Below are 111,546 nucleotides of genomic sequence, written 5' to 3' on the forward strand. Positions count from 1 at the left end.
GTGTGGAGGTGACTGGTACTAATAGGCCGAGGGCTTGTCCTCAGTTGCTCGCGTCCACTGTGTTGGTTCTGAAACCACGAACAACCCCGTTGCCACGGTCACGGTAGCGGTGCGGTATTCACAGTTTCATAGTGTTTCGGTGGTCATAGCGTGAGGGAAACGCCCGGTTACATTCCGAACCCGGAAGCTAAGCCTTACAGCGCCGATGGTACTGCAGGGGGGACCCTGTGGGAGAGTAGGACACCGCCGAACAATTATTACGGGAAACCCCCGCACCGAAAAGGTGCGGGGGTTTTCTGCGTTCCCGGGTACCTTGCCCGATGAGCATCCCGAGCAGCGGGGGAGCGGGCTCACCGAGGCGTAGAGGGGCTCGCCGACACCGTGCCTCTGGTGGAGGATTCGGGGGAGTCCGAGTCGGAGTTCGTCCTCGAACGGAAGTGAACGGGCTACACCGGGAGTTCGTCGTGCGGCCAGCGGGCGCGGCCCTGTTCGCGGGAGCGGAGCAGGGCCAGAGTGGGCAGACCCCGGTCCGCTCCGTTTGCCAGCAGCTCCGGGAGCTGGGGAAGCGGAGCCACCGCTGCGATGTCGTCCAGGACGAGTGTCAGTGGTGGGTCGAGCCGACCGGAGGATGACCGTTCGGCCATGCGCCGGCCGCGCTCGACCACGCTTGCGGTGAGGGCCGTCAGCAGGGGCATCGCGCCGGGGTTCGCCCTGGGGTCCTCGATGGATTCACCGATCACATAAAGCGTGCCCCCTTCGTCGACGAAGGAATCCAAGGCGAGCGCATCAGTTCGGTTTGGAGTGCACGCCTCGCGGATGTTGACCGTGAAGAGGGCGGACAGGGCACGGCTCGTCAGCTCCTGCGCCATGTCACGGCGTTCGGGGTGCGCGGTGAGCGCGGCTTCGAGTTCCCCGGCGGCGCCGGGGGCGGCCTTGGGGTTCGTACGGAGGATGCGTACGGCGTCCTGGACCTGGGTGCCCTGGGACCAGCGGTGGACGTGGCGGATGGTGCGGCCGTCGACGGCAGCGGCGTGCAGGTAGCTGCGCAAGAGCGTTTCGGCGGTGTCGGCCGTGGCTTGGTCGAGCTTGGCGGTGGGGCGGACGGGGCTGAGGAGGGCCGCGGCTCTGGTTGCTGCAGTCTGCTTGTTCTCGCAGCCCGCTGAGGGGGACCAGTGGAGGCGGGCCGGGGTGTCGCAGAGGTGGACGGGGTCGTAGAGGTGGACCGGGCCCAGTTTGGCTCTGGCGTCTTTCGTGTCCTGCCAGAGAGACGCGTTCGAGGTGACGACCAGGGCTGGGCCTTCCGCGTCGCGCACGGCCTGGGTTGCGGCTGCCCGGCGGCCTTCCCTCGTGGCCACGAAGACTCTTTCCCACCCACTCGCCTGTTCACCGTCAAACGCGGAAGCGGCGGGCTGCGGCGGCGGCGTCGCGCGGAGTGGTTCCGCCGGGAGCGTCGGCGTCGGCTCCGGGGTCTCGGTCTGCTCCGGCGTCGGTCTCGGCGCCGGTACGTCATGGCGGTCCGGTGTCGGTTCCGGTACCGGTACCGGAACCGACACCGGAACCGGTACCTCCTGGGCGCCCAGTGCCGGTCTCGGTGCCACGGCCGTAGCCCGGCCCAGCGCTTCCGCCCGGCGTCTCGCCCTGACCGCTCTCCAGCGCGCCAGCGTGCCCATCACGAACACGGTCAGGACGAACAGCAGCATCAGCTGGCCGATGAACAGGCCCCAGAAGAGTCCGTATCCCGAGAGCTGGTCCGCCGGGGCGTCCGGCCAGGCGCCGGGGATGTCGTGGGGCCGGCCGATCAGCCGGCGCATGGCCAGGGGGGTGCGGGTGAAGGTGACGCCGTCCGGCCAGGCGCCGTGGGCGAAGAGGGCGGCCAGGCCGGCCGCCGTCCACACCAGCAGGGTCATGCCGAGGAGGAAGGCGAGGATGCCGATCAGCAGCCCGTCGGGGATGCCTCCCTGCCCGTCCTGCCGGCGGTCACGGTGATCGTCCGGTCTCACGCGGCCCCCTTGTGCCTAGGCCACCGTCGACTCGGACGAGCCGTCCAAGTCGCTGAGGTGCTGTTCCATGAAGGCCGCCGCCCTTTCCTCCGCTTCGAGCTCGGCGGCCCGCAGGGCGTCGTCCGTGAGGTCGTGGTCGCTGGAGGACTCGGTCATCGCGCGGTCGGTGAACACCAGCGGCCGTTCGGTCTCCGTGACCAGGTGTTTGACCACCTGGACGTTGCCGTTGACGTCCCAGACAGCGATGCCGGGGGTGAGGGTGGGGATGATCTCCACGGCCCAGCGCGGCAGACCCAGCACCCGGCCCGTCGCCCTCGCCTCGTCCGCCTTCTGGGCGTAGATCGTCCGTGTGGACGCCATCTTCAGGATGGCCGCGGCCTCCTTCGCCGCAGCTCCGTCGACCACGTCGGACAGGTGGTGCACGACCGCCACGAAGGACAGACCCAGCCGGCGCCCGAACTTCAGGAGCCGCTGGAACAGCTGGGCCACGAACGGGCTGTTGATGATGTGCCAGGCCTCCTCGACCAGGAAGATGCGCTTCTTCCGGTCGGGGCGGATCCAGGTGTGCTCCAGCCACACGCCGACGATCGCCATCAGGATCGGCATGGCGATGGAGTTGCGGTCGATGTGGGACAGGTCGAAGACGATCAGCGGGGCGTCCAGGTCGATGCCGACCGTCGTCGGGCCGTCGAACATGCCCCGCAGGTCACCGTCGACCAGGCGGTCGAGGACCAGCGCCACGTCCAGGCCCCACGCCCGGACGTCGTCTATGTCGACGTTCATCGCCTCGGCGGACTCCGGCTCGGGGTGCCGTAGCTGCTCGACGATGTCCGTGAGGACCGGCTGGCGCTCGACGATCGTCTCGTTGACGTAGGCGTGGGCGACCTTCAGGGCGAAGCCCGAGCGTTCGTCGAGGCCGTGCCCCATGGCGACCTCGATGATGGTCCGGAGCAGCGCGAGCTGGCCGGTCGTCGTGATCGACGGGTCCAGGGGATTGAGGCGGATCCCGTGGTCCAGGGCCGCCATCGGGTCCAGCCGGATGGGAGTTATCCCCAGCTCCTGCGCGATCAGGTTCCATTCGCCGACCCCGTCCTCGCCCTGAGCGTCCAGGACGACGACCTGGCGGTCGCGGAAGCGCAGTTGTCGTAGGACGTACGTCTTCTCCAGGGCCGACTTGCCGTTGCCGGACTCGCCGAGGACCAGCCAGTGGGGCGCGGGGAGCTGCTGGCCGTAAAGCTGGAAGGGGTCGTAGATGTAGCCCTTTCCGGAGTAGACCTCGCGGCCGATGATGACGCCCGAGTCGCCGAGGCCGGGGGCGGCTGTCGGGAGGTAGACCGCCTGGGCCTGGCCCGTGGACGTGCGGACCGGGAGGCGGGTCGTCTCGACCTTGCCGAAGAGGAAGGACGTGAAGGCGTCGGTGAGGACGGACAGCGGGTCCCGCATCAGCGCATCAGCCCCTACCTTCGGATTCCGGTGGCGAACGGGAGCGTGTTCACGAAGGCGCGGTGGTGCTCGCGGTCGCACCACTCCAGCTTCAGGTACGACTTTCCGGCCGAGGCCCGGATGGTCCGCTTGTCGCGGGCCAGGGCCTCGGGGGAACGGGCGGAGACGGTGATGTAGCCGACCAGGTTCACGCCCGCCGCGCCGCTCGCGAGGTCTTCTCCGCGCTGGTCGAGCCGGTTGTGGGCGGCGATGTCACGGGGGTCGACGGTGCGGTTCATCTTGGCGGCGCGGGACGCCTCCGCCTCGTCGTTGGTCTTCTCGGTCAGCATGCGCTCGATGGCGACCTCGGTGGGTTCGAGGTCCATCGTGACGGCGACCGTCCGGATGACGTCCGGGGTGTGGACGAGGAGCGGGGCCAGGAAGTTGACGCCCACCGGGGTCATCGGCCACTCCTTCACCCAGGCCGTGGCGTGGCACCAGGGGGCGCGGGTCGACGACTCGCGGGTCTTCGCCTGGAGGTACGTCGGCTCCATGGCGTCCAGCTCGGCCGGCCAGGCGTTGCGCCTCGTCATCGCCTGGATGTGGTCGATGGGGTGGTCCGGGTCGTACATGGAGTGGATGAGCGAGGCGAGGCGGCCCTGCCCGAGGGGCTGCCGTACGCGGATGTCGGCTTCCTGGAGGCGGGAGCAGATGTCGGTGAGCTCGCGCGCCATGACGACGGCGAGACCGGCGTCCCGGTCGAGCTTGCGGCCCGCCTGCGGCCGTGCCGCCCGCGCCATGGCCTGCGCCTCCGCGGCCAGTTCGCGCGTGTAGTGCATGCACGCGACGAGGTAGGCGCGGTGCTGCTCGCTGCTGGTGGACACCATCGACTGCAGCTGGTCGTACGACTGCGTCAGCCACGCGGGCGCCTTGGCGTCCCCGCGTACGGCGACGTCCTTGGCGTGGGCGTCCGGGTCGGCGGGGAGGGTGCGGGCGAGCATCTGGAGGCGGGTGACGAAGCCGTCGCCGTTCGCCACGTGCTTGAGGAGCGTGCCGAAGCGGTCGACGAGGGCTTCCTGGTCCTCGGAGTCGCGCAGACCGACGCCCGGGCCCTCGATCTCGATGGCCGCGGTGACGGTCCTGCGGTCCGCGTGCAGGAGTACGGCGATCTCGTCCGGGCCGAACGGAGCGGCCAGCCAGCTGATACGGCCGATACCGGGCGGCGGGCCGACCTCGATCTCCCGGCCGTCGATGCGGGTGCCGGCCTCCATCGCGGAGGAACGGTACGTCGTGCCCTGGCGCAGGGCCCGCTTGTAGCTGCGGTTGATCTCGAACCACTTGTAGAACGTGCGGCGCTTGTACGGCACGTACACCGCGGCCAGCGCGACCAGCGGGAAGCCCATGAGGAGCACGATGCGCAGGGACAGGACGGGGACGAGAAGACCGCACATCATGCCGAGGAACGCGCCCGCGATGATCAGCGTGATCTCGCCGGTCTCACGGTTGCGGCCGACGATCGCGTTCGGCCGGGCGCGCCCGATCAGATATGTACGGCGGGGCGTGACCGGATGGGACACGTGGGACTCGGTCGTCAACGCCCTTCACCTCCCGTGCGATTGGTACTGCTGTTGCGGGTGTTGCCGGCATGCGGTGAGTTCACCGGGCTGCGGGGCGCCGGTGCGGCGGAGGGGACAGATCCGCCGCCTCCGTTCGAGGCTCGCGAGCTGTGCGCGGCGACGCCGCCGGTCGCCGGGTTGGCGGGGCGGGGACCGGAGGACGGGGTGCCTCCTGAGCCGCCGTTGTTGTCGGCGCGGGTGCTGTGCGTCTTGATGCCCTGGGCGACCAGGGTCGCCGGGGAGCTGATGACCGCGGCGGCCTTGCCCTCGGCGCCCTGCATGATGCGGTTGTTGCGGGAGCCGGCGATCTCGTCGCCGAAGCCCGGGACGAAGCGGTAGATCATCGCGCTGGCGAAGATGGCGAGCAGGATGATGGCGAGGCCGGAGACGACGGCGGAGAAGGCGTCGGGGCCGTCGTCGGCGGACAGGGCACCGGCCAGGCCCAGCACGATGACGATGACCGGCTTGACCAGGATGACCGCGATCATGATGCCCGCCCAGCGGCGGACGTGGCCCCACAGGTTCTTGTCGACCAGGCCGGCGTAGACGACGGTGCCGAGGAGGGCGCCGACGTAGAGCAGGGCGGCGCGGATCACCAGCTCCAGCCACAGCACTCCGGCGGCGAGGATGGACACGAGGGACACCACGATCAGCATGATCGGGCCGCCGCCGATGTCCTCGCCCTTGTTCAGGGCGCCGGAGAAGGTGCCGAAGAAGGTGTCCGTCTGGTCCCCGGTCGTCTTCGCGAGGACCTCCGAGACGCCGTCCGTCGCGGAGACGACCGTGTAGAGGATCAGGGGGGTGAAGGCGGAGGCGAGCACCGTGAGCCAGAGGAAGCCGATCGCTTCGCTGATGGCGGTGGTGAGGGGAACGCCCCGCACGGCTCGCTTGGCAACCGCCAGGAGCCAGAGGAGGAGCGTGAGGATCGTCGACGCGGCGAAGACGACCGCGTACTGCTGCAGGAACTTGGAGTTCGTGAAGTCGACGTTCGCGGTCTCCTTCACGGCGTCACTGAGCTTGTCGACGGTCCAGGAGGCGGCGTCGGCACAGCCCCTTGCCAGGGAGGAGAGGGGGTCGAGGGTGTCGGTGAGGTTGGAGGAACCGGATCCGCCGCCGCCACCTGTGCTGTCGCCTTCGCAGTAGTCCTTGGCGGGGCCGTGGATCAAGTCGCAGGGATCGTTGCTCGGTGAGGGTGTAGGTGTGGGAGCTGCGAGGGCACGGGTGGCCAGCAGCACGGCGGTTGCTTGTACGGCGGCAAGCAGGCCAGTGAGCTTGAGCGCATGGTGACGGCTACCGGGCATACGTGAACCCTCCGTACTCCTCGACGGCCTTCGCCATATCGTCGGCGCTGGAGGCCCTGTCGTCGCCGGGCACGGGCGCCGGGCCTTCCTTCTGAGAGTGCGTCACGATCTTCCAGTCGCTGTTGGTCCACTCGAGCTTCATCGTGATCGTGAACCAGCTGTTCGTGACGGGGTTCGTCGAGTTCTCGCCAGCGAGGCCGAGGAGGCCGCTGCACCAGACCTCAACGGTCGCGCTGCTGTCCGATGCCTCGGTGACCTTGGTGCCGATCGGACTCGTACGGGATACGAAGGTGTAGCCCGCCGGTGTTGAGCCGTCCTCGTTCAAGCCGACGTTCTTGTTGAAGCCGGGGCTGTACGCCTGGTCCAGCTTGGCCTCGAAGTCGGAGACCCGTGAGGGCGTGATGAGAGCCTGCAGGATGGCGTCGCGCTTGGCCTTGTTGAACATTTCGGCTGAACCGAGCGCTACCGCATAATTCGCCGCCGCACTCTGCGCCCCCTGCTCATCACGGGCGAAGCCCGACCGCACCGGCTTCTCCCCCGTCGCCGCCGTGGGTGCCGCCTCCGGCTTGTTCCCCGCCCCGTCCTCCGATGAGGAATCGTCTCCTCCGCGGTTCGCGAAGGCGATCGCGGCGATCAGGAGGACGACCACGCCGACCACCGTGACCAGGCTCCGTGAGGAGGATCTGCCGCCTGTGCGGCGGGTGTCGCCGCCCCGGTCGGGCAGGTGGGTCCGGGTCTGGCCGGTGCCGCCGTAACCGCCGGAGGCCGAGGCCTCGTTTTCGTCCCCGAGACTCATGCCGCGTACGCCCCCTCGACGTCGTGCGGAAACATGTAGGAGTACGACGGTAGCCGTGCTGGTTCCCGCGCGGGCGCGGTGTGGTGACTCGACATCAGGGAAACGCAACCTCAGCCGGTGGGCACGACGGGTGGGTGGGGTAGAGGGGAAACCGGGCGCGCCCGGCCGGACTGACGGTGCGTCGACCGGACGCCCCGGCTACACGGCCATGCCGTACACGATGGTGAAGAGCGTGCCGAGTGAGCCGATGATGAACACGCCCGTCAGGCCCGCGACGATGAGGCCCTTGCCCTGCTCCGCGCTGAATGTGTCGCGCAGCGCGGTCGCGCCGATGCGCTGTTTGGCGGCGCCCCAGATGGCGATGCCGAGGCAGATCAGGATGGCCACCGCCATCACGACCTCGATCATCACCTTCGCCTCGTTGCCCAGGCTGCCGAAGGGGCCCCAGTCCGGAGCGATCCCGCCGATGATGGTGTTGATGTCTCCCTTGTCGGCCGCAAAGAGCATGTAAGTCACCGCCCCTGGTGGGTAGTTCCGCATCCCCTGCAGGTGCGCAGAGGTCAGGCATCATTGTCGCCGACGATGACGCTGTCGTATGTCGACTTGGCGTCATTGATTGGCGGGTTTCGTACGAACACCCTGCCACCGTCGCGCGCCTGGCTCGTGCCGGGAGGCGCGGGGCGGTGCCTGGTGAGTCGCATGGTTACTCTGTGTATCACGGCAGGTCACACCGGGCAATGAGGCCTGAGCGAAACCTGTCGTGTGGTTCCGTCGTTGTCCCCTTTTACGATCCTGACCCCCCGCGGCCCGGCCGTTTCTGACGGTCGGTCGGGGGCGGATCGTCCCGATGTTCTCCGGGTGAAGGTTATCCCCGGCATGTCGAACGGGCTGCGGCCGGGTGCCCCGGCCGGTCGGTCCGTGGTAGCCGGACTGCGCGGTGCAGAACCAACCGGTGGTGCAGGTGCCGTCGTTGCGGTCACGGGCCGCCGGTGCAGACGGTCAGCGCGGCTTGAGGCCGTGCATCAGGTGGTGGATCAGGACGTCGACGCCGTCCAGGGCCGCCTCGGGGGTGAGTATGGCGTTGGCCGTGAAGGTTGCGGTCCCGTGCAGGGCCGCGGCTGCCACGAGGGTGATCTGCGCGGGGTCGCCCGCCACGATCTCGCCGCGCTGCTGGGCGTCCGAGACCAGGCGTTCCAGGGAGCCCACGGTCCGGTCGATGGCGGTGGCCATCTGGTCGGAGGCGTCGGGCTCGTGCTTGCGGGCGTACATGAGCTCCAGCAGCGCGGCGTTGTCGATGGCGAAGCGGAGGTAGGCCCGGCCGAGTGCGGTGAGGCGCGGTTCCAGGGGGAGGGCCGGGTCGTCGGCCGCGTCGAGGGTCTGGGCCAGCCGCTCGTAACCGGTGAGAGCCAGGGCGTTGAGCAGGGCCTGCTTGTCCTTGAAGTGCCGGCCGGGGGCGGCGTGGCTGACGCCGGTCTCGCGGGCCAGTTCGCGCAGGGAGAGTGCGGCGGTCCCCCTCTCACGCAGGGTGCGCTCGGCACTGGCCAGCAGGGCGGCGCGCAGGTCTCCGTGGTGGTAGGGGCGGCTCTCGGGCATGCGCACCATAGTATCCCGATGTTTACGCCGCCATCATTGTTGCCACTGCCATCATTGTTGTCATTGACAGCATTGTAGGCGCCGCCTACATTGAGCGCATGGCTGACAAGGATGACCTGAACAAGTGGAACGCGAGCCGGCTCCCGGACCTCTCGGGCCGTACGGCCGTCGTCACCGGCGCCAACAGCGGCATCGGCCTCGTCGCCGCGGGCGCGCTGGCCGGCGCGGGCGCGCACGTCGTGTTCGCCGTACGGGACCCGGAGCGCGGCCGGGCGGCAGCGGCGACCGTGACCGGCAGCACGGAGGTCCGGCGCCTCGATCTCGCCGATCTCTCCTCCGTACGGGAGTTCGCCGGCTCCTGGGACGGCCCGCTGGACCTGTTGATCAACAACGCGGGCGTGATGATGATCCCGGAGCAGCGGACCAAGGACGGCTTCGAGATGCAGTTCGGCACCAACCACCTGGGCCACTTCGCCCTGACCAACCTGCTCCTGCCCTACGTCACCGACCGGGTCGTCACCGTCTCCTCCGGCGCGCACCGCTGGAGCGACGGAGTGATCCACTTCGACGACCTGAACCTCACGTCGAACTACGGCCCGCAGCGCGCCTACGCCCAGTCCAAGCTGGCGAACCTGCTGTTCACCCTCGAACTCCAGCGCCGCCTCACGGAATCCGGCTCCCCCGTCCGCGCCCTGGCCGCCCACCCCGGCTACGCGGCCACCAACCTCCAGAGCCACGCGGCGAACCCCGTCACCCGCATCGGCATGTGGCTCGGCAACCGGCTCGTGGCCCAGGACGACAAGGCCGGCGCCCTGCCGACCCTCTACGCCGCGACCCAGGACCTCCCCGGCGCGAGCTACGTCGGCCCCGACGGCCTGGGTGAGATGCGCGGCGCCCCGACCCTGGTGGGCCGCACGACCGCAGCCAGCGACCCGGCAGCGGCCCGCCGCCTGTGGACGGCGTCGGAGGAACTGACAGGCACGAGCTTCCCGCTGGCCGCGGCGCATTCGACACCGGTGTGAGGCCGACCGCGTTGCCGGCGGGAGGCCCCACTGCCACCAGGCGACCCGGGGCCGTCCCGACATCCCTGCCGAGCAAAGGCCTCGTGCAGGCGGAGGCGGCGGAGTTGTCCCGGGACGCGGCGGGTGTGCCGTGACCCGCGGGGGGTGCCTCCGCTGAACCGACCCGTATGGCAAGGTCACTTCAGTGGACGCACTGAAGGCTCAGGACCCCGCGCGAATAGGCGCGCACACGCTGCTCGCCCGGCTCGGTGCGGGCGGGATGGGACAGGTCTACCTCGGGCGGTCGCCCGGCGGGCGGCTCGTCGCGATCAAAGTGATCCGGGACGAGATCACCGACCATCCCGAGGCGCTGGCGCGGTTCCGTCGTGAGGTGGAGACGGTTCGGGCGGTGCGGAGTGCGTACACGGCGAACCTGATCGACGCGTCGTTGGACGCGGCGCCGTACTGGCTGGCCACCGAGTATGTGGCAGGGCCGACGTTGAGCAAGGCGGTGGGGGAGCGGGGGCCGTTCCCCGCCGAGACGTGCCGGGGGCTTTTCGCCGCGCTCGCCGAAGGGCTCGCGGCGGTGCACGCCCACGGCGTCACCCACCGGGACCTCAAGCCGCAGAACGTGATCCTCGCGGCCCAGGGGCCGCAGCTCATCGACTTCGGGATCGCGCGCGGCGCCGGGCAGACGGCGCTCACCGAGGCGGGATTCGCGCCGGGCACGCCCGGCTACACCGCGCCTGAGGTGCTGCTGCGCAACGAGGCGGGGCCTGCCGCGGACGTGTTCGCGCTCGGGGCGACACTCGCCTACGCGGCAACTGGGCGGCCTCCCTTCGGGGTTGGCGAGCCTGCCGGCGTCAGCTACCGGGCCGTGCACGAACCCATCGATCTCGCGGGTGTGGAAACAGAGTTGGCCGCTCTGGTCGAAGCATGCGCGGCCAAGGACCCGGCGGCGCGGCCCGGACTCGCCGAGGTGATCGCGCGGTGCGGGGTGCGCGCGGCGCTCGTCGAAGACATGTTCTATCGGGGCCTCGCGGTCTCGGCCGAGCCGGTGCCCCGGACGCCACCTGCCCGGCCGGAGCCCGCGCCCTCGTCGGGTCCGCCGTCACAGCCCGCGGGCCTGCACGATCTGCCGACGACCGCCTCCCCGTACGCCTACGGCCACGGGCACGGCTACACACCCACGCAGGTTGTCCGGCCCGCCTCGGCGGTCCGGCGCCGTACCGCGCCCTGGACGGCCGCGGTGGCGTTGGGGCTCGTGGTGGGGATCGGGGCGGCCACGGCCTTCGTACTGATGCAGCAGGGGAAGGACAAGGGAGGCGACGATTCCGCCGACGGGAGCAGCAAGGCGCCGACCACCTCTTCGAGCCCGAGCGCCTCGGAGGCGGCCACGGGAGCGCCCCCCTACGCGGCGGACAAGATAGACCGCGCGCTGTGGAACTCGGGCACGGACCAGTGCCAACTGCCCGCTGAGGAGCGGGCGAGCGGCGGGTTCCAGATGTCCCTCGCCGACCCCGACGATCCGGAGAACTACACGGCGACGTTCGCCGGCAAGGTGGAGATCGGATTCCGTGACAAGTACGCCTTCAGTTCGAAGGAGCCGTACTACGTGACCGTGAGTGTGAAGCCACCGCACGACATCGACCCCGACACCGGGAAGCCTGTCGACGGGATGCTCATCGACAACGCGAACGTGGGCTACACGAGCAAGCCACTCGATCTGTACGGCGAAGACCCGGCCGCCTGGAAGTCGGTCACTTACCCCGACGACTTCCACACCTGGGTCAAGGGCAAGCCGCTGCCGTCCATCCCGGTGTCCAACGACCCCGGCGACTGGACCGTGGAGTTTCACCACATCCGCACGCCGGACGACTACACGAGCGTCATGTGCACTGGTTTCACGGCGAAATGACGCCACCCTCGCCGGAAATGGCTTTGAACAGCGTCGACATGGGGGAGGGTTGAGCCGTGCGGAAAGTATGGGTGGCTGGCGGCGTCGCGATCGGGCTCGGGCTCAGCTTCGTGATGCTGCTCGTCGTGGGGGTGTACGTCGTCGCGGGGAACCTCGTCAACGGCGTGGGCGGAGGCACCAAGGCGCTGGCGAAGGGATCGGTGCCCGCCGCTTACCAGACCCTCGTGCAGAGGTGGGGCAACCTCTGCCCCGCCATCAACCCGGCACTGCTCGCCGCCCAGCTGTACCAGGAGAGCGGCTGGGATCCGGACATCGTCAGCCCCGCCGACGCACGCGGCATCGCTCAGTTCATCCCCGGCACCTGGGCCACGCACGGCATCGACGGGGACGGCGACGGCGACCGCGACATCTGGGATCCGAATGACGCGATTCCATCGGCCGCGTCGTACGACTGCGAACTCGCCGAGTACGTCAAGGATGTTCCCGGTGACACCACGAACAACATGCTCGCCGCCTACAACGCGGGCGCGTACCGCGTCATAAAGGCGGGCGGGATTCCGGCGATCAGCGAGACCCAGAACTACGTCAGGACCATCAGGACCCTGGAGGAGAGCTTCGCGGCTCCCGTCACCCGGGTCGATCCGTCCAAGCAGGCAGCCGGGGCCATCTACTACGCGCAGAAGAAGCTCGGCACGCCCTACCTCTGGGGCGGCACCGGTACCTCTGAGCAGGGCGGACGCTTCGACTGTTCGGGGCTGACCCAGGCCGCCTACGAGAGTGTCGGCGTCACGCTTCCCCGGGTCGCGAACGACCAGTACAACGCGGGAGCGCATCCCGCGCGGGACGAGCTGCTGCCCGGCGATCTGGTGTTCTTCTCGGACGACCTGACCAATTCACGCGCCATCCGGCATGTGGGGATCTACGTGGGGGGCGGATACATGATCGACGCGCCGCGAACGGGTGCTGTGATCCGGTTCGACCCGATCGACACTCCGGACTACTTCGGGGCCACCCGGGTGACCGAAGATGGCGCGAAAGCGCTGCCCACGACGGTCTGAACCGACCCGAACCGATCACAGCCCACCCCTGATCTGCGGCGATGTATCTCTCTTCGATAACGTCTGCGTGATCATTCGGTGGAGTGTGGAACGTATCAGCAGGGGTCGTGCGTTCCTGATGACGTAGTGAGCGGAAGCGGATCTACACACCACGGGGGTGGACAGCGCGGCGCGCGCAGGAGCGCGCCGGGGACAGACGACGAAGGGGCCGCAGCACCATGGCTGGACTCGCCGCATCCGGGTCGAACCCCGACGTCGACCTGCTGTACGACATCAACGGCCTGGCCAAGGACGCACCGAACTGGTTCGACCGGGTCATGGAGTACGTCGGGGAGTACGGGCTGCTGCTGGCCACGGTGCTGCTCGTGGTGTGGTGCTGGTGGTCCGTGCGGCGGCGGGGCGGCCAGGACGCCGCGTCCTCCGTCGCCGCGCTGGTGTGGGCGCCGCTGGCGGCCGCGATCGCGGTGCTGGTGAACGTACCGATACGCGGGTTCGTGGAGCGGCCCCGGCCCTTCCTCGACCATCAGGGGCTCGACGTCCTGGTGTCCGGGAAGACCGACTACTCCTTCGTGAGCGACCACGCGACGATCACCATGGCGATGGCGGTCGGACTGTTCGTCGCCAACCGGAAGTTCGGGCTCGTCGGGATCGGTCTGGCGTTGCTGGAGGGGTTCTGCCGGGTCTACATGGGGGTGCACTACCCGACCGACGTGGTGGGCGGGTTCGCGCTCGGCACGGCTGTCGCGCTGCTGCTGTCTCCGCTGGCGATGGCCTTGCTGACGCCGGTGATGAAGGCGGTCGAGCGGTCGTCGCGGGGCGGCTGGTTCATCCGTGCCCGGGGGCGGTCGTACGACGGGCAGGACGCGGCGATTCCGGGGGCACGCACGGAGACCCAGGGGGCCGAGGAGCGGGACCTGGCGGCCTAGTGCCCCCTGGCACCCCAGCCCCCTCGTTCAACGACCTCAGAGCGCCTGCCGATACGTGAAGAACCGATTCGGGTCGTACTGCTTCTTCAGGGCGGTCAGCCGCGCCGCCGCATCCCCGTAGTACGCCTTCCGCCAGTCCTTCAGGGTCGGGTCAGAGTAGTTCTGGTAGGCCGCGCCGGAGGCGTACGGCTTCATCGCGTCGTGGGCCGACGTCAGCCAGGACTGGGCCGCCGAGCCCGGGGTGCCCGCGCGCCAGGACGCGATGTACTGGGCCAGCATGCGGGAGCGGCGGTGGACGAAGGCCGTGGCCGTGGGGGAGACGCGGTTGACCGCGCCGCCCAGGGCCGTGAGGGCGATGCTGCCCGAGCCGCCCCGCACCGACCTGATCTGCGCCAGCAGCGTCCGGATGCCCGCCGCGGACAGCGAGCGGTCGAAGAAGTCCGACCTCGCCGCGTACGTCTCGCGGCCCAGCGCGCCCTGCGGGGAGCGGCCGGGGGTCGTGCCGGGCAGGTGGCACTGGGCGTCGTTCGTGTACGACGAGCAGCCGGCGTAGATCTCCATCGCCTCCTCGTAGCCGCGGCGCCTGAGAGACACGTTGCTCGCGGGGGCGCCGACCTTGGCGGCGAGGCGGTCCACGGCGTTCTGGAGTTCGCCGTACGTGCCGAGGGAGAAGGCGGCGACGGACACCGTGGGCGTGACCCCGGCCGCGCTCGCCAGGTGCAGGGACGACCAGATCTCGTCCGGCTGGGTCGGCCCCCACTCCTGCCACGCCTTCACCACCGCGGCCGCCTTCGCCCAAGGCCAGGTCAGGTACGCCGTCACCGCCTGCGGGGCGGGGTGGGTCCTGAACTGCAGCTCGGTCACGACGCCGAAGTTGCCGTTGCCCGCGCCGCGCAGGGCCCAGAAGAGGTCCTTGTTCTGCGTGGCGTTCGCGGTGAGCTGCTTGCCGTCCGCCGTGATCAGGGTCGCCTGGGTGAGGCTGTCGCAGGTCAGGCCGTACGCGCGCGAGACCACGCCGTGGCCGCCGCCCAGCACCAGGCCGGAGACGCCGACCGACGGGCACGAGCCCGCCGGTATCGTCACGCCCTTCGCGGCCAGCACGCGGTAGACGTCGATCAGTTTGGCGCCCGCGCCGACGACGGCCGACCCGCCGCCGGAACGGACCCGGTCGAGCTTCGAGACGTCGACGATCAGGCGGCCGTTGCCCGAGGACCAGCCGCCGTAGGAGTGGCCGCCGTTGCGGATCGCCACGCGGATGCTGTGGGCACGGGCGTACGCGAGGGCCGTACGGATGTCGTCCGGGTGCGCGACGTACGCGACCGCAGCCGGCTTCAGCGCGTCGAAGCGGGTGTTGTAGAGCTGCCGGGCCGCCGCCCACTTCGCGTCGCCGGGGCGGACCAGGGTGCCGTCCAGGCCGCGCGCGAGGGCGGTCCAGTCGGCGGCGGCGCTGACGCCGGTGGAACGCGACGAACGGGACGACAGGCCGGCGGTCTTCTCAGTGGCGGCCGTGCCGGCGGAGCCACCGCCCTTGCACGCGGCCGTCGCCACCGCCGTGATCGCGGCCGCGCCGCCCCCGATGAACGTACGCCGTTGCATGTTCCGTGCCTTCCGTCGGCCACTTGCCGGCTTCCGTGGAACGAGACGGGTCCCCGTGCCGGGGGGTTCCAAGAGCCGCTGCCGGTGGGCCGAAGTCTGAGTGCTGCCCGGCGCTGACGCCAGGGGTGGATCGCGCCGGCCCGGCGCCTGCGGGGTGCGGCAACGGCGGTGTCAGCTCACCCGTGTCCCTCCGCGTCCGCCCGGGCCAGGCTCCTCGCCCTGCGTGCCGGGCCGCGCCAGCCGCAGGTGCAGTGGGCCACGCAGAAGCGGCCCCTTTCGACCGTCGTCGTGAGGTGTTCCGGAGGATCCCCGCCCGGCCCGGTCCCGTGCTGCTGCGCCACGGCGACAACGTTACAGAGGCCAGGTAAAGGCCCGGTATGCGCGTGACGGGCCTCCCTACTCGTCGTTAACCGGAACGACGGGGGGCCCGTGACGGACGTACCGGCTGGGGGTAGGCAGGCGATGGCGGAGCGGCAGCAGCAGCGGCAGCGGCGGCGGCTGGGTGGCACGGTCGTCGTGGCGCTCGTGGTCTGTGTCGGCGCCGGGGCGAGCGGATGCACCGGCAGCGGGGCCGCCGCCGAGGACTCCCGCGCCGCCGATCCGGTCCAGGTGCTGCACCGGGCCGCCGACGCCCTGGTGGACGCCGGGACCTCGAAGGCGCGTACGTCGATGGAGATGGCCACCGGCGGGACGCGGGTGACCATCCGGGGCGAGGGAGTCTATGACTACCGGCGGCAGCTCGGGCGGCTGAAGGTACTGCTGCCGCAGGACCCGGCGGGCACGAGCGAGCATCGGCACATCACCGAACTCCTCGCCCCGGGCGCCCTGTTCATGAAGAACCGGGGCGCCGGGGTGCCCGCCGACAAATGGGTGCGAGTGGACACGGGCACGCTGTCCGACGGGAACCTGGTGACCGGCGGGGCCACGGACCCCTTCGCCGCCGCCGAAGTGCTGCGCGGGGCGCGGACGGCGGCATACGTGGGCAGGACCGAGGTCGGCGGGACCGAGGTGCGGCACTACCGCGGAACCGCCGATCTCGCGGTGGCGGCGAGGGCCGCGTCGAAGGGCGTGGAGAAGTCCTTGGCGGCAGCGGCGAAAGGGTTCGCCACCGTCCGGGTCCCGTTCGACGTCTTCCTCGACGAACAGGGGCGCATCCGCAAGATCCGGCACCGGTTCAGCTTCGTCAACGGGCAGCAGAAGGGCCCGGTCGCGGTCGCCTCGACGACGCTGCTGTACGACTTCGGGGCCCCCGTGGACGTACGGCTGCCGGAGGGCGGGGACATCTACGCCGGCAAGATCGCGGAGTAGCCGGCGGCGAGAACTAGCCCTTCCGTGCCATGCGCGGTATGTAGGCCGCTCCCTACTCTAGGAATTCGGTGACGGCAGAGAAGAGGTGATGCGCGTGGCTCCGGTCGGCGGTACGGCGGTGCAGGACCACGTGGCCCTCGCCGAGATCGAGCTGTGCGGAGAGCTGATCATCGCGGCTTCGGCCGCCGACGAGGACCGGCTCAGCCTGGAGAGCATCGACGAGGTGCTGAGAGTGGCCGAGGAGCGAGACGCCTGCGGCGGTTGAGCCCGGGCCCCCTCCCGCGCCCCCGGCGGGCAGCCGGTTTCACGTGCGCAGCAGCCGGCCGATCGCCTTCGTCGCCTCCTCCACCTTCGCGTCGACCTCGGTGCCGCCCTGGAGGGCCGCGTCGGCGACACAGTGGCGCAGATGTTCCTCCAGGAGCCGCAGGGCGAAGGACTGCAGGGCCTTGGTGGAGGCGGAGACCTGGGTGAGTATGTCGATGCAGTACACGTCCTCGTCGACCATCCGCTGCAGGCCGCGGATCTGGCCCTCGATACGGCGCAGCCGCTTGAGGTGCTCGTCCTTCTGCTTGTGGTAGCCGTGCACACCGCGGTCGTGGTCCGTCACCACGTCCGGACCCGTGCCCTCGACGGCTGCGGAGGGCGCTTCCGCGCCGGCACCGGTGGTCGTCATCGCGTCCTCCAGACATATACCCCTACCGGGTATATCGTACCGAACTTTGGCGGGTATACGGCTGGTGGCCGTTGCCGTATGCAGGGGCTGGACTGGACCACCGGGCTGCCCCCGTGCTCATCACTTCTGTCTGATGGGTGACACTGGTGGACGGCCCGTTAGCCGTGGCTGGATGATGCGCCTAGCATCAGCCTGACCGAAACCAATGCACCCCGAGGACCCCTTGTGCGATTTCGTCTGACCCCCAGGGAGACGAGCTTCTATGACATGTTCGCCGCATCCGCGGACAACATCGTCACGGGCTCCAAGCTCCTGATGGAACTGCTCGGGGCGGACACCGCCGGCCGGGCCGAGATCGCAGAGCGGATGCGGGCGGCGGAACACGCAGGTGACGACGCCACGCACGCGATCTTCCACCAGCTCAACTCCTCGTTCATCACGCCGTTCGACCGTGAGGACATCTACTCCCTCGCGTCCTCCCTCGACGACATCATGGACTTCATGGAGGAGGCCGTCGACCTGGTCGTCCTCTACAACGTCGAGGAGTTGCCCAAGGGCGTCGAGCAGCAGATCGAGGTGCTGGCACGGGCTGCGGAGCTGACGGCCGAGGCCATGCCGAACCTGCGGACCATGGACAACCTCACCGAGTACTGGATCGAGGTCAACCGCCTCGAGAACCAGGCCGACCAGATCCACCGCAAGCTGCTCGCTCAGCTCTTCAACGGCAAGTACGACGCCATCGAGGTGCTCAAGCTCAAGCAGATCGTGGATGTGCTGGAGGAAGCGGCCGACGCGTTCGAGCACGTGGCGAACACGGTGGAGACCATCGCCGTCAAGGAGTCCTGAACTCTCCATGGACAACCTGGCTCTGGTCGTGACCATCGGGGTCGCGCTCTTCTTCACGTACACGAACGGTTTCCACGACTCGGCCAACGCGATCGCCACCTCCGTGTCGACGCGCGCGCTGACGCCGAAGGCGGCGCTGGCGATGGCCGCCGTGATGAACCTCGCGGGTGCGTTCCTGGGCTCCGGGGTCGCCAAGACCGTCAGCGAGGGCCTGATCCAGACACCCGAGGGCTCGAAGGGGATGGGGATCCTCTTCGCCGCGCTGGTCGGTGCGATCACCTGGAATCTGATCACCTGGTACTTCGGCCTGCCCTCGTCCTCCTCGCACGCGTTGTTCGGCGGCATGGTCGGGGCGGCGCTCGCCGGTGGTACGACCGTCTACTGGTCCGGGGTGCTGGAGAAGGTCGTCATCCCGATGTTCGTGTCACCGGTGGTCGGCCTGGTCGTCGGCTACCTGGTCATGACGGCGATCCTGTGGATCTTCCGGCGGTCCAATCCGCACAAGGCCAAGCGCGGCTTCCGGATAGCGCAGACGGTGTCGGCGGCCGGAATGGCGCTCGGGCACGGTCTGCAGGACGCGCAGAAGACGATGGGCATCGTGGTGATGGCGCTGGTCATCGCCGATGTCGAGGACTACGGGGACCCGATCCCGGTCTGGGTGAAGATCGTCTGTGCGGTGATGCTGTCGCTCGGCACGTACGCGGGTGGCTGGCGGATCATGCGGACGCTGGGGCGGAAGATCATCGAGCTGGACCCGCCGCAGGGGTTCGCCGCGGAGACGACGGGGGCGTCGATCATGTTCGCCACGGCGTTTCTCTTCAAGGCTCCGATCTCCACGACCCACGTCATCACCTCCGCGATCATGGGTGTCGGGGCGACGAAGCGCGTGAATGCCGTGCGGTGGGGGGTTGCCAAGAACATCGTGATGGGGTGGTTCATCACGATGCCGGCGGCTGCGATCGTGGCGGCCTGCGCGTTCGGGGTCATTGATCTGGCGTTCCTCTAGGCCCTGTCGTCCCAGGGGGCTCGGCCGCCTGAAGAGGCACCGTAAGAAGCGGGCCCGCCCCCGGTTTCCCGGGGGCGGGCCCGCTTGTTCCTCGCGGTGGCACCGCCATGCAGCACCGCGAGGGGCTCTGTGCGGGCGTCGGCTCAGCCGAACCGGCCGGAGATGTAGTCCTCCGTCGCCTGGACCGCCGGGTTGGAGAAGATGCGCTCCGTGTCGTCGATCTCGATCAGCCTGCCGGGCTGCCCGACCGCCGCCAGGTTGAAGAAGGCCGTGCGGTCGGAGACACGGGCGGCCTGCTGCATGTTGTGCGTCACGATGACGATCGTGAAGCGCTCCTTCAGCTCGCCGATCAGGTCCTCGATGGCTAGGGTGGAGATCGGGTCCAGGGCGGAGCACGGCTCGTCCATGAGCAGGACCTTCGGTTCCACCGCGATGGCACGGGCGATGCACAGCCGCTGCTGCTGACCGCCGGACAGGCCCGAGCCGGGCTTGTTCAGACGGTCCTTGACCTCGTTCCAGAGGTTCGCGCCCTTCAGGGACTTCTCGACGACGTCCGCCAGCTGGTTCTTCTTGTAGCTGCCGTTGAGCCGCAGGCCCGCGGCCACGTTGTCGAAGATCGACATCGTGGGGAACGGGTTGGGGCGCTGGAACACCATGCCGACCTCGCGGCGGACGGACACCGGGTCTATGCCGGCGCCGTAGAGGTCCTCGTCGTCCAGGAGCACCTTGCCCTCGACACGGCCGCCGGGGGTGACCTCGTGCATACGGTTGAGCGTGCGCAGGAACGTCGACTTGCCGCAGCCGGAGGGGCCGATGAACGCCGTCACCGAGCGGGGCTCGACGGTCATCGAGATGTCTTCGATCGCCTTGTGGGAGCCGTAGTAGGCGGTGAGGCCGCTTACGTCGATTCGCTTGGCCATGATTCCGTCACTTCCAGAAATTCAGATCGGTCGCTGATTGGCCGCGCGCTAGCGACCGGTCTTCGGGGCCTTCCAGCGGGCGATGCCTCGGGCCACCAGGTTCAGGATCATCACGAAGGCGATCAGCGTCAGCGACGCCGCCCAGGCCCGGTCGTAGGCCGCGCCCGAGCCCGCGCTGTTCGCGTACTGCTGGTAGATGTACAACGGCAGCGACGCCTGCGCACCCTCGAAGGGGTTGGCGTTGATGAACGGGTTTCCCCACACCAGCAGCAGCACCGGCGCGGTCTCGCCCGCGATACGGGCGATCGCCAGCATGATGCCGGTGGTGATGCCGCCGATGGAGGTCGGCAGGACCACCTTCAGGATGGTGCGCCACTTCGGCACGCCGAGCGCCAGGGAGGCCTCGCGCAGCTCGTTCGGTACGAGCTTGAGCATCTCCTCCGTGGAGCGGACCACGACCGGCATCATCAGGATGGCCAGGGCCAGCGAGCCGGCGAAGCCGAAGGGCTGCATCTCGAAGATCAGCATCAGGCTGAGGATGAACAGACCGGCGACGATCGACGGGATACCGGTCATCACGTCGACGAAGAAGGTGATGGCCCGGGCGAGGCCGCCCCGGCCGTACTCCACCAGGTAGATCGCGGTCAGCACACCGATCGGTGCCGCGATCAGCGTGGCGAGGCCGACCTGCTCGAGGCTGCCGAGGATGGCGGCGTAGATGCCGCCGCCGGGCTCGGAGTCGGCGACCACACCCATCGAGTGGGTCAGGAAGTAGACGTCGAGGACCTTCACACCGCGGGAGACGGTCACCCAGACCAGGGAGACCAGCGGCACCACGGCGAGTACGAAGGCGACCCAGACGAACGAGGTCGCGATGCGGTCCTTGGCCTGGCGGCGGCCTTCGACGCGGGCGGCGATGCCGTACGTGCCGAGGACGAACAGGAGCGCGGCGATCAGGCCCCACTGGATCTTGCTGTGGAGCCCGGCGGCCAGGCCGATGCCGATCGCTGCGGCGACGGAGCCGGCGCCGATGGCGTACGGGGACCACTTGGGGAGGCCGGCGCCGCGCAGCGTGCTGGGGCGCTTGTCGATGACGGCGTGGCTCATGCGTTGGCCCCCGAGTACTCCTTGCGGCGGGCGATGATCGCGCGGGCCGCGCCGTTGACCAGCAGGGTGATGACGAACAGGACCAGACCGGAGGCGATGAGCGCGTCACGGCCCTGCTCCGTCGCCTCACCGAACTTGCTGGCGATGTTCTGGGCGAAGGTGCCGCCGCCCGGGTTGAGCAGGCTGGCCTGGATGTCGAAGGTCGGGGAGAGCACGGTGGCCACGGCCATCGTCTCGCCGAGCGCGCGGCCGAGGCCGAGCATCGAGGCGGAGATCACGCCGGAGCGGCCGAAGGGAAGGACCGCCATGCGGACCACTTCCCAGCGGGTGGCGCCCAGCGCCAGGGCCGCCTCCTCGTGCATCTGCGGGACCTGGCGGAACACCTCGCGGCTCACGTTGGTGATGATCGGCAGGATCATGATCGCGAGCAGGATGCCGACGGTGAGCATCGACCGGGGGGCGCCGCCCTCCCAGGAGAAGACGCCGGTCCAGCCGAGGTACTCGTCCAGCCAGCCGAAGAGGCCGGTCATGTGCGGTACGAGGATCAGCGCGCCCCACAGGCCGTAGACGATGGACGGCACGGCGGCGAGCAGGTCGATCACGTAGGCGATGGGGCCGCTCAGCCTGCGCGGGGCGTAGTGCGTGAGGAACAGGGCGATGGCGACCGCGATCGGGACGGCGATGACCATGGCGATGACCGAGGAGACCACCGTGCCGAAGGCCAGGACGGCGATGCCGAACCTGGGCGGGACGGCGGTGGCGTTCCACTCGAAGGCGGTGAGGAAGTTGGCCTCGTCGTTGCTGATCGCGAGCGACGCGCGATAGGTGAGGAAGACCGCGATCGCGGCCATGATCACCAACAGGAGGATGCCCGACCCGCGGGAGAGACCGAGGAAGATCCGGTCACCGGGTCGGGTGGCGCCGCCGGCCGCACGCTGCTGCGCGGTCACGGCCGGCTGGGGAGCGGGGGGAGAGGCTTGGGTGTTCTTCGTGGTTATGTCCATCGGGTTCTCCGGTCTGCGGAGCCGTACGCGCTGTACGGCCCTGTGGAGCCGTCCGCGGTCTGCGGCGGCTCCTGGCGGCGGTGCACCGGACGGTGCGGCCCGGTCCGCGGGGGACCGGACCGCACTCGGATCAGCTCAGGCCCTCGATGGTGGTGCGGACCTTGGCGATGATGTCGTCGGGGATGGGGGCGTACTTGTTGTCGGCGAGGATCTGCTGGCCGTCCTCGGAGGCGATGTAGCGCAGGAACGCCTTCGTGGCGGCCAGGCTGTCGGACTTGTTGCCCTTGTCGCAGACGATCTCGTAGGTGACCAGGACCATCGGGTAGGCACCCTCGGCCTTGGTCGAGTAGTTCAGCTCCAGCGAGAGGTCCTTGCCGGTGCCGACGACCTTGGCGTCCGCGATGGCCTTGGTGGCGTTGTCGATGGTGGCCTCGACCGGGGCGCTGGCGCCGGTGTCGATGCTGGCGGCCTTGACGTTGTCACCGACGTAGGACAGCTCGAAGTAGCCGATGGCGCCGTTGGTCTCCTTGACCTGCTGGGCCACACCGGAGGAACCCGACGCGGACTGGCCGCCCTTGGCCTGCCAGGCCTTGCCGCCCTCGTACGGGAAGTCGCTCTTGGCGGTGGCGATCAGGTACTTGGTGAAGTTGTCCGTGGTGCCGGACTCGTCCGAGCGGTGGAACGCCTGGATCTTGAGGTCGGGAAGCTTCGCGTCGGGGTTCAGCTTCTTGATCGCCGCGTCGTTCCAGTTGGTGATCTCGTTGTTGAAGATCTTGGCGATGGTCGGCGCGTCCAGGACCAGGTTGTCGACGCCCGAGACGTTGAAGCCGACGGCGATGGGGCCGCCGACCATCGGAAGGTCGATGCCCTGACCGCCGGAGCAGACCTTCTTGGACGCGGTGACCTCTTCGGGCTTCAGCGCGGAGTCGGAGCCGGCGAAGGCGACCTGGCCCTGCGTGAACGCGGTGACGCCGGCGCCGGAGCCGCCGCCCTTGTAGTTGATCTGCACGCCCTGGCAGGCGGCGGTGAACTGCTTGACCCAGGCGTCGATCGCGTTCTTCTGCGCGGAGGAGCCGTCGGCGAGCAGCTGGCCCTTGGCGTCGTCGCACTTGATCGCGCTCGCACCCGTGGTCGCCGAGGCACTGCTGCCGCTGCCGCCGCCGGTGTCGTCGGAGCCGCACGCCGTGAGGGCCAGGGCGCCGGAGACGGCGAGAGCACCGAGGGTGAGGGCCCGCCGGTTCATGCGCTGAAGCTTCACTTGAGGGAGTTCCTTCCAGGAGCCGCCGTCCTGAACCGGCGGCGTGCGAAGACTGGGTGATGCGGGCTCGTTCCCGAGGTGTGTCCCGCACCGCGTAAGGCCGAAATTAGGCAGATCAGGTGAAGGCGCCTATGGACGGAAGTGAACGGCGGGTGAACCCCTGCGGTCGGTGCGGTTAGGTCACGGAACGCTCACGTCGAGGACACGAGGCGATCCCGGAACTATGCCAGGCGCAGTGCCTGCAGCAGGGCGTTCACCAGGGGGCGGTCCCTCGGCTGGGTCAGGCGGTTGCGGGCGGCCCAGGGGGAGAGCCAGAGGATGCGGTCCACCTCGTCGTTCGGGGTGAAACCGCCCGAGACGGCCTCGGCCGCCCAGTAGTGGACATGCTTGGGGCGGCCGTTGGCCAGATAGTGCATGGTCGGCAGCCGGGCGCCCGGCACGGCGGTGTAGCCCGTCTCTTCCGCCACCTCGCGGACCGCGCCCCCGAGCGGGTCCTCACCGCGCTTCAGCTTGCCCTTGGGATGCGACCAGTCGTCGTATTTCGGCCGGTGAACGAGGCAGATCTCCACCTCGCCGTCGGCCGGGGAACGACGCCACAGGACGCAGCCCGCGGCCTGGACGATGGTGCCGTTCGTGGGGGTCACGGGGGTCACCGCCTCCTGGGTCAGAGGTCTCAGAGGGTCATGGAGTACCGACGGTCCGCTTCTGCCACGACTGCTGGAACGCGAACCTGGCCGCTTCCACCTCGTGCCGCTGGTCGGCGTGGAGCACGCCCAGCGCGTACGCCGTCGCCGGCGCGATACGTGGGGTGCGGGCCGCGGACGCCGCCGCGGCCGCGGCCTCCGAGGCGTCCCGGTGCCGGTCGAGAGCCTGGCCCGAGGCCGGCAGCCGTACGTCCACGGGTCCCCTGTCGCCCTCCTGGGCCTCGCATGCGTAGCGATGCAGTCGCAGCAGCAGGCGGACCTGGTGCCAGGGGGCGTCCTGGGGGTGCGGGGCCGGGTCCGGCGACAGGCCGTGGACCAGGGCCTCCGCGTTGTACGGGCTGCCGGCGGTGACCAGGGGGAGGGCGGCGACGGCGTCGGTGAGCCGCTCCGCTGCGGCGGCCGCGAAGGGGTGCAGGTCGGTGGTGGGCGCGTTGGGGGTGAGGGGGACCTCGCTGGCCAGTAAAGCGATCGTGTCGGCGACCGCGTGGAAGCGGGAGGAGCCGAGGGCCTGGAGGGCGGTGGAATGGGCCCGGGTCCGGGCGAGCGTGAGCTGGCGTTCGAGCAGGGCTCCCGCTTTCGCGGCGCCGATGGTGAGGTTGCCGCGTTCGAGCGGGGGCGGTCCGGCCGCCGGACCGGCGTTGTCAGGTGCGGCCTGCACACGCACCGCACCGGCGCCTGCGGTCTGGGCCGGGAACGCCGTGGCCCCTGACAGCCGGTGCAGTGCCAGCAGCAGCCGCTCCAGGCGGGCCCCGTAGGCGTGCTCCATCGACAAGGTCCCCGACAGCCAGGCGAGTTCGGGGCGCAGGGACTCCGACCAGCCGGTGTCCAGCAAGGGGCGGAACGTGTGCAGGCTGCCGCTGATGCGGCGGACCGAGCGGCGCAGGGCGCGGGCCGCGTCGACGGACTCCTCCGAGCCGTTCTCCCCCGCCCTCGACTCCGATCGAGCGAGGGGGCCCCCTTGGCCACCGCCGGTCTCCCGGTGCAGCCGCAGGGCTCGGAGGAACTCCGTCGCCTGGGCCCGCAGGTAGCCCGCGAGGGCGTCCCCGGTCGCGGGCCCGGCCGTGGAGTCCGTCGGGTCAAGGTGTCGCTGTGCCACGCCGGCGCCTCCGGGCGTCTATGAGCATCTCCTGGACGTTGCGCAGGGGCTGGCCGTCCGCGTCGGTCGCGTGCCGGGTCCACTCCCCGTCCGGGCCGAGGCGCCAGGAGGCGGTGGCGTCGGACATACCGGTCTCGAGGAGCCGGTTGAGTGCGGCTCGGTGGGCCGGGTCGGTGACCCTGACCATGGCCTCGATACGGCGGTCGAGGTTGCGGTGCATCATGTCGGCGCTGCCGATCCACACCTCGGGCTCACCGCCGTTGCCGAAGGCGAACACACGGGAGTGTTCGAGGAAGCGGCCGAGGACCGAGCGGACCTGGATGTTCTCCGACAGGCCCGTCACGCCCGGGCGCACCGCACAGATGCCGCGCACCCAGACGTCGACCGGCACGCCCGCCTGGGACGCGCCGTACAGGGCGTCGATGACCGCCTCGTCCACCATCGAGTTGACCTTGATGCGGATGAAGGCGGGCCGGCCGGCACGGTGGTGCTGGGCCTCCTTGTTGATCCGCGAGACCAGACCGTCCCGCAGGGACTTGGGGGCGACGAGGAGACGGCGGTAGGTCTCGCGGCGCGAGTAGCCGGAGAGCCGGTTGAACAGGTCGGAGAGGTCGGCGCCGACCTGCGGGTCCGCCGTCAGCAGGCCGAGGTCCTCGTAGAGGCGGGCCGTCTTCGGGTGGTAGTTGCCCGTGCCGACGTGGCAGTAGCGCCGCAGCGTGTCACCTTCCTGACGCACCACCAGGGACAGCTTGCAGTGGGTCTTCAGGCCCACGAGGCCGTAGACGACATGGCAGCCGGCCTCCTCCAGCTTGCGCGCCCACTTGATGTTGGCGTGTTCGTCGAAGCGGGCCTTGATCTCGACCAGGACCAGGACCTGCTTGCCGGACTCGGCGGCGTCGATGAGCGCGTCGACGATCGGGGAGTCGCCGGAGGTCCGGTAAAGGGTCTGCTTGATCGCCAGCACGTCGGGGTCGGCGGCCGCCTGCTCCAGGAACGCCTGCACGGAGGTGGAGAACGAGTCGTACGGGTGGTGCAGCAGCACGTCACGGCTGCGCAGGGCCGCGAAGATGTCGGGCGCGGAGGCCGACTCGACCTCGGCGAGGTCGCGGTGGGTGCCGGCGATGAACTTCCGGTACTTCAGCTCGGGCCGGTCGAGGCTGTGGATGCGGAAGAGGCCCGTGAGGTCCAGGGGACCCGGCAGCGGGTACACCTCGGCCTCACTGATCTTCAGCTCCCGCACCAGCAGGTCGAGGACCTCGCGGTCGATCGACTCCTCCACCTCCAGGCGCACCGGCGGCCCGAAGCGCCGCCGCATGAGCTCCTTCTCCAGGGCCTGGAGCAGGTTCTCGGCGTCGTCCTCCTCGACCTCGAGGTCCTCGTTGCGGGTGAGCCGGAAGGCGTGGCTCTCCAGCACCTCCATGCCCGGGAACAGCTCCTCGAGGTGGGCGGCGATGACGTCCTCGATGGGGACGTAGCGGCCCGGGGAGCTCTCCAGGAAGCGGGACAGCAGCGGCGGCACCTTGACGCGGGCGAAGTGGCGGTGGCTGGTGACCGGGTTGCGTACGACGACCGCGAGGTTGAGCGAGAGACCCGAGATGTACGGGAAGGGGTGCGCGGGGTCGACCGCCAGCGGGGTCAGCACCGGGAAGATCTGGTGCCGGAAGAGGGTGAACAGGCGGGCCTGCTCCTTCTCCGTCAGCTCGCTCCAGCGGACCAGGTGGATGCCCTCCTCCGCGAGGGCGGGGGCGACGTCCTCGTGGTAGCAGGCGGCGTGCCGGGCCATGAGTTCCCGCGAGCGGGCCCAGATCATCTCCAGCACTTCACGGGGCTGGAGGCCGGACGCGGACCGGGTGGCGACCCCGGTGGCGATCCGGCGCTTCAGACCGGCCACCCGGACCATGAAGAACTCGTCCAGGTTGCTGGCGAAGATCGCGAGGAAGTTGGCCCGTTCGAGCAGGGGGGTGTTCGGGTCCTCGGCGAGTTCCAGGACGCGCTCGTTGAAGGCGAGCCAGCTGCGCTCCCGGTCGAGGAAACGACCCTGCGGCAACTGGGCCCCGTCGACCGGCGACTCCTCGTATGCGTCGAGGTCGGCATCGAGGTCGGGTTCCAGGTCGGAGACCGCGGCGGCCACCGTGTGCGGGCGGTGCGCGGCTATGGAGCCCACGGAGGGCTGTGCGTGCTGGACCTGTGCCTGGACGTTTGACTGGCTCATGTACCCATTCTTCCGCGCCACGAGAGAGATGGGCGCGTCGGAAAGCACGGGAGTGAGCGCTGCGGCGGCGCGGACGTCCGCGTTCCCGGCGGTCTCGTCGATCCCATCGGGCGGCGGCGAAGGCTCTGGCACGGCGGGCTTCATTCGCCGAGCGTCGCAAGCCCGTCTGAACCAACGGTTACGGAGACATGGCGTGCGGGATATCGGGGGGCGGCTCCGGAACGTCTCCGTGCGCCGACCGGAGGTCCTTCTCCCCAGGCGCGCCAGGGGAGTGCGCGGTGGCCGGCAGGGCGAAGTGCTTGTCGAGTACGGCGGCGAAGAGTGCGGCGACGTCGTCCCGGTCCAGCCCGGCCGCGCTCGCCCGGCCCGCCCACGCCTCCAGCTCCCCGTGCAGCGGGGAGTCGGCGGGGGCGGCGCCCAGCGAGCGCCGTACGAAGGTGCCGAGCCCCCGGCGGGCCTCGACCAGGCCCTCCCGCTCCAGCTCGCGGTAGGCCTTGAGGACGGTGTTGGGGTTGACGGCGGTGGCCTCGACCACCTCGCGGGCCGTGGGCAGCCTGTCGCCCGGCGCAAGGCGGCCGAGGCGCAGCGCCTGCTTGGTCTGCTGGACGATCTGCAGGTAGGTGGCCACGCCGCTGTGCCGGTCGATGCGGTAGGCGAGCACGGACAACCACCCTTTCACTAATTGAGTAGTGAAAGGGTGGTCGAGGGGTGCGGGAAAGTCAAGCGGGGTTGCGTGAACCGATCGGCGGGGCCGGTCCGATGAGGAGACGTGAGCGGAACGAGAAGCGACGGGGAACTGCTGCGGGCCATCGCGGCGGACGGGGACCGCCGCGCCTTCGAGGAGCTGTACCGGCGGTTCGCGCCGTGGCTGACCGCACGGCTGCGCGGCCGCTGCGCCGACGCCGGGATCGTCGACGACGTCGTACAGGAGACGTTCCTGGCGGTGTGGCGGGGGACCGCGCGCTACCACCAGGACGGCGATGCCGCCGGATGGCTGTGGCGGATCGGGTCGCGACGGCTGGTCGACGCGCTGCGCGGCGACGGCGCGCGCGGCCGGCTGCGGCAGGCGCTGGCGCGGCTGCGGCACCGGGACGAGGCGTCGGCGGAGGAACGCGTGCTCGCGGGGGTCGAACACGGGGACCTCGCCGGCGCCCTGGTCCGGCTCTCGCCAGAACTGCGGGCGGTCCTGCAGGCCACGGTCATCGACGGGCTGACCACCCGGGAGGCGGCCGTCCTGCTCGGCATACCGGCGGGGACGGTCGAGACGCGGGCGATGCGGGCCCGTAAGCAACTGCGGGAGGCGCTGGCATGACCTGGCACGTATCCGAACAGGACCTGCGGGCCTACGCACAGGGCGAGTTGGCGCCCCCCGTGCTCTGGTCCGCCGACACCCACCTCACCGGCTGCGCGCGGTGCCGGGCCGTCATCGCCGAGGTGGGCGACCCCGTAGCCCTCGACGCCGGCTGGGAGCGCCTGGACGCCGAACTCGACGCGCCCCGTCCGGGGTTCTTCGAGGCACTGCTGGTACGGCTCGGCGTCGCCGACCACACGGCTCGGCTGCTCGCGGCCACGCCGGTGCTGCGCCGCTCCTGGCTGGGCGCGGTCGTCGTGGTGCTCGTGATGAGCGTCGCCGCGGCGTACGCCGGCCGGACCACCGCCTCGCCCACGCTGTTCCTCGCCCTCGCCCCGCTGCTGCCGCTCGCCGGGGTCGCGGCGTCGTACGGGCCCGCGCTCGACCCGACGTACGAGATGGCCGTCGTCTCGCCGATCCACGGCTTCCGGCTGCTGATGATCCGTACGGTCGCCGTGCTCGTCGCCGGGCTCGGACTCGACGGGCTCGCCACCCTCGCCCTGCCCGGGTACGGGCTGCGCGCGCTCGCCTGGCTGCTGCCCGCGCTCGCCCTGACCACGACCGCGCTCGCGCTGACCCCGCGGCTCGGTCCGGTCCTCGCGCCCTCCCTCGTCGGCGGGGGCTGGGCGGTCCTGCTGCTGGCGGCTCAGCAGGCCGCCGGCGGGGGGACGCTCGCACCGTTCACCGCGGCCGGACAGGGCGTGGCCGCGGCCGTCGCCGCGCTCGCCGCCGGACTGCTCTTCTTCGTACGCGACCGCTTCGACCTCTTCAACGGGAGTGCCGCATGAGCCCGACCGTCTCCGCCTCCGGGCTCCGCCTCCGCTACGGAGGCACCCTCGCCCTCGACGACGTGTCGCTGCGGCTGACCCAGGGCGTCACCGGGCTGCTCGGGCCCAACGGGGCCGGAAAGACCACCCTGTTGCGGGTGCTCGCCACGGCCGTGCCCGCCGACCGGGGGGCCTTCACCGTGCTCGGCCACGACCCCGGCACGGCGCGCGGGCGGCAGGAGGTGCGGCGCCGGCTCGGCTATCTGCCGCAGACGCCCGGCTTCCACCCGGACTTCACGGCCTTCGAGTTCGTCGACTACGTGGCGATCCTGAAGGAGCTCACGGACCGGGGCGCCCGGCACCGGGAGGTACGGCGCGTCCTCGACGAGGTCGACCTCTCCGACGTGCGCGGCAAGCGCGTCAAGAAGCTCTCCGGCGGAATGCGGCAGCGGGTCGCGCTGGCCGCCGCCCTCGTCGGCGACCCCGCCTTCCTCGTCCTCGACGAGCCGACCGTCGGACTGGACCCCGAACAGCGCATGCGCTTCCGGGAGCTGATCGCCCGGGCGGGAGAGGGCCGCACGGTCCTGCTGTCCACGCACCAGACCGAGGACGTGGCGATGCTCTGCCACCGGGTCGTGGTCATGGCCGGCGGCACCGTCCGCTTCGACGGCACCCCCGCCGAGCTGACCGCGCGGGCCGCCGGCCGGGTGTGGAGCAGCACCGAACGCGACCCGGGCGCGAAGGCGGGCTGGCGCACCGGCACCGGCTCCTTCCGCAACGTGGGCGACCCGCCCCCCGGCGCCGAACTGCTCGAACCCACCCTGGAGGACGGGTACCTGCTCACCCTCGACGGCGCGGGCACGGAGGTGGCGGCATGAGCGCGGTCATTCAGGCGGCCCCGCCCACCGTGCCGGCGCAGCCCAGGCAGTCGTGGGCAGCCGTGTTCGCGCTCGCCCGCTTCGAGGGGCGCAAACTGCTGCTGCGTGTCCCCGTCCTCCTCTCCCTCGCGGTGTACGCCGCCTGGATCGGGTGGCGCACCCAGGATTCCTGGGACGGCTACCCGGCCCTCCAGGACGCCGACCGCGCCACCCAGGGCAGCCCGCTGCTGGTCGCCCTCGCGGTGATGCTGTGTGTGAACCAGTCGGTGCTGCGCTCCAAGCGGCGCGACACGGAACGGCACTTCGGGGTGCTGGTGCTCCAGCCGGGACGGCGTACGGCGGCACACGCCCTGTCGGTCGTGCCGGCCGCGGTGCTCGTCGCGGCGCTCGTCGCGGTCCAGTTCACCTGGGAGGCGCTCAAGCCCGGCGCGATCGGCCACGGCTCGCCCGGTGAACTGCTCGTGGGACCACTGTCGGTGCTGCTGTTCGGGGCCGTCGGAGTGCTCTTCGCCCGGCTGGTGCCGTCGGGGTTCGCGGTACCCCTCCTGGTCGTCTTCTTCCTCTTCCTGTTCGTCTTCGGCGCGAGCCCGGTCGGCTCCGACGACTGGACGAGGTGGCTGTACCCGGTGGTCGGCGAATCCACGAGCAACACCCTCCCGTCCGACCTGCTGGGCCGGCCCGCCGCCTGGCACGCCGTCTACCTCGCCGGGCTCGCCCTGTCGGCGGCGCTGCTCGCGGTGCTGGTCGGCGGCGGCCGCAAGGGGGCTGGCAGCGCGGTTCTCGCCGGGGCGCTGGCACTGACGGTGCTGGGCGCGGTCGCGCAGGCGGCGGACGTCCCGGCCGCGACCACCGCGGCGCGCGTACGGGCCTCGGCCACCCCGGAGAAGGCGCAGACCTGCGTCCAGCGGGGCCGGTCGACGTACTGCGCCTTCCCCGAGTGGACGCCCCGGGCCGCCACCTGGGCCGGGGTCGTGGACCACGTCCGGTCCCTCGCCGGCGGCGACGCGCACGGGCAGCGACTCCTCGTACGGCAGCGCGTCGAGGCCCGCTACGGCCTCTCCGGCGACGCGGCGATCGACCCGCTGACCAAGCCCCACCAGGTGAGCGTCGGCACCGCGTGGGGCGGCAACCGCGTCCCCGAGTTCTCGGTCGCCGTCGCCGCTGTGCTGGTGGCGGGGAACGAGAAGGCGGGCGGCGCGATGTGCGACGGCCGGATGGTGACCGTCATGTGGCTGGCCCTCGGATGGCAGTCCGACCCGGTGTCCGCCCTGCGTAACGTGCGCCTCGACGACAGCACGACCGGATCGGCGATCGTCCTCGCACCGACGGATCCCCTGTCCATGACGGCCGGTCAGACGGATGTCGTACGGCAGCTGTTGGAGCAGCCTCGGGACGCGGTCGCGGCGAAGGTGAAGGCACACTGGGCCGAACTGACGGCCCCGGACGTGACGACCGGCCGGGCGGCGCGGCTGCTCGGGGTCACCGTGCCGAAGGGTGCGGACAAGTGCGACGGGTGACAAGCGCGTCGGAGATGTGGCGGGCGCTGACGCTCCCGGTCGTGCGCACGGTGCCGTGGCGGGCGCTGGGGGCGGGCGGTGCCCTGGGACTGCTGCTCGCCGGGATGCCCCGCATGGCCGACGGCCTCGACGACTGGTTCGCGCTCAACCTGCTGCGGGCCGCCGCCCTCTCCTTCGCGCTGGGCCTGGCGTTCCTGCTGGACGACCCGGCCCGGCACACCACGGCAGCCGTACCGGCCCGGCGGCCGGCCCGTCAGGCGCTGCGGGTGGCCCTGGTCGCCCCGGTCGCCGTGCTGTGGTGGACGGCCGCGCTGCTGCTGGTCCCGGCGGAGGTGCGGCCCCCGACGGCCGGCATCACCCTGGAAGCGGCCGCGACGCTCGTCCTGGCGCTGGCCGCGTCCGCCGCGGCGATCCGGTTCGCACAGGAGGCGGAGCCGGGGACGGCGGTGGCGGCCGGTCTGCTCCTTATGGCGGTGCTCTCGACCATGCTGGTGCCGGGACGGTGGACGCTGATCGTGTACATGAAGGACCCGAGGTGGGCGGCGGCGCACGACCGGTGGGCGATGGTGCTGGCCGGGGCGCTGGTGGTGTGGGGTATGTGCGGTCCGGAGCCGTTGAAGCGCCGGTCGGGCACTCTCAGCCCGTCCGGCGTTTGAGGACGAGGCCGCTCAGGCCGAAGGGGGGTCCGGGGCGCAGCCCCCAGCGACGTCGGCCCGCGGGAGTCTGCACCGTCGGCGGCAGCGGCCGCGTCGGCGTCACGTCTCGGTCCGGTACATCAGATCCGTCTCGTACGTCACGAACCCCAGCCGCTCGTACACGGCCACCGCCGCCTTGTTGTCGGCATCGACGTACAGCATCGCGGTGGGCAGCCCCTGCCCCGCGAGGTGCCGCAGGCCCACCGTGGTGAGGGCCTTGCCCAGCCCGCCGCCCTGCGCGCCCGGCCGCACCCCGAGGACGTACACCTCGCCCAGCCGTTCCTCGGCGTGGACCTTGGTCCAGTGGAAGCCGACCAGTTCGTCACCCCGGAAGGCGAGGAAGAAGCCCGCCGGATCGAACCAGGGCTCCCCCTTGCGGTCGTCGAGGTCCCGCTGGGTGAGGGACCCCTGCTCGGGATGGTGGGCGAAGGCGGCGGCGTTGACGGCGAGCCAGGCCGCGTCGTCGGCGCCGGGGACGAAGGTGCGCACGGTCACACCCTCGGGGAAGACCGGCTCGGGCAGGTCGAGGTCGGCCAACGACCGCCGCATCTGCCGCAGTTCCCGGAAGAGGGTGAGCCCGAGGACCTGGGACAGGTGCCGCGCGGCGGAGTGGCCGCCGTGCGCCCACACCCGCAGCCGCTTCCCGGACGCGGCGAGCAGGGCCGAACCGAGCGCCCGCCCGTGCCCGTGCCCGCGGTGCGAGGGGTGAACGACCAGTTCGGCGGCCGGCGCCTCGACCGGATCGGTGTCCTCCAGCTGCGCGTAACCGACGAGTTCCCCGCCGGCCGTCAGCAGGAGATGGGACACGCCTTCGCGCTCACCGCCGCGCAACTGCAGCCGTCCCTGTTCGGACACCGCCTGCTGGCCGTCGACCCGCGCGGCCTCCGATAGCAGCCCGAGCACCGCTTCGGTCTGCTCGGCAGAGAGCGCTGACAAGGTCTCGATGGAGCGGGAGATGCCCGGCCGTGCGGTGTCGTCGCTGGTCATGCGTACGAGGGTAAGGGGCGGGCGCCGCAAAGTGGGGGCAAAGGACGAGGCAAAGGGCGGGGCAAAGGGCGGGGCGAAGGGAAACCAGGATGTAACCGCGAACCCCCTGTCGCGCTACGCGCGTTGACTCTAGGCTGCGCCGGACGGGACCACAGACTTTCGGCCGAATCAAAGGGGGGCGTATGCCAGCCATGTCCCAGCCGCACGAGCGCCGCAGACGCCGTACGTACCGACTCCTCGCCGCCGCCGCCGGTCTCGCGACCGTCGGCGCGCTTGCCGCCGCGGTACCGGGGACGGCGTCCGCGAGCGACCGGCACTCCGGCGGCGGTCACCTGCCGGGCCGCTACCAGGACGTCCAACTCCTCTCCTTCAACGACCTGCACGGCAACCTCGAGCCGCCGTCCGGTTCCTCCGGCCGGGTCACCGAGCTCCAGGCGGACGGCACGACGAAGACGATCGACGCGGGTGGTGTCGAGTACCTCGCGACGCATCTGCGCGAGGCCCGCAAGGGCAACCCGTACTCCGTCACCGCGGCCGCCGGAGACATGGTCGGCGCCTCCCCGCTGGTCTCGGGCCTCTTCCACGACGAGCCCACCATCGAGGCGCTCAACGAGCTCGACCTGGACGTCACCTCCGTCGGCAACCACGAGTTCGACGAGGGCGCCAAGGAACTGCGCCGCCTGCAGAACGGCGGCTGCCACCCGACCGCAGGCTGCTACACGGACGAGGAGTTCGAAGGGGCGGACTTCCCCTACCTCGCGGCGAACGTCCTGAACGAGAAGACCGGGAAGCCGATCCTCAAGCCGTACTGGGTGTGGAAGAAGCGGGACGTCAAGATCGGTTTCATCGGCGTCACCCTGGAGGACACGCCGGGCGTCGTCTCCGCGGACGGCGTCAAGGGCCTCAGGTTCAAGGACGAGGTCGAGACGATCAACAAGTACGCCAAGGTGCTGCAGGCGCAGGGCGTGAGGTCCATCGTCGCGCTGATCCACGAGGGCGGACTGCCGGCGTCGTCGGCGTACAACTACGACTGCGACTCCCCGGGCGCAGGCGACGGCATCTCGGGGCCGATCACAGACATCGCCAAGAACATCACGCCGTCGGTGGACGCGCTGGTCACCGGCCACACCCACGCGGCGTACGCGTGCACCATCGCCGACCCGTCCGGCAGGCCGCGCACGGTCACCTCGGCCGCCGCCTTCGGCCGTCTCTACACGGACACCACGCTCACGTACGACCGTTGGACGGGTGACATCGCCCGTACGGCGGTGAAGTCGGCGAACCACGTGGTCACCCGGACCGTCCCCAGGGCGACGGACATGACCGGGCTGATCACGAAGTGGAACACCCTCGCGGCACCCGTCGGCAACCGCCCGATCGGCTACATCTCCGCCGACATCCCGAACACCGGCACCGAGTCCCCGATGGGCGACCTGATCGCCGACGCGCAGCTCGCCCACGGCAAGTCGCTCGACCCGGAGACCGACCTCGCGCTGATGAACCCGGGCGGCGTCCGGGCCGGTCTGGCCTACGCGGCGAAGGGCACCGAGGGCGACGGCGTCGTGACATACGCGGAGGGCTTCACGGTGCAGCCGTTCTCCAACACCGTGAACCTCCAGGACTTCACGGGTGCCCAGCTGATCCAGGTGCTCAAGGAGCAGGTGAGCGGCACGAACGCGAGCGCGCCGAAGATCCTTCAGCCGTCGTCGGGCCTGACGTACACGCTGGACCTGACGAAGACGGGCGCGGACCGGGTGGTCACCGACTCCGTCAAGCTCAACGGCACCGCGATCGACCCGTCCGCCACCTACCGCGTCGCGACCAACAGCTTCCTCGCGGGCGGCGGCGACGGCTTCACCACCCTGGGCCAGGGCACGAACGACCTCGTCGGCACGGACGACCTGGCGGCCCTGGAGCAGTACCTCACGGCCAACTCGTCGGCCACGAGCCCGCTCGCACCGCCGGCGACGGGCCGGATCACGGTCGTTCAGTAGGACTGGAAAGAGACCGTGAGGTGGATCGCACACCTCCGGAAGATGGTTGCGGGTGGGGGCGTACGCATGATCGGATGGATCGATGCGTTCCGTTGCCGAGACCGTAGTCAGGTCTCAGCATCCCGGGACTACGCTCGTCCCCGTCCTTGCGGACGCCCTGCCCCGCTCACCCGGCCCGTCCTCGCCGACCGGCTGTCCCTCGGCTTCCGCCTGCCCGGGCGGGCCACCGACGGGTGCCCGCCCGGGCGTCCCAGCCGGGGGCCGCTGGCGTCGCGGCAGGGTGCCTCACACTGTCCTCAGACGATGGCCGACAGGTATCCGGGGGACGACGTGGGGTTTGCTGAGCAACTGGTCACGGTGGGCGCGGTGCTGGCGGGTGCAGCGGGGTCCTACCTCACCACTCGGCTGACAGAGCGGGATCGGTTCGAGCGTGACCTTCGCATCCGCTGGGACGCGCACCGCCTCGACTCCTACGTCGCCTACGTCGCAGCCGTCAAACATGTCTACAGATGCACGCAGCAGGTGTTCACCCCGCAATGGGACGGCAGCGATCCGGAGGCTCGTGAGTCTCTGCTCACCGAGATGAGGGCGGCCGAGGGTGATCGGTCGCACGCCTTTGAACAGGTGATGTTGCTGGGCGACGCTGCGACCGTACAGGCCGCCCACCAACTCAACGACCGGCTGTGGAAGCTGGAACGGCCGGCCCGGGGCGCTGAAGAGATCACCCAGGACATATGGCACGAGCGCGCCAACGAATGGTTGATCGCCCTCAACAACTTCCACGAGCACGCTCGTCAGAGCCTGGGAATAGCGGGCGAATCCGCCCGACGCGATGTGGTGCCACCGGCGCGCTGAGCCATGGAGCGGGGGGCTCGCGCCACCCGGGAATCGTACGGCGGTCCGTTGTGAGCGTCTGCGTAGTGTCACCGCTGGTTCGCATGTACGCGCGCGCCTCGGCTGACCGCGATGCGCAGGACGTCGGCCAGTGATTCCACGGCCCTCGTGAGCGCGAAGCGCACCGCGCGCTCACCGGCGTCGGCGTCGGCAAGGACGGCTCTGGCCCCGCCGAGTACCTGTTCACCAGAGTGCAGTTGGGCCGCTTCCACGTCGTCGGCGAGCAGCGAGAGCCTGCTGTGATCGCTGTCGGCGCTGAGATAGCAGGGGTTGCCTTCGGCGGTCGTCCACGGCAGGAGGCGAAGCGTGATGTCCGGTTCGGAGGCACTCACGCGGACACCTCCATTCCGTGGATAGGGCGCGGGCCGACGTCGATGCCGTAGGTGGCGAGGCGGAGGGCGCAGCGGTGTCGGCGTTTCCGTTCGCAGCGCTCATGCGGGGTGAGGAGGTACGGGCGCACGAGGTGGGTGTCGTGCTCGAAGGGCCGTACGTCGGCCAGGGTGCCGCCGGGACGACGTACAGGCGCATCGGGAGCCGGGGCCACCAGTGCAGTCACCGGAGGTGGGGGCGGGGCGGCTCGGTGGCGTCCCCGGGCGGGCAGCAGTGCCCGCACCAGTGCGATCAACAGCGATTCGATGAATCCGGCGGTACGTTCACGCATGTCGGCGCTCCTCGGAAGGCGTCGGCCACGCCCCCGGGCCGAGCGGCATCGGCTGCGGGGGTTTGTCGTGTCAGGGGTCGTGACGAGCGGTGATCACCGTTCGTGCCCTGATGGTCACAGGTGCGGCGTACGCTGCGGAAGAGGGTCGGTGTTGCCTGGGGCGCCAGGCAACGGGGAGGGGTGACGTGGGCGAATCGGTTGACACGGAACGGGAGTCGGGGCGTGTCGTGCTTGGGCGGACGCTGAAGTTCCTCCGGGAGAAGGCGGGGAAGTCGCTGGGGCAGCTGGCCGACGAGACCGGGTACGACAAGAGCTACCTGAGCCGCCTGGAGTCGGGCGAGCGGCTGTCCAAGCCGACGGTCATGGACGACCTGGACGGGTACTACGGGTGCGATGATCTGCTGGCCAGCCTCTGGAAGATCGCGCGGTACGACGCCTTCAAGGACAAGTACCAGGAGTACATGCGGTTGGAGGCGACAGCCCGGGTCATGCGCGTGTACACGCCGAACGTGCCCGGGCTGCTGCAGACCGAGGATTTCGCCCGAGAGGTGTTGTCTGGGCCCCAGACAACGGAGGATCGGGACACCGAAGCGACCGAGGAGCAGGTGGCCGCGCGCTTGGGACGGCAGCTTCTGCTGCGCAAGAATCCGGCGCCCAGCGTCCGTTTCGTCATCGACGAGTTCGCCTTCCGCCGCCCTTCCGCAAGCCCGGAGACCTGGAAGGGCCAATTGCTGCATTTCGAGACCGTCGCGCAGTGGCCCCATGTCGTCGTCCAAGTGCTGCCGTTCTCTGCCGGGATCCACGACCTCATGGGAAAGGGATCGCTGACCCTGCTGTGGCAGAAGGACGGAAGTGCCGTCGCCTACACGGAAGGTGACAGCAGCGGCCTGCTGATGGACGATCCGGAGGACGTCCTGCGCCACCGGTTGTCCTACGATCGGCTGCGGGATCTGGCGCTGTCCCCGTCGGACTCGCTGACGTTCATCAGGGACGTACTGGAGGGCCACCGATCATGAAGCACACCCCCGACCTCAGCACCGCAACCTGGCGCAAGGCGAGCTACAGCGACGGGGGAGCCAACAACTGCGTCGAGGTCGCCGACGGCTACGTCGGCGTGGTCCCGGTCCGCGACAGCAAGACCCCGGCGGTCCGCCCGCTGGTCTTCTCCGCTGCTTCCTGGTCCGCGTTCGTGGAGCGGCTCAAGGGCGCTGCGGGTGCGAGCACGCTCGGGTAGTCCGGGCATGGAGTCGTCCGGATCATGCCGTCCAACTTGGGAGCGGCTGCCGCCGTTCAGGAGGTGGTCGAACGCGCGGACCCTTCTGGAGCCGATCCGGCCGAAGCCGTGTACCTGACGTGGGCCAGCCGCCTGGCGTGGTTCGGCCCCTGTGTGAATGGATCTCGCCACATTGAGCTCAACTGCGTGGCGTTCGCAATCTGTTGTGCGAGAGAATGTTCGATGTCATGAGACGTGTGTGACGCACGGGGGTGGATTGATGAAGTTCGACATGGGGTCGACGACTCTGTCGGAGCTCGGGAAGAGCACCGTCGGTTCCAGCGACGACCTGGGCACGCTGATCACGTGGCTTGTCCAGGCGGCGGAGCCGTTGGAGGGGAAGTTCAACGGGGCGGGCAAGGCGGCGTTCGACTCGTTCAAGCTGCATGCCGATGAGATCACGAATGATCTGAACGGCTCGCTGGGCGCGATCCTGGGTGGTCAGTCCGGCATGGACACCGCGTTCGGTTCCGGTGACGTGGAGTTGGAGGGCAACGCGCACCAGAACATGGGGTCGGCCAATTTCGACGCGGCTCGGTTCGGCGCTCGCTGACGCCAAGCAGGACGACACAGGGGGAGCTTGATCATGGGGCAGAACCAGGACCGCCGCTCGTACGACACCGGCGCGTCGGCCGAGGTGCAGACCAGCCTGCAGGGAGTCATCGGCCAGTTGGAGCGCGTGCTGGGGGACCGCGACCGTGCGGTCAAGGCCGCGATGGCCGACTTCACCGCGGACGGCGTCGCCGACGACTACCACGGCAAGGAGATGCGCTGGAACCGTGCCGCCAGTGAGGTGCGCGAGATCATCCGGCTGGTCCGCACGACGATGGAGCAGAACGACGGGACCGCGCAGTCGACCCTGGCCAAGGCGCGGACGGCCGTGGACAACATCGGCTGACATCACGCTCGTACGGGAATCAGACGGCAAGTACGTGACATTCAACGGGGGTTGAGCGTGACGCGGTGGGACATCTCGACGTCAGGCGTGCAGTTCGTGACCTCGCTGGTCGAGGATGCCATGGACGACGTGGCCAAGGACGTCAAGGCCTATGGCAAGGACGTGGAGAGCGCGGCCACTTCAGCCGGCACCATCAGCGGGCTGTACTGCGGGACCAAGCCGACGGGCCCTGTGGGGGCGGCCCTCGCCATCTTCATGAACGAGACAATCGATGACGTGCTGTTCCTCGGAGCGAGGGCGGCGAAGTCCGTGAACGGCGCGCGCGAAGCGACCGGGTACTACGTCCTCGGGGACCTCGACATGGCCGCCAAGACCCAGCACAAGGCGCTCGCCGCTCCGAAGATCGACCTGCCGGGCCAGGACGGCGGTCAGAGCAAGGGGGACGGGAAGAAGTGATCAGCCCGTCCGGCATACCGCAGTTCACCGGCGACTTCGACCAACTGGACAAGGCTGTCTCGGCGTTGCGCAGCGACGCCATCGGCATCCGCAACGGCGGCATGGACGTGCACTCCCGCTTCCAGATGCTGGAGGCCTTCTACACAGCGCCCGAGGCCGCCGAACTGTTCGCGAGCACGCAGCCGGTGATGGACAGGTCCGACGCCTTCGCCACGAAGCTGGAGACGGTTGCTGACGCACTGGACGCGTACTCCTTCGAAGCGCGTCCCCTGGCCAAGCGGCTGGAGGAACTCAAGACGGACGCCTTTGCGTTCGTCGACAGCGTCGAGGGCGACGACGACTGGACCGAGGACAAGGACAAGGTCCACCGCAACGATCGACTCATCGACGACGTCACGGCAACGAGGTGCGCCTTCGAGGACGCGGAGCGCAGGGCCGCCACCAAGATCAGCGCGCTTGTGGGAGGACCGCGGTTCGTCGCGGACGACGGCGACTCCGTCATCCGGGGAAGAGTGTCGGAGGGCACCCTCCCGTCAACCGTGCCGTACGGCTACGAACCAGATGTGCTCAAGGGTGCCAAGGAGCTGCCCTGGGGCACCCCGGATGAGCAGACGTACGAGGCGTGGAGCGTGGACTGGTTCGGGCACGGAGCCAAGAGCTTCTTCTGGGACGGCATCTACAAGGACGGCATCGAGGTCGGCCTCGAGGGACTGTGGACGCTGGCGGGAGGGAACGGCGGGGACGCGATGGGCGACGCCTGGAGCGGCCTGAAGGACGTTGTCACCGGTGTCGGCCTGTACACATTGACCCCGTACGACGCTGTCATGGACTGGGCGGTCGGCCCGGACAAGGAGAGCGCCGACGAGATCCGGGCGAAGAAGGCGGCCAAGGAGTTCGCCAAGGCCGTGGTCGCCTGGGACCAGTGGGAGGAGAACCCGACCCGAGCCGCGGGGACGACCATCTTCAACCTCCTCACCCTGGGCGCCGGCCCGCTGTCCACCCTCTCCAAGACGAGCGAGGCCGGCGCGGTCGCCAAGGGAGCGGGTGTCGCCGCCAAGGTCGGCGAGTTCATCGACCCGCTCACACTGGGGCTCAAGGCGACCGGTAAGGCCGTCAGCACACTGCCGAAACTCTCGGACCTCACCTCCAGGATCACCACCGGCGCGGGCGCAGCGGCAGACGCACAACGCGTCCACAGCGTGATCGAACTCGAAGACGGCTCCAAAGTCGTCATCGAGAACGGCGAGTTCGTCGCCTACGACAAGCAGGGCAACGTCGTCGCCGACCCGCAGAAGCAGGAACGATCCGCCGCTGCGGAGGCCACGCCGGAGCACGCGCCACCGCGGGAGCGGGAACTCGCCGGGGTCGGCGCGACGTCGGGGGCGTCGGAGGCCGTTGCTCGCTCTGGGGACAACCTTCCGCCTCAGCTCAGCCGTGAGGTGCCCGCCGGGGGCGGCCGGGATACAACGCGCAATGCGGGAGAAGCCCGGAGAGTTGGGGGTGCCCACGCTGCTGGCGTCGATACACCCGCGTCGGGTGCTGGCCCGGGGGGCAACGGCCATGGGGGCGCGCCCGTAGTCGGCCGTGGCGGGCAGGCATCAGAGCACGCCAGTGGGTCAGCAGGATCTGACGCCGTCAGTCCACACGAATCGTCCTACGGAGACGACGCGGACCGTGGGGATGCTCAGGAACCGCACGCGGGGCACGAAGGCCCAGACGCCGACGACGACACGGCTTCCTCGTCCGAGACACACGAGCACGGTGGAGGGGACGGCGAGCCCGACTTCACACGCCCCACCCTTCCTCCGGGAGAGGCACAGTTGTCGCTGCGCGAGCTCCGCGCGCTGCGCGCCGGACGCCATCGCTACACCATGGCCGAGGAGATAGGCCGAGAAATGTACGGCGGTGGCCCGGAGCGCCACTTCCGGGTTCCGACCAATGATCATCCCTATTACCCTGTGGAGCGTCCGGGCGGTCGTAAAGTAGACGTACCAGTGGATCTACCGGATGGACGGACCCTGGCTGTAGAAATTAAGCACTACCTGGAATTCCGGACGGTCACGCTTGCAGACGGGACGAAACAAGTCGTCAAGGGGGAGGTGCCGCTGAGTAAGGGTATTATCGAACAGATCAACAAAGATCTGGCGTTGCGGCGACGAGACCCCAACTACGATCCACGTTGGGTATTTATGCATGCGCTGCCGTCTCAATCCCTCAGGAACTATCTGACCCAAGCGCGTATCATATTCGTTGAATATGGGCCTGCCCCCAAAGGTTAAGTCTAGGTCGCAAAGGAAGGTGTAAAGTATGGCGAGGGCGAGTACTCCAGGCCAAGACCTCGAACGATGGATCGAGGAAGGGCGCCGCGTGGTCATTGATATCGCTGATATGCTGGGGGTTGCCCCGGATGCCTATAGTAGTGACCCGTTGAATCTTGTCCCGTCCCTGCAGAATTATGTGTCACGTCTCCCGCTCAGTCAGTTCGAGCGAGCTGACTGGATCACGCTGCAAAGTGACCTGATGTCGTACGTGGCAGATTTTTTGATCCGAAAGCATGGTGCCCACTGGCGGGTAGTGGATGACTCGGCAACGCCTCGCGGCTATCGCTACGTCATCGAGGCAGAGGGGCGTGACGGAGAAATTCGCAGGATCGACCCCGCTGATGTCGTTCGGTCAGAGTTCGATAATCTGCCCATTGAGATCACCAGGATGCTGGCCAGTGCGGAACTGACACTTTGCCTTACATCTCGCATCGCTGAGGGCGAATGACCGGAAAATACATCGGGTCAGGCAAGGCATGACGGACGGCAGGTAACCGTGACAGCCCACGACTACGACAACCAGCTCCTCGAGTCCGTCTCCGTCCGCCGTCGCCGCCTGCGCGACGCTCTCCTCTTCGGTGTCCAGCGTCAGCGGCGTTCCGTCGACGAGCGGATCGGGAAGGCCTTCGCCGGTCTTGTGATCGCGGCCGTTGTATGTGCCGGGTGCGTCGGGTGGTCGTTCGTCTCGCACCGGGTCATCGGCGAGAGCCCGTACGCGACGCCCGCGCAGCCGTCGCCGCAGCCCTCCTCGTCCCTCGTGCCCTCGTCCACCCGGTGATAGGTTCGAACACGTGATTCCCACGGGCCCCTTGAGCCGTTCCGCGACCGCCGGTCGTACGGCCCTCAGCCGGGTCACGCTGGTCGGGGAGCGGCGTCGGGTCGACCTTGTGCTGCCGGCGCGGGAGCCCATCGGGGTTCTGCTGCCGGAAGTCATGCGGTTGCTGGACGACCGCGTGGGTGCGAGGCCGGAGGCGCGGCATCTGGTCACCGCTTACGGCTCGGCGCTGGCACACGACAGTTCGCTGGAGTCGGCGGGTGTGTCCGACGGAGCCGTGCTGCGGCTCGTGCGCGTCGAAGACGCCCCCTCAGCGCCTGTCGTGCACGACGTGAGCGACGAAGTCGCCGACGATCTCGACCTGCGGTCGTGGCGATGGCGGCCCGGGGCGCGGAGGGTTGTCGCGGGGCTCGCGACCGTGTTCTGGGCCGTGACCGCCGGGGTGCTGGCCACGGAGCAGTTCGGGCCGTCGGCGGCCGGCGCAGGGCTGCTTGCCGTCGCGGGCGCGTGTGCGCTCGCCGCCGTGCTGTGCGGGCGGGCGCGGCAGCGGGGGCTCGCCACGACGTTGATTGCGACCGCTGGCGCCATGGCCGCCCTCGGTGCCTGGACCTGCGCCGACGCCTACGACTGGTCCGGCGCGTTGCGGCTCGCGGGCCTCGGTGCAACCGGGGCGGTCGCGCTGCTGCTCGCCGGGTGGTTCACGCCGCTGGGGCGCGGGGCGTTGATCGGTGCGGGTGCGGTCGCCGGGTGCCTCGTGATGTGGGAAGCGGCCATCGGGCTTCACGGCGGGGCGGTGAGCGCGCCGGGACAGGCCAGGGCCGGTGCGCTGCTCGCCGTCGCCTCCGTCGTCGTCCTCGGTGTGCTGCCGCGGCTGGCCCTGATGGCGTCGGGGCTGACGGGGCTGGACGACCGCCGTACGGGCGGGGTGTCGGTGAGCCGGTATCAGGTGGCCACCGCGCTGGCGGCCACCCATCGTGGGCTGGCTCTCGCGACCGTCGTTCTGGCCGGCTCGACGGCAGCCGCCGGAGTGCTCGTGCTGCGCTCGGTGTCGGTGTGGACGGTGCTGTTCGGCATCGTCGTCATGGTGGCGCTCGCGTTGCGGGCCCGCGCCTTTCCGCTCACCGCCGAGGTCGTCGGGCTGCTCCTGGCAGCCGTGGTCCTCGCGGTGCGGCTCGTGGACGTGTGGCTGGAGCACACGAAGGACACCTCGGCGGCCGGCCCCGTCGCCGTACTTGCCCTGCTCGCAGCCGTACCCCTCCTGGTGCTGACCGCCGAGCCCGCCGAGCATGTGCGGGTACGGCTGCGGCGCCTTGGTGACGTCCTGGAGTCCGTGGCCGTGATCGCCCTGTTTCCGCTGGTCATCGGCGTGTTCGGCGTGTACGGGCGACTGCTCGGCACCTTCGCGTAGGCGCAGGACGTGGGGGTGAGCATGGCTGGGGGAGAGGACTGGCAGCACCATGTGCTGCGGGAGCTGACGGACGTCGGCCCGGACGGCGGCCCGCCGGGCGTCCCGTCCTCCCCGGCTGATGCGAAGGGGCCTGCCGCCTCGTCTCCCGAGCCGCCGTCGGCCCCCCGTTCAGCACTCCCTCAGCCGCAGGCACCCCGTAGCCCCGCCCCCGCCCGCACCCCCGAATCCGTACCCACCATCGACCCCCGCCTCGCCCTCGCCCTGGGCGGCCCGCAGCACGGCGACTCGCCCGCCCGTCGGGCCGGCGCCTCGCTGCGCAGGCTCACCGCATCGGCCGGCCAGGAAGTCGCCGAACAGACCGGCTTCGCCGAAGAGTTGCAGCAGCCCGTCACCACCGGCCGGGTCATCGCCGTCACCTCGATCCGCGGTGGCGTCGGCAAGTCCACGGTCTCCGCTCTGCTCGGCCGTACCTTCAACCACTACCGGCACGATCCGGTGCTCACCCTGGAGGCCGACGCGGCTCTCGGCACCCTCCCGGTGCGCATGGGCGCGGACACGGTGCGCTGGTCCTGCGGGGATCTCGCCCGCATTCTGACTCCGTCCATGCAGCTCACCGACATCACCGGCTACCTGGTGCCGGTTGCCGACGGTGGCTGGCTGCTGCCCGCGAGCCTGGGACGGGTCGGTGCCCCGCTGGACGTCCGTGCCTACCGGACGGTGACGCTGGCGCTTCGGCGTTACTTCGCGGTGACCGTGGTGGACTGCGAGACGCTGCCCGGCGAGGTGGCGCGCACGGCGATGGACACCGCCCACGCGCGTGTCGTCGTCGCGCCGATGACCGCCGAGGGGGTGAACGGTACGCGGCAAGTCCTGGACTGGCTCGCCCAGTTGCCGCACTCCGCGCTGGCCACCACGGTGGTGGCCCTCAGCGCCGGCGCCCCCGACACCACCCTCGACCAGAAGGCGGCCGCCGCGCATCTGCGCGAACCCGGCGTGCCAGTGATCCCCCTTCCCTACGACCGTCATCTCGCGCAAGGAGGACCCATCCACACCGCCATGCTGGGCCGCAGCACCCGGGACGCGGCCGTCCGTCTGGCAGCCGAGGTGATGCGGCGGGCGGTGCGCGTCCGGTGACCCAGCGGATCGTCCACCGGCCCGCGCGCTCCACCCGCCCGCTCAGCTCCGCCGAGCCCCGCCCCATCGAGGCACCGCCGAACCTCCCGGAAGGAAAGGTCGGCAACGCGGCCACGGCGCTGCTGCCCATGGCCGGTGTCATCAGCTCCGTCGTGATGATGACGGTCATCCGCAACAGCCAGTTCGCCGCCCTCGGTGCGATCGTGCTGGTCGTCGCGCTGCTCGGGGCGGTGGCGCTGTTCCTTTCGCAGCGCGGCAAGGCCCAGCGCACCCGGCGGGTGCAGCGTGAGCGGTATCTGGAGTACCTGGAGGGACTGCGTGAGGAACTGGGCACCGTCGAGCGGGAGCGGCGGCACGCGGCCCGCGAGCTGAACCCGCCCCCGGCGGCGCTGTACGACCTCATCAGGGACCCTGCGCGGCTGTGGGAGCGCCGTCGCCAGGACGCCGACTTCCTGCAGGTGCGGGCGGGCACCGGGGACGTACCGGCGGTGGAGCTGACCGTCGGACAGAACAGTGCCGGCGGTGTCCTCACCCCTCCGGACCCGTTCATGCTCAACGAGGCCCGCGCGCTGCAGAGCCGGTTCGGCACGGCCACGGACTTCCCGCTCACGGTGCCCCTGGACCGGGCCGGGAACGTCAGCATCGTCGGCGACCGCGACGGAGTCCTCCGGGTGGCCCGGACCCTCCTGCTCCAGACGGCCGTGACGCACGCACCGGACGACGTCGCTGTCGCCATCGGCTCGTCCGACGACGCCGAGTGGTCGTGGGCCAAGTGGCTGCCTCACGTCCTCGACTCCCAGGTCTACGACGGTCCGGTCGCCGCCCGACGTATCGCGCCCGACCTCGCGCGGCTCGCCCGGCTGTGCGCTCCCGACCTGCGGCGGCGAGCCTCGTACGCGGCCGAGGTGCGCCGCGGCCTGTCCGGCAGGGACGCGCTGGGGCTGACCGGCCGGCTGCTCGTGGTCAGCGACACGTACGGCGGCACCGCGGCCGAACTGCAGCGCCCGGACTCGGCGATCGCACTGCCGGAGATGGGCGTCACCGTGGTGCATCTGCTGGAACAGCAGGTGCACGAACCCGACCAGGTGAGCGTGCGGATCAGTGTCGACGGGGACCGGGTCGTCGTAGAGGACCTGCGTACTCCCGGTTTCCCCGGGGCGCGAGGCACGTCCGACGCGGTGACCCGCCCCGGTGCCGAGGGGATCGCCCGCATGCTGGCGCCGCTGCGGCTGTCCGCGGAGTCGGCGGCCGAGGGCACACCCGTGTCCGGCCCCGTGGACTTCCCTGCCTTGCTCGGCATCGACGACGCGGCCGCGCTCGACCTGCACCGGCTGTGGGCTCAGCGCAGCGAGCGGGACTTCCTGCGCGTCCCCGTCGGACTGACCGACCGGCATGAGCCGGTGCTGCTGGATCTGAAGGAGTCCTCGCAGCTCGGCATGGGCCCGCACGGGCTCTGCGTGGGCGCCACCGGCTCCGGCAAGAGCGAGCTGCTGCGCACCCTGGTGCTCGCGCTCGCGGCCACCCACTCTCCCGAGAACCTGGCGCTGGTCCTGGTGGACTACAAGGGCGGCGCCACCTTCGCCCCGTTCGCCGAACTCCCGCACGTCGCCGGGGTGATCACGAACCTGGAGAACCAGGCCGGCCTCGTCGAGCGCGTCCACACCAGCCTGGCCGGCGAGGTCAGGCGCCGTCAGCAGGTGCTCAAGAATGCCGGGAACATCGCTGACATCGGCCACTACGCCGTACTGCGGTCCACCGAGCGCCCCGACCTGGAGCCGCTCCCGCACCTCTTCGTGGTCATCGACGAGTTCGGTGAACTCATCACCGCCAAGCCGGACTTCATCGACCTGTTCCTGTCCATCGGCCGCATCGGCCGTTCGGTCGGCGTCCATCTGCTGCTGTCCAGTCAGCGTATCGAGGGCGGCAAACTCAGGGGGCTGGACACCTACCTGTCGTACCGGCTCGGGCTGCGCACCTTCTCCGCCGACGAGTCCCGCACGGTCCTGGACACCACCGACGCCTTTCACCTGCCGCCGGTGCCCGGCTTCGGCTACCTGAAGGTCGACACCTCCACCTACGAGCGGTTCAAGGCGGGTTACGTCTCCGGCGCCTACCGGGGGCCCGCACTGCGCGAGGAACGCGACGAGGAGTCGCTCGCCCGCCCCTACCCGGCGTACAGCACCCCCAGGGAATCGAAGGCGGTGGACGAACCCGTCGCCACCGAGCGGGATACCGGGCCGACCGTGTTGTCCGTCATGGTCGGCCAACTCGCCACGGCCGCACCGCCGGTACGCCGGATCTGGCTGGCCCCGCTGCCTGACGCCATCACCCTGGACGCGGCCGCCGGACCCCTCCGTGCCGACACGGACGGTCTGCGCCTCACCCACGCGGACGGCCCGATGCGCGTTCCGCTCGGCATCCTCGACGACCCGGCCCGCCAGTGGCAGCAGCCGTGGCTGCTGGACCTCACCGTCGCCGGCGGGCACGCGGCCGTCATCGGCGGCCCGCAGTCCGGCAAGACCACGCTCCTGCGCACCCTCGCCCTCTCTCTGGCCCTCACCCACACGCCGTACGACGTCGCCGTCTACGGTCTCGACCTGGTCGGAGGCGGCCTGTCCGCCCTGTCCGGGCTGCCCCACGTCGGGGGCATCGCGGGACGTGCCGACCACGAGCGGGCCGCCCGTACGGTCGCCGAGGTGCGGGCCATGCTGGCACTGCGCGAGGAAGTGTTCCGCGAGCACGGCATCGACTCCGTGGACCAGCTGCGCCGGCTTCGCGCACAGGGCCGACTGCCCGAGCTGGGCGCCACCGACGTCGTGCTGCTCATCGACGGATTCGGCGCCCTGCGCGAGGAGTTCGCCGGCCTGGACGATGCGGTGGCCGAGCTGCTCAGGCGCGGCGGCGGCTACGGTATCCACGTCGTCGCCGGCATGCTGCGCTGGAACGACGTCCGCATCGCCACCCAGTCGATGTTCGGCACCCGCATCGAGCTGCGCCTCAACGATCCCGCCGACTCCTCCATCGACCGCAGGCTCTCCGAGACCCTCGCCCCCGACGTGCCGGGCCGGGGCCTGACCGACGCCAAGCTGTTCGCCCAGGTCGCGCTGCCCCGTATCGACAACAGGACCGCCGACGAAGACCTGGGCCCCGCGCTCGAACGCACCGCCCGCACCGTCCGCGCCTCCTGGCACGGCGAACCCGCCCCGCCCGTACGGGTGCTGCCCACCCGGCTGCCCGCCGCCAAGCTCCCGTCATCGGCGGCCGAACCGGCGAAGATCCCCGTCGGACTCGACCAGGACGCCCTCGCGCCGGTCCTGCTCGACCTCTTCGGCACCGACCAGCACCTGCTGATCCTCGGCGACAACGAATGCGGCAAGACGAATCTGCTGAAGCTGATCGCCGCCCAGCTCGTCGAGCGGCACGGAGACAAGGAACTCGTCTTCGGCGTCTACGATCCGCGCCGTGGCTTGCGCGGGGCGGTCCCCGAGCCCTACCGGGGCGGATACGCCCACAACGCCAAGCTCGCCGCCGCCCTGTCCACCGGCATCGCGGCCGAACTGGACAAGCGTCTGCCGGAGACGGCCGACCCGGATGCCCTCACCGACGAGCCGGCCTTCACCGGACCGAGGATCGTGATCCTGGTCGACGACTACGACATCCTCACCACGGCCGGACAGCAGCCGCTGGCCCCCTTCCTGCCGTACATCTCCTTCGCCCAGGACATCGGCCTGCACTTCGTCATCGCCCGCCGCAGCGCCGGCGCGTCCCGCGCTCTCTACGAGCCCGTGCTGACCACTCTGCGCGAGGCCGGCACCGCCGCTCTCGTCATGACGGGCGATCGCACCGAAGGCCAGCTGTTCCCAGGCCTGTATCCGTCCCAGCAGCCGCCGGGACGCGGGATGCTCGTCCGGCGGGGGCGGCCGCACCAGCTGGTCCAGACCGGCCTCGCCGCCGGAGAGGCCGATCAAGAGTGACCAAGGACGTCATCGCCCTGACTCCCAGGATGCCGGACCTGCGCACCGTGCTCGCGGGTCTCTACGCCGGGGGACCGGACCTCGGCGTCGGCACCCTGGCCGACGGCGCGGTCGTACAGCTCTGCGCCCCCGACGGCCGCCCTCTGGTCTCGGTGGAGGCGCCCGTCCTCGTCCAGGTTCCCGGTGAGACGGCCCGGCTGCTGGAGCACGCGGTCGAGGAAGGGCCGGTGTGGTGGACCGAGGCCCGCGCAACCACCGCGGTCGCCGAGGCCGGCCGCCTCGCCGGCTCGTTCGCCGGACGACTGGCCACTGTGCTCGGCGGCACGGTCTGGCCGCCGGAGGCCGCGACCACCGATGTGGTGCCCCTCACCACGGGCGTTTCCGCCGTTCCCGTCCAGGCGCCCGCCACCCCCGCGATCGACGTCCTCACCAGCAGGGCGGCCGTGGTCATCCAGGACCGTCCGCTGGTCGCCATGACCAGCTGGCTCTCCGACGCCCTGCGCACCGCGACCGCCACCGACCGCGCCCTGCAGATCGTCACTCCGCCCACCGCACGTCTCACCCTGCCCACCCGCACGGCCCTGCACGGCCTGCCCAACCGCTGGGTCGTCCAGGATCCCGAGCACGGCTACTACGACGGACTGTCGGGCGCCGTCCTCCACTGGAAGAACGGAACCTTCACCCCCGTACGCGACCGCAACGGCACCACCTCGGTGGCCCAGGCGTTCGCCGACGGCGCCGACACCGGTGATCGGCAGCTCATTCTGACCTTGCGCACCCGCCATGACGCCGAGGAGGACCTCGTCCTCGGACGCGCACCGGAAGCTGTCTTCCGGCACCTGACCGGCGCCCCGCCCGCGGGCTGGGGCACCGCCGAGCCGGTCAGCCTCCCATGGTCCACGCGTGAGCTGACCGACCTGGCCCGCGGCCGTGCGCCCCGGCCCACCTGGCTCATCGCCGTCGGACACCCCGACCGTCCGGCCCTCGCCACCGTCCGCGTGCTGCGGACACCGGCCGGCGTCGAGGAGGACATCACCATGGCCTTCGGATACGGCACGGACGAAGCACCGCCTCTGAGCGCGATCCAGCTCCTCGCCGGAGCACTCGCCGCCGACCACGGTCTCGTCACCCTGCTCACCTCCCTGCGCCCGGCGCGCCGCGACCTGACGGTTCCTCCGCACGTCGAAGCCCCACCGGTTCCGGTGGCGTTCACGCTCGGCGGTGACGAGAGCGACGCCGCCGGCCGTAGCCGCGCCGGGTACCCTCCGACCTGCCCCACGTCCGTCCCGCTCGGCCGCGCCCTGCACTACGACCTGGGTGACGGCAGCCGACCCGAGTCGTGGGACCGGTTCCGGGACCTTGTCCGGCATCTTCGCCCGGCCGGGGACGTCAGGACGCCGACGGAGTCCGGTCGCCCGGCCGGTCCGTGACCTCCTGTCCGGCGGCCTGGGCGTCGGTCAGCTGGGGATGGCGGGGCTATGGTGGGACTATGGCAGAGAACACGACCATCCAGGTGTCCCGACGGGCCCGCGACCATCTCGCCCAGGTCGCCAAGGAGCGCGGGATGACCCTGGGACAGCTCGTCGAGCAGCTGGCCTCGGAGCAGCCCACCGCGCAGCAGATCGCCGAGCGGGTGTCGGCCGACCGGCAGGTTGTCCGCGATGTGATCGGCGTCGACATCAGCGACGAGGAGTTCGATCAGGCGCCCGACGTGCTCGGCAACATTTACAAGATCGCGGCCGAGAAGGTCCGGCAAGCGCGGGGTGCGGCTGCGTGATCATTCTCGACACCGGTGCCACCCGTGCCCTCGCGGACGGTCACAAGACGTTGAACCTTCTCGCGGGGAACATGGCACGCACTCCGGGTGACGTCCTCCGGATCCCCGCTCTCTGCCTCATGCAGGCGGAGTCGGAGGACGCGGAGGCAGCGCGGCGGGTGCTCGCGTTCTCTTCAGTCGTCGTCGACGACCTGAACACGGTTGCGTCGGTCACCATCGGCACCATGATCCGGGACGGCTACGGCGGCGCGCACATCTGTCACGCCTTGTACTGCGCGCTGCCGCGCCCAGAGTTCACAGGAATGTCGATCCTGCTCACGGACCGGGAACAGGCCTATCCACCCGGCGTGGTCACCGTCGACATCGACTCCCCGGGCATGCTCGGCTTTCTGTGACTCCGTCCCGCAGGCGGCACCTTCGCCTGGCCACCCGCCCGGGCCTACTGCGTCCCGGGTGGCGGGGTCGGTGCCCCCGGCAGCCGTATCGTCGCGATCGTGCCGCCTCCCTCGGCCTGCCTCAGGAACACCTCGCCGCCGGCCTGCCGGACCGTACGCGCCACGATCGACAGCCCCAGGCCGGAGCCGGGCAGCGCGCGGGCGCCCGGTGAGCGCCAGAAGCGGTCGAAGACGTGGGGGAGTTCCTCGGCGGGGATGCCGGGGCCGTGGTCGCGCACGGTGAGCACACCGCCGGTGAGCCGCACCTCGATCGTGCCGCCGTCCGGGCTGAACTTCACCGCGTTGTCCAGGATGTTGACGACCGCGCGCTCCAGGGCGGAGGGTTCCGCCCGTACGTACCAGGGCTGGACGTCGGCCGTGATCGTCAGCTCCGGCCCACGGAGCCGGGCCCGGCGCAGGGCCGCCTCGACGGTGTCCTCCAGCGAGATCACCTGCACGCGCTCACCCCGCTGCCCCTCCGAACGGGACAGCTCCTGCAGATCGCCGATGAGAGCGGCCAGTTCGGTCATCTGCGCCTTGACCGAGGCGAGCAGCGCCTTGCGGTCGGCGGCGGGGAGGGGACGGCCGGTCTCCTCGCTGCGGGTGAGGAGTTCGATGTTCGTGCGCAACGACGTCAGGGGCGTACGGAGTTCGTGGCCCGCGTCCGCGATGAGCTGCTGTTGCAGCTCGCGGGAGCTGGCCAGGGACGACGTCATCGAGTTGAAGGAGCGGGAGAGGCGGGCGACTTCGTCCTCACTGTCGTCCTCCACGGGGATGCGGATGCCCAGGTCTTCGGTGCGGGCGACGTGCTCGACGGCTTCCGTGAGCTTGTCGACGGGGCGGAGACCGGCACGGGCGACCGCCAGACCGGCTGCGCCGGCGCCGATCACTCCGATGCCGGAGACGAGGAGGAGGATGAGGGCGAGGTCGCTGAGCGTGTTCTGGGTTTCCTTGAGAGACACGCCCACCATCAGCGCGGTGTCGGGGTAGGCCTGCTCGCCGGGTCCGATGCCCTGAGCGACGGCCGAGGTCCGTACCCGTACGTCCTTGCCCTCGGTGTCCGTGCTGTTGTGGAAACTGCGCACACCCAGGGCGGGGTCCGCCGCCGTCTCCTCGTCATGGGCCGTGGCCTTCACGACCCCCGCGGAATCGCTGAAGACGCAGACGGTGCCGTCCGACGTGACTATCTGTACGTAGTAGTCCCTGGGCCGCATGCTGTCGGAGGAGTCGCTCACCTCCTTCGGGCAGGCGGCCAGCAGCGCCGTGACCTGCTCTTCCTTCAGCCGGAAGCCAGCGGTGTCGAGCTGCCTGTCGACCTGGTCGTACAACTTCCCCTGCACGATGAACCAGCAGGTCACCGAAACCGCAGCCACCGCGAACGCCACCGCCGCGGCGACCAGCATCGCCAGCCGGGACCGGATGGGCAGGGAGCGGAACCGGCGTACGAACACGCTCACTCCGTGCCGCCCTGGCGCAGCACGTACCCCACACCCCGCACCGTGTGCACGAGCCGCGGTTCGCCGGCCGCCTCGGTCTTGCGGCGGAGGTACATGACGTACACGTCGAGGGAGTTGGACGAGGGCTCGAAGTCGAAGCCCCACACCGCCTTGAGGATCTGCTCACGGGTGAGGACCTGGCGCGGGTGGGCCATGAACATCTCCAGGAGCGTGAACTCCGTACGGGTCAGTTCCACCGGTCGGCCGCCTCGCGTCACTTCCCGCGTCGCCAGGTCCATCCGCAGGTCGGAGAAGCTCAGTGCCTCGTCCTCCTCGACAGCGTTCGTCACCGCCGCCGCGTAGGAGCTGCGGCGCAGCAGCGCGCGTACGCGGGCGAAGAGTTCGTCGAGCTCGAAGGGCTTGACGAGGTAGTCGTCGGCGCCCGCGTCGAGGCCGGTCACCCGGTCACCGACGGTGTCGCGGGCCGTCAGCATCAGGATCGGGGTCGTCGTGCCCGCGCCGCGCATCCGGCGGGCGGCCGTCAGGCCGTCCATGCGGGGCATCTGGATGTCGAGGACCACCAGGTCGGGCCGGTACGCGGTGGCCTTCTCCAGCGCGTCCGCGCCGTCCGCGGCGACCTCCGTGTCGTACCCCTCGAAGGCGAGGCTGCGCTGGAGTGCTTCGCGCACCGCGGGCTCGTCGTCGACGATCAGGATGCGCTGGGGGTCACGGTCGCCATCGGCGGGGCTCATGGGTTTTCGGGTTCCTCGGGTGCGGTGGGACGGCAGGCGGGCTGAACGCATTCAGCCTCGCATGATTCCCGGCTGGGGCGTAGGAAGAGCCGGGTGAGAGGGGGGAGGGGAGGCGTGGGGAGGGGGAAGGGGGAGGGAGGAGGGGGACGGGCAGGTCAGGCGCGTACTGCGGTACGGCGGCGGGTGCGGGCGGCGGCCGTGCCGCGGCGGCCCGGCGTGCGGGGCACCGCAACCTCCGGCGCCCGCGGCACCGGAGCGTGCAACTCGTACGCCGCCTCAAGGGCCAGGGCGAACCCGGCCGGGTCGGTGCCGGCCACCGTGTGCGAAACCTGCTTGATCATGACGTGCTCCCTACTGGTTCGGTGCTGGTCAGGGGTGGTTCAGCTGTCGGAACCGCCGGCCCGCAGTGTGCTCAGGTCGGACTTGACGGTGTTGATCGGGATGGCGAAGCCCAGGCCGACGCTGCCGGCGCCGGAGGACGAGTCCGAACTGGCGGAGTACATCGCGGAGTTGATGCCGATGATGTTGCCGTTCATGTCGATCAGGGCACCGCCCGAGTTGCCGGGGTTGAGCGAGGCGTCCGTCTGGAGCGCCTTGTACGTGGTGGTCGAGGAACCCGTGTCGCCGTTGAACTGCCGGCCGCCGAACTCGAACGGCCACTGGCCGTTGCCGCCGCCCTGGCCCTGCCCCTGGTTCTCGTCGGTCGAGACGGTCACGTCACGGTTCAGTGCGGAGACGATGCCGCTGGTGACCGTGCCGGTCAGGCCCTCGGGGGAGCCGATCGCCACGACGGTGTCGCCGACCTGCACGCCGTCGGAGTTGCCGAGGGTGGCCGCCTTCAGCCCGGAGGCGTTCTCCAGCTTGATCAGAGCGGCGTCCATCTTGCTGTCGGTGCCGACGACCTTCGCCGTGTACTCCTTGCCGTCGCTGGTCTTCACCTTGATCGACGACGCGCCTGAGACGACGTGGTTGTTGGTGATGATCTCGCCGTCGCCGGTGATGATCACGCCGGAGCCGGTGGACTCACCGGAGTTCGAGGTGGCGTTGATCTCGACGATGCTCGGGCTGACCGCCGTGGCGATCGCGGCGATGTCCCCCTTCTTGCTGGAGGGCACCACGCTGGTGCCGGTGCTGCTGGTGGCGACGGTGTCCTGCCCGGTCAGCTCCTGGACCGCGTAGGCGGTGCCGCCGCCGATGGCCGCGGCGATGATCGCCACGGCGGCGAGCAGGGCGACGGGGCCCCGGGTGCGCTTCTTCCTCGGCGCCGGCTCGGCCGGGACCGCGGTGAGGAGAGCCGTACCGCCGTTGCCGTCACCGCCGTACGCGGCGCCGGCGCCCTCGGCGGGGAAACCGGCCGGAGCGGCGGTGTGGGAGGCCTGCGAGTGCCGGACCGTGGTGCCCGGCTCCACGGTGACCGGCTGCGCGGGCTCGTTCGCCGGCGGAGGCGGCCACTCGGGGTTCACGGGGGAGGAGGCGTGCTGCTGCTGGGGGTACGCGGCTTGCCGCCGGTCGCCCTGGTAGGGGTGTTCGTACTCGCCGCTGCGGCGGAAGCTCTCGGTCATGGAACAGAGCTTGTCCGCCGACGATGAGAGCTCCCTGAGTGCTCCCTGAGAAGCCCGGCAGAACCTCGTATGCCCGTTGTGAAGATGGTTCTCGCGGCTCGGCGAGCTCTCTCAGACAACCCTCAGAAAGGCCCCCGGCGCGGTCACTCGCAGCCGCAGGACCTGCGGGGCACCAGCCGTGACGGGAACACCTTCAGCCGCTCGCGCCGCGATCCGGCCACCCGCAGCCCGTCGTCGAGGACGAGGTCGACCGCGGCCCGGGCCATCGCCGAGCGGTCCGAGGCGATCGTGGTCAGCGGCGGGTCGGCGAGCGCCGCCTCCTTGATGTCGTCGAAGCCGGCCACGGCCAGTTCCCCCGGCACGTCGATGCGCAGTTCGCGGGCCGCGCGCAGCAGGCCGATCGCCTGGTCGTCGGTGGAGCAGAAGACCGCGGGCGGACGCTCGGGCCCGGAGAGGAATTCCAGGGCGACCTGGTAGGCGTCGTAGCGGTTGTAGGGGGCTTCGAAGAGCCGGCCCTCCGTCGGGACCCCGGCTTCCCGCATGGCGCGCCGCCAGCCCTCGACGTGGTCGGAGACGGGGTCGCCGACCGCCGGGGTCTCCGCGGTGCCGCCCATACAGGCGACGTACTCGTAGCCGTGCTCCAGGAGGTGGCGGACGGCGAGGTACGCGCCGCCCAGGTCGTCGGTGACGACGGCGACGTCGTCGATGGCCTCGGGCCGCTCGTGGAGGAGGACGACCCGGGCGTCCCAGGCCTCGATCTCGGCGGCGGCGAGGTCGTTCAGCGCGTGGCTGACGAGGATGAGCCCGGAGACCCGCATGCCCAGGAAGGCCCGCAGATAGTGGACCTCGCGCTCGCCGACATAGTCGGAGTTGCCGACGAGCACCATCTTTCCGCGCTCGGACGCGGCCTGTTCGACCGCGTGCGCCATCTCCCCGAAGAAGGGCTGGCGCGCGTCCGGCACGATCAGGCCTATGAGGTCCGTACGCCGCGAGGCCATGGCCTGGGCGACCCGGTCGGGCCGGTACCCCAGTTCCTTGATCGCGGCGAGGACACGCTCGCGCGTGGCCGGGGCGACCGGCCGGGGTCCGTTGTTGATGACATAGCTGACTACGGCGGTGGAAGTACCCGCCAATCGTGCTACGTCGTCCCGAGTCACCTTGGCCACGCGCGGAGTCTACGCGGATGGACCCGCTCTGGGCAGGGCGTAAAGGTGCGGATCATGGTTCCGGGAGGAGCCGTACCTCACATCCGCGAGACTGCTCAGGCCTCGGCCGGGACCTCGGTCTGGTCCAGGGAGGCCGTCTCGTCCGCGTCCTGCGGCTTCGCACCGGCCTCCGCCCTGGCCTTCGACTCGTCGCCGCCGCGGTCGCCCTTCTCCGGCGTAACGAATCGATAACCGACGTTCCGGACGGTTCCGATCAGCGCCTCGTGCTCGGGTCCGAGCTTGGCGCGCAGGCGTCGTACGTGGACGTCGACCGTCCTGGTGCCACCGAAGTAGTCGTACCCCCAGACCTCCTGCAGCAGCTGCGCGCGCGTGAAGACGCGGCCCGGGTGCTGGGCGAGGTACTTCAGGAGCTCGAACTCCTTGAAGGTGAGGTCGAGGACGCGGCCCTTGAGTTTCGCCGAGTACGTCGCCTCGTCCACCGACAGGTCGCCGTTGCGGATCTCCATGGGGGAGTCGTCGTTGACGATCTGCTGCCTGCCCATGGCCAGACGCAGGCGCGCCTCGACCTCCGCCGGTCCCGCGGTGTCGAGGAGGACGTCGTCGATGCCCCAGTCGGCGGTGACGGCGGCCAGGCCGCCCTCGGTGACGACGAGGATGAGCGGACAGCCGGGGCCCGTGGAGCGCAGCAGCTGACACAGGCTGCGTACCTGCGGGAGGTCACGCCGGCCGTCGATGAGGATGACGTCGGCACCCGGGGTGTCGACGAGCGCGGGTCCCTCCGCCGGGGCCACCCGCACGTTGTGCAGCAGCAGGCCGAGGGCCGGAAGCACCTCCGTCGACGGCTGGAGGGCGTTGGTCAGGAGCAGCAGAGAACTCATACGTCTGGTTCCTCCTCGGTCCCTGCGAGGACGTTTGCGGTATTGCTCTGCGATCCCGGGGCCCCGTACACCTGCGGTTTCCCGCTTCGTATACAACGCTTCCGAAAGCACAAAAGGACCCGGGGGCTACGCTGCCCGAGTCCTCTGTCCAGCAGAATAGCCCACATGAGCACCGGTCCGGCAGGTGATGTGGCACGTTCCACCGTTCGTCCGCACTCTGAGACAAGCAGATATACCCGTTTGCGGACGTTTCTGCACACTGTCGACGGGGTGACGATCGATTCCGTATACGAACCGGGTCGGGTCGTATACGACGCCTCCGCGCCACCTTCCGGTGACCTGGTGTTCGTCGTCGCGCACGGCTTCACCGGCGATGTGGACCGGCCGCACGTCCGGCGGGTGGCGGAGGCGTTCACGCGGTACGGGGCCGTGGTCACCTTCTCCTTCCGGGGGCACGGGGCGTCCGGCGGGCGGTCGACCGTCGGCGACCGGGAGGTGCTGGACCTCGCGGCCGCGGTCGCCTGGGCGCGCGAGCTCGGGCACGCGCGCGTGGTCACCGTCGGCTTCTCGATGGGCGGCTCGGTGGTACTGCGGCACGCCGCGCTGTACGGACCGGGGCGCGAGGAGCGCGCGCGGGCGCACACGGACGCGGTGGTCTCGGTGAGTGCTCCCGCCCGCTGGTACTACCGGGGCACCGCCCCCATGCGGCGGCTGCACTGGCTGGTGACGCGGCCCGCGGGCCGCCTGGTGAGCCGCTTCGGACTCAGGACGCGGATCCACCATGGGCAGTGGGGGAGTGACCCGGTCCCGCTCTCCCCGGTGGAGGCGGTGCCGCGCATCGCGCCCACCCCTCTTCTGATCGTGCACGGCGACCGGGACGGCTACTTCCCGGTGGACCACCCCCGCATGTTGGCCGCGGCCGCCGGTGACCACGGCGAACTGTGGCTGGAGCCCGGCATGGGCCACGCGGAGCACGCCGCGGCCGACGCGCTGCTGGCCCGGATCGGGGACTGGGCCGTCTCACGGGGCGGCTAGCCTGACCGTGTACACCGCCGAATCGACAGAGGAACCTGATGCCAAAGGTCACGGTGCGCTACTGGGCCGCCGCGAAGGCCGCGGCCGGGGTCGCCGAGGAGCCGTACGACGCGGCCACCCTCGCCGATGCGCTCGACGCGGCGCGCGAGCGACACCCCGGCGAACTCGTGCGCGTCCTGCAGCGATGCTCGTTCCTCGTCGACGGCGACCCCGTGGGCACCCGCGGGCATGAGACGGTACGGCTGGCCGACGGCGGCACGGTCGAGGTGCTCCCGCCGTTCGCAGGAGGGTGAGCGATGACCAACCAGCCGTATGAGGGCGGCTACCCCCACGAGGGGTACGACCACACGGGGTACGACCACACGGGGTACGACCCCTTCCAGCAGCAGGCGTGGCCCGGGCAGCAGGGGTACGAGGATCCGCACGCCGCGCAGCAGAACACCCAGCGGTGGCAGGGGCACACCTGGGAAACGCAGACGCAGGCGCCGGTGTCGGCCGCGGACACGGCGTATCTGCCGCCGCAGCCGCAGCAGGCGTACGACCCCGGTCACCCGGAGCCCGGCGCCGCTGGCGTCGCCCAGCAGTCCCACCCCACCGGCACCACCACCCAGGGCGCCGACGAGGCCCCCGAGTACGGTCCGGCCACCCTCTCCGGCAACTCCCGGATCACCGACGCGCAGCGGGCCCGGCTCGAGGGCCGCTCACCGGTCATCGAACCCGGCATGCAGCCCGCCGCGCTCACCGCGGTCCTCGGGCTCCTGCTGTCCGGTACGGCCGCCGTCGGCCCGTACGCCCTGGCCGTCCCGCTCGTCGTCCTCCAGGCGGTCACCGCCGCGGGCTGGTTCCGGCTCAACGGCATGTGGCCCGCCCGGCAGGGCATCGCGCTGGCCTTCGCGGGCGCGCTCACCGCGGACGTGGCGCTCCTCGCGGCGGGCCGCGAGCACGGGCCGGCGGCGATCCTCGGCACCCTCGGCGTCTGGGTCCTGCTGACCCTCGTCCTCCAGCTGCGCTCGCACGCCGACCCGGACGAGCGGATGTACGGCCTGATGGCGACCGTCGCCTCGGCGGCGCTGTCCGTCGTCGCGGCCGGGTACCTCGCGGCCGAGGCGGACGCGGTGACGGCCGGCGCGGCCGCGGTGGCGGTGGCCGTCCTGGCCCGTGCCCTGCCGCTGCCGGCCCCGGCGTCCGTCGTGGTCTCGCTGCTCGCCGCGGCGGGCGCGGGCATCGCGGTCGGGGGGATGACGGGCCTGGGGACGAAGGGAGCGCTGCTCGGCACCGGGGCGGCGGTGTGCGCGCTGATCGGCCACCGGGTGGCGAGCTACGACTACCCGTCCCGCTTCGTGCACTTCACGGCGGGCGTGGCCCTGCCGCTGGCGGCCGCGGCGCCGGCGGTGTGGGTGCTGGGGCGGGCGCTGGGGTAGTGCCCCTGCCCTGTCACAGGTGATCGACAATCCCCCGGCAGCCGCCGTCCGCGGGACTACTGTCGCGCTGGACGGCCACCCGGTCGTCAGGGACCGTCGTCGTGGGGGGAACAACCGGATGCGCGCGCTGCGAATACTTCTGATCGTCGTCGTGATCCTGGGCGGCCTCTTCGTGATCGCGGACCGTGTCGCGGTCGGCTTCGCTGAGGACGAGGCGGCCGACAAGCTGAAGACCACCGAGGGCCTGGCCGCCACTCCGGACGTCTCCATCAACGGCTTCCCCTTCCTCACCCAGGCCGCCGACGGCGAACTGGACGACGTCGAGGTCGGCATCAAGGACTACGAGGCGTCCACCGGCACCGACGGCGACACGATCCGCATCGCCGACCTGAGGGCCGAGATGAAGGGCGTGACGTTCTCCGGCGACTACAGCTCCGCCACCGCCGCCACCGCCACGGGCACCGCGACCATCGGCTACGACGAGCTGCTGAAGGCGGCGAAGTCCGAACCCACCCGGGTCGCGCCGGCGGTCAAGGCCCAGGTCGTGGGCCTGTCCGACGGCGGGAACGGCAAGATCAAGGTGAAGATCGACGCCACGATCCTGGGCATCAAGCTGACCAAGCCCGTCTCCGTCCTCAGCTCGGTCGCGGTCGTCGACGGTGACACCGTGAAGGTGCGCGCCGACTCGCTGCCCGACCTCGGCATCGACCTCGCCGAGACCGCGCTCCGCTCGATCACCGACTTCCAGCAGACCATCGAGGAGCTGCCGGGCGGCGTCCGGCTCGACAAGGTGCAGGCCGCGGAAGAGGGTGTGGAGATCTCGGTGAAGGGTTCCAACGTCAGGCTCGCCGGGTAGGACGACGTTCGGCGCACACCCCCGGTGTCCGAGAGGTGAGACGTGGCTGTCCGCACCGCAGATGTGACGACCCGAACACCGGCCCCGGAGTCGGGCGGCCACGGCCCTGGAGGCCTTCTCGTCCCATATCCCGGACGATCGCATCTCAGAATACGACACGGCGGTGACATGCCCCGCTGTCCGTCCCTACGATCGACAGCATGAAGCGACAGGCGGATCTCACGAAGCGGCGGGCAGTAGACCTGTGCCGCGTCGCCGCCATGCTCTGTCGCACCTTCTGAGCGGAAGCATCGACTTCCGTGTTCCCCGCCGCCCTGCCCAGGGCACCTGTGCGCTGCCTCGACCGCGAGCGCGCGCACACCCTTCTCACTCGCACGCCCCGCCGCAACTGCCCCGGAGGAGAAAGAGCATGAGCCGCAGCGACGTCCTGGTCGACGCCGACTGGGTCCAGGACCACCTGGACGACCCGAGCATCGCCATCGTCGAAGTGGACGAGGACACGTCCGCGTACGAGAAGAACCACATCAAGAACGCCATCCGGATCGACTGGACCAAGGACCTCCAGGACCCGGTCCGCCGTGACTTCATCGACCAGGAGGGCTTCGAGAAGCTCCTGTCGGCGAAGGGCATCGCCAACGACACGCTGGTGGTCCTCTACGGCGGCAACAACAACTGGTTCGCCTCGTACGCCTACTGGTACTTCAAGCTCTACGGCCACGAGAACGTCAAGCTCCTGGACGGCGGCCGCAAGAAGTGGGAGCTCGACGCCCGCGAGCTGGTCGACGGCACCGACGTGCCCGAGCGCCCGGCGACCGAGTACAAGGCACAGCCGCAGGACACGTCCATCCGCGCCTTCCGCGACGACGTGGTCGCCGCGATCGGCAGCCAGAACCTGGTGGACGTCCGTTCCCCCGACGAGTTCTCCGGCAAGCTGCTCGCGCCCGCCCACCTGCCGCAGGAGCAGTCGCAGCGCCCCGGCCACGTCCCGACCGCGCGCAACATCCCGTGGTCGAAGAACGCCAACGACGACGGCACCTTCAAGTCGGACGACGAGCTCAAGGAGCTCTACGCCGAGGAGAACGTCGACCTGGCCACGGACACCATCGCCTACTGCCGTATCGGCGAGCGTTCGGCCCTGACCTGGTTCGTCCTGCACGAGCTGCTCGGTGTCGAGAACGTCAAGAACTACGACGGCTCCTGGACCGAGTACGGCTCCCTCGTGGGCGTGCCGATCGAGCTCGGCGCCAACAAGTAACCGACCCGACCGACCTTTCTAGACCTCTTCAGGAGTACGACATGTGTGGAGCGAAGGCCGGCGGCCCGGACGCCTCTACGATCAAGCCCGGTGAGACCACCATCCAGGGCCAGGTGACCCGCGACGGCGAGCCGGTTGTCGGATACGTCCGACTGCTCGACTCGACCGGCGAGTTCACCGCGGAGGTGCCGACCTCCGCCACCGGGCAGTTCCGCTTCTACGCGGCGGAGGGCACCTGGACCGTCCGCGCCCTCGTCCCCGGCGGCACCGCCGACCGCACCGTCGTCGCCCAGCAGGGCGGCCTCGCGGAGGTCGCGATCGCGGTCTGATCCAGACCTGACGGCCGAAGGGCCGCACCTCCCGGGCCGGACACCTGGGGTGCGGCCCTTCGGCATGCCCGGAGCCGCGGCCTACCCTGGACGTATGTACGCACGGCGACGGCACGTGTACTTCGCCATGATGGGCACCTGTATCGGGCTGTTCGTCCTGGCCTGGGGAGTCGTGCGCCTGTGGTCGACTCCGGCGGCCGTCGGCATGTGCGTGGTCGCCATGGTCATCCCGCCGCTCGCCGCCATGGTCGCCAACCGGCGCGGCCCCGAGGACCGCTGGTGGGACGATCCATCCGGCGACCCGAAGTCCGACGAGTGGTGGGACGAGCTGGACGGGAAGAAGCGGCAGCGGTAGCGAGGGGCGCATGTCGCCCGCGAAGCCGTCCACCGTGGCGCTCGACACGCGCGACGCGCGCGAGCCGGGTTCTACGTGCGTCTGCTCGGGTACGAGGTGCGCCGAGAGGAGCCCGACCGGGTTCTCGTCGGCCCACCGCGCGAACCCGGCGACCAGCAGGTGATGCCGCACCTCGGCATCGAGGCGGACGACCTGGAGGCGGAGACCGCGCGGGCGGAGGCCGAGGGCGTTGCCGTGCTCGCCGACCACCGGCCGCAGTGTGACGTACGCGTCCTGTTCGACCCCTCGGGCACCCGTGCTGCCTGTGGGTTCGGAAATCTCAGTAGACGAGCGCCTGGGTCCCGTCCTCCAGTGCCTCCTGGACGAAGACCTGCGCGCCCGCGATCCGTACGCCCTCGATGACATCCTTCTCCGTGATGTCCCGGCGGGCAGCGCACTGGGTGCACAGGGTGAGACGGCCCCCGGCCAGGATCGAGTCGATCAGGTCCGGCAGCGGCGCGGCATGCGGCAGCTCGAACTCGGCGGCACGGCCCGGCAGGGCGAACCACGCGGACTCCCCGGTCAGCCACAGGGACACATCGACTCCGCTGGCCACGGCCACCGCCGCCACCGTGAACGCCTGCGAGCAGCGCTCGGGGGCATCGGCCCCCGCGGTCACCTTGATCACGAGCTTCTTCGCCATGCCCGAATCGTAGTCAACGCCGGCCCAGCGCTGACGTCCTCGCGCCGGTCGGTCGTCCAGTCCCGGAAGGGCACCGCCCCCGCCGTCCCCATCCAGCAGACGGTGACCCTGCAGAGCCGGCTGCTCGGCTGAATCGGCGTGGGCGTACCTCACAAGGAGCAGCGGGCCCCGGCCGACTAAGCTGGGGCCCGGCTCTTGTGCCACCGCTGTGCCGCCCACCCTCGCTCACCAAGGAGCACCCCGTGCTTGAGGCATTCTTCGAAGCCCTGCTGGTTCTGGTCTGCGTCGGCGTCCTCGCCTTCGCCGGACTGACCGTGAAGAAGCTGTACCAGGGCCAGCGCTGACCCACGTCTAGGAACTGCCACTCATGATCGAGATCCCGTCCGACCTCCACAAGGACCTCGTCCCGCTCGCCTTCCTGCTCGGCAGCTGGACGGGTGCCGGCGTGCACGACTTCCCCGGCTCCGAGAAGTGCAACTTCGGGCAGGAGGTCACCTTCACGCACGACGGCCGGGACTTCCTGGAGTACCACTCCCACACCTGGGTGCTGGACAACGACGGGAACAAGGTCCGGCCACTGGAGTCCGAGTCCGGTTTCTGGCGCGTCGACGCCGACCGCAAGGTCGAGGTCACGATGACCCGTGACGACGGCGTCGTCGAGGTCTGGTACGGCGAGCTGGCCCACCAGAAGCCGCAGATCGACCTGGTCACGGACGCGGTCGCGCGCACCGCCGCCTCCGGCCCGTACAGCGGCGGCAAGCGCCTGTACGGCTATGTGAAGAGCGACCTCATGTGGGTCGGCGAGAAGCAGACCCCCGAGGTCGAGCTGCGACCCTACATGTCCGCGCACCTGAAGAAGGTCGTCACCCCGGAAGACGTCGAGCGCTGGGCCAAGGCCCTCCCGGACGACATGCCGGACGACGGCATCGCCTTTTTCAAGTAGGGCCCCCGTTCGAGTAGTCCTAGACTTCCAGTGTGGTGAGCACCGACTGGAAGAGTGATCTGCGGCAGCGCGGCTACCGGCTGACCCCGCAGCGGCAACTTGTGCTCGAAGCCGTGGACACCCTGGAGCACGCGACCCCCGACGACATCCTCGTGGAAGTGAGGAAGACGGCGTCGGGGGTCAACATTTCCACGGTGTACCGGACACTGGAGCTCCTGGAGGAGCTCGGTCTGGTCTCCCACGCGCACCTCGGGCACGGCGCCCCCACCTACCACCTGGCGGACCGGCACCACCACATCCATCTCGTCTGCCGCGACTGCACCAACGTGATCGAGGCCGACGTCGCGGTCGCCGCCGACTTCACGGCCAAGCTGCGCGAGACCTTCGGTTTCGACACCGACATGAAGCACTTCGCGATCTTCGGCCGGTGCAAGGACTGCCAGCTCAAAAGTTCAACTACCGAGTCGTAGGCTTAGCCGTATGAAGAGCCCACTGCTGTCCCTGCGCGGCGCCGTCCCCGCCGAGGGCGTGGACGAAGGCGTCGCCGCCCACTACGGAGACCTGTTCCGCGAGCAGCGCGCCCTCGCCGACGGCACCGGCTTCGTGGACCTCTCGCACCGCGGGGTCGTCACGGTCACCGGCGACGACCGTCTGAGCTGGCTGCACCTGCTGCTCACCCAGCACGTCAGCGACCTGCCCGTCGGCGAGGCCACCGAGGCGCTGATCCTGTCCGCGCACGGCCACATCGAGCACGCCCTGTACCTCGTCGACGACGGCGAGACGGTCTGGGCGCACGTCGAACCCGGCACCCAGGACGCGCTGATCGAGTACCTCGAGTCGATGAAGTTCTTCTACCGGGTCGAAGTCGCCGACCGGACCGCCGATTTCGCGGTCGTCCACCTGCCGGCGGGTTCCATCGCGGAAGTCCCCGAGGGCGTCGTCGTACGCGAGACGGCGTACGGCCGCGACCTCTTCCTCCCGCGCGCCGACCTGGAGTCGTACGCCGAGACGTCCGGCCCCGCGGCCGGGATCCTGGCGTACGAGGCGCTGCGCGTCGAGCACCACCGGCCCCGCCTCGGCTTCGAGACCGACCACCGCACCATCCCGCACGAGCTGGGCTGGATCGGCACGGCAGTGCACCTGCAGAAGGGCTGCTACCGCGGTCAGGAGACCGTCGCCCGCGTCCAGAACCTGGGCAAACCGCCGCGCCGTCTCGTCTTCCTCCATCTGGACGGCAGCGAGGTTCACCTGCCGACGCCCGGCACGGAGCTCCGGGTCGCGGACGAGGCACCCGACGGCCGCAAGATCGGCTTCATCACCACGTCCGTACGGCATCACGAACTCGGCCCGGTCGCCCTCGCCCTGGTGAAGCGGAACGTCCCGGTGGACGCGCCGCTCGTCGCGGACACGACGGCGGCGGCGCAGGAGGTCGTCGTAGAGCCGTAGCGACTGCGGCGTGCTGGGCCCTGTCGTCACCTTCCGGCAGCCAGGGCCCGGCACGCCGAGAGCACGCACCGGACGCCGCTCCTTGACGGGCGACCCTGGCTGACGCGGCACTAGATCTCGATCAGGACCGTGAACGGGCCGTCGTTCGTCAGCGAGACGCGCATCTTCGCACCGAAACGGCCCGTCGCCACCGTCGCGCCGAGTGAGCGGAGCCGGGCGACCACCTCGTCGACCAGCGGCTCGGCGACGTCGCCCGGTGCGGCGGCGTTCCAGGTGGGGCGGCGGCCCTTGCGGGCGTCGCCGTAGAGGGTGAACTGGCTGATGACGAGGAGCGGGGCGTCGATGTCGCTGCACGACTTCTCCTCCGCCAGCATGCGGATCGACCAGAGCTTGCGGGCCAGTTGGGCCGCCTTCTCCTTGGTGTCCTCATGGGTCACCCCGACCAGGACGCACAGGCCCTCGCCCTCGATCGCCCCGACCGTCTCGCCGTCCACGAGGACGCTCGCACCGTCCACCCTCTGCACCACTGCACGCATGCCGACCATCATGCCGTGCGCCCGGCATTGGCTCGTACGGGGCTTCTTTTTGATCCTTACCCCCCCATCTGGGGCCGATCGGGGGCACTCGGTCACATAGCGGCCACTTGGGGTGGCACGATGCTCCCACACGCCGGTCGAGGGGACGGTAGAGGCACATGAGCACACCGAGTACGGGGCAGCCGCCCCGGGCTGTCTCGTCGACCCGCGAGGGCGAGATCCGCGCGGAGGACTGGGAGACACCCAGGCCGCCCGTGCAGCGCACCGACAGTCCGCCGCTGCCCGCGGATCCGCCCGAGCACGACCTGACCCTGCTGAGCCTGCCCGAGCTGCGCACCCTGCGCAGGGACGCCCAGCGCGACGAGGCCGACCTCAGCTACGTGCGGCGGCTGCTGCAGGGCCGGATCGACATCCTGCGGGCGGAACTGGTGCGACGCGGGCCGAAGCCGGCCGTGGCCACAGGGGTGGCCCCGGAGGCGGACACGGGGGCGGGCTCCGTGGTGGAGCGCCTCCCGCAGATCCTGACCGACGCCCCGGCCCGCCACCGTTCCTCGGCCCGCCATGTGACGGTGGGCACGCCGCACAGCGAGGAGTACCGGCTGCTGGCCGCGGAGATGCTCGCCGAGGTCGAGCTCTCCGACCTGGACGCCCGCACCGACCTGGAGCTGAACACCGCGATGGGGCGGCTCGTGCGGTACGAGCAGCAGGTGTCCCGGCGGCGGCAGCGGCTGCAGCGCACGGCCGACGACTGCAGCGCGGAGATCGCCCGCAGATACCGTGAAGGGGAAGCACAAGTGGACGACCTGCTCGTGTGAGGCGGCGGCCCGGCGATCCCGGTCTCATTCCGGGGCAGGTCTCCTGATCCCCGGACTGTCGATGGCGGGCACGGAGGCGGTCCGGTCGGTGGCCCTGCCGGACGGCCGGGTGCTGGCGTTCAAGGTCGAGGACGGGTCGGGGCGGGCCCCGGTGCCGGTGTCGGTGCGGGCGCGGGCGCTGATGGGGTCGACTCGCCGGTGGTGGACTGGATCGGGCAGTCGCCGCTGCTGGGAGCGGGGCGCGAGGCGGGGGAGATCCGGGCGGAGTTCTGTCGCGACTCCCCGGCACCGGTCGCGACTCCCCGGCGCCGAGGACGAGGCCGGTTCAGTGCCGGATCGTGGGTCTGCGGGCGGCGGCCCCCACGGATGGGACGGGCAGGGGCGGCGGGGGCGAGGAAAATCCCCGCGACACCCACCCGCCGCAGACCTACCGTGACGTTATGACCAGCCGCCCCCACATAGACGTACGCCCGATCACCGAGGCCGAGTTCACCGACTGGCTTCGCGCGGTGAACACCGGCTTCCTCCGCGAGCCCACCCCCTCCGAGACCGAGCTCGAAGCCCGCCGCAGCCGGTTCGTCCCGGGCCGTTTCCTCGGCGCCTTCGACGGCGGCCGCTGCGTGGCGACGTTCAAGTCCTTCGCCCAGGAGCTGACGGCCGTCGGCGGCACCCCCGTCCCGGCCGACGCGATCACCGGCGTCACCGTCACGGCCACGCACCGCCGCCGCGGCCTGCTCACCCGCATGATGGCGCAGGACCTGGCGGCCGCGAAGGAACGCGGGGACGTAGTCGCCACGCTGATCGCCGCCGAGTACCCGATCTACGGCCGCTACGGCTTCGGCCCCGCCACCTGGATGACCGAGTGGACCGTCGACGTCCCGCGCTCCGGCCTCGACCGCCGTCGGCCCGTCCCGGAGGACGGCGGCCGGATCGACCTGGTGGAAGCGGAGGACGTCCGCAAACTCGGCCCCGAACTGCATGAGCGGCTGCGCCGCGCCCAGCCGGGCGCCGTCAGCCGCGACGAGTGGTGGTGGCAGGTCAACACGGGTGCCGTACGGCTCGGCTCGTCGTGGAAGGAGCCCTTCTACGCCGTGTACCGCTCGGCGGACGGTGAGGTCGAGGGCATGGCGTCGTACGAGTCGGACGACAACTGGCACGACAAGCAGCCGCACAACACGGCAGAGGTGAACTGGCTGATCGCCACCAACCCGGCGGCCGAGCGTGCCCTGTGGCACTACCTCTGCTCGATCGACTGGGTGACGAAGGTCAAGAGCGGCTGGCGCGGCCTCGACGACCTGCTCCCGTACTTCCTGCCGGACCCGCGGGCAGCGAGGGTCACCGCGCAGGCGGACTGGCTGTGGGTGCGGATCCTCGACGTCGTACGGGCCCTGGAGGCGCGGACGTACGAGCGGGAGGCGTCTTTGGTGCTGGAGGTCGTCGACCGGGCCGGGCTGACCGGCGGCCGCTACCGGCTGGAGGCGTCGGCGCAGGGCGCGACCTGCACGCCGACCACGCGGAGCGCCGACCTCACGCTGGACGTGGGCGAGCTCGCCACCCTCTGGCTGGGCGGCGAGTCGGTGCTGCGGCTGGCGGCGCTGGGCCGGGTGCGGGAAGAGCGAGCGGGCGCCGCCCGTGAGGCCGACGCCCTGCTGCGTTCGTCCGGGCGACCTTGGTGCCCGGACATGTTCTGAGTTCTCCTTCCTGGCGGTGACAGCGACCGTGATGCTTCATCCGTAGCTGTGGCTGTTCAGTTGTGGCTGTGCGTCTGTCTTGAGTTGTGGCTGTGCCTCGGTGCCTGCGTTGTTCAGTTGTGGCTGTGCGGTGGTGCGGACCGAGCGGGCTCCCGGCTCCCCTCCGGAAGGGAGCCCGATCAGCCGGATTGGGCGAGCAGCATGACGAGGATGACCGCTCCGATCCCGCCGATCGCCACACTCCTGGCCTTGTAGCCGATGGTCAGCGCGATGAAGGCGACGATGCCCATCGCGCCGTACTTCCACTGCACGAGCTGTTCGAAGCCGACGGCGAGCGCGGCGATCGCGATGGCGATGAGTGGCATGGCGGTCCTCCTCTCCCCTTCGGGACGACAGTTTTTGAGCGTCACTCTGATGCTGACTGTCACTCTGATGGCCAACCTTGTGAAGGTTTGACCACGTTGCTCAAGTTGGTGACCAACTCAACAGTACTTATCTCCGCTTGGAAGCGGCTCATAACCACCTTCCCTGGAACTGCCCAAAGATGGCGGGAAGTTGTAGTGTTTGGTCGTGGACCCGAAACGCGCTTCCGTCAATGGACGGAACAGGTCACAGCGGGCACAGAAGTCACACCACGAAGTGGCAGACGAACTGCGTGCCCGGATCCGGTCCGGTGCGTTGCGTCCCGGCCAGCGCATGCCCACGCAGGCCAGACTGGCCGACGAGTTCGGGGTCGAACGCGGGGCCGTCCGCCAGGCACTGCGCATCCTGCAGTCGGAGAACCTGCTGACCAACGTGTCCAAGGGCAGCCCCGCGACCGTCGCCCCCGACCCGGGCCTCGGCAGGGCCCTGACCGGCCCCGAAGCCCCGCCGCTGCCCACCACGGTGGCTCTCGCACCCCGCATAGCGACCGCATTCGCGTCCTCGCACGTCGAGATCGACGCCCTGTGTCTGACCTCGGTCTCCCTCACGCTCGCCGTCGGCGAACCGCTGCGCCGGATCCACTCGGGTGAGCTGAAACCGGCCAAGGTCGACGTCCGCGTGCTGCTGCCGAGCCGTGACATCGACCTCGCCTTCCCGGCGCCGGTCGACCCCTCGGCCGACGGCCGGCTGCAACGCCGCTGGCTGGCCCAGCGCAACGCCCAGGGCCAGGTGCTCCGCCACAACCTGCTGGCTCTGCGGGCCACGCACGGCATCGACGTGCACATCTCCTTCCGTGCCCTGCCCTTCACCCCGCCCGTGAAGCTGTACCTGCTCAACGGCACGGAAGCGCTCTTCGCCTTCTACACGCTGACGCGCCGCGAGGAGGAGATCGACCACGAGCACCTGGAGATGTACGACGCCGAGGGCACCCGGTCGATGCTGTTCGCCTTCGAGCAGGGCGCCGGCCTGCGCGACACGACGTTCGTGGAACAGTCGCACCTGTGGTTCAACGCACTGTGGGAGACGATCAGTTCGGAGCTGGTGCTCACGAGCTGAGCTCTCCCACAGTGGCTGACCAGGGCGTTCCTGACTCACAGGGCGGGCCCTGAGACCAGCAGCGCGAGCACGACGGCCCCCACCGAGCTGAAGGCGGGGCTGTTTGCCTTGATGCCGATGGTGAGCAGGAGCAGGCCGATGATGCCGGTGACGCCGTACTTCCACTGGACGGTCTGCTCGATGCCGACGACGAAAACGGCGGAGAGGAGGGCGAGGGCAGGCACTTTGGTTCCCCCTTCGGGCTTCCGGGGCGGGCGGTCGTGGGGGTGGGGCAATGAGGAGGCAAAACTTCCGCCAACTCAACCAAGTTGGCAACCAAGTCTGATGTAGTTGTCCCCACTTGGCCCCTACTCATAAACAACTCACAAACAACTCCCCATAGATGGATCAGAGTTGTAGCGTTTGGTCGTGACCCAGGAGAACGTGGCAGTGAACGGCAGCAGAAGGCTCTCGCCCCAGGAAATCGCCGAGATCCTGCGGGAACGCATCCGTGCCGGGGACCTCAGGGCCGGCGACCGCCTGCCCACCCAGGCAGAACTCGCCGAGGAGTTCGGCGTGGAGCGCGGTACCGTCCGCCAGGCCCTGCGGGCACTCCAGGAGGACGGCCTCCTCAGCAACGTCAGCAAGGGCAGCCCGCCCCGGATCGCCGAGCCGGCCCCGACGAGGTCCGAGCCACAGCCGACGATGGTGGGGCTGGCACCGCGGCTGGCGGAGGCGTTCTCCGCCCCGCGGGTGAGTGTCGACGCGGCATGCCTGACGGCCGAGACCCTTCTCGTCGCGCTCAGCGAACCCCTCCGCCTCATCCACGACGGCCGTATTCGCCCCGAGTCGATCGACGTCCGCATCCTGCTGCCGTCCCGGGACATCGACCTGGCCTTCCCCGTGCCGGTCGAGGGCCGCGACGGCGACGACCCGGTCCACCGGCGCTGGCTGGAGATGCGCAACGCGCAGGGCCATGTCCTGCGCCACAACCTCCATGCCCTGCGCACCTCGCACGGCATCGACGTCCGTGTCACGTTCCGCGCGCTGCCGTTCACCCCGCCGGTCAAGCTGTACCTCCTCAACGGCAGGGAGGCGCTGATGGCGTACTACATGATCACGCGCCGGGAGGAGCCCTCGGGCAGCGGTACGATCGACATGTACGACGTCCTCGGCACCGAGTCGCTGCTCTTCTCCTTCGAGACACAGGCCGGCCAACGCGACGCCGCGTTCGTGGAGGAGTCCCAGAAGTGGTTCGAGGCACTCTGGGAAACCATCACCACGGACCTCACACTTTTCTGACGGATGTCGCACGCGGCGCTCCGCGGCCGCGGCGACGAGCGGAGCCCGACTGCGAACCCGGAGAACGCGACAGTGAACGTCAGCCGCAAAGCCTCTCCCCAGGAGATCGCCTTCGTGCTTCGCGAGCGCATCCGCAAGGGCGACCTCAAGCCGGGAGACCGCCTGCCCGCCCAGGTCAGACTCGCCGAGCAGTTCGGAGTGGAGCGGGGGGCGGTCCGCCAGGCCCTGCGAGCACTTCAGGCGGACGGTCTGCTGGACAACGTGAGGAAGGGCAGCCCCCCGACAGTGGCGGGCCCCTCGGAAGACACGCAGGGGCCCAAGGGGGCGCTGGTGTCTTTGGTCCCTCATCTGGAGGAGGCCTTCAAGGATCGCGAGGTTCCCCACGTACGGATCGACGCACTGTGCTTCACCGCGGAGACGCTGATGCACGGGCTGAACCATGTGCGCACGGTCATCGAGAGCGGACGGGTGAGCCCTCGCCCGGTCCGGGTGCGGTGCCTGGTGCCGAGTCGGGACAGCGCACTGACGTTTCCGGTCCCGGTGAGTCAGCCCGAGCACCGGGAGGCGGTCCAGCGGGAGGTGATGCTCCAGATCGACCACCAGATCAGCGTCATGCGGAGCGCCGTCCGCTCCTTGCGTGAGGAGCACAACCTGGACGCCAAGGCGGCCTTCCGCCGGATCAGGAACACGCCGCTGACCAAGAGGTACATCCTGAACGGCAAGAAGGTGTTGGAGGGCCTCTACCACATCGACACCTATCCGAAGGAGGTCCACGGCGTCGGGCAGGTCGATGTCCATGACGTGCGGGGACTCAGTTCGCCGCTGTTCGTCCGGCGGGACCCGGAGTTCGTGGCGGAGACCCAGAAATGGTTCGACGCCCTCTGGGATTCGATCGCCGATTCGCCGACACTCGCTGAGTGACTGCTGAGACGGGACAGACCGACGTGGTGGCCAGTGAGTTCGAGAGCCTTCGGGAGTTGGTCGCGCGAACACGGTACGTCCTCTTCGACTTCGACGGTCCCATCTGCCGGCTGTTCCCGGGCCGTTCGGCGGAGGCCATCGCCCGGGATCAGGTGGACTGGCTGACGGAACGGGGGCTGTACGCCGTGCTCACCGAGGAGGAGCGCGTACGTCCGGACCCGCACGGTGTGCTGAGCACGGTCGCTCGTCGCCAGCCGCCGGACAGCGATCTGGTGGCCGAGCTCGAAGAGCAGCTCACCCAGCACGAGTTGAAAGCGGTGCCGGACGCGTTGCCGACGGCCTACGCGGACCCGCTGATCCGGACCTGGGTGGCCGTCGGCGCGCGACTGGCCATAGTCACCAACAACTCGGCGCGCACGGTTCACTCGTACCTGGGCGGGAGGGGGCTCATCTCCTGTTTCGCCCCGCACATATACGGCCGTACGCAGGATCTGAGCCTCCTCAAGCCGCACCCCGAAACCCTCAATCGCGCGCTGCGTGCGATGGGGGCGGCCCCGGAGTCCGCGCTGATGATCGGTGACACCCTGTCGGATCACGGCGCCGCGCAGTCCGCGGGCGTGGGTTTCCTCGGCTACGCGCGTAATCCCCGCAGGGAGAGGCAGTTGAGGGACGCGGGTGTGCCGCAGCGGCGCATCCTGGGTTCGCTGGAGCCGCTGCTGCGTGCGGTGCGTGAGCGTTCCTGATCCTGTGTGGAGCAGGGGCCGGCTGACGGACCAGGACGGCCCTGGGCCCTGTCGTCACATTCCCGCCTGCCCTCCGGGCGGACGACGGGAACTCGGCGACATGACTAGGCCTGGATCATGAGGACCACCAGGAGGACGGCGCCTGTGGCGGCGCATGTGGTGTTGGCCGCCTTCAGTCCAATTGTCAGGAGCAGCAGACCCAGGACGCCGACAACGCCATAGGCGCATTGCAGTGTTGCTTCCACGACGATCAGGGCCACGCCCCCCAGCAGCTCCAGCTCTTCTTTGGCCTTCACGGTGCCCCCCGGGTTCTGTCAACTCGTTGGCCAATTGGAAGAATTGGCCTGCAAGTTGACTGTTCCCTGGATGCTTGATCGGCTAACTAGCCATCCAAAGACGGAGTTTATTGGTCCGCAGCGGTGTCATCTGTGCCGGAAAGCGGTACGTTCGGCGTGTGAGTACTCCAAAGAAGCGCGAGGGCGGCGGGCGGACTTACCGCCGTGTGCACAACGCCCTTTGGCTGCGGCTGACCGACAAGACGTATCGCATCGGCGACGTCCTGCCCGCGCAGCGAGACCTCGCGAACGATCTCCGTGCCTCTCGGGCCGTCGTTCAGGAAGTGCTGAAGGATCTGGCCGCACAGGGCTTCCTCGTCTCCGTACGGGGCAGCGGCACCAGGGTGGTCAAGCTGCCTGCGGCCGACGCCTCGCAGACCGGCGACCCTCAGGTCCGGCCCACGCTGTACGAGTACATCGGCAAGGCCTTCAAGGAGCCCGAGGTCTCACTGGAACTGGTCGCGCTGACCGCCGAGACGTTCATCGGGCACTTCAAGTCGCAGACGGAACTGGTCGAGGCCGGACTGCTCACCCCGCGGCGGGTGAGCGTACGGATGCTGCTGCCCTCCGAGGACGCCGACCTGGAGTACCCCCGGGCGCTGGATCCGCAGGACGACCGCGTCCGCCAGCGCTGGCGCAACAGAGTGCGGCGGCACGCGGCGGAGGTGGGGGACTGCTGCGACCAGCTGAGGGCGAAGGGGGTCGCGACGGAGTTGCAGATCCGCAGAAGGCCGTGGACCCCGCAGTTCAAGCTGATCCTGCTCAACGACACCGACGCCCTGGTGGGCCTCTACTCCCCGGTCGTCGGTCCGATCAGGCTCGACGACGGCACGATGGCCAACCGGGCCATCGACGTCAAGGGCGCCGGAGTCAACCTGCACCACTACAGAAGAGGGGGCGACGGCGCCGAGGACGACTCGCAGTACGGCGACTACCGGGAGTGGTTCGACAGCCGGTGGAATCTGAGCGCCCAGTAGGGGCCGTGGCCGGCCGAGCCCCGAAGGCGCCGACGCCCTCCGTCTTTCCCGCCGGAAAGGTGTCCAAATAGTGGCTATCCGTGAGAAGGATCACTCGACCCGCTACCCTCAGCGCCCATGTCGTCCCCCCTGCCCCGTGGAGCACATCAGGCGCTGGTTCGCCTCTTCGCGGAGGTGCAACGGCGTCGCCCCGGCGGCGAAGTGGTCATCGGCCACCACAACAGAAACCACATCCTGCCCCTGGGGCAACCGCTCGCGTATTTGCTGGGTATGGATTCCGGCCAGGTCCGTGCCAAGTTCCGGGTACCCGTCGAGACAGTGGAGGTCGTACCCCGCCTGTGGCGCGAGTCGGAGGTGCTGCGAGCCGTGAGTTCGCGGGTGGGGGAAGCTCCGCGCTGCCTGGCGGACTTCGGGGGCTGGTCGCTGCAGGCCTACCTCGCGGGACAGGCGCTGGCCGAGGAGACGCCCAAGGGGCCCATCGGTGCCGCGCGGCTCTCGGCGCTGGCCGAGTTCTTCGCCCGCCTGGCCGGCGTGGAGCAGGACCCCCTGCTGCAGCCTCCGGCCGATTGGCCTGGCAATGGTGACAGCTCCGGCTTCCTGCACCGACTGGCGCAGTTCACGGAACAGCGGGTTCACCAGGCCAACCGGCCCCGCTTCGGGCGGCTCTTCGACGCCGTCGGCCTGCCACGCGATGCGGTGGGCCGGTTTCTTCGCTCCGTGCCGGAGCTCACCCCGCGGCCGTTCGGGTTTGTGCACACGGACGTGCATCGCGCCAATGTGGTGGTCATGCCGACGCCGGACGGCGAGCAGCTCTCGGTGATCGACTGGGAACTGACGCTGTACGGGGATCCGCTGCACGACCTGGCTACCCATCTGGTCCGCATGGACTACGACGAGACCGAACGCTCGCTCATGGTCGGGCTGTGGGCCGACGCGATGCGGAAGGCGGGCCGCGAAGAGGTGACCGCGGGCATGGCCCGGGACCTCGACGCCTACCTGGGCTTCGAATACGTCCAGTCCGTGTTCCCCGACGTGATGCGGGCGGCGCTCGCCCTGCCCGGCGATCCCTCCAACGAGGACTTCGCGTGTGCGGCGGAGCGCGTGTGCCGTGCCCTGCGCAGGGCCTGGGGACCGCTGCGACTGCGGGGCGAGCCGGTGGACGAGCCGAGGGCCGCCCAGGCGATGCGCGAGTGGCACGAGCAGGACCGGGCGAACGGAACCGGCAAAACCGGCAGACGGCTCGCCCGGGGCGGCAGCCGGCCGCGTCCCGCCCATGCCGTCGGCGGGTGCTGCCAGGAAGCCGGGCAGCCCGGGGGGACCGCCGCCCCGAGGCTGCGCAGACTGCAGGTACGGGAGACGGCTGTCGAGGCGGGGGAGCTACTGAAGGGCCTGGAGCGGCATGGCTGTTGAAGTCGACACGGTAAGGGGGGGACGGGCGCTGCTCTCGGGGATCCGCGGTGTCCTGTTCGACTTCGACGGGCCGGTCTGCCGGCTCTTTCCGGACGACTCGTCGCTGCCGGTCGCCGACGAACTCAGGGACCTGCTGGCGCGGGCGGGTGCCGGGCAGCTGCTGACGGCACGTGAGGAACGGGACAAGGACCCGCACGCGGTCCTGCAGGCCGTGCACCGCGCACGCCCGGAGCGCGAGGATCTGGTCGACGCCCTGGAGGAGCGGGTGAGCCTGCGGGAGGTGGCCGCCGCTCGCGAGGCGTGGCCCACGCCCGGAGCGGCCGAGCTGATCCGGAGGCTGTCCGGACGCGGCCTTCGGCTCGCCGTGGTCACCAACAACTCGGCCCGGGCGGCCTCCTCCTACCTCGAGTCCCACGGGCTGCAGGGCTACTTCGACGTGGTGCACGGGCGCACCCGCGACATCGACCTCATGAAACCGCACCCCGACGTCATCGTCCGCGCCCTGCGGAGCCTGGGGCTGCGCCGTGAGGAAGCGGTGATGATCGGCGACTCGCCGGACGACGTGAACGCGGCGAGGCGGGCGGGGGTCCGCTTCATCGGATTCGGCCGCAACAGCCGTAAGGAGTCGGGATTGCGCGGCGCGGGGGCCGCCGTGGTGCTCAACTCGTATGCTGTTCTGCTTGATGAGAGGTGACGACGCGGCACCTGATACCGCCGGACGCGCCCGTCGGCGTGCGAGCGAGGTAGCCGGGGACCAGCCCCTGCTCGGTCCCTTGGAGGGCTACCACCATGAGATGTACGCCTTCCCCCTGCCTCCGAGCGGGTCGGACACGAGCCGGTGGAAGGTGCGGGAACGGCGGCCGAACCTGATCTGGTGCGACCGGCGGAGCTTCGTGGACGAGGAGGAGCTCCTGCACGCCCTGGCCGGCCGGGTCAGGGGCGTTCCGGAGGTGGTCCGCGTCGGGCCGGTGGTACTCCAGAGGTACATCGAGGGCGACACGCTCGGCTCCCGGTTCCGGCCGGGGACGCGGATACCGGCCGCTGTCGTGGCACAGCTCATGGAGTTGGTGGCGGAGCTGGCCGCGATACGCCCCGACTCGCTGCCCGTGCGGTCACGTCTGGCCGAGGAGGAGCGGAACGCCGACGGTGACAGCCAGGGCTTCATCGAGCGGCTGGTGCTCTTCGCCGAGGAGCAGGTGTACGCCCGCAACGCGCACAGGTTCGGATCTCTCTTCCGGGATCTCGGCATCGGCGCGGACGCGTTCAAACGGCTGCGGCAGTGTGTGGCAGGGATCTCCGAGCGCCCGTTCCACCTCCTGCACGGGGATCTGCACCGGGAGAACCTGATCATCGATCCGGGTGCGCGGCTGTGGGCCATCGACTGGGAACTGGCCGTCTTCGGAGACCCGTTGTACGACCTGGCGACACACCTGTATCTGATGCGCTACCCGGAGCGGCAGCACGGTCAGGTCGCCGAACGCTGGGCGCACTCGATCGAGTCCACGCTCGTGGGCGCCTCCCGCCGCTGGCAGACCGACCTGCCGCGCATTCTCGCCTTCAAACGGGCGCAGTCCGTCTTCACGGACGTCATCAGAGCAGCGGTCGAACTGGGCAACGGAGCGGCGCTCAGCGCGACGGTTCCACGGCTGCGCACGGTGCTGCGGGCCGGTGCCGAACCGCTCGGCCTGTCCGCGGCACCGACTCCCTCGGAGACGGCGGTCGCCCTGACACGCTGGCGCCGGAGCTACGCTGCGCGGCCGTGAACACGAAGGTGGTGCACGGGCGGCCGTTGCCGCGCTGACCGCTGCGGGCGGGGGCCTCCCCTCTCTCCGGTCCCGGGGAGGCGCCCGCGGCCTCAGGAAAAGCAACCTCCTTGTCCGGTCCGGCCTCTTCCACCGCGGACACCCCAGACCACCTGACTCCGGACCAGCTGACCCGGACTCACCATCGACAAGGACGACGCAGGTTGCACAAGACTCTCGCGGTACGAACCGTCCCGTGCAAGTCACCGGCGACACGGACAACGCCGGTGAGGGCATCCGGCTGCTCAGGGACGCGAAGGCCGCGGGCCACGGCGCGACCAAGATGTTCTCGTTCAGGGGCACGGCCGACACGCCCGCGCCGAAGGAGACCATCGACCAGGTGCTCGCCTCCCGCAAGACCGTCGCGGACAACGCCCTCGCCGCGCGGCGCATCGCCGCCAACCTGGAGATCCTCAAGCGGGAGACCGGCGTCACCGACGCCGAGGTGGTCCGGGTGCCCGCGCTGTTCACGCGCGGCTCCGACGAGGGACGGGGCGACTTCGTCACGCCGCGACTGACCCGGCTCGGCGCCTCCGCCGCCGTGTCGGACGCGGTCCGGGAGTACGGCCAGCAGCGGGACCTGAGGGCGCCCGCCGAGGACACCGTGATGACCAGCGCGTACATACCGGGCGCGGTCAACGGCGTGGTCCTGGGCAAGGACCGCTACCTCGCGCCGAAGCAGTGGGGGCTGGTGATCGGCGGCAAGGACATCTTCACGGAGGCGGTCGGGGCCGTGTACAGGAAGGCGGGGATGCGGGTGTCCTACATCGACGACTACGAGACCTACCACCTGGGGATGGGCGAGGTGCACTGCGGCACGAACACCCTGCGGGACATCGCGGCGCCGTGGTGGAGGCGTTAGCGGCGACCAGCACCGGATCGGCGTCTCCGACCGCTGATCGGCATCGGCCCTCCGGGCCTGTGACCGAGCACGGATGACACGTCAGCCAGTCGTGTGATCTTGCTGCTGGTGTCCTGCGCCGCGAGTTCGTCGGTCTTCAACTGACTTCCGGTGCGACGCACGAGAAGTCGTACGCCGCCCAGTCGGTGAGCGTGCGATAGCCGAGGCGCTGGTAGAGGGCATTGCTCGTGGGGTTGGACAGGTCCGCGAACAGGACGACGTCCCTCGCGCCCGCGGCCAGCGCGGCCCGGCTCACCTCCGCCGTCACGGCGCCCGCGTAGCCGCGACCGCGTAGGCGGGCCGGGGTGTAGACGATGTCCACCTGTGTCTGGCCGCCGATCATCGGGTTCATTCCCGCGATGGAGACGGGAGTGCCGTCCGGGGTCTGCCAGAGCGTGTAGCGCTTGTCGGCGAAGCGCGTGCCGGCCCAGGAGCCGGCGTCCATGGAGACGACCTCCCCGACGGCCTTGGCGAACTCGCCGCACCAGAACATGACTTGCTCAAGGTCCTGCTCGCCCAGGACGCGGCCCCGGCCCGCCGGCAGCGGCTTTGGCGGGGTGAGCGTGCCGAGGCGGTACAGACGGAGCCGCGTGTCGCGGAGTTTCGGCATCGCCCCGGTGCGCCGCTGCCAGGCCTCGGCGAAAGCGGTGGCCGTACTGTGGTCCGCGCTGACGGAAAGAAGGGAGTGCCCGAGGGCGACCAGGTGGGCGGCGAGGGAGTCGGCCTGCTCGGGCGTGAGCGGGGAGAGGCCCAGAGCACGGGGCGGAAGGCGGTAGAAGGTGGCGCGGACCTCGCCCGCTCGCTCCAGCATGCCGAAGACGGGGGCTTCGGTGCCGAACGAGTCCGCCCCGCGCGTTCGCACTCTCTGGGCCCACGTCAGCTGCATGACATGCGGCCCGGGCCACGAGCGCAGGAAGTCTCCGGCTCGGGCGAGGAAGTCGTCGGCGTCTTCGGTGAGGTACCAGTCATCCGGTCGCATGCTTCATGATTCCCCGAGCTGCAGGTGTGCCCCGTGGGTTTCCGCCAGGGTGGGGCAGTAGACAGTGGGCCTCCGAGCCTGGCCGGGCTCAGCCCCGCGCCTCGCTGAGGCAGAAGGCCGAACGACTCGGTTGGGTGTGACACGGCACCGCCGGTCGCGGCCGACTTCGCGGGCGGGTGGCCCGGCGTAGGGCAGCTGCCTGCGCGGATCGTCCGGGATCCGTTCACCTCGCCGGGCAGATCGCCGGCGTAGCGTCGCGACCCGCAAAGGGCACGCACTGAACGGCGGTGCGTGCGAAACCCAGGCTTTATCGCCCTCCCCTTGCGGCGGCTTCGAGCGGGGAACCACCGCATGACTTCAGGGTCTTCCGACGACGCCCGCTTTTCCACATGAGGACGCGAAGGCAGGCGACAAAACAATACGATCGGTCGTGCTAATATCTCCGGACTATCTGACCGATCAAGGGAGACCGGGGCATGGACCTCACTCTCACGCTGCTCCGCACCACCCTGAACAGCGCCTCTCTCCTGGCTCCCGGACTCACCGGACGAGCTGCCTTCGGCGTGTTCGTCCGGCCCAGAGGGCGGAGCCGGCTGCGGCCGACGGAGGCCGGGGCACTCGCCGAGGCCCGGACCGGACACCTGACAGTCAACGCGAACAAGGTCGTCACCTACCGTTGGGGGGACGGCCGCCGGCCGGTGCTGCTGGTGCACGGCTGGGAGTCGCGGGCGTCGCGGCTCGCCGGGTTCGCCACCGCGCTGCGCGACAAGGGGCTCACTCCGCTGGCCTTCGACGCACCCGGCCACGGGGAATCCGCCGGACGCACCACCAACATCCTCGAATACCGCGAGATCATCCGGCAGCTCAGCGCCGAGTACGGCCCCTTCGAGGCCGTCGTCGCCCACTCCTTCGGCCTTGCGGCGGCCTGCCTGGCCCTGCGGGATGCCGAGGTGCGGGCCGGCCGGGTGGTCGGTATCGGCGGCGTCGCCGAACTCGGATATCTGGTCGAGGGGTTCTGCGCCGGACTGGGGCTCCACGACCGGCTCAAGCACGAACTACGGCGCCGGACAGAGGACATGTTCCTGCCGGACGAGCGCGACATCTGGCGCCGTTTCAGCGCCACCCACCGCCCGGAGGAGATCGGCCTGCCGATCCTGCTCGTCCACGACGACAACGACGACACGGTCCCCGTCGCCCAGTCCATGGCCGTCGCGGCAGCGCACGGCGACCGCGCCCGCCTGGTCACCACGCGGGGGCTGGGCCACCGCCGCATCCTCGCCGACCCCGATGTCGTCTCGCTGGTGGCCGACTTCGCCGCAGCCGGCAACGAGCAGGTGGCAGCCTGATGAGCGAACTGCTGGAGGAGCGGCCCCGCACCGCCCCGCACCCCGGCCGCGTTCTGCTGCTGTCCTCCGGAGTGACCTTCCTGGCCTTCCTGGACGCCACCGTCGTCAACGTTGCCTTTCCCGATCTGCACGCCGACTTCCCCCGCGTACCGCTGGCCCGGCTCACCTGGGTGGTCAGCGCCTACGCCGTACTCTTCGCGGCGCTGCTGGCGGCGGCAGGCCGGCTCGCCGACGTGGTCGGCAGGCGGACCCTGTTCATCGCCTCGGTCACCGGCTTCACCCTGACCTCGCTGGCCGCGGCGGCGGCCCCGAATGCCGATCTGCTCGTCGTGGCGCGTGCGGCACAGGGCGCAACCGCAGCCGGGATGATCCCGGCCGCCCTCGGTCTGGTGCTCGCCCACACGCCCGCGGAGCGGCGGGCGGCCGCCCTCGGCACCTGGAGCGCCGCCGGCGGACTCGCCGCGGCGGTCGGCCCGGCTCTGGGAGGGCTGCTGGTCGAGGCATGGGACTGGCGGGCGATCTTCCTGATCAACCTACCGCTGGGCACTGTCGTCGTGTATGCGGCCGTACGCTCCCTCGCGCCTGAGCCCCGCAGTGCACGCGCACTGCCCGACCCGGTGGGTGTCACGGCGCTGGCGTTCGGCATAGGCGGCGTCGTGGCCGGCCTCACGCAGGGCACGGAGTGGGGGTGGGGGGCGCCGTCCGTCGTCGGCCTGCTTGCCGGCGGGGCGCTCTGCGGGGGCGTCGCCCTCGCGCGGTCCCGCAACCATCCGGCCCCTGCGGTGGAGCATGACCTCTGGCGCAGCCGGGTCTTCGCCATGACCAACCTCGGCTCGGCGCTGTTCGGCGGCGCCATGTACGCATACCTGCTGGCCAGTCCGTTCTTCCTGGCCTCGCAGTGGAACTACTCGGTCCTGAAGGCCGGGCTCGCCGTCACCCCGGGTGCCCTCACCGCGATGGTCGGCTCACTCGTCGTGGGCAGGCGCGTGCCGCTCACCCGGCAGTGGGCGGCAGTGGCCGTCGGTTCTGCGCTGTTCGCGGCGGGCTGCGCCCTGCCCTGGCTGTGGCTGGCGGACGGCACGTCGTACGCCCAGATCTTCCTCCCCTCGGGGCTGCTGGGCGGCCTGGGGATCGGTGCCACCGTCACCGGCCTGTCGGCCGTGGCGTCCGCCACGCTGCCTCCCGCCCGGTTCGCCGCGGGTACCGGCCTGCTGATGACCGCTCGCCAGCTCGGCGGAGCCCTCGGTATCGCAGGCATGGCCGCCGTCCTGGCCGCCGATCCGGGCGACTTCCCGAGCGTGTACCTGATGTGCGGCGCGGCGGCGCTGGCCGCGCTCCTCGCCGGGCTCGGCATCGGGGTGGCAAGCCGCGCATGACCTCCGGCCCGGGGGCTCGGACCCGGGGGCTCACACCCGGGCCGGCACCTCACGGGGAAGGGCATCCGGATCGGCGGCGACAGCGCGCAGCCGGTCCAGGATGCCCTTCCCCGCCCTCCGATACGCGTCGGCGTCGTCGTGCAGCAGCGACCGGGCGTTGGCCGAATCCAGCAACCCGATGATCTCGAACGTCACCTGCGGCGCGTCCAGCGCGTCCGTGAAGCCGCCGGCGTCACGGGCCTCCTCCAGGCTCCGCTCCAGGTACGCCCACCAGTCCGCCCATGCCTTGGCGATCGCGTCGCGGATGGGTCCGCGGCGCGCATCGAACTCGGCGGCCACGGCGTAGAAGAAGCAGCCTCCCTCAAAAACCCGCTGCTCCGAGTACGTGATCCAGTTCTCGCACAGCTTCCACACGCGCCGGGGCCCGGCGGGCAGCTCCCGCGCTGGGGTGACGACCCGTTCCACGAACACCGCGGTCGCCGCCCGCAGCGTGGCCAGCTGCAGCTCCTCCTTGGAACCGAAGAGAGCGAACACGCCGCTCTTGCTGAGCCCGAGTTCGGTGGCGATACGGCCCAGCGACAGCCCTTCCAGTCCCTCGACCGACGCCGTGTTCATCGTGTGTGCCAGCACCGTCCGCCGCGTCTGGTTGCCGCGCTCGACCCGCCCGTCCATGCGTGTGCCGCTCATTGCCCCATGATACTGAACGCACGGTCGTGCAGCCGACCTCTCACGCGCCCTGACAGTGGTGGTCGCTGCCCACCCCTGCCGCGCGCCGGTGCGTGACCGGGTCACCGTCGAGCGTGGCAGTGACCTGCTTCGTCGAGTTCGGCGCGGAGCCAGCGCGGTGCGCATCAGAATGCGGCCGAGCACATTCCGCAAACCGGCCTCCGGCCACCGGTGCGTGAGCCGGATGTGTCGAGGACGGCCGGACGGCCAAGCGCGTTGGGGCGCCGCCGCTTGAGCCGGGGTGGAGTCCAGACCCGCTTGTCCCGCTCGTCCTCCCGGAACAGCCACGACGGCTGCGACAACAGCCCGTCACCTGCGGCGTGAAGTCGAGCAGCATCGCGTGATCCCGCTCCAGCCAGGACTCGAACCCCACGTGCCCACCGTAAGGTGTAGGCATGTGGACCCAGCACATCCAGGCTCTGTGATCACGAGGCGTTGAGGGCGATGCCGTAGGGCGTCGCCCTCCTTGGTGTGCCTGCTATGTGATCCATCTTCCTCGCGCCGCCCGCACTGAGGCGGCGGGATGCCGGGCCCCGTTCTGCTCAAGACGGCGGCTTCTGAGAGCGCGTACAGGCACGGTCCCGTCCCTATCACCGTTGCCAGGAGTGCCTCGTGCCTGCGTTGCTTCCCCCTGCCCTCGAACCGTTCCTCGACTCGCTGCGCTGCCCGGTGTGCCGCGCCCGTCTTCGACCCGGCCGTGGCTCACTGCGCTGCCCGTCGGGCCACACCTTCGACATCGCCCGTCAGGGCTACGTCAGCCTCCTGACGGGCATCCGCGCCACCAGCGGTGACGACGCAGCCATGGTTCAGGCCCGAAACCAGTTCTTGTCCACCGGCAGGTACGCCCCTATTCGCCAGACCCTGACCCGTATGACAGCCGACGTCCTGCCTGGTCGAGGCACGGTCGTGGACATCGGATGCGGCACCGGCTACTACCTGGCCGGCGTACTCGATCAACTGCCCGGCATCCGCGGCCTGGGGCTGGACGCGTCAGTACGCGCCCTGCGCTCGGCGGCCCGAGCCCATCCGCGAGCTGCTGCGGCAAGCTGGGACGTTTTCCGCCCGTTCCCCTTGGTTGACCAGGCGGTCGACGTGATGCTGGACGTGTTCGCCCCGCGCAACCCGGCCGAGTTCCACCGAGTGCTCCGTCCGACCGGCCGGTTGATCGTGGTGCGCCCCGTCGAGCGGCACCTGGCCGAGCTACGGGGCCAGGTCCCCGCGATGGTCACGATCGACCCGGACAAGGAACAGCGCCTGCAACAGGCATTGGGCCCCTACTTCCAGGCCGCCGGTACCCAGCACGTCGAATACACCGCACCCCTGACCAGGCGAGAAGCCATCGACCTGGTGGGGATGACACCGAGCGCACGTCACCTGACCCACGCGGACCTGAGCGGTCACGGCCCCCTACCCGACCAGGTCACCGTCTCCGTGCTGGCCACCTCGTACGAGCCTCGGTGATCACGAGCGGGCGGACACGCCTGCTGACCGATGAACGGGGTAGCTTGCTGCGCGGGTTGTCCGGGACTCGCTCACATCTCGCCCAGGCACTGGGCCGGACGAGTGGTGTAGCGCACTTTTGCAAGCAGGTTGCTTGCAAAAGTTAGCGATGGTGCGGCAAGGTGGAGGCATGGCATCGCTCAACGTCGGCAATCTCGGTGATTATCTGCGCGAACAGCGGCGCAACGCGCAGCTGTCGCTCAGGCAGCTCGCCGACGCCGCCGGGGTGTCCAATCCGTATCTGAGCCAGATCGAGCGCGGGCTGCGCAAGCCGAGCGCGGAGGTGCTGCAGCAGGTCGCCAAGGCCCTGCGGATCTCCGCCGAGACGCTGTACGTGCGGGCCGGCATCCTCGACGCCGAGCGGGACCTGGACGAGGTCGAGACGCGGGCCGTCATCCTCGCCGATCCCACGCTGAACGAGCGGCAGAAGCAGGTGCTGCTCCAGATCTACGAGTCCTTCCGCAAGGAGAACGGATTCGAGGTCCCCGGCGAGACCACGGCGGTCGAGGACAGCGACGGTGCGGCGGGTGCCCAGGACAGCGACAGCGCCGTGAGTGAAACCGCCGTACGCGGCACCCGTAAGGGCGGCGCCAAGCCCGCCCGGCGCCGCACCCGCACGGTCGGCGGCACCACCGGCACCACCGACACGGATCCGCAGCAGACGGCCAGTTGAACCGGACCACGGGACCGGCCGCCTGACTGCGGACCTCACAGACCCTCATCCGAAAGAGATCCGGGAGGACCATCACCATGGCCATCACCGACGACCTGCGCAAGACCTTCAGCGACCCGACTCCGCTCTACTTCGCCGCCGGCACCGCCGACCTGGCCCTGCAGCAGGCCAAGAAGGTGCCCGGTCTGGTGGAGCAGCTGCGCGCCGAGGCCCCGGCCCGTATCGAGGCGGTGCGTAACACCGACCCGAAGGCCGTGCAGGAGAAGGCCGCTGCGCGCGCCAAGGAGGCGAGCGCCAGGGCCAAGGAGACGCAGGAGGCGATCCAGGCCAAGGTCGGCGAGTTCATCAGCACCCTCGACGGCGACCTGAAGAAGCTCGGCAGCACGATCGACGCGGACCTGAAGAAGCTGGGCGAGTCCGCCCAGGACCTCGCGCTGCGCGGTGTCGGCGTCGCCGCCGAGTACGCCGTGAAGGCCCGCGAGACCTACGAGAAGGTCGCCGAGCACGGCGAGCAGGCCGTGAAGACCTGGCGCGGCGAGGCAGCCGAGGAGATCGAGGAGCTGGCCGTGGCCGTCGAGCCGAAGGCCGAGCCGGGCGAGATCAAGGTGGCGAAGCCCGTCGCGGCCGAGGCCAAGACGGAGCCCGCTCCGGCCAGGAAGGCCGCTCCGAAGAAGGCCCCGGCGCGCAAGCCCACCGCCAAGAAGACCACGCCGCCGGCGAAGTAGGCGCCGCGGTACAGGCGACACGCACCGCGATCACGTCGCCGTACGCGTTCGGGCCGGGCACTCCTGGAGTGCCCGGCCCGTTGTGCGGGTAGCGGGACTGCGGGAACGGGTACGGTGACCGCGTAAGGACAAGCCGAGTCTGGTGGTGGACGTTGTGCTGATGCAGGGGTTCGAAGGGTTCATGTCGCTGCTGAGCATCGCCCTGATCCTGTTCAGCGGCTTCGCACTGCTCGACGCCGCCACGCGCCGTGAGGACGGCTACCGCGCGGCCGACAAGCAGACCAAGCCGTTCTGGCTGATCATCCTCGGGATCGCGTTCGTGGTGAACCTGATCTTCCCGATCCTGTCGTTCCTGCCGATCATCGGCCTGATCGCGACCATCGTGTACATGGTCGACGTGCGCCCGGCCCTGCGCGGACTTCCGGGCGGTGGCCGCAGCCGTCGCGGCGGCTCCAGCAGCGACGGACCGTACGGGCCGTACAACGGCGGGCGGTGACTCCGGCCGTACCGCCGTACAAAGGGGGGTAAAAGCCCCACCGCACGTAACCCCTCGTACGGCTGCTTACGGCGCCCGGTCCAGCAGCAGCACCGCCACGTCGTCCGTCAGCTCGCCGCCGTTGAGGTCGCGGACCTCGTTGACCGCCGCCCGCAGCAGCTCCTCGCCGCGCAGACCCGCCTCGATCTGACGGCGGACCAGCTCCACCATGCCGTCCTGGCCGAGTCGCTCCCGGCCCTCGCCCACGCGGCCCTCGATCAGGCCGTCGGTGTAGAGCATCAGGCTCCACTCGCGCCCCAGCTCCACCTGCATCCGCGGCCAGCGTGCGCCAGGCAGCAGGCCGAGTGCGGGGCCGTTGTTGTCGTACGGCAGCAGTTGGGCCGGCCGGCCCGGGCGGGCGATCAGCGGGGACGGGTGTCCGGCGAGGCACAGGCCCGCGCGGCGGCCGTCCGGGGCGATGTCCACCGTGCACAGCGTCGCGAAGATCTCGTCGTCCGCGCGCTCGTGTTCAAGGACCTGCTGCAGGGTGCCGAGGAGCTCGTCGCCGCACAGTCCCGCCAGGGTCAGTGCCCGCCAGGCGATCCGCAGCTCCACGCCGAGCGCCGCCTCGTCAGGCCCGTGGCCGCAGACGTCGCCGATCATGGCGTGCACCGTGCCGTCCGGGGTGCGGACGGTGTCGTAGAAGTCGCCGCCGAGCAGGGCGCGCTGCCGGCCGGGGCGGTAGCGGGCGGCGAAGCGCAGCGAGGAGCCCTCGAGTAGGGGGGTGGGCAGCAGGCCGCGCTCCAGGCGGCGGTTCTCCTGCGCGCGCATCCGGCCCTCGGCGAGCCGCCGCTCGGCCGTGTCGGAACGTTTCCTCTCCACGGCGTACAAGATCGCCCGGCTCAGCAGGCGGCTGTCCAGTTCATCCCGGAAAAGGTAGTCCTGGGCGCCCACCCGCACAGCCTCCGCGCCGCGCTCGGCATCGCCGGACGCGGTGAGGGCGAGGACGGCGTGCCGGGGTGCGAGCTCCAGTACGTGCTTGAGTACGGCGAGCTCGCCGTCGTCGCCGGTCCGGCCGGCGGCGGGCAGCGCGAGGTCCAGCAGGATGCAGTGGACGTCGTCGGTGAGCAGCCGCTCGGCCTCGGTGAGGTTGCGGGCCGTGCGGACGCGGATCGGCGTGCCGGACGAGTCGCGCAGTTCGGGCATGATCGTCGAGCCGCCCGGATCGTCCTCGATCAGCAGCAGATTCAGGTTGGCATGAGTGGTGCCGGGCGTGTTTCCGGCTTTCTTCCCGGCCTTCTTTCCGGCCGTGTCTTCAGTGCGCGGGGCCTCTTCCCTGGAGGAGCCGCTCGGTGTCGCGGCCGGCGCCTGACCACTCTCCACGGCCGGGATCGCTCTCTGCCGCGGTACGGGTACGGGCATCGTGTTGGGTTCCTTCCCTCCCCCCGAGGGCACGGGCGGGGCGAGGGAGCTCGACCCACCGACGGGGACCATAGCGGTTGTCGGCGCCGCAGCGGAATGGTGTACGGCACGTCGGTTGGCGGCTGGCCCCCGTCATATGCCGCGATCCGTATCGCAGTTGGACACGTCGGGGGCGGTGCGGGGATGACGAACGTCACGTCCCCGGCAGGTTCGGCGTGGGTCAGGTCACGTGGTACGGGTCACGGCGTCCCAAATGTCCCTGTGTTCCCAGGGCGTTCACGCGTCGGGCCGCACCACCCCGAGGATCGGCATGGAGCCCGCCCCCGCGATGGTCACCGTCCTGCCGGGACGCGGGGCGTGCACGATCGCGCCGTCGCCCACGTACATCGCGACATGGCTGGCGTCGTCGAAGTAGATGACCAGGTCACCGGGCCGCATGTCCTTGATGTCCACGCGTCTCAGCTGCTTCCACTGCTCCTGCGAGGTGCGCGGAATGGGGTGGCCGGCCGTCACCCAGGCCTGTGAGGTCAGGCCGGAGCAGTCGTACGACTTCGGCCCTTCTGCACCCCATTCATACGGTTTGCCGATCTGGGCGGTCGCGAACTCGATCGCCTTCTTGCCCTGCTCGGACGCCTTGCCGTCGATCTCGTCGAGGATGCCGGAGTCGAGCCAGGTGGTCTGCGCCTGGCGGGCGGTCGCCTCCTCCAGCTCGGCGAGGCGCTCCTTCTCCTCCTTCTCCAGCCGGGACTCGAGCTTCTCGGCCGCCGCGATCTGCTGCTCGACCTTCTTGCGGGCCGCCGCCTTGGCCTTGCGGCCCGCCTCCAGCTTCTTCCACTGGGTCGAGGCGTCCTTGGCGTACTGCTCCAAGTCCTGCTGGGTGCGGGTCATTTCCCCGATGAGACCCTTGGCTGCACGGTGGCCCTGGAGCACCCGGCCGGTGCCGTCGAGGAACTCCTGCGGATCGTCGCTCAGCATCAGCTGGGCCTCGTCGGGCAGCCCGCCGCTGCGGTACTGGGCGCGGGCCGCGGCGCCCGCGCGGTCCTTCAGCTCGTCCAGTCTCGCCTGGCCTTTGACGATCTTCTTGGCCAGCTCGACGATCTGGGCGGACTGCTTCTTGGTCTTCTCCTCGGCGGCGTTGTACGCGTCCGTGGCGACGGCCGCCTCGTGGTAGAGCGCGTCGAGCTTCTTGCGGACGGCTTCAAGGTCTTTGTCGGGCGGGGGAGTCGGGGACGCGGACGCGGTGGGGGTCGGTGCGGGGGTCCGTGTCTGGCTCGCGAACGCCGTGCCTGGTGCCGCCAGCACGGTGAACGCGCAGACCACGGTCACGGCCGTCGTGATCAGGCCGCGCTTCCCCGTTTCCATGCCCCTGCCCCCATACCTGATTTACCGTCAGTAACTTATGGCCACTCGGGGGATCGTGCCACGTCGTCGCGGAAAGCGACAGAGGCCGCGCCGAGGCAGTCCTTCCCTCCTTCCCCTCCCCGGCATGGCGATCTCCCCGCCTTTGTGACGAAGGACTCACGGAGATCGTTCCCCGCAGGTCAGGGCGAGGGAGTCAGCCGCGGGGCGCCAATGCCTCCCAGCGCACCGTCACTTCGCCCTGGCGCCACCGTCCCGCCCCGTCCGTCAGCGGCCAGTCGGCGGCCAGCTCCCGCACCGCCCGGATCCAGCGCTGGCGTGCGCCGTACGAGGCGTAGGGCGCGGCGGCCGCCCAGGCGCGGTCGAAGTCGCGCAGGAAGGCGTGCACGGGTTCGCCGGGCACATTGCGGTGGATGAGCGCCTTCGGTAGCCGCTCGGCCAGGTCCGACGGGCGGTCCAGGGAGCCGAGCCGGGCCGCGAACGTGACCGTGCGCGGACCCTCCGGGCCGAGCGCGACCCACACGTGCCGGCGCCCGATCTCGTCGCAGGTCCCCTCGACCAGCAGGCCGCCCCGCGATCCGGTGGCCGGGTCGGCCGCCGCGAGCCGCCCGCACAGCCTCCGCCAGACGGCGGCGACCTCGGTCTCGTCGTACTGGCGCAGCACGTTCGCCGCGCGGATGAGCAACGGCGGCCGGGAGAGAGGGATCTCGAAGCCGCCGTGCCGGAAGTGGAGCCCGTCGCGCTCGTACGGTTTCGCCGCCGCCACCCGTGCCGGTTCGATCTCGACGCCGACCACGCGCGCGTGTGGGGCGACGCCACGCAGGCGGGCGAGCAGTTCGACGGCGGTCCAGGGTGCGGCGCCGTAGCCGAGGTCGACGGCGACGGGGTCGGCGGCGCGGCGCAGTTCGGCGCCGTACGCGGCCGCGATCCAGCGGTCCATACGGCGCAGCCGGTTGGGGTTGGTCGTCCCGCGCGTCACCGTTCCCACGGGGCGGGTCGCTGCGCGGGCTGTCATGCGTACGAGGGTATGCGGGCGTCCCGAGTCGCCCGCACGCCATGCGCCCGCACGGCGGTCCCGGCTGTCATGAACCGCACGTCACGCATCGAGTCGTCGAACGGTTGAGCGAGTGCCGGTAATGATTCGGCAAAGACCGGCAGGCCGGAAATGGAGCAGCCCCCGCCGGCGTTGCAAGGCCTTGGAGGGTCCCCGACGCCCTCCGGCAGGCATGCCCGCAGCAAGGAGGAACGCCACGTGAGCCAGTACGTCAGCAGGCTCGGGCGTCGCTCTTCGGCCACGCCCTCGCGACTGCGACTTCACCGTCGCCCCCGCCGCGTCGCCATGCTCTCCGTGCACACCTCACCGCTCCACCAGCCGGGCACCGGCGACGCCGGCGGCATGAACGTCTACATCGTGGAACTCGCGCAGCGCCTCGCGGCGATCAACATCGAGGTCGAGATCTTCACCCGCGCGACCACCGGCAGCCTCCCGCCCGCCGTCGAGCTCGCGCCGGGCGTCCTGGTCCGCCACGTCGACGCGGGCCCCTACGAGGGCCTTGCCAAGGAGGACCTCCCGGCCCAGCTGTGCGCCTTCACCCACGGCGTGATGCAGGCCTGGGCCGGCCACCGCCCCGGCTACTACGACCTCGTGCACTCCCACTACTGGCTCTCCGGTCACGTCGGCTGGCTCGCCGCCCAGCGCTGGGGCGTCCCCCTCGTCCACGCCATGCACACCATGGCGAAGGTCAAGAACGCCAACCTCGCCGACGGCGACACCCCCGAGCCCGCCGCCCGTGTCATCGGCGAGACGCAGATCGTCGCCGCCGCCGACCGCCTCATCGCCAACACCGCCGAAGAGGCCGACGAACTCGTACGGCACTACGCGGCCGACCCCGGCAAGCTCGCCGTCGTCCACCCGGGCGTCAACCTCGACCGCTTCCGCCCCGGCGACGGCCGCGCCGCCGCCCGCGCCCGCCTCGGCCTCCCGCAGGACGCCCTCATCCCGCTCTTCGCGGGCCGCATCCAGCCCCTCAAGGCCCCTGACGTGCTACTTCGCGCGGTGGCCGTCCTCCTCGACGAACGCCCGGACCTGCGCGCGAAGCTCGTCGTCCCCGTGGTCGGCGGCCTCAGCGGCAGCGGCCTCGCCAAGCCAGAGGGCCTGCAGAAGCTCGCCGCGCGCCTCGGCATCGCCGACGTCGTACGGTTCCACCGGCCTGTCGGCCAGGACCGGCTCGCGGACTGGTTCCGGGCGGCCTCCGTGCTCGTCATGCCCTCCTACAGCGAGTCCTTCGGCCTGGTCGCCATAGAGGCACAGGCGGCCGGCACACCGGTGCTGGCGGCGTCGGTCGGCGGACTCCCGGTGGCCGTGCGCGACGGAAAGACGGGCTTCCTCGTCCAGGGCCACAACCCGGCCCACTACGCGCGCGTGCTGCGCGACTTCGCCGACGACCCCGCCCTCGCGCCCCGGCTGGGTGAAGCCGCCGCCCGGCACGCCCAGTCCTTCGGCTGGGACACCGCGGCCGCCGCCACGGCCGACGTCTACACGGCCGCGACCCAGTCCCACCGGCGTCGCGTACGCTCCCACCATGGCTGATGCAGAGAAGGCGGCGCAGGTCATCGAGAGTGTCCTGAAGGACGCCGAGCTGGAGTGGGAGAGCCCCGCACCCGGCAACTACGTCGTGAAACTCCCCGGCACCGCAAAGCTGTCGACCACGGTCTCGCTCCTCGTCGGCCGCCACTCCCTGTCGCTGAACGCCTTCGTGATCCGCCACCCCGACGAGAACGAGTCCGGCGTCCACCGCTGGCTCCTGGAACGCAACCTCAAGCTGTACGGCGTCGGTTACGCCGTCGACCGGCTCGGCGACGTCTACGTCACCGGCAAGCTGTCCCTGGCCGCCGTCACCGCGGACGAGATCGACCGCCTGCTCGGCCAGGTGCTGGAGGCGGCCGACGGCAGCTTCAACACCCTCCTGGAGCTGGGCTTCGCGTCCGCGATCCGCAAGGAGTACGCGTGGCGCGTCTCGCGCGGCGAGCCGACACGGAACCTGGACGCGTTCGCGCACCTGACGCAGCGGCCCGCCGACTGACGGCGCGGGCATCAGCCCCTACGACCTGTCGAGCGCGTCGGCGAAGGCGCGCAGGGCGTCGGCCGGCTCCCTCTTCGTGGGCAACTGGTCGGCCTTCTCATCGAGTTCCGTGATACGCCGGTTGAGCTCGCCCGGGTCGGCTGGCGGAGCGGAGGGGGCCGGGGCCGGGCGAGGCCCGTCCGTGACGGGTGGCTCGGACGGCGGCTGGGCCGGACTCGGGTCGGCGCCAGAGGTGCTGCCACCGTCGGTCGTGCCGCAGGTGCCGCCGCCGTCGTCCGCAGGGGTGGTGGACGCCGAGATCGGCAGGCGACGCCAACCTTGCCCGTCTCCCGGACGGAGGTCTTCCGTCGATCTCGCGGAGGCGTACCGTCCCGGCGTCACTCCCACCAACTTCCGGAAGTGCCGGGTGAGATGGGACTGGTCGAAGAAGCCGGTCACCGACGCCACCTCGCCCGGCGGGCGGCCGTCGAGCAGCAGGCGGCGGGCGCGGTCGACGCGGCGGGACATCAGGTACTGGTGCGGGGCGATGCCGTAAGCGGTACTGAACGCCCGTACGAGATGGGCGGGATGGGCATGCACGAGACCGGCGGCCTCCTCGAGGCCGATCCCGTCGACGACGCGCTCGTCGAGAAGCTCGCGCAGCCGGCGGGCGAGGGCCGGATCGCGGCGCGGTGCGGGCGACGCGCCCGCCGGCCGCAGCTGCCCGCGCAGCCGCTCGGCGATAAGCGTCAGCCGGCTCTCCGCCTCCAGCTCGTCGCCGGGGCGGGCCAGCGCGGTGTGCAACTGCCCGACGCGCAGCCGCAGTACGGGATCCCGCAGATCCGGCCCGTCGACGGCGGGTCCGATGAGGTCGTCCCCGAGCCGGCTTCCGTCGAGATACAGGACGCGCTTGCGGAAGCCGTGCGGGGTGGCGGGGGACCCGTTGTGCGGGACGTGGGGCGGCAGCAGGGACACCGTGTCGTGGGGGGTGCCGTGCTCGTGCCGGTCCAGGTCGTACCGTACGGCGCCGTCGTCCACGATGAGCAGCGTCCACGCGTCGTGTACGTGCATCGGGTAGGCGTACTCGGTGAAGTGGGCGTGGAAGACCTCCACGACACCCGGGACACGAGGGCGCCAAGCGGTCACCTCGCGCAGGGCGGACATGCAAAGAACGTACAAGACGGTGTCGTACGGCGGTCGGCAGTCTCGGCGTATGAACGCTGAACCGACCCGCTTCGACACCAAGATCGCCGTCCTGCTGCGGGAGAACCTGGAGCCCTGGCAGCGGCTGAACGTCACGGCGTTCCTCGTCAGCGGCCTCGGCACGCAGGTCCCCGAGGTGATCGGGGAGCCGTACGAGGACGCCGACGGGGTGCCGTACCTGCCGATGTTCCGTCAGCCGGTCCTGGTCTTCGAGGGCACCAAGGAGACACTGGCGTCGGCGCACACCCGCGCGCTGTCCAGGGCCCTGCCGCGGGCGCTCTTCACGGGCGACCTGTTCACCACCGGCAACGACCGCGACAACCGGGCCGCCGTACGGGCCGCGGCGACGCCGGACCTGGACCTGGTGGGGCTGGCGGTGTACGGGCCCCGCAACGCCGTGGACAAGGTGGTGAAGGGGGCGCGGATGCATCCGTGAGGCCGACCACCGGCCGCACCCCGGCGACTCACGCGGCGCTGACCTCGGGCTTCGTGGGGGCCGGGGCCTCCACGGCGGCCGCCTGCTCCGCCGGGAGCCGCCGCATCAGAGCGCTGCACCCCATCGCCGCCCCGTCCCGACCACCGCGCACTGAGTCCGGAGACGGTCTCGCGGGCGGCACGTCTCAGGGCGGCGACGGGTATGGCGGATCCCCCACAGATGTAAGTGGCTCACGCGGTGAGCACAACTTACGATGGGGCGTCTGCCCGGGCCACTCGGCGGGCCACTCGATTGACAGGTCCCGTCAACCGTCCGTGCGGCTGTCCGCCTTTCGGGCGGACGCTTCCCCTCTCAAAGCCTTCGATTACGCTCATACGCATGGCCGACGCACCGTACAAGCTGATCCTCCTCCGCCACGGCGAGAGCGAATGGAACGCGAAGAACCTGTTCACCGGTTGGGTGGACGTCAACCTCAACGAGAAGGGCGAGAAGGAGGCAGTCCGCGGCGGTGAGCTGCTGAAGGACGCCGGCCTGCTGCCCGACGTGGTCCACACCTCTCTCCAGAAGCGCGCGATCCGCACCGCCCAGCTCGCCCTGGAGTCCGCGGACCGCCACTGGATCCCGGTCCACCGCAGCTGGCGCCTGAACGAGCGGCACTACGGCGCCCTCCAGGGCAAGGACAAGGCCCAGACCCTCGCCGAGTTCGGCGAGGAGCAGTTCATGCTGTGGCGCCGCTCGTACGACACCCCGCCCCCGCCGCTGAACGACGACTCGGAGTTCTCCCAGGCGAACGACGCGCGCTACGCGACGATCCCGCCGGAGCTGCGCCCGCGCACGGAGTGCCTGAAGGACGTCGTCAACCGCATGCTCCCGTACTGGTACGACGGCATCGTCCCGGACCTGCTCGCCGGCCGTACGGTCCTGGTCGCGGCCCACGGCAACAGCCTCCGCGCCCTCGTCAAGCACCTCGACGGCATCTCCGACGCCGACATCGCGGGCCTGAACATCCCGACGGGCATCCCGCTCTCCTACGAACTCGACGCCGACTTCAAGCCCCTCACCCCGGGCGGCACGTACCTCGACCCCGAGGCGGCCGCGGCGGCGATCGAGGCGGTCAAGAACCAGGGCAAGAAGAAGTAACACGACGCCTGTAAGCCCCCGACCTGCGGTTTCTTGGCAGGCCGGGGGCTTTTTGGTGGGGCTGGGCCGTCTCTGGGCTGTCGCGCTTAGATGCGGCGCAGCCTTACGCGGACCGATACCAGGAAGGCCAGCGGGACGACCGCGATGGTCTCGGCACCGACCTGCATGGCAAGGGCCGCGCCGCAGACGCCGATGAGGACGAGTGGCAGCTCGCGGGGGATGAGGTCGATACGCAGACCGTGTCGTGGGACCATAGCCTTCTCCGTAGGACGCATGAGTTCTCCTGTAGCAGTGGTGAATAACGTGTGCCGACGGGTGAGGGGCCGCTCATGACTGTGAGCGGCCCCTCTTGTTCTCTCAGCGGCACAATGGACTTTAGCGGCCTTGCGGGTGGCGCTACAAACCCGCAGCTAAGGCCGTCTGAATGCACCCTTCGCTTCTAGTTTTCTAACGCCTGAGGTCGATGCCGGTGTGTTGATCATGGGCGGGTGGTCGACCACCTACGGAAAACCGCAGAAGCGGAAAACCGTCAAACCGTTGAAGCGGACTTCAGTGGGAGTCTGGCCGTCTGTACATCGCTACCTGCCCGGCCGAGCGGGCGGCCGGGCAGGCGCTCAGCAGCCAGATCGCGAAGCGGTTTGGTCGGAGATTCATGTTCGGCGTCGTCTTTCACGGATGGTGATTTCACTTTTGGTCGTCCGCGGAGATTCATGTTCGGCGTCGTCTTTCACGGATGGTGATTTCATTTTTGGTCGTCCGCGGTTTGGTGGGAGATTCATGTTCGGCGTCGTCTTTCACGGATGGTGATTTCACACGGCACTGCGGTATCGACGTGACGCGTGTACCTCGCAAGACCTGGCCCCGGTCAGATGGCCCGGCCCTTCGCTGGCAGCAGCGCCAGTACCGCAACGACGGCCCGATGGTCCGTACCCGGCAGGGTGCGCTCGCCGACGGAGATCCCCACCAAGCCGGAGCCGTGCAGGACGTGGTCCAGTTGGATCATAGGTGGGACGAGGGGATGGCCGACGGGCCATGTGCGGGCCCATCCGTGGCCGAGTTCGGCGTGGGTGTCCGTGAGGCCGGCCGCCAGCAGCCTTCGCATCGGGGTGTGGTCGAGGGAAGCGTTGAAGTCGCCCAAAAATACGGCGTCCGGGCCGCTGCGCCGGGCCATGGAGGTAAGGGCAGTCATGTCTCGCGTCCAGCGCTTCGCGTCTCCGAGTGGGTAGAAGGTGTGAACCGCCACGAGCTGTACCCTGCGCCCGCCGACTGCGACCTCGGCGGTGGTCTGGGGCCAGGCGGTATCGACCTGCGTCGTGCCGGCGTGAGACAGCGGGTGCCGTGAGTAGATCGAGGAGTCGTATTCGGGGTGGAGTTCTTGGTACGGCATCAGCGCACCCAGGCCCGCCTTGTCGAGCGCGTCCACACCGTCCGACGGCATTTGCTCGACAGCCAGCACATCGATCCGCTCGGTGCGGACCAGTTCCACCAATGCACGGGGATCGGCGCCGCCGACATTGGTGTTGATGGTGGCGACACGCAGCTCAACTGAGTCCGACGGCACATGTCGGCTCGCAGGTACGAACCGTGGTATCAGCAGCGCCACGTGGGCGACCACCAGAGCCGCGACGACGGCCAAAGCCCATCGCGACCGTAGGGCAGAAACGGCGACCATCACGCCCAGCACCAGCACACCGAGAACGGCCGAATAGGGAAAGAGGACCATGGGCATCGCGAGCGGCGTTCCCGCGTCGAGTCCCGTCAGCCGAACAACGAGCAGCGCGGCGGGTGCGGCAAGCACGATGCCACAACCCAGCAGCCCCCAAGCTCGCCCGCGCCGGCCGCGTGTCCGCCGCCGGTCCGCGGTACGCGGGGCGTCAGTAATAGTGCCCGTCATTCGTCCCCACCCTGGAATCGTGCCCGGCGAGATGATCGTGATCACCGGTTCCCGGTACGGGGACGTCGGCACGGGCGCGCACGGTTCCGGGTGCCGACGGCTGCCAGGCACTATCGCCAGATCATCCCGATGCCGCCCTGGCAAGTACCCCGGTGCTGTCAAAACTCGTGAACACCACCCGACCGTGGCTCGGGGCGCCTCCCAAACCCGTGAACAGCTGACGTCACGACTCGTGAATAGAGCCAATCAAAGTACTGCGCCTGTTCCGCGATTGGGCCACGTCAGTGAGCCAGGAGCCCTAGCCGCCAGGCAGGCGCGAACGGGCTGGACCGTCTCAGTTTCCGTCTCGTTCAGCCCCGTTCACGACCGTTCAAAGGGGACCACTGCCGAGGCCATCTCCGTGATCAGCCGTCCATGAACGCAGGTGAACGCCCCTGCACACAACCCGCCACCCCACCAACACAGTTGGAAAGCGTGTGGGTAAGCGAGAGCAGCGTGATTAGCGGAGCCGCTACCCCTGGACGGGAAGGTCCGGGCGGGTGGCCAGAAAGATCATGTAGGCGATCGCCGCTGTTCCTCCCAGGAGGGACAGCACACCACCCACTACAGCTCGCGACCTGCTCGCTCGGCCATGCGCTGACGCCTGGTACTCGAGGTAGGCCCGCACAAGGCCGACGAGGGCCATGGGCAGCGTGATGAAGCAGACGAGTATCCAGAAGGGGCAGCAAAACCAGCACGCCACGGACGCCCCGCCGAACCAGACCGCGAGCTCCTTTGTCTCTTGTGTCTCGCCCGGCGCCCCAACGGAAGTCATGGGCCGATTCAAGCAGAACCCTTGTGGGAGCTCCGCAGCAGGAGAAGCCACCTCGGAGACAGAGGTCAGCACGCCAACACGGCCAGGGCGCCACAGCAGACGCGCACCACAAGCGCACCAGATCGAGCGGGGAACCACGGGGAAAGCAGCCGAGCCCGACGAGGCCACGCCGTAGCCGTTCGCCCAGGTCAACCACCGAACCCGTCCCGAAAGACCGCAGCTTCCCAAGCTGAGGGCTCAGGCAGCGTCGTTGCGGGTCGGCCGTCGTGGCTTGCTCTGGTCGACGGCACCGGCAGCGTGGCGGAGGCCGGTGGGGGTGCAGCGAGGCATACGCGCGTGTGATCGGTCGGCGCCCTCTCCGTCGTGGCCGACTGTCGTCGGCTGAGGCACAGACGAACTCGTGTTCACCTTGAGCAGACGTCATCGTCACCCGCCCGCGGCCGGCGCGACAGGGCTGTGCATCCTGGGCACCATGACGAACCCCGAGGGCCAGTACGTGAAGGTGCACTTCCGACTCGAGATCAAGGACGACTGGCCCCCAGCATCGGTGGAGAGTCTGTGGGCGGTCGACCAAGGCGACGGCACCGCACGGCTCGACAACATCCCCTGGTTCGTCCGAGGCATCGCCTGCGGGGACATCGTGGCCACCGAGCCCGATGACGAAGGCGTGCGATGGGCTGGCGAGGTAGTTCGTCGTTCGGAGAACAGCACCATCCGCCTGATCGTGTTGCGCGACGGCGGCTCGGAAGCCGCACGGCAGAGCGTGCTCAACGCCTTTCACGAACTCGGTGTATGCGGCGAGGGCATAGAACGGTTCCGCATGGTTGCCCTGGACGTCCCACCCACCGCCGATCTCACCAAGGTGCAGAGGCTGCTCAACCACGGTGTGGCAAAGGAGTGGTGGAACATGGAAGAGGGGTGCATCACCGCGCAATGGCGGGCCGCCTCCGTCGGCTGACGCCGTCCACGCGACCCATGGCTGGGCCGTCCGACGTCGCTCAACAGTGGCCAATGACGACCAACGACGACCACCAGGCGCGCGAGCCCACAGCCCCTGACCAGCAAAAACACAGCTCATCAAGATCCCCGGCAAGACGCCCAGGGCAAGAAGAGGTAAGACGCATTGATCAAGCCCCCTGCCGGCGGATTCTCCGCCGGCAGGGGGCTTGTTGACGTGCTGGGGCCGTCGATGAGCCGTCAGCGAGGTCAGTCACTCCGTGTGGTCGTCGGGGACTCGGTGGGGGAAGCGGGTCCGTCCGTGGTGCCCGGTGTCCGGGGGAGGAGCGCCGCCGCGGCCAGGCCGGCGAGGCCGATGGCGGCCAGGGTGATCATCGCGGCGGCGTAGGCGCCTTTGGTGAGGCCGGAGACGAGGATGGTTCCGGCGATCGCCGTGCCGAAGGACGAGCCGAGGTTCGACATGCTGCGGGACAGGCCGGAGATTTCGCCCTGCCGCTCCTCCGGGAAGCTCGACTGCACCACGTTGACCGACGGGGTCAGCATCACGCCCAGGCCCAGGCCTATCAGCAGGAGGCCGGGGGCGAAGGCCCAGGGGTTGGTGAATCCGCCGGCCAGGGCGACCAGCACGCCCACGCCGACGATGGTCACGACGAAGCCGGTCATGATGAGGGTCCGCTGAGGGCGCCGTTTGACGAGGCGTTCGGCGCCCAGCGACGCGACGAGAAGCCCCAGGGTGGCCGCGGTGAAGATGACTCCGGTCTCGATGGCGTCGTAGTGCCGGACGACCTGGAGGTACGCGGCGACGGTGAACGACGAGCCCATGAGCAGCAGCCATTGGACGTTCTGCGTGACGAGTCCGAGGTTGGACGTGCGGTTGCGGAACAGGCTGAGCGAGAGGAGCGGTTCCCTGCCGGACTGCTCCTTGGCGCGGACGGAACGGAAGAACCACAGGAGCACGAGGGCGCCGAGGACGAGCAGGCCGATCGTCAGCCAGAGATTGTTGTCCGCCGCGAGGATGCCCATGACGACCAGGACCAGGCCGACCGCGGAGAGGATCGCCCCGCCGGTGTCGAAGGAGCGGGTGGGATCGGGGGGCAGGGGGTCGTCGAGGTGACGGCTGAGGGCGACGATCACCACGATGACCAGGGCCTGGAAGACGAAGGCCGCGCGCCAGCTGATTCCGGTGGTGATGAGTCCGCCGATCAGCGGCCCCGCGGCGGCACCGATGCCGCCCAGCGCCATGATGACCCCGAAGGCCCGCGCGCGGGAGGCCACGCCCGTGAAGATGAGTGTGGTCAGGATGTAGACGGGTGGGATGAGCAGGGCCGTGCCGATGCCTTCGAGGACGGAGTTGCCGAGGATCAGCACGCCGAGTCCCGGAGAGGCCGCGCTCAGCAGGGCGCCGACCGCGTAGACGACGAGGCCGGTCAGGAAGCAGCGTTTGCGGCCGTAGCGGTCGGTCAGCTTGCCGCCGGGGATCATCAGGGCCGCCATCACCAGCAGGAAGACCGTGATCGCCACCTGCACGCCCTGGACCGTGGTGTCCAGATCCTCGCTGATGTCGTTGATCATCACGTTCATGTTGGAGCCGGCGAAGCTGCAGATGAACTGGGCGAGGGCGAGGGCGGCGAGGACGCGTCCCTGGCCTGCCTGCCGCGCCTTCGGTGTCACTTTCTCAGTCACCCGGGTCGCCTCCGTCCCCGGCCGTGGGACGGCCGGGTTCGGTGAGGCCGTGCGTCGCCGAGGGCGGCGGTCTGAAGATCGCCGACCATGCCGTGGTCCGCGAGGCGCGGGTACCGGTCCACGAGATCTCCTGTGACGAGCCGATGCGCATCGGTGGCCGGCGCGTCACCGACTTGCACACGTCAGGCTTTCGGCAGCCGCCCGGCACCGGCATCACCCACGGAGGGTGAACGGGATGCCGCAGCCGTCGCCGGACGGGTCGCGCACCCGCCGGGGGTCGGCCGTGACCGGTCGTCGTCCGCGGCCGTACGGGGGATACGCGGCCCGCCTCCGGCGCGTTTCTCCTCCCGCGGGGCATCCCTTGTCGGAAGGAAAGGGAGACACGATGCCGCTCTACCTGTCGAGGTTCAGCTACACGCCGGAGACTTGGGCAAGACTGACCACCCGGCCCGAGGACCGCGCCCAGGCCGCTCGGGCGTACATCGAGTCCGTGGGCGGGAAGCTCCATGGCTTCTGGTACGCGTTCGGTACGCACGACGGCTACAACCTGTGGGAGGCCCCCGACAACGTGTCCATGGCCGCGGTCGCGCTGGCGATCAGTGGAGGCGGCGCGCTCAGTTCGTTTGAGACGACCGTCCTGCTGACCGTCGAGGAAACCATGGACGCGCTGGGCAGAGCCGAGCGAGTCAAGTACCGCGCTCCTGGCGCGTAGCGGTCCGGATCGGGCCGCCAGGCCGCGGCGGCGTGGTGCCGCGCGGCAGGTGCGGCACCGGTGCGCGGAGAAGCGTGGAGGCCGTCGGCGGCATCGCCTGCCCCCGCGAACGTGAACGCATGCCCCCCGCGCCGAGCCCCCGCGGGCCGCGGGCTCGTACCGGGTCACTGGACCGACAGCGGCACCTTGTGGATCTCGTCGGCCTTGTGACCGGCGCGTTCGTGGACCCGCTGGACCGCCTCGGCCGACGGGCCCTCGGAGAGGCAGTAGACGACTCCGGCCTCCGGGTCCGCCCAGGCCCGCTCGAAGTGCACGCCCTCGTCCTTCTCCACGGCGAGGTCGGCCTGGTGGGCCTTCTTGAGCTCGTCCTGCGTGATGCCCTTCATCCCGTGGTGTACGTCCATGAACCGTGCCATGGCCTGGCACCTCCTTCTGATGCGCACCTCTGCTCCCTGCACCCTCCTCTCCATGCTGCGCTCGGCCGGGTTCGTCCACAACACGATCGGCGCCGGCGGCCGCCCCGAGCATCGACAAGAGCCCCGGCGTCCGCGCCGGGGCCCTTCACCGTCGTACGACGTTCACCGCCGTGCGACGGGAGCGATCTCGTTCCTCGGCCGCACTGGCACGGACTCGTTCCTCAGCCGCACTGGCACGGATTGCCCGACTGGCACCCGCAGCCGCACCCCGAGCCGCAGCCGCACGCGCCGAAGAGGGGGAGGCTTCTGATCTCGGCGGGCTGTTCGGTCGGGCGTTCCTGTGTGGGGTCGGGGGCGGGGGTGCTGGGGGATTCGGCCATGGGTCCCTCCTCGAGGCTGGTGCCTGTGCCCATTGCATGCCCGTTCCACTGGGCGCATCAACGGCGCACGGAGGCTTCCCGCACGCCCCGAACAGGCCCCCAGCACCTGCCACCCGCCGCGCGGGCACCCGGAGGGGTCAGGCCCCCTCCACTCCCGTGACCGGCTGGATGTCCTGCTGGAGTTCGTCCGCGTGCTCGCCGGTCACCAGGTACACGACCCGCTTGGCGACCGAGACCGCGTGGTCCGCGAAGCGCTCGTAGTAGCGGCCGAGCAGCGTCACGTCGACGGCCGTCTCGATGCCGTGCTTCCACTTGTCGTCCAGCAGGTGCTGGAAGAGCGTGCGGTGCAGGAGGTCCATCTCGTCGTCGTCCTGCTCCAGCTGGAGGGCCAGGTCGACGTCCTTCGTGATGATCACCTCGGCGGCCTTCGCCATCAGGCGCTGCGCGAGCTGGCCCATCTCCAGGATGGTCGCGTGCAGGTCGTGCGGGATGGCCCGCTCCGGGAAGCGCAGCCGGGCCAGCTTCGCCACGTGCTGGGCCAGGTCGCCCGAGCGCTCCAGGTCGGCCGACATGCGCAGGGAGGTGACGACGATCCGGAGGTCCGTCGCCACGGGCTGCTGGCGGGCCAGCAGTGCTATGGCCCGGGCCTCCAGGTCGTGCTGGAGGTCGTCGACCTTCTGGTCTGCCTCGATCACGCTTTCGGCCAGCTTCAGGTCGGAGTCGAGGATCGCCGTCGTGGCGCGCCCGATCGCCGACCCGACCAGCCGGGCCATCTCCACCAGACCGTCGCCGATCGAATCCAGTTCCTCGTGGTACGCGTCCCGCATCAGGGTTCCCTCTCGTACGTGTTCTTCGGGGATTCCGGGGCCCGGGGCCCCGGCTGTGTCTGTCTTCGAACCGGCGGTGCGAACCCCACGCTCCCACGTTCCGCCCCGTACGCGTCGGTTTCCGTCACCCCAAATGAACCGTCACTGGCTCCTGGGTGAACTCTGGGCGACGAGTGTTCGAGCTCGCACTCGGATGGCTGTGGCCGGGACCGATCGCGTGCCTAACCTGGACGCATGGACGTGAACGCGGCGGTCGCCGCAGCGGCAGCGATCGCCGGGGTACTCACCGGCGTCATCGCCATGCTGGCGTTCCGCTGGAGCGAACGCGACCTGAAGCGACCGACCAGGACCTCCCTGCACACCGACCCGGTCCTGCCTCCCGGTGTGGACACTGTCCTGTCCGTACTGCGCTCCTCGGCCGTCGTCCTCGACGAGGCGGACGCCGTGGTCAAGGCCAGCTCGGCGGCGTACGCCCTCGGGCTCGTCCGCGGCGGCACGCTCTCCGTCGAGCCGATGCTCCAGATGGCCCGGGACACCAGGCGTGACGGGGAGATACGGCAGGTGGAGCTGGACCTCCCGAGGCGGGGGACCGGGCGGGGGGAAGCCCTCGCCGTGTCCGCCAGAGTCGCCCCGCTGGGTTCCCGGCTCGTCCTTCTCCTCGTCGAGGACCTCACCGAGGCCCGGCGCATCGAGGCGGTGCGCCGGGACTTCGTCGCCAACGTCAGCCACGAGCTCAAGACCCCCGTCGGTGCGCTCTCCCTCCTGTCCGAGGCGGTCATGGACGCCTCCGACGATCCGGAGGCCGTGGAGCGCTTCGCCGGCCGCATGCAGATCGAGGCGACCCGCCTCACCAACCTGGTCCAGGAGCTCATCGACCTCTCGCGGGTGCAGAACGACGACCCGCTGGAGGACGCCGAACCGGTCCGCGTGGACGAGCTCGTCGCCGAGGCCATCGACCGCTGCCGGCACCAGGCCGGCGCCAAGCAGATCACGATGGCCTCAGGCGGCACCGCCGACCTGCACGTCTGGGGCAACAGGGGGCAGCTCGCCGCCGCCCTCGGCAACCTCGTCGAGAACGCCGTCAACTACTCGCCGGCCCGCACCCGCGTCGGCATCGCAGCCCGCAAGGTGACAGCGCCGGGCGGCGACTCGATCGAGGTCGCCGTGACCGACCAGGGCATCGGCATCTCGGACAAGGACAAGGAGCGCATCTTCGAGCGCTTCTACCGCGTGGACCCGGCCCGCTCCCGTGCCACGGGTGGTACGGGCCTGGGGCTCGCGATCGTCAAGCACGTGGCCGCCTCGCACGGCGGGGAGGTCACGGTGTGGAGCTCGGAGGGACAGGGCTCCACCTTCACGCTGCGGCTGCCGGAGGCGGGCGCGGCCCGTGACCGCGCGCAGCAGCACCCCGCCCACGAAGGACTCGACGACGAGTCCGGGCGGTCCAACTCCTCATCCCCTCACACTCCCCCGTACGAACCGCTTCCCTCCCCGGAGGTCCTTCCGTGACCCGAGTGCTCGTCGTCGAGGACGAGGAGTCCTTCTCCGACGCCCTGTCGTACATGCTCCGCAAGGAGGGCTTCGAGGTCGCCGTCGCGACCACCGGGCCCGACGGACTCGACGAGTTCGAGCGCAACGGAGCCGACCTCGTCCTCCTCGACCTGATGCTGCCGGGGCTGCCCGGCACGGAGGTGTGCCGCCAGCTGCGCGGCCGCTCCAACGTCCCGGTGATCATGGTCACTGCCAAGGACAGTGAGATCGACAAGGTCGTCGGCCTGGAAATAGGAGCCGACGACTACGTGACCAAGCCGTTCTCCTCGCGCGAGCTGGTCGCCCGCATCCGGGCCGTCCTGCGCCGCCGCGGCGAGCCGGAGGAGGTCACTCCGGCCGCGCTGGAGGCCGGCCCGGTCCGCATGGACGTGGACCGGCATGTGGTCACCGTCTCCGGCTCGAAGGTGGACCTCCCCCTCAAGGAGTTCGACCTGCTGGAGATGCTGCTGCGCAACGCCGGCCGCGTGCTGACCCGCATGCAGCTCATCGACCGCGTCTGGGGTGCCGACTACGTCGGTGACACCAAGACCCTGGACGTCCACGTCAAGCGCCTGCGCGCCAAGATCGAGCCGGACCCGGGCGCCCCGCGGTACCTGGTGACGGTCCGCGGCCTCGGCTACAAGTTCGAGCCGTAAACCGCCTAGCAGGCCTTGCGCAACGAAGGAAGGGCGGGACCTCGTCACGAGGTCCCGCCCTTCCTTTCTTTCGTACGACTGCTCAGTGGCCGGCGGCCGACTCGGTCGCGGACGCCGACTCGGAAGCCGTGGCGTCGCCCGAAGGCTCCTCGGAGGAGGCCGTGGTCGGCGAGGAGCCGGCACCCGGCGTCTCGGGGACCTCGGTCGGACCCCACGTGGAGAAGTAGCTCTCGGCGGGGACCACGAAGGCGCGCAGGCTCACGTCACCGGTCCTGCTGAAGGTGAAGGTGACCTTCTGCGCGTTGCCGTTCGCGACGGCCGCACCGGGGTTGGCGAGAGCGGCGGAGGCGTTGCCCTTGCCGCCGAGGACGACGGAGCCGCCGGCGGGGACGGTCAGCTTGCCCTTGCCCCCGGCGGGCGTGATCTTCGCGGTGCCGTCGCCCTCGACGCTGATCGCGTCCAGGGTCTGGTCGGTGCTGCCGTTGTTGAAGAGGGTGGCGGAGACCACGGCCGGGCCGGTGGACTCGGCGTCGGGCTGGGTGATGACGACGGCGTTCTGGATCTTGATGTCGCCGACCGAGGTCGCCGCGTTGTCCGGCTTGACCTCCAGGGTCTGGGCGTTGTTGCCGGCCGCGCATGCGGAGAGCGAGGCGATCGAGAACGTGATGGCGGCGGCGGCGAGGGCGCCGCGTCGAAGGCTGCTGCTCACGGCGGCGGCAACTCCTTGACTCGAGCGAAGCGGCCCGTAAAGCCGCGCTAAGTGTCTGTCAGCGGCCTTAGGTTACCGAGCCGTTCCCGGGCCGCCGCACCCGACCCTCCCCCGAAGGGGCGGCTTCGCTCCCCAGGGCGTAGTGCCGGCGCTCAGAAGGGACCCCGGAGTCGCATTGGAGGTGCGCTCGTCCGGCATTCACATAAGTGCTCCGGCATACCGCGGGCATCGCCCCCGAAATTTCCGTGAAGGAATGCGCGACCGCCCTGGGAATTGATCAACGACCGCAAGGCCGGACGTTCCGCGGACTGTCGTGATCAATTCCGGATTCGTCTCGTACCCGACCGCACACACCGAACGGAGTAGCGGAAGTCGCACGCTTGCAACCGGACATATGTGGACGTTCGTCCTCTTGGAGGGGCCTCCGGGTGTGTGTAACGTACGGGTTTCACCTCGCCCGGAGAGCGGCTCCGACCTGCGAATACCTTCTTCCGCTCGGGCCGCGAAGCACGTTCCTGTTGCTGTTGTCAAGCCCCGAGATATGCCCTGACCTGCGAAAACGCCATTCAGAACCCGCAGTTTCCGTGTTACCCTGGATAGCCACGGAAGGGGTACCTGTCACATGACGTTCAAGGTTGGCGACACCGTGGTCTATCCCCATCACGGGGCCGCGCTGATCGAGGCCATCGAAACTCGCCAGATCAAAGGCGTGGACAAGACCTACTTGGTGCTGAAGGTCGCCCAGGGTGATCTGACGGTGCGTGTGCCGGCGGACAACGCGGAGTTCGTGGGCGTGCGTGACGTGGTCGGTCAGGACGGGCTGGACCGGGTCTTCGAGGTGCTGCGCGCGCCGTACGCCGAGGAGCCCACGAACTGGTCGCGTCGCTACAAGGCAAACCTGGAGAAGCTCGCCTCCGGCGATGTCATCAAGGTCGCGGAAGTCGTGCGCGACCTGTGGCGTCGTGAGCGCGAGCGCGGACTCTCCGCAGGTGAGAAGCGCATGCTCGCCAAGGCTCGCCAGATCCTGGTGAGCGAGCTCGCGCTCGCGGAGAACACCAACGAGGACAAGGCCGAGGCTCTGCTCGACGAGGTTCTCGCGTCCTGAACTGACGCCGGCAGCCGGCCCGCTCAGCCCAGTGCACAGTGAAATGCCGCGGTGCCCGATGACGTATTTTCCGTCGCCGGGCGCTGCGGCATGTTCGCGCCCGCACGCCGTACGACGAGGTGGTCCCCGATACTTGGCGTGCCGGGCCCGGGCTGCTTGCCCCGACCGGTGTCACGGAAGGGTCCGGTCAAGGCGTGCGCCCGGCACTCCCCCAACTCTCGGCTTCGCTCGAGCCGGGGGTACCCCCAGGCCATACCCACGTAGGCCGAGCACACAAACCTGACAGGAACCGATGTCTGACGTTTCGCGTCCCTCGCCCGCCGGGGTCCGCCCCCACTCTCGGCCGCGCTCGAGCGGGGGGACCCCCATCGCCGCGGTGATCCCGGCCGCCGGCCGGGGCGTGCGCCTCGGTCCGGGCGCCCCCAAAGCGCTCCGCGCGCTGAACGGCACCCCGATGCTCATCCACGCGGTGCGCGCCATGGCCGCGTCCCGTGCCGTCTCCCTGGTCGTCGTCGTGGCCCCGCCCGACGGGGCCGCCGAGGTCAAGTCCCTGCTGGACGCGCACGCGCTGCCCGAGCGGACCGACTTCCTGGTCGTCCCCGGCGGCGACTCCCGCCAGGAGTCCGTGAGGCTCGGCCTGGACGCGCTGCCCCCCGACTACGACATCGTGCTGGTGCACGACGCGGCCCGGCCGCTGGTCCCGGTGGACACCGTGGACGCGGTCATCGAGACGGTACGGGGCGGAGCCGTCGCCGTGGTCCCGGCGCTGCCCCTCGCCGACACCGTCAAGCAGGTCGAGCCGGCGGCGGCGCCGGGGGAGCCGGAGCCGGTGGTCGCCACGCCGGAGCGGGCGCTGCTGCGTGCCGTACAGACGCCGCAGGGCTTCGACCGGACGACGCTGATGCGCGCGCACGAGACCGTCACGGAGAACGTGACCGACGACGCGAGCATGGTCGAACAGCTGGGGCTGACGGTCGTGGTCGTGCCCGGGCACGAGGAGGCCTTCAAGGTCACGCGCCCGCTCGACCTGGTGCTGGCGGAGGCCGTCCTGGCCCGCAGGAGGCTGAACGATGGCTTCTGAGGCGTTTCCCGTGCTGCCCCGGGTGGGCATCGGCACCGACGTCCACGCCTTCGAGGAGGGCCGGGAACTGTGGTGCGCCGGGCTGAAGTGGGAGGGCGAGGGGACCGGGCTCGCCGGGCACTCCGACGCGGACGTCGTCGCGCACGCCGCGTGCAACGCGCTGTTCTCGGCCGCCGGACTCGGTGACCTCGGGCAGCACTTCGGCACCGGACGGCCCGAGTGGTCGGGTGCGTCGGGGGTGACGCTGCTGACGGAGGCCGCACGCATCGTGCGCGAGGCCGGCTTCCGGATCGGCAACATCGCGGTACAGGTCGTCGGGCCCCGCCCGAAGATCGGCAAGCGCCGGGACGAGGCCCAGAAGATCCTCTCGGAGGCGGCGGGAGCACCGGTCTCCGTGTCGGGGGCGACGACGGACGGGCTCGGATTCCCCGGCCGGGGAGAAGGACTGATGGCGGTGGCCACGGCGCTGGTGGTCCGGGTCGGCTGAGTGAAAGCCGACGCATGTCACGAAAGTGTGCCTTTGGCCGCACGGGGCACCGGGCATCGCCCCGCGCCCACTACCCTGGAGGGGTGACTGTTCGCCTGTACGACACCAGCGCCCGGCAGATCCGTGACTTCACCCCGCTCAGGCCGGGTTGCGTCTCGATCTACCTCTGTGGCGCCACCGTGCAGGCGGCCCCGCACATCGGGCACATCCGCTCCGGCCTCAACTTCGACATCATGCGCCGCTGGTTCGAGTACCGCGGCTATGACGTGACGTTCATCAGGAACGTCACGGACATCGACGACAAGATCATCGCCAAGTCGGCCGAACAGAACCGCCCCTGGTGGTCGATCGGCTACGAGAACGAGCGCGCGTTCAACGACGGGTACACGGCGCTCGGCTGCCTGCCGCCCACCTACGAGCCCCGCGCCACCGGCCATGTGACCGAGATGGTCGAGATGATGCAGGGCCTCATCGAGCGGGGCCACGCCTACGAGGCCGACGGCAACGTCTACTTCGACGTGCGCTCCTTCCCCGGCTACCTGGAGCTGTCCCGGCAGGAGCTGGACAACCTCCTCCAGCCGTCCGGCGACGGGGAGACCGGCAAGCGGGACCCGCGTGACTTCGCCATGTGGAAGTCCGCCAAGCCGGGCGAGCCGACCTGGGCGACCCCGTGGGGGCGCGGGCGGCCCGGCTGGCACCTGGAGTGCTCCGCGATGGCGCACAAGTACCTGGGCAGCGCCTTCGACATCCACGGCGGCGGGCTCGACCTGATCTTCCCGCACCACGAGAACGAGATCGCCCAGGCCAAGGCCTTCGGCGACGACTTCGCCAAGTACTGGGTGCACAACGCCTGGGTCACCATGGCCGGCGACAAGATGTCCAAGTCGCTCGGCAACTCCGTCCTCGTGAGCGAGATGGTCACACAGTGGCGGCCCATCGTGCTGCGCTACTACCTCGGCACCCCGCACTACCGCTCGATGATCGAGTACAGCGAGGATTCGCTGCGCGAGGCCGAGTCGGCGTTCGCGCGCATCGAGGGCTTCGTGCAGCGCGTCGTGGAGAAGGCCGGGGGTGCCGTCGAACCCGCGGCCGAGGTGCCGCCCGCCTTCGCCGAGGCGATGGACGACGACCTGAGCGTGCCGCAGGCCCTCGCCATCGTGCACACCACCGTCCGACAGGGCAACAGCGCGCTGGCCGCCGACGACAAGGAGGCCGCCGTCGCCCGCCTCGCCGAGGTCCGGGCCATGCTCGGCGTCCTCGGTCTCGACCCGCTCGACCCGCACTGGGCGGGCGAGGGCGACCGCGGCGACGATCTGCACGGCGTCGTCGACAGCCTCGTACGCCTCGTCCTGGACCAGCGCCAGGCCGCCCGCTCCCGCAAGGACTGGGCCACCGCGGACGCCATCCGCGACCAGCTCAACCAGTCGGGACTCGTCATCGAGGACGGTCCGCAGGGGCCGCGCTGGAGCCTCGGCCCACGCTGAGACCGCCGTAGTCCGATGATCGATTGTGCCGTCCGGGCCTCCGGGCGGCACACTTCATAGACGTACGTACCCCGCACAGCGTCAGCACGCTTCACACAGACAGGTAGGTCATGGCCGCAAACAACCGCCGCATGTCCGGCAAGAAGGGCGCGCAGGTCGGCAGTGGCGGCCAGCGGCGCAAGGGCCTTGAGGGCAAGGGCCCGACCCCGCCCGCCGAGATGCGCAAGGGACACAAGAAGAACCGCGTCGCCAACGCCAAGGCGAAGCAGACCGTGCGCCGCCCCGCGCCCCGGGGCCGCGGCGGCAAGTCGACGTCCGAGCTCGTCGTCGGGCGCAACCCCGTCGTCGAGGCGCTGCGCGAGGGCGTGCCCGCCTCCACGCTGTACGTCCAGCAGTTCATCGACAACGACGAGCGGGTCCGCGAGGCGCTGCAGCTCGCGGCCGAGCGCGGCGGCATCAACCTCATGGAGGCGCCGCGTCCCGAGCTCGACCGGATGACCAACGGCCTCAACCACCAGGGGCTGGTCCTCCAGGTCCCGCCGTACGAGTACGCGCACCCCGAGGACCTCGCCGACGCCGCCTACGACGAGGGCCAGGACCCGCTGATCGTCGCCCTCGACGGGGTGACCGACCCGCGCAACCTCGGTGCCGTCGTGCGGTCCGTCTCCGCGTTCGGCGGGCACGGCGTCGTCGTGCCCGAGCGGCGCGCGGCCGGCATGACCGCCGGCGCCTGGAAGACGTCCGCGGGCACCGCCGCCCGTACGCCCGTCGCCCGCGCCACCAACCTGACGCGCGCCCTGGAGGCGTACAAGAAGGCGGGCATCGCGGTCGTCGGCCTCGCCGCCGACGGCGAGGCCGAGCTCGGCGAACTGGCGGCCCTGGACGGGCCGGTCGTCATCGTCGTCGGCAGCGAGGGCAAGGGACTGTCCCGGCTGGTGGGGGAGACCTGCGACTTCCGGGTGCGGATTCCGATGCCGGGCGGGGCCGAGTCGCTCAACGCCGGTGTGGCGGCGGGGATCGTCCTGTACGAGGCGGCGCGCCGACGCGCCTGAACAGACGTCCGCCGGGTCACCCGTACGGTTCAATCCCGGCGTACGGGGCAACCTTGACGCGGTCCGGACACATCCGGCGAGTCAAGGCAGTGTCCTAACCACACATCACTCGGTTAGATGAGTGTGGACACCAGAACACCCCGCACACCCACGGGGGACCGCTCGTCGGGATACGACGACGCTCCCGCGCTGAGCATGGTGAAGGTGCCGAGCGATCCGGCGCAGATCATCGTCAATCACGCGAGTTTCCGCGTGCAGCTGGGCGCGTCGACGCGGCGCACCCAATCCCCGCGGATCGCACGGCACTTGAGCGGCGCCGACGGCAGCGCCCGAATCCCCGTCGCGGGCACCGCGGCGGGCAGAGCGGGCGCGCCCGCCGGCGCCCGCCGCCGGCCCGTCGTCTGGAGCGGCAGGTCCGCCCCCGACGACACCGGCGCCCACCGGCTGCTCCAGGCGGCGCGGGGCGGCAGCGTCCGCCACGGCGAGGACCCCGCACCCGACGCGGGAGCCACCCGGGTCATCCCGCGCGTCGACATCGGCGGCGGGTACCACGGCCAGGGCTACGGCGACCTGGACCAGACCGTCGAGAACCCCGTCGTCGGAGCCCAGCGCACCCCGGACCCGACCGGCACCCGGCTCCTGCCGCACATGCGCACCGTCGGCAGCGCCTACGACGAACCCGCCTACGGGGGCGAGCGGTTCGAGGACTACGGGGGCTACGGCGGCTACGGGGGCTACCAGGGCTACCAGGGCTACCAGGGCTCCGAGGACTACA

At 70.2% G+C, this 111,546-nt stretch carries 115 protein-coding genes, 1 rRNA gene and 2 pseudogenes (1 of these 118 only partly in view); 74 read left to right on the forward strand and 44 right to left on the reverse strand.

Annotation, left to right across the window (positions count from 1 at the left end):
* Positions 1-135 precede the first annotated feature (135 nt).
* Positions 136-252 (forward strand): 5S ribosomal RNA (gene rrf / locus ACZ562_RS16245).
* 194 nt (positions 253-446) lie between these two features.
* Here rrf and ACZ562_RS16250 read toward each other — a convergent pair.
* The 7 genes from ACZ562_RS16250 to ACZ562_RS16280 form a co-directional block, all read right to left on the reverse strand.
* A complete protein-coding gene (locus ACZ562_RS16250; RefSeq protein ID WP_471178858.1) occupies positions 447-2,000 on the reverse strand; it encodes a type IV secretory system conjugative DNA transfer family protein in 1,554 nt (517 codons plus the stop codon).
* A gap of 15 nt (positions 2,001-2,015) precedes the next feature.
* Complete coding sequence (locus tag ACZ562_RS16255; RefSeq protein WP_471178860.1) at positions 2,016-3,443, reverse strand: ATP-binding protein; 1,428 nt, start codon at positions 3,441-3,443, stop codon at positions 2,016-2,018.
* A 14-nt stretch (positions 3,444-3,457) separates the two neighbouring features.
* Positions 3,458-5,017 carry an SCO6880 family protein gene (locus ACZ562_RS16260; RefSeq protein ID WP_471178863.1) on the reverse strand — a complete coding sequence of 520 codons (1,560 nt, stop codon included), beginning with the start codon at positions 5,015-5,017 and terminating at the stop codon, positions 3,458-3,460.
* Complete coding sequence (locus tag ACZ562_RS16265) at positions 5,014-6,339, reverse strand: hypothetical protein (RefSeq protein WP_471178866.1); 1,326 nt, start codon at positions 6,337-6,339, stop codon at positions 5,014-5,016. The genes ACZ562_RS16260 and ACZ562_RS16265 overlap by 4 nt, the downstream gene beginning before the upstream one ends.
* Positions 6,329-7,135, reverse strand: coding sequence for a DUF8175 domain-containg protein (locus ACZ562_RS16270; protein ID WP_471178868.1), 807 nt, complete (start codon positions 7,133-7,135; stop codon positions 6,329-6,331). Before ACZ562_RS16270 ends, ACZ562_RS16265 begins: the two co-directional genes overlap by 11 nt.
* 198 nt (positions 7,136-7,333) lie before the next feature.
* Complete coding sequence (locus ACZ562_RS16275; RefSeq protein WP_150958034.1) at positions 7,334-7,642, reverse strand: hypothetical protein; 309 nt, start codon at positions 7,640-7,642, stop codon at positions 7,334-7,336.
* Between the two features lie 492 nt (positions 7,643-8,134).
* Positions 8,135-8,737, reverse strand: a complete 603-nt coding sequence (locus tag ACZ562_RS16280; RefSeq protein WP_471178871.1) for a TetR/AcrR family transcriptional regulator — start codon at positions 8,735-8,737, stop codon at positions 8,135-8,137.
* 89 nt (positions 8,738-8,826) lie between these two features.
* On the opposite strand from ACZ562_RS16280, the gene ACZ562_RS16285 reads away from it, so the two are divergent.
* The 4 genes from ACZ562_RS16285 to ACZ562_RS16300 all read left to right on the forward strand — a co-directional run bounded on the left by ACZ562_RS16285 (position 8,827) and on the right by ACZ562_RS16300 (position 13,631).
* Positions 8,827-9,750 (forward strand): oxidoreductase, encoded by a 924-nt coding sequence (locus ACZ562_RS16285; protein ID WP_471178874.1) that lies wholly within the window; start codon positions 8,827-8,829, stop codon positions 9,748-9,750.
* Between the two features lie 184 nt (positions 9,751-9,934).
* Complete coding sequence (locus ACZ562_RS16290; RefSeq protein ID WP_471178877.1) at positions 9,935-11,647, forward strand: serine/threonine-protein kinase; 1,713 nt, start codon at positions 9,935-9,937, stop codon at positions 11,645-11,647.
* Between the two features lie 113 nt (positions 11,648-11,760).
* Positions 11,761-12,705, forward strand: a complete 945-nt coding sequence (locus tag ACZ562_RS16295; RefSeq protein ID WP_471179607.1) for a C40 family peptidase — start codon at positions 11,761-11,763, stop codon at positions 12,703-12,705.
* Positions 12,706-12,923: 218 nt separating this feature from the next.
* Entirely contained in the window at positions 12,924-13,631 is a 708-nt protein-coding gene (locus ACZ562_RS16300; RefSeq protein WP_471178880.1) for a phosphatase PAP2 family protein, read from the forward strand.
* 36 nt (positions 13,632-13,667) lie between these two features.
* Here the strand turns inward: ACZ562_RS16300 and ACZ562_RS16305 are convergent, their stop codons facing one another.
* A complete protein-coding gene (locus ACZ562_RS16305) occupies positions 13,668-15,227 on the reverse strand; it encodes an FAD-binding oxidoreductase (protein ID WP_471178883.1) in 1,560 nt (519 codons plus the stop codon).
* Between the two features lie 462 nt (positions 15,228-15,689).
* Between ACZ562_RS16305 and ACZ562_RS16310 the strand changes: the two genes are divergently transcribed.
* Positions 15,690-16,535 (forward strand): SCO4651 family lipoprotein, encoded by an 846-nt coding sequence (locus ACZ562_RS16310; protein WP_471178885.1) that lies wholly within the window; start codon positions 15,690-15,692, stop codon positions 16,533-16,535.
* 88 nt (positions 16,536-16,623) lie between these two features.
* Positions 16,624-16,800: a hypothetical protein gene (locus ACZ562_RS16315; RefSeq protein ID WP_471178887.1), complete on the forward strand. Its 177-nt coding sequence runs from the start codon at positions 16,624-16,626 to the stop codon at positions 16,798-16,800.
* A 39-nt stretch (positions 16,801-16,839) separates the two neighbouring features.
* Here ACZ562_RS16315 and ACZ562_RS16320 read toward each other — a convergent pair whose 3' ends face one another.
* Entirely contained in the window at positions 16,840-17,208 is a 369-nt protein-coding gene (locus tag ACZ562_RS16320; RefSeq protein ID WP_471178890.1) for a metal-sensitive transcriptional regulator, read from the reverse strand.
* Between the two features lie 225 nt (positions 17,209-17,433).
* Between ACZ562_RS16320 and ACZ562_RS16325 the strand changes: the two genes are divergently transcribed.
* Complete coding sequence (locus ACZ562_RS16325; protein ID WP_471178893.1) at positions 17,434-18,054, forward strand: DUF47 domain-containing protein; 621 nt, start codon at positions 17,434-17,436, stop codon at positions 18,052-18,054.
* Positions 18,055-18,061: 7 nt separating this feature from the next.
* Positions 18,062-19,060 (forward strand): inorganic phosphate transporter, encoded by a 999-nt coding sequence (locus ACZ562_RS16330; protein ID WP_471178896.1) that lies wholly within the window; start codon positions 18,062-18,064, stop codon positions 19,058-19,060.
* 143 nt (positions 19,061-19,203) lie between these two features.
* Here the strand turns inward: ACZ562_RS16330 and pstB are convergent, their stop codons facing one another.
* The 8 genes from pstB to ACZ562_RS16370 form a co-directional block, all read right to left on the reverse strand.
* Positions 19,204-19,980: a phosphate ABC transporter ATP-binding protein PstB gene (gene pstB, locus ACZ562_RS16335; protein WP_471178899.1), complete on the reverse strand. Its 777-nt coding sequence runs from the start codon at positions 19,978-19,980 to the stop codon at positions 19,204-19,206.
* Between the two features lie 48 nt (positions 19,981-20,028).
* The gene (gene pstA, locus ACZ562_RS16340; RefSeq protein ID WP_471178902.1) at positions 20,029-21,087 is read right to left on the reverse strand and encodes a phosphate ABC transporter permease PstA; all 1,059 of its coding nucleotides are present in this window, start codon (positions 21,085-21,087) and stop codon (positions 20,029-20,031) included.
* Entirely contained in the window at positions 21,084-22,091 is a 1,008-nt protein-coding gene (gene pstC / locus ACZ562_RS16345; RefSeq protein ID WP_471178905.1) for a phosphate ABC transporter permease subunit PstC, read from the reverse strand. Before pstC ends, pstA begins: the two co-directional genes overlap by 4 nt.
* A gap of 130 nt (positions 22,092-22,221) precedes the next feature.
* A complete protein-coding gene (gene pstS / locus ACZ562_RS16350; RefSeq protein WP_471178908.1) occupies positions 22,222-23,349 on the reverse strand; it encodes a phosphate ABC transporter substrate-binding protein PstS in 1,128 nt (375 codons plus the stop codon).
* 221 nt (positions 23,350-23,570) lie between these two features.
* Positions 23,571-23,993 carry an NUDIX hydrolase gene (locus tag ACZ562_RS16355; RefSeq protein ID WP_471178911.1) on the reverse strand — a complete coding sequence of 141 codons (423 nt, stop codon included), beginning with the start codon at positions 23,991-23,993 and terminating at the stop codon, positions 23,571-23,573.
* Positions 23,994-24,030: 37 nt separating this feature from the next.
* Positions 24,031-25,149 (reverse strand): CHAD domain-containing protein, encoded by a 1,119-nt coding sequence (locus ACZ562_RS16360; protein ID WP_471178914.1) that lies wholly within the window; start codon positions 25,147-25,149, stop codon positions 24,031-24,033.
* Positions 25,130-27,361, reverse strand: coding sequence for an RNA degradosome polyphosphate kinase (locus ACZ562_RS16365; RefSeq protein WP_471178916.1), 2,232 nt, complete (start codon positions 27,359-27,361; stop codon positions 25,130-25,132). Before ACZ562_RS16365 ends, ACZ562_RS16360 begins: the two co-directional genes overlap by 20 nt.
* A gap of 178 nt (positions 27,362-27,539) precedes the next feature.
* The gene (locus tag ACZ562_RS16370; RefSeq protein ID WP_471178919.1) at positions 27,540-28,022 is read right to left on the reverse strand and encodes a GntR family transcriptional regulator; all 483 of its coding nucleotides are present in this window, start codon (positions 28,020-28,022) and stop codon (positions 27,540-27,542) included.
* A gap of 108 nt (positions 28,023-28,130) precedes the next feature.
* Here ACZ562_RS16370 and ACZ562_RS16375 point away from each other — a divergent pair, with 108 nt between their 5' ends.
* The 5 genes from ACZ562_RS16375 to ACZ562_RS16395 are packed head-to-tail and all read left to right on the forward strand — an operon-like array spanning position 28,131 to position 32,530.
* Positions 28,131-28,673 (forward strand): RNA polymerase sigma factor, encoded by a 543-nt coding sequence (locus ACZ562_RS16375; protein WP_471178922.1) that lies wholly within the window; start codon positions 28,131-28,133, stop codon positions 28,671-28,673.
* Positions 28,670-29,500, forward strand: a complete 831-nt coding sequence (locus ACZ562_RS16380) for a cupin domain-containing protein (protein ID WP_471178925.1) — start codon at positions 28,670-28,672, stop codon at positions 29,498-29,500. Before ACZ562_RS16375 ends, ACZ562_RS16380 begins: the two co-directional genes overlap by 4 nt.
* A complete protein-coding gene (locus ACZ562_RS16385) occupies positions 29,497-30,357 on the forward strand; it encodes an ABC transporter ATP-binding protein (protein ID WP_471178928.1) in 861 nt (286 codons plus the stop codon). The genes ACZ562_RS16380 and ACZ562_RS16385 overlap by 4 nt, the downstream gene beginning before the upstream one ends.
* Complete coding sequence (locus ACZ562_RS16390) at positions 30,354-31,874, forward strand: ABC transporter permease (RefSeq protein WP_471178931.1); 1,521 nt, start codon at positions 30,354-30,356, stop codon at positions 31,872-31,874. The genes ACZ562_RS16385 and ACZ562_RS16390 overlap by 4 nt, the downstream gene beginning before the upstream one ends.
* A complete protein-coding gene (locus tag ACZ562_RS16395; RefSeq protein ID WP_471178934.1) occupies positions 31,862-32,530 on the forward strand; it encodes an ABC transporter in 669 nt (222 codons plus the stop codon). Before ACZ562_RS16390 ends, ACZ562_RS16395 begins: the two co-directional genes overlap by 13 nt.
* Before the next feature lie 99 nt (positions 32,531-32,629).
* Here ACZ562_RS16395 and mshD read toward each other — a convergent pair whose 3' ends face one another.
* Positions 32,630-33,556: a mycothiol synthase gene (mshD, locus tag ACZ562_RS16400; RefSeq protein WP_471178937.1), complete on the reverse strand. Its 927-nt coding sequence runs from the start codon at positions 33,554-33,556 to the stop codon at positions 32,630-32,632.
* A 182-nt stretch (positions 33,557-33,738) separates the two neighbouring features.
* Between mshD and ACZ562_RS16405 the strand changes: the two genes are divergently transcribed.
* Entirely contained in the window at positions 33,739-35,550 is a 1,812-nt protein-coding gene (locus tag ACZ562_RS16405; RefSeq protein ID WP_471178940.1) for a bifunctional metallophosphatase/5'-nucleotidase, read from the forward strand.
* A gap of 303 nt (positions 35,551-35,853) precedes the next feature.
* Positions 35,854-36,405 carry a hypothetical protein gene (locus tag ACZ562_RS16410; RefSeq protein ID WP_471178943.1) on the forward strand — a complete coding sequence of 184 codons (552 nt, stop codon included), beginning with the start codon at positions 35,854-35,856 and terminating at the stop codon, positions 36,403-36,405.
* Between the two features lie 68 nt (positions 36,406-36,473).
* Here the strand turns inward: ACZ562_RS16410 and ACZ562_RS16415 are convergent, their stop codons facing one another.
* Together ACZ562_RS16415 and ACZ562_RS16420 are read right to left on the reverse strand one after the other, a co-directional pair.
* Positions 36,474-36,776 (reverse strand): hypothetical protein, encoded by a 303-nt coding sequence (locus ACZ562_RS16415; protein WP_471178946.1) that lies wholly within the window; start codon positions 36,774-36,776, stop codon positions 36,474-36,476.
* Positions 36,773-37,105 carry a hypothetical protein gene (locus ACZ562_RS16420; protein WP_471178948.1) on the reverse strand — a complete coding sequence of 111 codons (333 nt, stop codon included), beginning with the start codon at positions 37,103-37,105 and terminating at the stop codon, positions 36,773-36,775. Before ACZ562_RS16420 ends, ACZ562_RS16415 begins: the two co-directional genes overlap by 4 nt.
* Before the next feature lie 185 nt (positions 37,106-37,290).
* Between ACZ562_RS16420 and ACZ562_RS16425 the strand changes: the two genes are divergently transcribed.
* The 14 genes from ACZ562_RS16425 to ACZ562_RS16490 all read left to right on the forward strand — a co-directional run bounded on the left by ACZ562_RS16425 (position 37,291) and on the right by ACZ562_RS16490 (position 51,516).
* Positions 37,291-38,121, forward strand: a complete 831-nt coding sequence (locus ACZ562_RS16425; RefSeq protein ID WP_471178951.1) for a helix-turn-helix domain-containing protein — start codon at positions 37,291-37,293, stop codon at positions 38,119-38,121.
* Positions 38,118-38,339, forward strand: coding sequence for a DUF397 domain-containing protein (locus ACZ562_RS16430; RefSeq protein WP_471178953.1), 222 nt, complete (start codon positions 38,118-38,120; stop codon positions 38,337-38,339). The genes ACZ562_RS16425 and ACZ562_RS16430 overlap by 4 nt, the downstream gene beginning before the upstream one ends.
* A 259-nt stretch (positions 38,340-38,598) precedes the next feature.
* Entirely contained in the window at positions 38,599-38,931 is a 333-nt protein-coding gene (locus ACZ562_RS16435; protein WP_471178956.1) for a hypothetical protein, read from the forward strand.
* Positions 38,932-38,964: 33 nt separating this feature from the next.
* Complete coding sequence (locus tag ACZ562_RS16440; RefSeq protein WP_471178959.1) at positions 38,965-39,276, forward strand: pore-forming ESAT-6 family protein; 312 nt, start codon at positions 38,965-38,967, stop codon at positions 39,274-39,276.
* 57 nt (positions 39,277-39,333) lie between these two features.
* Complete coding sequence (locus tag ACZ562_RS16445) at positions 39,334-39,732, forward strand: DUF6507 family protein (RefSeq protein ID WP_471179610.1); 399 nt, start codon at positions 39,334-39,336, stop codon at positions 39,730-39,732.
* Positions 39,729-42,011 carry a hypothetical protein gene (locus ACZ562_RS16450; RefSeq protein WP_471178962.1) on the forward strand — a complete coding sequence of 761 codons (2,283 nt, stop codon included), beginning with the start codon at positions 39,729-39,731 and terminating at the stop codon, positions 42,009-42,011. Before ACZ562_RS16445 ends, ACZ562_RS16450 begins: the two co-directional genes overlap by 4 nt.
* 88 nt (positions 42,012-42,099) lie before the next feature.
* The gene (locus ACZ562_RS16455) at positions 42,100-42,501 is read left to right on the forward strand and encodes a hypothetical protein (RefSeq protein WP_471178965.1); all 402 of its coding nucleotides are present in this window, start codon (positions 42,100-42,102) and stop codon (positions 42,499-42,501) included.
* Positions 42,502-42,549: 48 nt separating this feature from the next.
* The gene (locus ACZ562_RS16460; RefSeq protein ID WP_471178967.1) at positions 42,550-42,831 is read left to right on the forward strand and encodes a hypothetical protein; all 282 of its coding nucleotides are present in this window, start codon (positions 42,550-42,552) and stop codon (positions 42,829-42,831) included.
* 31 nt (positions 42,832-42,862) lie between these two features.
* Positions 42,863-44,236 carry a type VII secretion integral membrane protein EccD gene (eccD, locus tag ACZ562_RS16465; protein ID WP_471178969.1) on the forward strand — a complete coding sequence of 458 codons (1,374 nt, stop codon included), beginning with the start codon at positions 42,863-42,865 and terminating at the stop codon, positions 44,234-44,236.
* A 21-nt stretch (positions 44,237-44,257) separates the two neighbouring features.
* Positions 44,258-45,370, forward strand: coding sequence for a hypothetical protein (locus ACZ562_RS16470; RefSeq protein WP_471178971.1), 1,113 nt, complete (start codon positions 44,258-44,260; stop codon positions 45,368-45,370).
* Positions 45,367-49,344: a type VII secretion protein EccCb gene (gene eccCb / locus ACZ562_RS16475; protein WP_471178973.1), complete on the forward strand. Its 3,978-nt coding sequence runs from the start codon at positions 45,367-45,369 to the stop codon at positions 49,342-49,344. The genes ACZ562_RS16470 and eccCb overlap by 4 nt, the downstream gene beginning before the upstream one ends.
* Positions 49,341-50,774: a DUF6177 family protein gene (locus tag ACZ562_RS16480; protein ID WP_471178975.1), complete on the forward strand. Its 1,434-nt coding sequence runs from the start codon at positions 49,341-49,343 to the stop codon at positions 50,772-50,774. Before eccCb ends, ACZ562_RS16480 begins: the two co-directional genes overlap by 4 nt.
* Positions 50,775-50,833: 59 nt before the next feature.
* Positions 50,834-51,121, forward strand: coding sequence for a hypothetical protein (locus ACZ562_RS16485; RefSeq protein ID WP_471178977.1), 288 nt, complete (start codon positions 50,834-50,836; stop codon positions 51,119-51,121).
* On the forward strand, positions 51,118-51,516 hold the full coding sequence (locus tag ACZ562_RS16490) for a PIN domain-containing protein (RefSeq protein WP_471178980.1): 399 nt from the start codon (positions 51,118-51,120) through the stop codon (positions 51,514-51,516). The genes ACZ562_RS16485 and ACZ562_RS16490 overlap by 4 nt, the downstream gene beginning before the upstream one ends.
* Before the next feature lie 44 nt (positions 51,517-51,560).
* Here ACZ562_RS16490 and ACZ562_RS16495 read toward each other — a convergent pair whose 3' ends face one another.
* From ACZ562_RS16495 to ACZ562_RS16520, 6 genes are all read right to left on the reverse strand, one after another.
* Positions 51,561-53,012, reverse strand: a complete 1,452-nt coding sequence (locus ACZ562_RS16495; protein WP_471178982.1) for a HAMP domain-containing sensor histidine kinase — start codon at positions 53,010-53,012, stop codon at positions 51,561-51,563.
* Positions 53,009-53,743: a response regulator transcription factor gene (locus ACZ562_RS16500; protein ID WP_471178984.1), complete on the reverse strand. Its 735-nt coding sequence runs from the start codon at positions 53,741-53,743 to the stop codon at positions 53,009-53,011. Before ACZ562_RS16500 ends, ACZ562_RS16495 begins: the two co-directional genes overlap by 4 nt.
* A 155-nt stretch (positions 53,744-53,898) precedes the next feature.
* On the reverse strand, positions 53,899-54,084 hold the full coding sequence (locus ACZ562_RS16505; RefSeq protein WP_471178987.1) for a hypothetical protein: 186 nt from the start codon (positions 54,082-54,084) through the stop codon (positions 53,899-53,901).
* Between the two features lie 39 nt (positions 54,085-54,123).
* Positions 54,124-55,305, reverse strand: a complete 1,182-nt coding sequence (locus ACZ562_RS16510; protein WP_471178990.1) for a S1C family serine protease — start codon at positions 55,303-55,305, stop codon at positions 54,124-54,126.
* A 143-nt stretch (positions 55,306-55,448) separates the two neighbouring features.
* Positions 55,449-56,471, reverse strand: a complete 1,023-nt coding sequence (locus ACZ562_RS16515) for a LacI family DNA-binding transcriptional regulator (protein WP_471178993.1) — start codon at positions 56,469-56,471, stop codon at positions 55,449-55,451.
* 95 nt (positions 56,472-56,566) lie between these two features.
* Complete coding sequence (locus ACZ562_RS16520; RefSeq protein WP_471178996.1) at positions 56,567-57,349, reverse strand: response regulator transcription factor; 783 nt, start codon at positions 57,347-57,349, stop codon at positions 56,567-56,569.
* A gap of 165 nt (positions 57,350-57,514) precedes the next feature.
* On the opposite strand from ACZ562_RS16520, the gene ACZ562_RS16525 reads away from it, so the two are divergent.
* From ACZ562_RS16525 to ACZ562_RS16565, 9 genes are all read left to right on the forward strand, one after another.
* Positions 57,515-58,384 (forward strand): alpha/beta hydrolase, encoded by an 870-nt coding sequence (locus ACZ562_RS16525; RefSeq protein WP_471179000.1) that lies wholly within the window; start codon positions 57,515-57,517, stop codon positions 58,382-58,384.
* Between the two features lie 38 nt (positions 58,385-58,422).
* Entirely contained in the window at positions 58,423-58,677 is a 255-nt protein-coding gene (locus ACZ562_RS16530; RefSeq protein ID WP_471179003.1) for a MoaD/ThiS family protein, read from the forward strand.
* A gap of 3 nt (positions 58,678-58,680) precedes the next feature.
* Complete coding sequence (locus ACZ562_RS16535; RefSeq protein WP_471179006.1) at positions 58,681-59,805, forward strand: hypothetical protein; 1,125 nt, start codon at positions 58,681-58,683, stop codon at positions 59,803-59,805.
* Between the two features lie 118 nt (positions 59,806-59,923).
* Entirely contained in the window at positions 59,924-60,661 is a 738-nt protein-coding gene (locus tag ACZ562_RS16540; RefSeq protein ID WP_471179613.1) for an LmeA family phospholipid-binding protein, read from the forward strand.
* Between the two features lie 200 nt (positions 60,662-60,861).
* Positions 60,862-60,942 carry a putative leader peptide gene (locus ACZ562_RS16545; protein ID WP_350310325.1) on the forward strand — a complete coding sequence of 27 codons (81 nt, stop codon included), beginning with the start codon at positions 60,862-60,864 and terminating at the stop codon, positions 60,940-60,942.
* 128 nt (positions 60,943-61,070) lie between these two features.
* Positions 61,071-61,916, forward strand: a complete 846-nt coding sequence (locus ACZ562_RS16550) for a sulfurtransferase (RefSeq protein ID WP_471179008.1) — start codon at positions 61,071-61,073, stop codon at positions 61,914-61,916.
* A 41-nt stretch (positions 61,917-61,957) separates the two neighbouring features.
* Entirely contained in the window at positions 61,958-62,245 is a 288-nt protein-coding gene (locus ACZ562_RS16555; RefSeq protein WP_007382995.1) for a DUF1416 domain-containing protein, read from the forward strand.
* 94 nt (positions 62,246-62,339) lie between these two features.
* Positions 62,340-62,600, forward strand: coding sequence for a DUF3099 domain-containing protein (locus tag ACZ562_RS16560; RefSeq protein ID WP_471179012.1), 261 nt, complete (start codon positions 62,340-62,342; stop codon positions 62,598-62,600).
* A 96-nt stretch (positions 62,601-62,696) separates the two neighbouring features.
* On the forward strand, positions 62,697-63,002 hold the full coding sequence (locus ACZ562_RS16565) for a hypothetical protein (protein ID WP_471179616.1): 306 nt from the start codon (positions 62,697-62,699) through the stop codon (positions 63,000-63,002).
* Here the strand turns inward: ACZ562_RS16565 and ACZ562_RS16570 are convergent.
* Positions 62,920-63,282, reverse strand: a complete 363-nt coding sequence (locus tag ACZ562_RS16570) for a DsrE family protein (protein ID WP_471179015.1) — start codon at positions 63,280-63,282, stop codon at positions 62,920-62,922. The two genes, ACZ562_RS16565 and ACZ562_RS16570, sit on opposite strands and share 83 nt — an antisense overlap.
* Positions 63,283-63,649: 367 nt before the next feature.
* On the opposite strand from ACZ562_RS16570, the gene ACZ562_RS16575 reads away from it, so the two are divergent.
* Genes ACZ562_RS16575 through ygfZ form a run of 3 tightly spaced genes read left to right on the forward strand, consistent with a single transcriptional unit; the run spans position 63,650 to position 65,671 of the window.
* Entirely contained in the window at positions 63,650-64,225 is a 576-nt protein-coding gene (locus tag ACZ562_RS16575) for a heme-binding beta-barrel domain-containing protein (RefSeq protein ID WP_471179018.1), read from the forward strand.
* A 32-nt stretch (positions 64,226-64,257) separates the two neighbouring features.
* A complete protein-coding gene (locus ACZ562_RS16580) occupies positions 64,258-64,695 on the forward strand; it encodes a Fur family transcriptional regulator (RefSeq protein ID WP_471179021.1) in 438 nt (145 codons plus the stop codon).
* Positions 64,696-64,705: 10 nt separating this feature from the next.
* Complete coding sequence (gene ygfZ / locus ACZ562_RS16585; protein WP_471179024.1) at positions 64,706-65,671, forward strand: CAF17-like 4Fe-4S cluster assembly/insertion protein YgfZ; 966 nt, start codon at positions 64,706-64,708, stop codon at positions 65,669-65,671.
* A 110-nt stretch (positions 65,672-65,781) separates the two neighbouring features.
* On the opposite strand, the gene dtd is transcribed toward ygfZ, so the two are convergent.
* Positions 65,782-66,207 carry a D-aminoacyl-tRNA deacylase gene (dtd, locus tag ACZ562_RS16590; protein ID WP_471179026.1) on the reverse strand — a complete coding sequence of 142 codons (426 nt, stop codon included), beginning with the start codon at positions 66,205-66,207 and terminating at the stop codon, positions 65,782-65,784.
* A 158-nt stretch (positions 66,208-66,365) separates the two neighbouring features.
* On the opposite strand from dtd, the gene ACZ562_RS16595 reads away from it, so the two are divergent.
* Both ACZ562_RS16595 and ACZ562_RS16600 read left to right on the forward strand, forming a co-directional pair.
* Positions 66,366-67,022, forward strand: coding sequence for an RsiG family protein (locus ACZ562_RS16595; RefSeq protein WP_471179028.1), 657 nt, complete (start codon positions 66,366-66,368; stop codon positions 67,020-67,022).
* Between the two features lie 440 nt (positions 67,023-67,462).
* On the forward strand, positions 67,463-68,713 hold the full coding sequence (locus tag ACZ562_RS16600; RefSeq protein WP_471179031.1) for a GNAT family N-acetyltransferase: 1,251 nt from the start codon (positions 67,463-67,465) through the stop codon (positions 68,711-68,713).
* Between the two features lie 179 nt (positions 68,714-68,892).
* Here the strand turns inward: ACZ562_RS16600 and ACZ562_RS16605 are convergent, their stop codons facing one another.
* Positions 68,893-69,078 carry a hypothetical protein gene (locus tag ACZ562_RS16605; protein ID WP_471179034.1) on the reverse strand — a complete coding sequence of 62 codons (186 nt, stop codon included), beginning with the start codon at positions 69,076-69,078 and terminating at the stop codon, positions 68,893-68,895.
* 199 nt (positions 69,079-69,277) lie between these two features.
* On the opposite strand from ACZ562_RS16605, the gene ACZ562_RS16610 reads away from it, so the two are divergent.
* Positions 69,278-70,192 (forward strand): winged helix-turn-helix domain-containing protein, encoded by a 915-nt coding sequence (locus ACZ562_RS16610; protein WP_471179037.1) that lies wholly within the window; start codon positions 69,278-69,280, stop codon positions 70,190-70,192.
* Positions 70,193-70,227: 35 nt separating this feature from the next.
* On the opposite strand, the gene ACZ562_RS16615 is transcribed toward ACZ562_RS16610, so the two are convergent.
* The gene (locus ACZ562_RS16615) at positions 70,228-70,416 is read right to left on the reverse strand and encodes a hypothetical protein (protein WP_471179040.1); all 189 of its coding nucleotides are present in this window, start codon (positions 70,414-70,416) and stop codon (positions 70,228-70,230) included.
* Between the two features lie 178 nt (positions 70,417-70,594).
* On the opposite strand from ACZ562_RS16615, the gene ACZ562_RS16620 reads away from it, so the two are divergent.
* The 3 genes from ACZ562_RS16620 to ACZ562_RS16630 are packed head-to-tail and all read left to right on the forward strand — an operon-like array spanning position 70,595 to position 73,137.
* Positions 70,595-71,473, forward strand: coding sequence for a GntR family transcriptional regulator (locus ACZ562_RS16620; protein ID WP_471179043.1), 879 nt, complete (start codon positions 70,595-70,597; stop codon positions 71,471-71,473).
* 3 nt (positions 71,474-71,476) lie between these two features.
* Positions 71,477-72,394: a FadR/GntR family transcriptional regulator gene (locus ACZ562_RS16625; protein WP_471179047.1), complete on the forward strand. Its 918-nt coding sequence runs from the start codon at positions 71,477-71,479 to the stop codon at positions 72,392-72,394.
* Positions 72,391-73,137 (forward strand): HAD family hydrolase, encoded by a 747-nt coding sequence (locus ACZ562_RS16630; RefSeq protein WP_471179049.1) that lies wholly within the window; start codon positions 72,391-72,393, stop codon positions 73,135-73,137. The genes ACZ562_RS16625 and ACZ562_RS16630 overlap by 4 nt, the downstream gene beginning before the upstream one ends.
* A 104-nt stretch (positions 73,138-73,241) precedes the next feature.
* Here ACZ562_RS16630 and ACZ562_RS16635 read toward each other — a convergent pair whose 3' ends face one another.
* A complete protein-coding gene (locus ACZ562_RS16635) occupies positions 73,242-73,433 on the reverse strand; it encodes a hypothetical protein (RefSeq protein ID WP_471179052.1) in 192 nt (63 codons plus the stop codon).
* Between the two features lie 158 nt (positions 73,434-73,591).
* Here ACZ562_RS16635 and ACZ562_RS16640 point away from each other — a divergent pair, with 158 nt between their 5' ends.
* The 5 genes and pseudogenes from ACZ562_RS16640 to ACZ562_RS16660 form a co-directional block, all read left to right on the forward strand.
* Positions 73,592-74,449: a winged helix-turn-helix domain-containing protein gene (locus tag ACZ562_RS16640; protein WP_471179055.1), complete on the forward strand. Its 858-nt coding sequence runs from the start codon at positions 73,592-73,594 to the stop codon at positions 74,447-74,449.
* A 117-nt stretch (positions 74,450-74,566) separates the two neighbouring features.
* Positions 74,567-75,859, forward strand: coding sequence for a phosphotransferase family protein (locus ACZ562_RS16645; RefSeq protein ID WP_471179057.1), 1,293 nt, complete (start codon positions 74,567-74,569; stop codon positions 75,857-75,859).
* On the forward strand, positions 75,849-76,553 hold the full coding sequence (locus ACZ562_RS16650) for an HAD family hydrolase (protein WP_471179060.1): 705 nt from the start codon (positions 75,849-75,851) through the stop codon (positions 76,551-76,553). The genes ACZ562_RS16645 and ACZ562_RS16650 overlap by 11 nt, the downstream gene beginning before the upstream one ends.
* Positions 76,543-77,622 (forward strand): phosphotransferase family protein, encoded by a 1,080-nt coding sequence (locus tag ACZ562_RS16655; RefSeq protein ID WP_471179062.1) that lies wholly within the window; start codon positions 76,543-76,545, stop codon positions 77,620-77,622. Before ACZ562_RS16650 ends, ACZ562_RS16655 begins: the two co-directional genes overlap by 11 nt.
* Positions 77,623-77,893: 271 nt before the next feature.
* Positions 77,894-78,523 (forward strand): annotated as a pseudogene (locus tag ACZ562_RS16660) (protein-arginine deiminase family protein); the annotation flags it as partial.
* A 136-nt stretch (positions 78,524-78,659) separates the two neighbouring features.
* Here the strand turns inward: ACZ562_RS16660 and ACZ562_RS16665 are convergent.
* Positions 78,660-79,541, reverse strand: coding sequence for a GNAT family N-acetyltransferase (locus ACZ562_RS16665; RefSeq protein ID WP_471179064.1), 882 nt, complete (start codon positions 79,539-79,541; stop codon positions 78,660-78,662).
* Between the two features lie 476 nt (positions 79,542-80,017).
* Here ACZ562_RS16665 and ACZ562_RS16670 point away from each other — a divergent pair, with 476 nt between their 5' ends.
* Together ACZ562_RS16670 and ACZ562_RS16675 are read left to right on the forward strand one after the other, a co-directional pair.
* Complete coding sequence (locus ACZ562_RS16670; RefSeq protein ID WP_471179066.1) at positions 80,018-80,887, forward strand: alpha/beta hydrolase; 870 nt, start codon at positions 80,018-80,020, stop codon at positions 80,885-80,887.
* Positions 80,887-82,263 (forward strand): MFS transporter, encoded by a 1,377-nt coding sequence (locus ACZ562_RS16675; RefSeq protein ID WP_471179068.1) that lies wholly within the window; start codon positions 80,887-80,889, stop codon positions 82,261-82,263. The genes ACZ562_RS16670 and ACZ562_RS16675 overlap by 1 nt, the downstream gene beginning before the upstream one ends.
* Before the next feature lie 30 nt (positions 82,264-82,293).
* Here the strand turns inward: ACZ562_RS16675 and ACZ562_RS16680 are convergent, their stop codons facing one another.
* Positions 82,294-82,950 (reverse strand): TetR/AcrR family transcriptional regulator, encoded by a 657-nt coding sequence (locus ACZ562_RS16680; protein WP_471179070.1) that lies wholly within the window; start codon positions 82,948-82,950, stop codon positions 82,294-82,296.
* Between the two features lie 651 nt (positions 82,951-83,601).
* Between ACZ562_RS16680 and ACZ562_RS16685 the strand changes: the two genes are divergently transcribed.
* From ACZ562_RS16685 to ACZ562_RS16700, 4 genes are all read left to right on the forward strand, one after another.
* A complete protein-coding gene (locus tag ACZ562_RS16685; protein WP_471179073.1) occupies positions 83,602-84,450 on the forward strand; it encodes a putative RNA methyltransferase in 849 nt (282 codons plus the stop codon).
* 169 nt (positions 84,451-84,619) lie between these two features.
* Entirely contained in the window at positions 84,620-85,162 is a 543-nt protein-coding gene (locus ACZ562_RS16690) for a helix-turn-helix domain-containing protein (RefSeq protein ID WP_471179075.1), read from the forward strand.
* Between the two features lie 77 nt (positions 85,163-85,239).
* Positions 85,240-85,887 (forward strand): hypothetical protein, encoded by a 648-nt coding sequence (locus ACZ562_RS16695; RefSeq protein WP_471179077.1) that lies wholly within the window; start codon positions 85,240-85,242, stop codon positions 85,885-85,887.
* A 160-nt stretch (positions 85,888-86,047) separates the two neighbouring features.
* Complete coding sequence (locus ACZ562_RS16700) at positions 86,048-86,383, forward strand: DUF2516 family protein (RefSeq protein WP_471179619.1); 336 nt, start codon at positions 86,048-86,050, stop codon at positions 86,381-86,383.
* Between the two features lie 66 nt (positions 86,384-86,449).
* Here the strand turns inward: ACZ562_RS16700 and ACZ562_RS16705 are convergent, their stop codons facing one another.
* From ACZ562_RS16705 to ACZ562_RS16715, 3 genes are all read right to left on the reverse strand, one after another.
* On the reverse strand, positions 86,450-87,784 hold the full coding sequence (locus ACZ562_RS16705; protein WP_471179080.1) for a PP2C family protein-serine/threonine phosphatase: 1,335 nt from the start codon (positions 87,782-87,784) through the stop codon (positions 86,450-86,452).
* Positions 87,785-88,060: 276 nt separating this feature from the next.
* Positions 88,061-89,146 (reverse strand): C40 family peptidase, encoded by a 1,086-nt coding sequence (locus ACZ562_RS16710; RefSeq protein WP_471179083.1) that lies wholly within the window; start codon positions 89,144-89,146, stop codon positions 88,061-88,063.
* Positions 89,147-89,339: 193 nt separating this feature from the next.
* Complete coding sequence (locus tag ACZ562_RS16715) at positions 89,340-90,158, reverse strand: class I SAM-dependent methyltransferase (RefSeq protein WP_471179085.1); 819 nt, start codon at positions 90,156-90,158, stop codon at positions 89,340-89,342.
* A 237-nt stretch (positions 90,159-90,395) separates the two neighbouring features.
* Here ACZ562_RS16715 and mshA point away from each other — a divergent pair, with 237 nt between their 5' ends.
* Positions 90,396-91,733 (forward strand): D-inositol-3-phosphate glycosyltransferase, encoded by a 1,338-nt coding sequence (mshA, locus tag ACZ562_RS16720; RefSeq protein WP_471179088.1) that lies wholly within the window; start codon positions 90,396-90,398, stop codon positions 91,731-91,733.
* A complete protein-coding gene (locus ACZ562_RS16725; protein ID WP_471179091.1) occupies positions 91,726-92,226 on the forward strand; it encodes a type III secretion system chaperone family protein in 501 nt (166 codons plus the stop codon). Before mshA ends, ACZ562_RS16725 begins: the two co-directional genes overlap by 8 nt.
* Positions 92,227-92,586: 360 nt before the next feature.
* Here ACZ562_RS16725 and ACZ562_RS16730 read toward each other — a convergent pair.
* Positions 92,587-93,369 (reverse strand): annotated as a pseudogene (locus tag ACZ562_RS16730) (AraC family transcriptional regulator); the annotation flags it as partial.
* A 49-nt stretch (positions 93,370-93,418) separates the two neighbouring features.
* Here ACZ562_RS16730 and ACZ562_RS16735 point away from each other — a divergent pair.
* Both ACZ562_RS16735 and ACZ562_RS16740 read left to right on the forward strand, forming a co-directional pair.
* A complete protein-coding gene (locus tag ACZ562_RS16735) occupies positions 93,419-93,844 on the forward strand; it encodes a DUF2000 family protein (protein WP_471179094.1) in 426 nt (141 codons plus the stop codon).
* 378 nt (positions 93,845-94,222) lie between these two features.
* Positions 94,223-94,984 carry a phosphoglyceromutase gene (locus ACZ562_RS16740; protein ID WP_471179097.1) on the forward strand — a complete coding sequence of 254 codons (762 nt, stop codon included), beginning with the start codon at positions 94,223-94,225 and terminating at the stop codon, positions 94,982-94,984.
* 86 nt (positions 94,985-95,070) lie between these two features.
* Here ACZ562_RS16740 and ACZ562_RS16745 read toward each other — a convergent pair whose 3' ends face one another.
* The 3 genes from ACZ562_RS16745 to ACZ562_RS16755 form a co-directional block, all read right to left on the reverse strand.
* The gene (locus tag ACZ562_RS16745) at positions 95,071-95,238 is read right to left on the reverse strand and encodes a hypothetical protein (RefSeq protein WP_471179100.1); all 168 of its coding nucleotides are present in this window, start codon (positions 95,236-95,238) and stop codon (positions 95,071-95,073) included.
* Between the two features lie 611 nt (positions 95,239-95,849).
* Positions 95,850-96,878 carry an endonuclease/exonuclease/phosphatase family protein gene (locus ACZ562_RS16750; RefSeq protein WP_471179622.1) on the reverse strand — a complete coding sequence of 343 codons (1,029 nt, stop codon included), beginning with the start codon at positions 96,876-96,878 and terminating at the stop codon, positions 95,850-95,852.
* 511 nt (positions 96,879-97,389) lie between these two features.
* Positions 97,390-97,692, reverse strand: coding sequence for a hypothetical protein (locus ACZ562_RS16755; RefSeq protein WP_471179103.1), 303 nt, complete (start codon positions 97,690-97,692; stop codon positions 97,390-97,392).
* 472 nt (positions 97,693-98,164) lie between these two features.
* Here ACZ562_RS16755 and ACZ562_RS16760 point away from each other — a divergent pair, with 472 nt between their 5' ends.
* Positions 98,165-98,650: a DUF4265 domain-containing protein gene (locus ACZ562_RS16760; protein ID WP_471179109.1), complete on the forward strand. Its 486-nt coding sequence runs from the start codon at positions 98,165-98,167 to the stop codon at positions 98,648-98,650.
* 248 nt (positions 98,651-98,898) lie between these two features.
* Here ACZ562_RS16760 and ACZ562_RS16765 read toward each other — a convergent pair whose 3' ends face one another.
* Entirely contained in the window at positions 98,899-100,332 is a 1,434-nt protein-coding gene (locus tag ACZ562_RS16765) for an MFS transporter (RefSeq protein WP_471179111.1), read from the reverse strand.
* A 41-nt stretch (positions 100,333-100,373) separates the two neighbouring features.
* Between ACZ562_RS16765 and ACZ562_RS16770 the strand changes: the two genes are divergently transcribed.
* Complete coding sequence (locus ACZ562_RS16770) at positions 100,374-100,562, forward strand: hypothetical protein (RefSeq protein WP_471179114.1); 189 nt, start codon at positions 100,374-100,376, stop codon at positions 100,560-100,562.
* A gap of 155 nt (positions 100,563-100,717) precedes the next feature.
* Entirely contained in the window at positions 100,718-101,044 is a 327-nt protein-coding gene (locus ACZ562_RS16775; protein ID WP_471179116.1) for a GYD domain-containing protein, read from the forward strand.
* A 164-nt stretch (positions 101,045-101,208) separates the two neighbouring features.
* On the opposite strand, the gene ACZ562_RS16780 is transcribed toward ACZ562_RS16775, so the two are convergent.
* Positions 101,209-101,460, reverse strand: a complete 252-nt coding sequence (locus tag ACZ562_RS16780; protein ID WP_471179119.1) for an SCO4226 family nickel-binding protein — start codon at positions 101,458-101,460, stop codon at positions 101,209-101,211.
* Positions 101,461-101,977: 517 nt separating this feature from the next.
* Positions 101,978-102,667 (reverse strand): phosphate signaling complex protein PhoU, encoded by a 690-nt coding sequence (phoU, locus tag ACZ562_RS16785; protein WP_471179121.1) that lies wholly within the window; start codon positions 102,665-102,667, stop codon positions 101,978-101,980.
* 234 nt (positions 102,668-102,901) lie between these two features.
* On the opposite strand from phoU, the gene phoR reads away from it, so the two are divergent.
* Together phoR and phoP are read left to right on the forward strand one after the other, a co-directional pair.
* Positions 102,902-104,176, forward strand: a complete 1,275-nt coding sequence (phoR, locus tag ACZ562_RS16790) for a two-component system sensor histidine kinase PhoR (RefSeq protein WP_471179124.1) — start codon at positions 102,902-102,904, stop codon at positions 104,174-104,176.
* Between the two features lie 5 nt (positions 104,177-104,181).
* Positions 104,182-104,853 carry a two-component system response regulator PhoP gene (gene phoP, locus ACZ562_RS16795; RefSeq protein WP_004000192.1) on the forward strand — a complete coding sequence of 224 codons (672 nt, stop codon included), beginning with the start codon at positions 104,182-104,184 and terminating at the stop codon, positions 104,851-104,853.
* An 82-nt stretch (positions 104,854-104,935) separates the two neighbouring features.
* On the opposite strand, the gene ACZ562_RS16800 is transcribed toward phoP, so the two are convergent.
* Complete coding sequence (locus ACZ562_RS16800) at positions 104,936-105,562, reverse strand: copper chaperone PCu(A)C domain-containing protein (protein WP_471179126.1); 627 nt, start codon at positions 105,560-105,562, stop codon at positions 104,936-104,938.
* Positions 105,563-106,184: 622 nt separating this feature from the next.
* On the opposite strand from ACZ562_RS16800, the gene ACZ562_RS16805 reads away from it, so the two are divergent.
* From ACZ562_RS16805 to ACZ562_RS16830, 6 genes are all read left to right on the forward strand, one after another.
* On the forward strand, positions 106,185-106,667 hold the full coding sequence (locus ACZ562_RS16805) for a CarD family transcriptional regulator (RefSeq protein ID WP_003953493.1): 483 nt from the start codon (positions 106,185-106,187) through the stop codon (positions 106,665-106,667).
* Between the two features lie 292 nt (positions 106,668-106,959).
* Positions 106,960-107,748 (forward strand): 2-C-methyl-D-erythritol 4-phosphate cytidylyltransferase, encoded by a 789-nt coding sequence (gene ispD / locus ACZ562_RS16810; RefSeq protein ID WP_471179128.1) that lies wholly within the window; start codon positions 106,960-106,962, stop codon positions 107,746-107,748.
* On the forward strand, positions 107,738-108,235 hold the full coding sequence (ispF, locus tag ACZ562_RS16815; protein WP_471179131.1) for a 2-C-methyl-D-erythritol 2,4-cyclodiphosphate synthase: 498 nt from the start codon (positions 107,738-107,740) through the stop codon (positions 108,233-108,235). The genes ispD and ispF overlap by 11 nt, the downstream gene beginning before the upstream one ends.
* Before the next feature lie 83 nt (positions 108,236-108,318).
* Positions 108,319-109,719, forward strand: a complete 1,401-nt coding sequence (cysS, locus tag ACZ562_RS16820) for a cysteine--tRNA ligase (protein WP_471179133.1) — start codon at positions 108,319-108,321, stop codon at positions 109,717-109,719.
* Positions 109,720-109,829: 110 nt separating this feature from the next.
* Positions 109,830-110,771: a 23S rRNA (guanosine(2251)-2'-O)-methyltransferase RlmB gene (gene rlmB / locus ACZ562_RS16825; RefSeq protein WP_471179136.1), complete on the forward strand. Its 942-nt coding sequence runs from the start codon at positions 109,830-109,832 to the stop codon at positions 110,769-110,771.
* Between the two features lie 117 nt (positions 110,772-110,888).
* Positions 110,889-111,546, forward strand: partial view of a DoxX family protein gene (locus tag ACZ562_RS16830; RefSeq protein WP_471179138.1) — the 5' end (the start) only. Its footprint extends 1,169 nt past the window's final position; 658 of the gene's 1,827 nt are visible here — the first part of the coding sequence; the start codon lies at positions 110,889-110,891; its stop codon lies off the right edge, out of view.

This window comes from Streptomyces sp. NPDC040410 (genome assembly GCF_055595715.1).

Excerpts from the sequence above, each read along its gene's own strand:
- ACZ562_RS16695 (WP_471179077.1), top strand. The coding sequence starts at position 85,240 with ATGGCCATCACCGACGACCTGCGCAAGACCTTCAGCGACCCGACTCCG.
- ACZ562_RS16275 (WP_150958034.1), bottom strand. The coding sequence starts at position 7,642 with ATGCTCTTTGCGGCCGACAAGGGAGACATCAACACCATCATCGGCGGG.
- ACZ562_RS16310 (WP_471178885.1), top strand. The coding sequence starts at position 15,690 with ATGGCGGAGCGGCAGCAGCAGCGGCAGCGGCGGCGGCTGGGTGGCACG.
- ACZ562_RS16410 (WP_471178943.1), top strand. The coding sequence starts at position 35,854 with ATGGCCGACAGGTATCCGGGGGACGACGTGGGGTTTGCTGAGCAACTG.
- ACZ562_RS16605 (WP_471179034.1), bottom strand. The coding sequence starts at position 69,078 with ATGCCACTCATCGCCATCGCGATCGCCGCGCTCGCCGTCGGCTTCGAA.
- ACZ562_RS16305 (WP_471178883.1), bottom strand. The coding sequence starts at position 15,227 with ATGCAACGGCGTACGTTCATCGGGGGCGGCGCGGCCGCGATCACGGCG.
- ACZ562_RS16470 (WP_471178971.1), top strand. The coding sequence starts at position 44,258 with ATGGCTGGGGGAGAGGACTGGCAGCACCATGTGCTGCGGGAGCTGACG.
- ACZ562_RS16270 (WP_471178868.1), bottom strand. The coding sequence starts at position 7,135 with ATGAGTCTCGGGGACGAAAACGAGGCCTCGGCCTCCGGCGGTTACGGC.
- ACZ562_RS16525 (WP_471179000.1), top strand. The coding sequence starts at position 57,515 with ATGAGCACCGGTCCGGCAGGTGATGTGGCACGTTCCACCGTTCGTCCG.
- ACZ562_RS16545 (WP_350310325.1), top strand. The coding sequence starts at position 60,862 with ATGAAGCGACAGGCGGATCTCACGAAGCGGCGGGCAGTAGACCTGTGC.
- ACZ562_RS16540 (WP_471179613.1), top strand. The coding sequence starts at position 59,924 with ATGCGCGCGCTGCGAATACTTCTGATCGTCGTCGTGATCCTGGGCGGC.
- ACZ562_RS16440 (WP_471178959.1), top strand. The coding sequence starts at position 38,965 with ATGGGGCAGAACCAGGACCGCCGCTCGTACGACACCGGCGCGTCGGCC.
- ACZ562_RS16650 (WP_471179060.1), top strand. The coding sequence starts at position 75,849 with ATGGCTGTTGAAGTCGACACGGTAAGGGGGGGACGGGCGCTGCTCTCG.
- ACZ562_RS16750 (WP_471179622.1), bottom strand. The coding sequence starts at position 96,878 with ATGACGGGCACTATTACTGACGCCCCGCGTACCGCGGACCGGCGGCGG.
- ACZ562_RS16690 (WP_471179075.1), top strand. The coding sequence starts at position 84,620 with ATGGCATCGCTCAACGTCGGCAATCTCGGTGATTATCTGCGCGAACAG.
- ACZ562_RS16265 (WP_471178866.1), bottom strand. The coding sequence starts at position 6,339 with ATGCCCGGTAGCCGTCACCATGCGCTCAAGCTCACTGGCCTGCTTGCC.
- ACZ562_RS16405 (WP_471178940.1), top strand. The coding sequence starts at position 33,739 with ATGCCAGCCATGTCCCAGCCGCACGAGCGCCGCAGACGCCGTACGTAC.
- ACZ562_RS16535 (WP_471179006.1), top strand. The coding sequence starts at position 58,681 with ATGACCAACCAGCCGTATGAGGGCGGCTACCCCCACGAGGGGTACGAC.
- ACZ562_RS16555 (WP_007382995.1), top strand. The coding sequence starts at position 61,958 with ATGTGTGGAGCGAAGGCCGGCGGCCCGGACGCCTCTACGATCAAGCCC.
- ACZ562_RS16670 (WP_471179066.1), top strand. The coding sequence starts at position 80,018 with ATGGACCTCACTCTCACGCTGCTCCGCACCACCCTGAACAGCGCCTCT.
- pstB (WP_471178899.1), bottom strand. The coding sequence starts at position 19,980 with ATGGCCAAGCGAATCGACGTAAGCGGCCTCACCGCCTACTACGGCTCC.
- ACZ562_RS16755 (WP_471179103.1), bottom strand. The coding sequence starts at position 97,692 with ATGACTTCCGTTGGGGCGCCGGGCGAGACACAAGAGACAAAGGAGCTC.
- ACZ562_RS16570 (WP_471179015.1), bottom strand. The coding sequence starts at position 63,282 with ATGGCGAAGAAGCTCGTGATCAAGGTGACCGCGGGGGCCGATGCCCCC.
- ACZ562_RS16735 (WP_471179094.1), top strand. The coding sequence starts at position 93,419 with ATGAACGCTGAACCGACCCGCTTCGACACCAAGATCGCCGTCCTGCTG.
- ACZ562_RS16600 (WP_471179031.1), top strand. The coding sequence starts at position 67,463 with ATGACCAGCCGCCCCCACATAGACGTACGCCCGATCACCGAGGCCGAG.
- ACZ562_RS16295 (WP_471179607.1), top strand. The coding sequence starts at position 11,761 with ATGCTGCTCGTCGTGGGGGTGTACGTCGTCGCGGGGAACCTCGTCAAC.
- dtd (WP_471179026.1), bottom strand. The coding sequence starts at position 66,207 with ATGCGTGCAGTGGTGCAGAGGGTGGACGGTGCGAGCGTCCTCGTGGAC.
- ACZ562_RS16280 (WP_471178871.1), bottom strand. The coding sequence starts at position 8,737 with ATGGTGCGCATGCCCGAGAGCCGCCCCTACCACCACGGAGACCTGCGC.
- pstC (WP_471178905.1), bottom strand. The coding sequence starts at position 22,091 with ATGGACATAACCACGAAGAACACCCAAGCCTCTCCCCCCGCTCCCCAG.
- ispF (WP_471179131.1), top strand. The coding sequence starts at position 107,738 with ATGGCTTCTGAGGCGTTTCCCGTGCTGCCCCGGGTGGGCATCGGCACC.
- ACZ562_RS16715 (WP_471179085.1), bottom strand. The coding sequence starts at position 90,158 with ATGACAGCCCGCGCAGCGACCCGCCCCGTGGGAACGGTGACGCGCGGG.
- ACZ562_RS16315 (WP_471178887.1), top strand. The coding sequence starts at position 16,624 with ATGCGCGTGGCTCCGGTCGGCGGTACGGCGGTGCAGGACCACGTGGCC.
- ACZ562_RS16530 (WP_471179003.1), top strand. The coding sequence starts at position 58,423 with ATGCCAAAGGTCACGGTGCGCTACTGGGCCGCCGCGAAGGCCGCGGCC.
- ACZ562_RS16510 (WP_471178990.1), bottom strand. The coding sequence starts at position 55,305 with ATGACCGAGAGCTTCCGCCGCAGCGGCGAGTACGAACACCCCTACCAG.
- phoU (WP_471179121.1), bottom strand. The coding sequence starts at position 102,667 with ATGCGGGACGCGTACCACGAGGAACTGGATTCGATCGGCGACGGTCTG.
- ACZ562_RS16560 (WP_471179012.1), top strand. The coding sequence starts at position 62,340 with ATGTACGCACGGCGACGGCACGTGTACTTCGCCATGATGGGCACCTGT.
- ACZ562_RS16645 (WP_471179057.1), top strand. The coding sequence starts at position 74,567 with ATGTCGTCCCCCCTGCCCCGTGGAGCACATCAGGCGCTGGTTCGCCTC.
- ygfZ (WP_471179024.1), top strand. The coding sequence starts at position 64,706 with ATGAAGAGCCCACTGCTGTCCCTGCGCGGCGCCGTCCCCGCCGAGGGC.
- ACZ562_RS16365 (WP_471178916.1), bottom strand. The coding sequence starts at position 27,361 with ATGAGCCAGTCAAACGTCCAGGCACAGGTCCAGCACGCACAGCCCTCC.
- ACZ562_RS16675 (WP_471179068.1), top strand. The coding sequence starts at position 80,887 with ATGAGCGAACTGCTGGAGGAGCGGCCCCGCACCGCCCCGCACCCCGGC.
- ACZ562_RS16255 (WP_471178860.1), bottom strand. The coding sequence starts at position 3,443 with ATGCGGGACCCGCTGTCCGTCCTCACCGACGCCTTCACGTCCTTCCTC.
- ACZ562_RS16505 (WP_471178987.1), bottom strand. The coding sequence starts at position 54,084 with ATGATCAAGCAGGTTTCGCACACGGTGGCCGGCACCGACCCGGCCGGG.
- phoR (WP_471179124.1), top strand. The coding sequence starts at position 102,902 with ATGGACGTGAACGCGGCGGTCGCCGCAGCGGCAGCGATCGCCGGGGTA.
- ACZ562_RS16745 (WP_471179100.1), bottom strand. The coding sequence starts at position 95,238 with ATGGTCCCACGACACGGTCTGCGTATCGACCTCATCCCCCGCGAGCTG.
- ACZ562_RS16740 (WP_471179097.1), top strand. The coding sequence starts at position 94,223 with ATGGCCGACGCACCGTACAAGCTGATCCTCCTCCGCCACGGCGAGAGC.
- ACZ562_RS16575 (WP_471179018.1), top strand. The coding sequence starts at position 63,650 with ATGATCGAGATCCCGTCCGACCTCCACAAGGACCTCGTCCCGCTCGCC.
- ACZ562_RS16520 (WP_471178996.1), bottom strand. The coding sequence starts at position 57,349 with ATGAGTTCTCTGCTGCTCCTGACCAACGCCCTCCAGCCGTCGACGGAG.
- ACZ562_RS16330 (WP_471178896.1), top strand. The coding sequence starts at position 18,062 with ATGGACAACCTGGCTCTGGTCGTGACCATCGGGGTCGCGCTCTTCTTC.
- ACZ562_RS16705 (WP_471179080.1), bottom strand. The coding sequence starts at position 87,784 with ATGCCCGTACCCGTACCGCGGCAGAGAGCGATCCCGGCCGTGGAGAGT.
- ACZ562_RS16725 (WP_471179091.1), top strand. The coding sequence starts at position 91,726 with ATGGCTGATGCAGAGAAGGCGGCGCAGGTCATCGAGAGTGTCCTGAAG.
- mshD (WP_471178937.1), bottom strand. The coding sequence starts at position 33,556 with ATGACCAGCGACGACACCGCACGGCCGGGCATCTCCCGCTCCATCGAG.
- pstA (WP_471178902.1), bottom strand. The coding sequence starts at position 21,087 with ATGAGCCACGCCGTCATCGACAAGCGCCCCAGCACGCTGCGCGGCGCC.
- ACZ562_RS16805 (WP_003953493.1), top strand. The coding sequence starts at position 106,185 with ATGACGTTCAAGGTTGGCGACACCGTGGTCTATCCCCATCACGGGGCC.
- ACZ562_RS16595 (WP_471179028.1), top strand. The coding sequence starts at position 66,366 with ATGAGCACACCGAGTACGGGGCAGCCGCCCCGGGCTGTCTCGTCGACC.
- ACZ562_RS16550 (WP_471179008.1), top strand. The coding sequence starts at position 61,071 with ATGAGCCGCAGCGACGTCCTGGTCGACGCCGACTGGGTCCAGGACCAC.
- ACZ562_RS16775 (WP_471179116.1), top strand. The coding sequence starts at position 100,718 with ATGCCGCTCTACCTGTCGAGGTTCAGCTACACGCCGGAGACTTGGGCA.
- ACZ562_RS16700 (WP_471179619.1), top strand. The coding sequence starts at position 86,048 with ATGCAGGGGTTCGAAGGGTTCATGTCGCTGCTGAGCATCGCCCTGATC.
- ACZ562_RS16625 (WP_471179047.1), top strand. The coding sequence starts at position 71,477 with ATGTCGCACGCGGCGCTCCGCGGCCGCGGCGACGAGCGGAGCCCGACT.
- ACZ562_RS16665 (WP_471179064.1), bottom strand. The coding sequence starts at position 79,541 with ATGCGACCGGATGACTGGTACCTCACCGAAGACGCCGACGACTTCCTC.
- ACZ562_RS16320 (WP_471178890.1), bottom strand. The coding sequence starts at position 17,208 with ATGACGACCACCGGTGCCGGCGCGGAAGCGCCCTCCGCAGCCGTCGAG.
- ACZ562_RS16760 (WP_471179109.1), top strand. The coding sequence starts at position 98,165 with ATGACGAACCCCGAGGGCCAGTACGTGAAGGTGCACTTCCGACTCGAG.
- ACZ562_RS16435 (WP_471178956.1), top strand. The coding sequence starts at position 38,599 with ATGAAGTTCGACATGGGGTCGACGACTCTGTCGGAGCTCGGGAAGAGC.
- ACZ562_RS16485 (WP_471178977.1), top strand. The coding sequence starts at position 50,834 with ATGGCAGAGAACACGACCATCCAGGTGTCCCGACGGGCCCGCGACCAT.
- ACZ562_RS16390 (WP_471178931.1), top strand. The coding sequence starts at position 30,354 with ATGAGCGCGGTCATTCAGGCGGCCCCGCCCACCGTGCCGGCGCAGCCC.
- ispD (WP_471179128.1), top strand. The coding sequence starts at position 106,960 with ATGTCTGACGTTTCGCGTCCCTCGCCCGCCGGGGTCCGCCCCCACTCT.
- ACZ562_RS16710 (WP_471179083.1), bottom strand. The coding sequence starts at position 89,146 with ATGGAAACGGGGAAGCGCGGCCTGATCACGACGGCCGTGACCGTGGTC.
- ACZ562_RS16500 (WP_471178984.1), bottom strand. The coding sequence starts at position 53,743 with ATGAGCCCCGCCGATGGCGACCGTGACCCCCAGCGCATCCTGATCGTC.
- ACZ562_RS16655 (WP_471179062.1), top strand. The coding sequence starts at position 76,543 with ATGAGAGGTGACGACGCGGCACCTGATACCGCCGGACGCGCCCGTCGG.
- ACZ562_RS16780 (WP_471179119.1), bottom strand. The coding sequence starts at position 101,460 with ATGGCACGGTTCATGGACGTACACCACGGGATGAAGGGCATCACGCAG.
- ACZ562_RS16680 (WP_471179070.1), bottom strand. The coding sequence starts at position 82,950 with ATGAGCGGCACACGCATGGACGGGCGGGTCGAGCGCGGCAACCAGACG.
- ACZ562_RS16420 (WP_471178948.1), bottom strand. The coding sequence starts at position 37,105 with ATGCGTGAACGTACCGCCGGATTCATCGAATCGCTGTTGATCGCACTG.
- ACZ562_RS16300 (WP_471178880.1), top strand. The coding sequence starts at position 12,924 with ATGGCTGGACTCGCCGCATCCGGGTCGAACCCCGACGTCGACCTGCTG.
- rlmB (WP_471179136.1), top strand. The coding sequence starts at position 109,830 with ATGGCCGCAAACAACCGCCGCATGTCCGGCAAGAAGGGCGCGCAGGTC.
- ACZ562_RS16285 (WP_471178874.1), top strand. The coding sequence starts at position 8,827 with ATGGCTGACAAGGATGACCTGAACAAGTGGAACGCGAGCCGGCTCCCG.
- ACZ562_RS16380 (WP_471178925.1), top strand. The coding sequence starts at position 28,670 with ATGACCTGGCACGTATCCGAACAGGACCTGCGGGCCTACGCACAGGGC.
- ACZ562_RS16430 (WP_471178953.1), top strand. The coding sequence starts at position 38,118 with ATGAAGCACACCCCCGACCTCAGCACCGCAACCTGGCGCAAGGCGAGC.
- ACZ562_RS16385 (WP_471178928.1), top strand. The coding sequence starts at position 29,497 with ATGAGCCCGACCGTCTCCGCCTCCGGGCTCCGCCTCCGCTACGGAGGC.